The sequence below is a fragment of the Paenibacillus sp. fava2 genome, assembly GCF_058313675.1.
Genome location: NZ_CM177755.1, coordinates 800,344 through 915,000, shown reverse-complemented (window position 1 = coordinate 915,000; position 114,657 = coordinate 800,344). Strand labels below are relative to the sequence as shown.

The following is a 114,657-nucleotide window of genomic DNA, read 5'->3' as shown; positions in this document are numbered from 1 at the left end:
GTGCTTACTGTGTTAACTTCGGCACCAAGGGTATCGAAACCCCTAACACCTAGCACTCATCGTTTACGGCGTGGACTACCAGGGTATCTAATCCTGTTTGCTCCCCACGCTTTCGCGCCTCAGCGTCAGTTACAGCCCAGAAAGTCGCCTTCGCCACTGGTGTTCCTCCACATCTCTACGCATTTCACCGCTACACGTGGAATTCCACTTTCCTCTTCTGTACTCAAGCCACCCAGTTTCCAGTGCGACCTCAGGTTGAGCCCAAGGTTTAAACACCAGACTTAAATAGCCGCCTGCGCGCGCTTTACGCCCAATAATTCCGGACAACGCTTGCCCCCTACGTATTACCGCGGCTGCTGGCACGTAGTTAGCCGGGGCTTTCTTCTCAGGTACCGTCACTCCGGTAGCAGTTACTCTACCGGACGTTCTTCCCTGGCAACAGAGCTTTACGATCCGAAAACCTTCATCACTCACGCGGCGTTGCTCCGTCAGGCTTTCGCCCATTGCGGAAGATTCCCTACTGCTGCCTCCCGTAGGAGTCTGGGCCGTGTCTCAGTCCCAGTGTGGCCGTTCACCCTCTCAGGTCGGCTACGCATCGTCGCCTTGGTGAGCCGTTACCTCACCAACTAGCTAATGCGCCGCAGGCCCATCCCTCATCGACAGATTGCTCCGCCTTTTATCCTTTCCTCAGGCGAGGAAAGGGATTATCCGGTATTAGCTACCGTTTCCGGTAGTTATCCCAGGCTAAGGGGCAGGTTGCCTACGTGTTACTCACCCGTCCGCCGCTAAGCTCACCCCGAAGGATAAACTTCGCTCGACTTGCATGTATTAGGCACGCCGCCAGCGTTCGTCCTGAGCCAGGATCAAACTCTCCAATAAGGTTTTTCCGAGCGGTTACTTCACCCGAATTACTCCGAGGAAATAACCATCCGAAAACTATTGTCAGAGCGATTCGCTCATTTTGAAACATCTGACGAGAATTTACATTCTCAAGATGAATTTCTAAAGCGTACAAGACGCTGCGAAAATCATCAGTTTTGGAATTACCGAAGTGAATTCCGATACTCACTCGTTGTTCAGTTTTCAAAGATCAAGCTCGTTGTCGCCTTCGATGTTCTCGTCAGCAGCAACTCTTATACTATATCATTTCCAACCATTCAATGTCAAGCTTTTTTTTAATTTCTTTTTTCGAGCTTGGCGTCGGTGCTTTTCAGCATTTCTTGGCCGGAATAAGAATATACCATACTTCCGAAAGAACATGCAAGCTTTTTTTATATTTATTTTAGCACCTCATTTCCTTACAATAATCAGCAACTTGATTACGATTATTACGTCCATATATACAGCATCCATTATGTACACCGGAGGAATACATGGCCAAGGAAAGCTTTGATAAGGAAATCCAGTTTCTGCGCATGCTTGTGTTGACCAGCGGGGCTTACAGCCGCCAGCAGTTTGCTGACCGCCTCGGCATTTCCGTCCATACCTTTGATAAAACCGTTAAGAAGCTGAAGGAAGTCGTTCAGACAATGCAGGAAGATCTGCCTGAAGAGCTGGATAAAGATTTCTCCAATACCTTCAGGTACAACTATTATGACTCTGCCGAACCGGTACTGCTGTTTCTGTTCCGTGCCAAATCGCTGAAGGAATCCGAGTCTCTGCGCCTCTCCCGCATTCTTGCCGGGCTGAACGAACGGCCGATGACTCTGAAGGAGCTGCTGGAGCTGTGCTGCAGCGGAGAAGATCCGGAAGGTATTTTTCCTGATGAGAAAACATTGCGCGGAGACCTGAAGTACCTTGAGGAGGTTGGAGTGATTGCAAGGCAGCCCGGACCGCGTCCATATCAGTACCGTCTGTATGACGACCTTATCCGGCAGCTGTCCGATGACGAGCTATGCGAGCTGTTTGATTTCGTTGATGTGATGGCCAATACACAAGTCCCCTCGGTCCAGGGTTACTTACTCCGCGACAGCCTCAAAAAGCAGCTGAACCGCCGGAGCCTGACGGAGCCTGCAGCCGATCCTTTTTTATATAAATATCATTATTATTCCAGGATTCTTGATGAAGCACACCTCTATCCCCTGGTATCGGCTATGCGGGAGCACTGCAAAGTGCAGTTCCTCTACTTCTCCCCAAAAGAAGGCAAGAGCTACGCAGCCAAACCGACCAATCCGCTGTTCGGGCGGGAATCGGTCGGCAGTCTGGAGAAGGTGCTGCCGCTCAAAATCATCTATGACCATCAGTACGGCAGGTGGTACCTGCTGGCTAGCGACAAACGCAAAAGCATCCGCAAGTACAGGCTGGAGGGTATCACACAAATTACCGAAGCCGAGTCTGTTGCCGCAGAGCTTTTTCTGGCTGAAAAAAAGCTACTTGAGGAGCGTCTGGCCCTCAGCTGGATGATAGATACGACGAATCCGGTGACTATCCGCGCCAGATTTCTCCACCCTCTACCGGGCACGAGCAACAATTTTGTTAAGGAACGGGTACTGCTGCAGGGGCAATGGGGCGTCATTACCGAGGAGGACGGGCATTCTTTTATATATGAGATAACTGTTAACGGGTTCACCGAAATCAAGCCCTGGCTGCGCAGCTTCGGATCCAGCTGTGAAATCCTTGAGCCCCTGCAGCTGCGTGAGGAACTGATTCAGGAATGGAAGGAGCTGCTCGCCTATTATGAATCCTTTTGAAAAGATTTTTAATTACAGGGTTCTGTCCAGACTGGAGGACTCCGGAGCCTTTCTGTCCACCTCCCATGAACGCTCCTGGCTGAAGCTGATGCTGGAGCATCCCTCATCCGCCGCGGCTTTTTCCGGTCCCACTCTCGATAAGCTCCGCAATCTGCTGGAGCAGGACGAGAGCATCCTTCTGCACGAGCATCTGACTCATAAAGCCTCCAGCAAAGAGCGGCAGGTCTTCCATCCGCTCCTGCGGACGCTCCGCCAATGCATTCAGCAGAAACAAGGGGTCAAGTTGACTTTCATCCTGAAAGACGGCCTGATCAGCCCCAAGCAGTCCGGCCTCCCTTACCGCCTGGAGTATTCTATGGTTAAACGGGAATGGTATCTGCTGTGGTACAGCTGGAAGCGGCGTAACTTCATGAGTGTCCGGCTGTCCAAAATAGCGTCCGTCTCCGCAGTTCCGGTTGATACGGAGGCTTATACAGCAGCACTGGACGATATCCACAGCCTTCTGGAAAGCCGGAAGCAGCGGGCCGTGATTCAGGTGCAGCCGGAATATAACCGTGAGCTGTCGCGGATCCTGTACGCTTTTTCCTGCTTCGAGAAGGAAGTGCATTATGAAGAGCAGAGCGGCACCTACTCTATTATGTTGACCTATCTCGGCAATGAGGGTGAATATGTGTTGTCAAAGCTCCGTTTTCTGGGCAAAAGAGTACGTGTGACCGAAGGCAGTCTGCTCAAGAAGCGGATGCGTGACTCGGCTGTAAAGGCGCTCACCCAATACGGGGCACTGGAGCAGCCGCCGGAATAACTTCCGCACATGCATCAATCCTCCAGTAAACGGGCATAGTAACGGCAGTTCTGACCCGACTGTGCTCATATTCCATTAGGAGGCTGACAAGCATGAACACGCATGAATTCGTAGCAAAGTTTCAGGAGAACCAGCGCAAGGCAGAGAAAAACAAGCGCCGGGGCCAGGGCTCCCCGCAGGCAAGACTGGCCAATAAGCAACACAGCACGAATAAGTAACAGCCGGACTGGCCGATTATGGCATGAACCATTTACGCCATTAATTCTCAAAAAAAGCAGCAGCCTCTTCTGTGTGTACAGAGCAGGCTGCTGCTTTCTATTTTTAAGCTGACAAGTTTGAAGTGTCTTATTATTTGCTCAATTTCGCTACATTAACGGCTACCTTTTCCAGCTTAGCCTTGCTGAGTGACTGATCCGGCGAGCTGATCGTTACATAGCGGTCGTCCAGCTTGAAGGTCAGCATCGGGATATCGGAAGGTGTATACCATTTGGCGCTTGTTCCATTCGAAAGCTTCACTGCAGTTCCATCATAGTCATAGGAGTAATCACGCGGCGAAATGTTGACACGCATATGCTTGAACAGGAAGGATACGCCGTCCTCGCCGCCGCCGACACTGACAAAGCTGTCCCCGCTGATCATCTGGGCCGGTGCATAAGCTGTTTCAAAGCCCTGATAGTTTGCGAATGCCTTGGTAATCTGCTCCTTCTGCGCCGCGCTGTAATTTACTGCAGCCAGATTGATTGTGGAGCCGCTGTCCGGCGTTCCTGTCCCTGATGCGGTTCCAAGAACAACCTGATTAGCGGAGGCATCAAAGGTTACCGGAACCTTGAGTGCATCGGCCAGGGCACGCACCGGCAGGTATGTCGTATTATTGTAGGTAATTGGAGCAAGCGTCTTGCCGTTACCGTCTACAGGCGTATAGGCTGTTCCGTTAACCTTAAAGCCAATGCTGTGATTCAGATAGGCGCTGATTTTCTGCAGATTTGTTCCTGCATAGACACCTGCTGAGCCTGTTACGGCCATCCCGAACACCATAGTTGCTATGATCATTTTTTTGCTTTTCATTGAATATCGTCTCCTTTAAAGGTAAGCTTTGTAGTTTGTGTTGTTCCTTGCTATACATTCATTTAACCAGGAACTTGTTTCGAACTTGTATCCGGATTGTAAAGAAGGATTTCAATGCACCGATAATCAACATCATCCTGCAAAATAAAGCAGCCCGCGCAATCACAAGGATTACACGGGCTGCTGTGTGTAAACAATAATTATTCGCTGCCGGAGGCTGCAATCTGGTAGACACCGGTGTAGAGAATGTCCCGGTACCGCCGGAACTCCTCTGCGCTGACAGAATAGGGATAGGTCATGATAAGCAGCGGCAGCTCCTGCTGGCCGGGACGGAGCGGAGGCTGGGCATAATCGTAAGGATTAAGATGAAAACCCAGCCGTTCATAAAAGCCGATTCTGCGCTGCTCCAGCTCTCCCGCCGGCGGCTCCACCTCCAGCAGCACAGGTTTGGCGGAAACCGCAAGATAGCGGTTCATCAGCCTGCGGCCGGTTCCGCCGCTGCGTGCATCCGGGCTGACTGCTATATGTTCAACAAAGCGCAGCTCCGGAAACTCCCATGCTGCCAAAAAGGCAATAACCCGGCCGCCTTCATCCTGTTCGGTATAAATCCGGTAGTGAGGGTTATCCAGCAGCGCCTTCTGGCCGCTGTAGGTCCTTATTTCGCTTACAGGAAACGAGGCTTCCATAATGGCGAAAATCGCATCAAACTCCGCAAGCTTCATATGTATTCCTCTCTTTCCGTCAAGGTATTAGGGTAATTACAGATTTGTCAGTTCAGTTGCCGTACGTGCAACATGCTCATAAGCGCGGCTTAATTCCTGCATGGACTGCCCCTGATGCTGGGAAAAGCCTTTAATGTCCTGAATCGAACGGTCCATCTGCAGGATTGCCTGCTTCATCCCGGCCAGCTGGCTCTGGATATTCTGTACCAGTGAATGGCTGTCACCGGCCAGCTTGCGGATCTCTGTCGCCACGACGCCAAAGCCTCTTCCCTGCTCTCCCGCCCGCGCCGCCTCAATTGCTGCATTCAGCCCGAGCATATGCGACTGATCGGCAATTCTTTTGACAGAGGACAGGATCTCAAAGCTGCTCTCAATATCACGCACCATGCCCTGGGAGTGGCTGACCAGCTCATCGATCCGCTGCGACACGCCCAGCGCCGAACGGGTCACTTCTTCCGAAGTAGCGGTCATTTCCTGGACCAGGGACGACAGTTCCTGCGCACCATCCTGAAGAGACGCGGCACGGTGGGTTGAAACCATCGCAGCAATCACGCCGATTACCATTCCGTTTTCGATAACCGGTACCGCCGAAGAAAGATAAGAGACACCGAAGGCTTCCGGCCCCCGCTCCTCACGCTGAACAGCTGCAGTCTCCATGGCTCTGTAAGATACGGTTCCTTTGAATTTTTCTATAGGAGCCCCTACCGGAACCTTCAGATCAATCTGCTGACCAGGAAGATACGCCAGCACCTTCTCCGTATCAGCCAGCACCACAGCCGCATCCTCCGGATACGTCTGCTGGATTACACTAAGCATGTCCTGCAATTCTTGTAGTTTATTCATCTGATGGGCCTCAACCGCCTGTTCCTTGAAATAAGACTCTGCACTGATTATAACATTGCCTACTATGATAAATATTTCAGATTCCGCTCAAGGTCAATACGACAGCAATAATAGTCACAAAACCTTCTTGAAAGATATTGCCACTGATTAGCATCTGGTACTAAAAGAACATGGTATACTATAATAGCTGCACCATCATGTTTATTTAGGAGAGGTTCATTTGGACAATCAGCGTTTCATTGCACCTGAAATTTATAATCTGACTTCGGAGATGGATCAGCATCCGCCGGATAAGATCGCGCTTAAATGGCTGCATGAGAATGGAAGCTGCGAGGAAATTACCTACGGGGAGCTGCTCGGCCAGGCCAACCGGCTGGCCGGCGGACTTGCCGGACTGGGTCTTCATAAAGGCGACCGCGTGCTGGTCATGGTACCGCGCCGCATTATCGCTTATGTTATCTATCTGGCCTGCCTCAAGCTGGGTCTCGCCGTCATTCCTTCCTCCGAGATGCTGCGGGCCAAGGATTTATCCTACCGCCTGCGCCACTCAGAGGCCAGAGCGGTCATCGTCTGGTCAGAGGTAACCGGAGAGGTCAACAAAATCACCGATGATCTGCCGGCTCTCGACTACCGCCTGTCTGTATCCGGTAATAAAGAGGATCTGGAGGAGGGCTGGAGTGACCTGGAGAGTCTGATGGACGGACAACCGGATATCCTCGAGACACCAGTCACCAGCCGCGACGATATTGCCATTCTGGCCTATACCTCCGGCACAACCGGCAATCCCAAAGCTGTAGTGCATTCCCACGGCTGGGGTTATGCCCACCTGCGGATTACCTCTCCGCAGTGGCTGGAAATCCGCGAATCGGACACCGTCTGGGCAACGGCAGCGCCGGGCTGGCAGAAATGGATCTGGAGCCCGTTCCTGACGGTGCTCGGCAATGGGGCTACCGGCTTCGTGTACAACGGTTCCTTCCACCCGGACCGTTATCTGCAGCTGCTGCAGGATGAGGGTATTCAGGTTCTATGCTGTACCCCTACGGAATACCGCCTTATGGCCAAGACGGAAGGGCTGTCACGGTATGACCTGTCCAAGCTGCGCTGTGCCGTATCTGCCGGTGAGCCGCTGAACCAGGAGGTCATCAATACGTTCCAGCAGCATTTTGACATTACCATTCGGGACGGCTACGGACAGACAGAAAGCACGCTGATCATCGCCGCCCTGAAGGATGATCCGATCCGGATCGGGTCCATGGGCAAATCGATCGCTCCCGGAATCGCCGAAGTCATTGATGAGGACGGAAAACCGGTTCCTCCAAATGTTGTGGGCGATATTGCGGTGCATCTCAGCATGCCGGCCCTGTTCAAGACTTACTACAAGGACCCGGACCGTAAAGCCAATGCCACGCATGGCGAGTATTTTGTAACCGGGGACCGGGCGCGCAAGGATGAGGACGGGTATTTCTGGTTTGAAGGCCGCGGCGACGACATTATCATCAGCTCCGGCTACACGATCGGCCCGTTTGAAGTGGAGGATGCACTGATGAAGCATACGCTGGTTAAGGAATGCGCCGTTGTTGCCAGTCCTGACGAGATCCGCGGTTCTGTCGTCAAAGCCTTCATTGTGCTGAAGGACGGCAATACAGGTTCGCCAGAGCTGGTCAAGGAACTGCAGAGTCATGTCAAAGAGATGACGGCCCCTTACAAATATCCGCGCAAGATCGAATTTATCGCCGACCTGCCAAAAACGACCTCCGGCAAGATCCGCCGCGTAGAGCTGCGTGAGCAGGAAAAACGTGAGGCCCAGCAATAAACCCGCAGGCAGCAAAAAGCCCCGTGTTCCGCTTACAGCGGAGCATGGGGCTTTGTTTTTTATTCCGACCAGTACTGCGCTCCGGGATTCAGCTCCGTACCAATCTCGCCTTCTTTTATCAGATCGCAGTCCAAAAAACCTTCTTCATCCAGGAAATAAGCTTCCTGCTTATAGAATTCACACAGCGTATCCAGGAACTTCTCCGGTGAGTTATACATCACAACCAAATCACCAAAGTCGTTCAGCAGGTCACAGATCACTTCCGAACCGTCTTCCCGCTGCCACAGACAGATAAAATCGCTGCCGTAGTTAGTCAGGACAGGATACACCCTGCCGCCGGCACTGTGTCCCTTCTCCTCCAGAATTGCGTTCAGCACCTGCATCTCCTGCCTATACTCGGCAATATGAATCAGACGGTAGCCGGGAATACATTCGATCAGGCTTGGCTCTTCTTCTTCACTGCTTGTCCCGGCAACCATGCCGTAAATGACCTTCAGCAGCTCGGGGGCCTCCGGAACAATATCCGTAATCGCCTTGCTTCCTTCCGAGCTGTTCCCCAGACTGGCAATGTAATCAGGCCGTAATTCCGCAGAAAGCTTCAGATACTCCCGGAATTGTGCAGACAGCGGAGAGTCATGAGAATCGTTATGCATATTGAATATTGTCACCCTTTACTATTTTGCTGAAAGCCACTGCTTCTCCAGCCACTTGTCGAATTCTTCGCCCTTCTCGCCTTCATAGGCATCATAGATATCGATCCGCATCTTCTGCAGCTTCTCCTTGAAATCTTCGTAGGAGTGCTCACGCGGAAGGCTCTTCTTGATGCGCAGCATGATCTTGCCGATTCCCTTGAACAGCTCAGGCTTATTCTTGGAAGGGGCAGCAACCTCTTCGCCGAAAGCAATCAGCTTACGGTATGCAGCTTCTTGAACGGTATATACAGGATCGCTGGTCATCAGACGATTCAGGATATCAATAACTTGCTTGTGATTCCAGTTGCCCAGCTCCTCAACAGCCGCAAGGCGCGCTCTCCAGTCCGCAGTCCGGCCGGCCGCCTTCTTCAGCTCCGAATAGTTCTCCGGCAGCTCTTGATTCAGTTCTTCATTAGTCAAAAGATACAATCCCCTTCTTGGTTAAATCTGTTGGTAGTGCAATTCTACCGTGTGCGCTGCTTAATTTCAATCTTTGGCACCGAATTAGTCTGCATACCAGCGCGGAATCAATCTGTGGAAATCATCGTAATCTGAAAAAGCCTGCCTAGCGATATCCATCATACCCTGAACCTCAGCTTCCCCGAACGGCATGGCCCATTTAATTGAGAAAAGCGAGCTGTACGCCACATACAGTGCCTGTCTCTGCCAGAACACCTCCGGCGGCGGACCTGCGAAATAGCCGTCCAGCTTCCCTTTGGCAAAGGGAATACTCAGCTTCCGGTCAAAAAACTGGACCTTGTAGAACTCCTCGGCGTAATCAGCAATATCCCAGCGGTTGAAGTCAATCACACCAATCCCGCCTTCCGGGGTGTACAGCAGGTTGCCGGCATGGAAATCCCCGTGGTGATATACCTTTTCTACATTATGAATGAGTCCAATGTTCTCCTGGACATAACGGATAGCAACAGCATCATTTTTCATACGGTAAGGACAAGCTTCGTACTCCAAGATCCTTCTCAGGATCTTGGCCTGCATGGCCGCTTCCCAGCCGGACAGATCCTTATCCGTGCGGATACTGTGGATCCGGCGGAGAATGGCGCCTGCCTCTATTCCAAGCTTATACTGCTCCTGTACAGGCAGATCTGCCAGGCAATCCTCCAGCGGCATCCCCTCCACCCAGGTCAGCAGCATATAAACCTGCCCATCGGTGCAGGTACCGAAACGGAGTGCCCGTGACATCGGAAAATCCAGCTCGTTAAACTTCCGGATGACTGCAAACTCTGCTGTTTTCCTTTCCAGCGTGTTTGCCGCCGACAGCCGGAGCAGCAGCTTCTCCCCTTCCTTATCTTCTATATAATACTTCCTGTCGGCTGACCAGCCTTTTAGCACCGGCTCAATCCTCTGCCAAGTCTCTGCACCGGGAATGCCCGGCATGCCGATATCCGTCATTGTCAAATCCTCCGTATCTGCTAGTGATTGTCATATTATATCGGAATACCCTGTTACATTCGACCTATAAATGCGTTATAAGAGTTTAAGCCTGCTGTAATCCGGGTAATTCTATTATTTTTCAATTTCATACATGCATTACCAATTTCAAATTGACATGGCTCCATAGCCGGTGGTACGCTCTCTGTGCGTTCTTTAAACCGAACAAAACGGCTCCAAATCTACCTAAAATCCAGTAAGGAGAGTCCCTATGACTGACCGGTATACCCTTGACAAAGGGAGCTTATCTAAGGAAATATCGCTTCTTCTTCACTTGCTCACTACAGACTCACCCGATGAGCTGGCGCAGCAGAATCCCGAAATATTCACGGAGATTGACTGGAAGCTGTTCATCCGGCTTACGCTGCATCACCGTGTCTTCCCTTTCCTGTATCCCAAGCTCAGCCGGATGCATAATCAGCTTATTCCAGCCCATGTCAGCGAACGGCTGCAGCAGGAATACCGCAGCAATACTGTACGGATGCTTCAGCTCAGCGGGGAAATGGCCCGGATCGGTGCAGAGCTGAACAAGCTGGGCATCCGCTCGCTTTTTCTCAAGGGGCCTGTGCTGGCCGAGGATTTGTACGGTGATTTCTCGCTGCGTACCTCGCGCGATCTTGATTTCATGGTGCCCATAGACCGGCTGTCAGAGACAGAGAATTTCCTGCTGCGGCAGGGGTATGAGAAGATCGAGGTGTATGAGAGTATTCTCGGAGACTGGAAATGGCGGGAGCATCACTTAACCTTCAATCATCCGGACAGCAAAATAAAGCTTGAGGTCCACTGGCGGTTGGGCCCCGGCCCTTCTGCCGAGCCGGATTTCACGGAGCTGTGGAAGAATGCGCGGACAAGTACGCTGCTCGGGTCAGATGTACGTTATCTGGGCCGCGAGGACTTATTCCTCTTCCTGGTCTCGCATGGTGCGCGCCATGCCTGGTCCCGGCTGAGATGGCTGCTCGATATAAAAATGCTGCTGCTCCAGCAGCCGGACAATGAGCAGCTGCTCCGGCTGCTGAAGCAATATAACTGCGAAGCGATTGCCGGCCAGACACTGATCCTTGCCGCTGACCTGCTGGGTGCTCCCGTTGATCCCAGGCTGTCAGCCCTGACGGAGAAGCCAAAAGCAAAGCGCCTGGCACAGGATGCTATTTTTTATGTGGCACGGATGGTCAATCTGAATGACCCACCGCTGGAGCCGGAAGTAGAGCTGCATTTCAAAGCCTACAAACCGGCGATTCTGACCACCCGCAACCGGCTGCTGCGCGCGGCAGGCTTCCTGTATCCTTATGCGGCGGATGCCCGGACGCTGCCGCTGCCGAAGCCGCTGCATGTACTGTATTTTCCGCTCCGCCCGTTTCTCTGGAGCTGGCGCAAGGTGACTGGCCGGGAGGAAGCGTAGGCTGCGGGGAATTTCGTGAACGGCGTTATTAGGCTGTGATTAATCAGCTTGCGTTAATTGTAATCAGTTTGCGTTAATTGAGCCTGCGATCGGTGAGCTTGCTGTACATAGGCGGCTTAGCTAATGAGCCTAATATATTTAGTTGGAAATTCAGCATCTAATTCCCGCCTAAACCCCGTTAGCGGGGAGTTAGTTGGAAAAACGTCACTTAATATCGCCGAAATCACCTCCTGAATGAGAAACAGCCCAAATTAAATGCCTTTTTTCCAACTAATGTTTGTAAAAGCCGAAAAATACTAGAATTAAGTAGCAAAAATCCAACTAGGCATAAGCCGTCCCGTCCTATGGTTACTTCCGGGGCTTAGAGGACAACTCATCAGTCAGATTGCGGAAAGCTACCGTTAGCGTTAGCGTTACTGTTACTGTTAGATCAGATATACACTGAACTCAACAAAGCCCCAGCCTCTACGACGAGTAGAGACTGGGGCTTTGTTGATATACGTTCCTTCCGGATCACAGCTACATGGCCTCCTGGCTGCTGAGCAGCCGGCTGAACATACCGCCTGTTTCGGAGGCCAGCCTGCCATAGACGCCCTGCTGGATCACCCGGCCCTGGTCGATCACCAGGATCTGATCAGCCCCGCGGATGGTGGACAGGCGGTGGGCAATGACAATCAGCGTGACCGAATGCTTCAGCCGCTCCAGCGCCTCCTGGATCTTCTGCTCGTTCTCGGTATCGAGCGCGCTTGTCGCTTCGTCCAGCACCAGAATCGACGGCTTGCGGATAATAGCCCGGGCCAGCACCAGCCGCTGCCGCTCCCCGCCGGACAGGCGGATGCCGCGGTCGCCGATCAGCGTATCCAGCCCTTCAGGCAGCCTGCGCACGAACTCGGCTGAGGAGGCGAACTCCAGCGCTTCCCATAGCTCCTCTTCACTGGCATCCGGCTTGATCATCGTCAGATTATCGCGGATCGTAGCGTTATAGAGAAACGGGTCCTGGGCTACATAGCCGATAGAGCGGCGGTAGGACAGCAGCCTGTCTCCCGTAATCGGTGCGCCATCAGCCAGAATATCCCCGGACTCAGGCTGCATCAGACCCATAAGCAGGTCAACGAGTGTACTTTTGCCTGCACCGGAGCGCCCGACAATGGCCGTCATGCGGTTAGCAGGAATGGTAACATTCACTGCCTGCATCGAATATTCAGGCTTCTGCGGATCATAACGAAAATGGACATCACGCGCTTCCAGGCCTTCCTTGAGCACCATTGGTGCAGGCGCCTTCCCGCTTCCTGCTGCAGGGCCCTCTTCAGCAGCCTGCAGGCATTCCTCTTCCATTTCCTTAAGCTGCTTAAAGGAGGGCAGGACAGAAGCAAGCTGTTCCATCAAGGACTGCAAAGAGGAAAAGGTCGGCCACAGTCTGGCAAACACCAGTATGACCAGCAGCAGATTCGGCCCTTCCACATGAAGGAACCGGAATGAAACGAAGATAAAGAGGGCTATCAGCAGCGTCGAGGACATTTTGTAGAGCAGCTGGGAGTTTGAGCGCAGACGGGTATACTCCAGCTGTTCATTCTTCACCTCACCAGTAAATCCGTGCAGCCATTCCAGCCGCGACTGCTCCAGATTATTGCTCTTGATGTCCTTGATCCCGTTCAGCTGGTCGGTAATACCGGCAAGGTATGTTTTGCCGAGCTGGGTGCTGCGGCTGCCCAGTTTTTTGGCTTTGCGGATAAATCTGCGCGAGAACAAAGACAGCAGGACGGCACAGACAATGACAGCGAGTGTCATCTGCGGCGACAGCCAGAAGGCAAAAGCAATCTGCACCAGCGTGAACAGCAGCGAGGTCAGAAACTGCAGGAAGCAGCTGATGCCTGCAAGCACCCGGGCGATTTCTGTAGTCATGAGGTTAACTAGGTCTGAGGTTCTTTTTTTCAGGAAAAAAGACCACTCTGCCCGCAGCAGGGCACTGTATACTTCATATCGCAGCTGCCGGCCGTATGTCTGCTGAATCTCCACATTGCGGACCGCCACAAAGCGCGCAATCAGATTCTGGCAGAGCACAATGCCGATATAGGAACCCAGCACCAGCATAAGCGCCGTTGTCTGCGGCAGCTCTGATATAAAGCCGAGCATAGGGAGATTAAAGGCGGCTCCCGCTCCTGCCCCGCCTAGCTGCAGGCCGGCCATCCCGAGCATCGGCACCAGCAGCAGAATGGCCGAGCTCTCCAGCAGACCGCTGATGACCATGCCGAGCAGATTCAAATACAGCTTGACTCCGGACAGCTGCTGAAGCTGCCGGACATAATAGATAATAGCTTGCATGATCCCACCTCGATTACTCGGCTTGTATCACCTTGGCAAATTTCTCGACCACTACAAATCCCTGCATCGCGTCATCACCGGACACATAATACGGTCCGCTGCGCAGCCAGGCATGGGCAATCATCTGCCCCTGCTTATCCCTGGCAACTCCCATATACAGAGTACTCTCGATTCCGCGCTTCTCGAGCATGTTCAGAGCGGCAACGGCTCTCACCATGCAGGTGCTTTTCCAGGGGGTGAGCTTGCTGCCGCCCCTGATCGCCCGGGTAACCTGCTCAATGCTGGGCACATCGGCAGCCTTAACTTCAGCCGCCGTTTCCTGAGACTTCAGGCCAAGCTGCGGTGCCGTTCTGGCAAAAGGAAACAGGAGGCGGATTCTTGCCAGAAACAGGCGCCATAGCGCTTCGGGAAGAAGGGCCAGAACAGCCCGGTCCTGGATAATCAGCCGCTGCAGCCTCCGGATGCCCGTCATGATGCAGAATCGATGGCAATCAGATCCTCAGCCAGCAGGCTGTGCACAAATTCGAGGACATCCCGCTCTGCAGTCTCGGCTGGAACATCGAAAGTCTGCTGAATAATCTCCACGATCCGGCTTACCGGTGCAGGCTGCGCTATCGCCGACCAGATTTCTCCGCCAACCTCGCCCAGATTGTAATACTTGCCGTTCTGGATATTGAGCATCACCTTCTCGCCGTCCATGTCGCTTGCGATATTCCCCGGCCGCTGGACAAGCACCGTTTCAAGGGACAACACGTTTGCAGTACTCATTATTAACCCTCCTCTGTCATTGGTTGGATCGTGTCGTAGATCAGCTTACTCTGCTGCGGGGCGCTGAACCCCTGCTGCGGCCGGGTAATCCGGTAGATCGGCAGCCGGTTCATAAAGGAGGCTAACATGCCGAAATGCCATTCCCGGATGCCGGTCCGGTCAATCATCGCCTTCTGATAGGTGTGATTGAATAACGTGTGGAACCTTTCCATTCCGTTAACCGGCTGCACGGTTACAGGCCCGTTCTCTTCAGATACCGCCAGCTCGAATATGCCGGCAAGCGGCAGCGGTTCCTTTTGAAAACGGTCGTGCACCGGAACAGCAAATTTAGTCTCCCGCTCAAACAGCGGGCGGTAGCCGGACGAATTCATTCCCATATAGTCCAGACTCTGCTGCCACAGCTTCTGCTGGGGATAGCCTGGAACTGCAAGCGGCTTGCCATCCTGCACTATAACGGGAATAACGTCGTCACTGAGCATGAGATGACCCTGCTCCATCAAATAAGAGGCAAGCGTCGATTTACCCGCTCCGGATTGTCCGACAAGTGCATAAGCCCGGTTATTCAGGACAAGCGCACTTCCATGCAGCGGCAAAATCTGTTTCTGCATAAGCAGAACGCCCATGCAGCTCCCCAGAATGTACAGGCGGACACTGTCCATATTGGCTCCGGCTACCGGATCAACCGTAATCCGGATTCCATCCTGGACGGAATAGACCGCCCTGCCCTTCACCTCGAACATAACCTCTCTTTCCAGAACGCCGACACTCGGGGTAATCTTGGGAATGGCTTCCCAGCGCTCTGCAAGCTCTCCCCGGATGACTGCCACGCTGCCGTTTAATCCCGGCCCATCTGCCAATGGAAGCTCCGGTAAAGGAAATTCGCTGAAAATCTGCAGGCCGAAAGCTTGATACGCCAGACCTTGGGCTATACTTGCCATACCCGTTCCTCCCCTGCCTAAATATGATGGAAATAGCCCTTATCCCCCTCCAGCAAGCTCAGGGGGATGAGGGCTCCTCGTACCAAATGCTCTTAGGAGTGATGTACGATCTCATCCGGATCACTTTGGAAGGAGTCGGCGATTGCCAGTCCCGGTCCAGCCATAGTCATCTTAACGTCGAGTACTTCCAAAGCAGGCTTGCTGTATTCCTTTTTCATGTATGTCACCCCCTTTCAAGCGATTTCCTCATGACAGGCGCTTCAGGAACCTGTAAAAGACAAGTCCGCGTGCCAGCAGGCGAAAATCTGTATTAAAAATCAGATGAGGTTCGGGCTCACTACCCAGCCGGTCCAAGCATCCGGCGAGCCCCGAGCTATTCAGATATACCGCAGCCTGCGGATCACGGGTCATCTCCCGCAGCTCACCGAGAAAAGCACCCCATTCCGGCAGCATCCGCTGGATGCCGTCTGCCCCCTGCACCCCGCGCCGTTTGCGGTTGAGCCGGACATTGTCGGGCAGGCGCCCGGCCATTGCGCGGCGGATCAGCGAACGGTCCACCCCTTTCTGGACATACTGCTCCTCGGGAACGGAGAGGCAGAACCGGATCACACGCAGGTCATTCGTCGGGTCACGGTCCCATACCCGGTATTTCAGCGACAGCTTCGTAGCCACCGTACCGTTAACGTTCCAGATGTGCGGCTGCTCAAAATGTCTTTTGCGGAAATCATATATGCTCTGTGCGGAAGGGTCGCCGGCTATGTTCAACCGCTCCAGCCGTTCATACACCTCTGTGCGTTTGGCAAATCCGGGGTCAATCAGCTCAGGCAGCTCATCCTGGCTCTGTCTGCGGGACAGCAGGCTGCGTATTTCAGGGAAGGCCTTCCTGCCTACGATCTTCATAACCAGTCTGCGGTTCGCCTGCATGGACTCGTTATAGCCCTTGTTCTCCCGGTAGAAGGAGAGCCAGCGGAATTCCCGGAGCAGCTTGGCCTGATAGTCCAGGGCAGGTCCCCAGGAGACACTCCAGTTCCCTCTCTGTCCGCTGAGCAGGATACCGATATCCTGCTGCTGGGCCTGCTCGTAGATTCCTTTCAGCCAATAAGAATTCTCAATAAATTTATAGGGCATTTCCATAATGCCCAGCCAATCCTCGATATCGTTATAGGAGTTACGTTCAGGAAAATTCAGCAGGCGCGGCTGAATATTCCCCACATAATCTATCGTTTCCTGAATAAAGGGGCGTTCATCGGCAACCCGGTTACCAAGCTTGAAGCCGGTAAAGCCGTCTACCGGATAAGAGCTGAAGGTATAGAGCGGCTGGCCGCGGCGGCGCAGCTCCTCCGCTGCAAAACTGACGACAGAACCGGAATCCAGCCCTCCGCTCAGGTTAGCACCCGCTGCACGGTAGGTGCGGAGCCTATCCTTCACCGCCCGTCCAAACACTTCCCGGAATGCTTCCTCGTACTCCCAGTTGGAGCCAAGCCGCAGCTCCGGGGGAGCCTGGATTGTTAAGTAGCGGGAGAAGACAATATTCCCGCCGGTTATGGAGACCGAGTGAGCGGGAGGAAGCTGTCCGACCGAGTCATATACGGTTAAGAAACAGTCCGCAGCATCCACTCTGTCCTGTATGGCCAGAAATTCGGCCACCCATTGTTCATTCAGCCCGTGTCCTGCACCCGGCAGCGACAAAAGCGGATGAATGACCGTACAGAAAGCGAAATAGGTTCCGGACTGATGAAAATAAAGGGTACGGTTGCCGGAGAAATCTCTTGCTCCGAACAGCTTATGCTGCCGCTCATCCCAGATCATGAAGGCAAAATCGCCTACCAGATGCACAGGTGCTGCTTCCCCCCACTTTTCATAGGCAAGCAGGATCAGCAGGCTGTCAGGAATGGCCTCCCGGTCTATGCCCGGGACATTTAATACATCAAACAGTTCATTTCTATTGTCAATGATCGCATCGGCCGTAATGGCGAGCTTCCGCTCCGGATCATAGTATGGCAGCTGCTCATTTACAGATTGCGGTGTGATCCACTGTGACCGGCATCCGAGAAAGACATCCCGGTTCTGCCAGCCTCTCGCATCGTCAGCCGGGTAACGGTTAAGCTGCTTCATCAGGCTTGTGCCCAGTTCAGGGTCCAGACTATGCTGCTGCAGATGATAGATACCAGCGATCGCACTCATAGGAAAGCCTCCACTTAGGAACTTCTTTGCGGGTTCGTAATAAAGAACATTTCTTATATATAAGATACCGTTCCGCCTAAAGATTGTGAATTACACGAAGGAGGAAACTTTATTACTCTTAAGATAGCGTTCTTAGTATACTTAGGTGGTATATAGTTAGGAAAAAATTCCTATAAGAACCTGCAGGAGGCGGTAGTATGGAAAAACATCCGGTAGAGCCCATCCTTCTCGATATTCCCGAGCATTTCGAAAGCAGACGCCTGCTGATCCGTCCGGCATTATGGGGAGATGGTGCAGCGGTAAATGAAGCGGTACGCGAGAGCCTGAAGGAGCTCCGTCCATGGATGCCATGGGCAGACAGCCTTCCTACCCCCGAACAGTCCGAGGCGAGCATCCGCAGATCCCGGCTGGAGTTCCTGGAGCGCAATGATATGCGCCTGCTTCTGTTCCAGAAGGGTACAGGAACGCTCGTCGGCAGCAGCGGCCTGCACCGGATTGACTGGCAGACCCGGAAATTCGAAATCGGCTACTGGGTACGAACCTCATACGGCAGGCAGGGATATATTACGGAAGCCGTACAGGCGATTACAGACTACGCGGTTCAGGAGCTGCAGGCGAACCGGATTGAGATCCGCTGCGACTCTCGCAATGTGCAAAGCGCCCGGGTGGCTGAACGCTGCGGCTTCACGCTCGAAGGCATTCTCCGCAATGATAAATGCGATATGGAGGGCCTCCTGCGGGATACGATGATTTTTTCCAGGGTACGGGGTGTGGAATATTAGGTATATTAATAGAAGGGATTTTTTGGGAGGGATTGATTATGTACAATCTGCAATTCGTTACAGATTACAAAAAAGAGGAACAACTTCGGACCAGCTTCTTCGCGCTTGCTGCAGACACCTTCGGCTTGGAGCTGGAGAACTGGTATCAAGAGGGGTTCTGGGACGGGCGGTACATCCCTTTTTCCTATGCGGACGGAGATCGGATTGTTGCGAATGTATCGGTAAACCTGCTCGATCTTGTCATCGGCGGAACCACGGTACAAGCCGTTCAGCTTGGCACAGTGATGACCCATCCCGATTACCGCAGGCAAGGCTTGTCCGCAGCATTGATGGAGAAGGTGCTGGAGGAGTACGGGAGCGGCTGTGAGCTGATGTATCTGTTTGCCAATGACAGCGTGCTCGATTTTTATCCGCGCTTTGGCTTCCGGCCGGCCGGGGAGCAGCTTTTCTCCGCCATGTACAAGCCCTCCCTGCCTGCCACAGAGCACACGGTTATTCGCAAGCTGGATATAAGCTGCCGGGAGGATCTGGCGATCATTCATTCTTTTGCCGGTGAGCGCCTGCCGGTGTCGCAGCGTTTCGGGACGGCGGGAGCGCCGGGACTGCTGATGTTTTATTGTCTGAATGTGTTCGGCGAGGATCTCTGGTATCTGGAGGAGGATGAGGTGATCGCAATTTGCCGGCAGGAGGGCCAGGAGCTGCATCTTTTTGATGTGATCAGCCGCCGGGAGCCTGATATTCACTCCATATTGTCCAAGCTTGCGGATAGCGGCACTTCACAAATTGTCTTCCACTACATGCCTGATTACAGCGACCTTGACATTAGCAGCGCCCCTTATGACGGCGGCTTATTCGTAAAGACAAGCAACTGGTTTGCTTTTCCCGAGGGCATAAAACATCCTGCTACTTCTATTGCGTGAACTACACACCACCTAAGAGGTGGGTGCTTCTTGGTCAATAGAGCTAACGCTCTAAGTTTACCCAAGCTCATAGGCTAGTTCCTAGCCCAATCTTTGCAATATTACATTGCTAATTTAAGTAAGTTTTTTGCTGCGTTTACATCTCTATCATGTAGTGTAGTGCATACAGGACAAGCCCATTGACGTACACTCAGATTCTTCACCTCTGCATTTTTGTAACCGCAGCATGAACATAGCTGACTGCTTGCAAAGTTTTTTGGAGCAATGATTAACTCTCTACTGTACCATGTCGCTTTGTAGGCGAGCATTTCTCTGAACATACTCCAAGAGACTTCGGATATAGCTTTAGCCAACTTGTGATTTTGCATCATGTTCTTTACACGCAAATCTTCCATCACGATCACTTGGTTATCGTTGATCATTTGGGTGGACAGTTTGTGCAAAAAATCTTTACGCTGATTCGCTATTTTTTCATGCAGCTTGGCGACCTTCAGACTGGATTTATTTCGGTTATGACTCCCTTTCTTCTTGCGAGATAAGTCCTTTTGCAATTTGGCTAATCGTTTTTCAGACTTACGCAAGTATTTAGGATTAGGTATGACTTCGCCATGTGAAGTAATCGCAAAGTCTTTCAGTCCAAGATCAACACCCATCTTAGTATCTAATTTGAGCAAGGGGAGGATATCCGTTTCCACCAATACGGCAGTATAATATTTTCCTGTTGGTGTTTTGGAAATCGTACATGACTTAATAAGACCCACAAATTGACGGTGCAACTTGATTTTTATTTTAGTTTTCAGTTTTGGAATTTTGATGGTTCCATTTTCAATCCCAATGGTTCCATTTTGATTATTAGTTGTGAAGCTGTGGTTATTTGTTTTCTTACTCTTGAATTTAGGGAATCCCACTTTCTTATTGCGGAAGAAGTTCTTATAAGCCTTGTCCAAATTAAGCTGGGCATTAGCTAAAGCAAGGCTATCCACTTCTTTCAGCCATTCAAAATCCTTTTTGTATTGGGCTGGTGTATTTTTAAGCATGGTTCCCGTTTGTTTGTAATGCTCCATTTTATCTGCAAGCATTCTATTGTATATGAAGCGAACGCATCCGAATACGTTAGCGAAGTACTGCTCTTGTTCGTGGGTAGGATAGATTCGATATTTGTAAGCTCTTAACACATGCCCACCTCATTTCTGACCTTGTGACTCAATATACTTTCTGATGACATCAATCGGTGCTGCGCCAGTCGTTATTAAGCAGTAGCTTCTTGACCAAAAATATTCTTTCCATAATTGTTTACGAATAATAGGGAATTCTTTCTTAATTAGTCGAGAGGAAGCGCTTTTGTAAGCATTCAGAAACTTGGAAATATCGCTATTGGGGTGAGCTTTCATAAGAATGTGAACATGATCCTTATCATGATTCCATTCCTGCAAAGTAATATTGTAATTCATCTGGATAGATTCAAATATCACTTTTAACCGATCAGATATTTCATCGTCTATTACTTTTCTACGGTACTTTACAACTAGAACAAGGTGATAATGAAGGGAGAATACTGAATGATTATTTGTGTCCAATTCCATTGATATCACAACCCATTTTTTTATACGACTGAATAATTTAATTGTAATATTATAGGTTATAGTTGTCAATGAGAAAGACCGCTGAATATCAGCAAACTGTTAATTTATAACGTCATAAACCCGCCAAAACGGGCCAGGAATTCTTCTTTATCTTTATAGTCCGGCATAATACTGCCAAGCCGCCGCCAGAACGACCGGTCATGGTTCATATGCAGCAGATGGCACAGCTCATGAATGATCACATAATCAATCACCTCAGGCGGGGCCATGGCCAGCCGGTAGTTGAAGGTCAGCTTCTTGTCCGCGCTGCAGCTCCCCCATTTGGTACGGGACTCCACGATCTCGAACGATTTCGGCTTTACCTTCAGCTGGTTCTGGTACTGCGGCATACGCTCGGCGATCACTTTTTTCAGACTGTTAAAATAGAACTTTTTAAGCTCCAGCTTCAGCGTCTCCGCATCCTGCTCACCGGTTGCAATCAGCTTATGCAGCGGGTATTCCTTACCCAGGTAAAGGAAACTCCCCTCCTCCTGGTACTCCTTCGGCTGCGGAACCTGCCTGGCTGCCTCCAGGCCGCGCAGCTTCTCTGTAATCCAGGCACTGTGGCCCTGAACCGCATGGAGGATCACCTCATCAGCCGTCCCCTTTGGCGCCTTCACATTGAGCCGGCCGGCCCCGTCTATTTGCAGGGATATTTTCTTCCGTTTGCTGTACTGGATGTTCAGCGTCAGGGTCTGGTCTCCGATTTGAATCTGCATGCTTAACCTCTTTTATCGTATAAATCAGCTGTAAGGCTGTCTGGGTTAACTATAGCATGTTTTAGGGGAGATGCGCTTGCTGCTGTGAGGATGCCGGTTGTGCTGTATTCCGCAATGTTCAGGGAGACGTTCATTTGAAAGGTAAGCTGAATGGCCGCTGGCCGGAATTCCATGATGTAGGTAACAATGTAAGGCGTCTCGGGGTAGATCAGGGTCAGTTTTAAGCTGTTCCGGTCCTGCCAAGCTATTGTAGTAACAACCTCCTGCTGATGCAAAGCCAGATCCTTGCAGAATACCCCCCGGGTGCTGAGTGTCTGGCCAAAACGGAACGGCAGCACGCCATCCCGTGCATCCCCGTAAACCATTTGCAGCGTCAGCTGCTCCTCCCGCATATCCAGTGCGATCACCTTCAATCCGTGCGGATTGTCTGCCAGGCGGTACACTGCAGGCTTTAGTCCGGGTCTGCTTTCGGCCGGGAGTGCGGAGGGGAGCAGCATGGCCGGATGAGTCCGGCTGAATATGAATCTCTCATTTGCATTGATCTCAAGTGAGTTATCCGCTTCTGGCTGATCCAGGCGGTCAAAAAGCTGTTCAAAGATAAGATCCAGCAGCGTCTGCAGCTGCTGCATACCGGGAAAAGCGGACGTTGCCGCGATCACGATATTCTCCCGCGGTGCCACTAAGAGCAGCTGACCAAAGGAGCCGTCTCCTCTGAAGCAACCTCTCCGGCATAAATGAAACTGGTAGCCGTAGCCCTGGGCGGAATCAATCCGTCCTGCCTTGGCAGACGGCCGGTTATCGCTTTGCTCACTGGCAGCGAGCGCCAGATAACGCTCTGACACGATTCTTCTGCCTGCGTATTCCCCTTTGTTCAGCAGCAGCTGACCAAGCTTGGCTATGCTCTCGGTAGACAGGCTAAGTCCCATTCCTCCTGCGGTAATGCCGAGCGGGCAAGTCTCCCAGACCGGCTGGGGAATGCCAAGCGGCTCAAACAGCCGCGGCATCAGAAAATCAACCAGCTTCTCTCCGGTAACCTGTTCAATAATGGCCGCCAGCATGTATGTACAGTGTGTGCTGTATACATAATGGCTGCCCGGCTCATACGCGACCTTCTGGGCAAGGAACGCCTGCACCCAGTCCTCCTCTCGCGCAACAGCGCCATATATGTTATCCCCGTGCCCCGCATTCATGGACAACAGGTGATGCACCGTCATCCGGGCCAGGTTGGCAGAAATGGTGTCAGGAAGCTTGTTAGTGAAAAAGGAGATGACCGTGTCCGTAAGCTTCAGGAGTCCTTCATCTATGGCGATGCCCGCCGCGATGGAGGTCACACTTTTGCTCAACGAATACAGCAGCTGCGGCTGGTCCACCCGATAGGGCGTCCGTGCAAACTCCGCCGTGACTGCACCGTCCTGCAGCAGCATGAAGGTGTTGACGGCGAGTCCGGATTGCTGGATGCGGGAGAAGAAGTCAGTTAATACGCTGGGGGTCAGGCGGGGTTTGCCGGGCAGAGCTTGTGATGCAAACATATTGACGCCTCTTTCCGGTGATAAAAAAATCCCCTTTAACATAAAGGGGATTTAAGAATTAGTATGTATTACGCCGCAGAGATGATTCCGTTGCCTCTCAATGCAGAATGGGCCTGTTCATCGGCTGGACGGTAGCCTTTGTCTAACAGATCTTTGATGTAAATTTTGTTATATACGAATGAAAAAATGATGCCGGGAATCCATGCGCCGATTCCAAAAGTGAATATCCCAACGGCTACAGCAGTAATACACATAATCGCTGCCCATTTCAAATCACCTCTGAAGAGTGCCGGGAAAAACCCGAAGAAAAACGTAGTCCAACTAAATCCAACCTTAACTTCCTTTACTACTCCAGCCCCATTTTTCAACCTTACACGCATGACGAAAGTCCCCCTCATTGGCAATTAACACCAATCATATTACATTATATGACAAGATAAAAACAACCAAAATGTTAACAGACGACAAATTTCTTTCAGAATTATGACAAAATTCTATATTTTCGCAGCAAGCCATAATTCAGACATAAAAAAACCTCCGTTAAAACCCTGACTAAGTCAGAGTTTCAGCCGGAGGCTGGGTTTGTAAGCTATGATGAAAATGGCGTTATAATAACATTCTTAAGGCGTAGGCATACCGCCGTTCGCATTCAGCGTCTCACCGCTGACATAGCTGGATTCCTGGCTGGCCAGGAACACGTACGCTGGTGCCATTTCGGCCGGCTGTCCCGGACGGGCAAGCGGTGTCTTAGCACCGAAGTCCTTCAGCGCTTCTACCGGCTGGCCGCCGCTGATCTGCAGTGGAGTCCAGACTGGGCCAGGTGCTACTACGTTTACACGGATACCCTTTTCAGCAACCTGCTGGGCAAGTGATTTACTGAAGGTGTTAATCGCCGACTTGGTCGTCGCATAATCCAGCAGAATCGGTGCTGGCGTATAAGCCTGAATCGAAGAGGTATTAATGATCGTGCTGCCCGGCTTCATATGCTTGATAGCCGCTTTACACAGCCAGAACAGCGAGTATACATTTGTCTTGAAGGTGGCATCAAATTGCTCCGTCGTCAGATCGGCGATATCGGTCACGTACTGCTGCATGCCCGCGATATTCGCCAGAATATCAATGCCGCCAAGCTCTTTGACCGCAGCTTCAATAAGCTGCTCACAGTACTGCTCGTCCTTGAGATCACCCGGCATGGCTACCGCCTTACGCCCGGCTTCTTCAACGAGCTTAACGACCTCCCGCGCATCGGCCTCCTCTTCCGGCATATAGGCAAGGACAACGTCAGCCCCTTCCCGGGCAAAAGCAATCGCCGTCGCCCGGCCGATCCCGCTGTCCGCTCCGGTAACCACCGCCTTGCGTCCGGTCAGCCGTCCGCTGCCTTTATAAGTCTGCGCACCGTCATCCGGCTTCGGGTACATCTCCGTTTCCAGACCCGGTGCAGGCTGCTGCTGCTCGAATTCCTCTGTGGCCTTCTGATATTGTGTGGTAGGGTCTTGAACCGTAAATTGATCGCTCATCGTACATTCCTCCTCTGTGATTTCCACTCGTTGGTGACTAGGGCTATACAATTACTAAATCCTTCGACTCTTTCTATGTAACCGCGATGGTTCTAATCTAAACTAAAGTTGATTCCCAGAATGTTCAAAGCGTGGATGTAAACGAACAAAATCCCCGGGCGCTCGGCTTTTATGAGCATATGGGTTTCTATGTGGTTGAACGGTCTCCGCTTGATGAGCAGGGCAACCCGTTTCCGATTCTGCATATGAAATTGGGGTAGCCCTGCCATAGTAATTCCGCACCGCGCGCCGGGAGGCGCACGTATAAAGACCCTCCCGGCTTCCCGGAAGGGTCTTAATCATTAACAAGCTATTCTACCGACTTCAGCGCCTCGATCATATGAATACGTTTGAGCTTGATATGCATGAAGGCCATGACGATGCCCGAGAACAGCATGGTGAGTACCGCCGCATAAATGTAACTCGGCCACTCAATGACTGGAGCGAACATCGTCGCATCCAGCTCGGCCGTCTGCAGGACGAAGCTGTGCAGCACGATGCCAAGGCCTGAACCGGCGGCAATGCCGAGCAGGGTCAGAATAATATTTTCCCTGTAAATGTACATCGTCACTTCATTATCGTAGAAGCCCAGCACCTTGATCGTCGACAGCTCGCGGATCCGCTCGGACACATTGATGTTGGTCAGATTATAAAGTACGACAAAGGCTAGCGCCGCAGCGGACACAATCAGCACCAGGGTGACAACGTCCATGCTTTTCATCGTATCGTCAAAAGCAGTACCGACGCTGCTGGAGAAGCTGACTGCGGCTACGCGTGCACTTGCGGTCAGCTTTTCACCGAACTGGTCCTCCCAGGCACTGTCCGGGGCATTATAGTTCAGCAAAGAGGTGTTGAACACCGGCTCTTTCCCGAATACGGAAGCATAATACGCAGGGGTCATATAGGCATAGTGAAGCACATAATTTTCTGTGATTCCCGTAATTAGAAGCTCGAACGGCTCATTTTTGCTGTCCGCCAGGGTCAGGGTATCTCCCGCTTTAAGACCGTACAGCTTGGCCAGCTTCTCCGAGATGATAACTCCTTCATCTGTAAGCTTCCTTGCTTCGCCGGTGCTGCGATCCTGCAGCGATACATACTCGGACAGCGAATCCGCTGCTTCCGGCACAAACAGATTCACATCCTGGTCGTTAACACCGCTGGCCCGCGCGGTCATCGTCTCCTGCGCAACATCCAGTGTACCGGTAATAGCGGTTTCGCTGCTGATCAGCTGCTCATAGGACTGCTGCTCTTCTGCCGGAGCATCGGTATGCAGCGCTACCAGCGCATCGTATTTCATAATGACGCCGAACTGCTTCGGCGCGATGCTGCCGATCGAATCCTTGAGACCGAAGCCGGTCAGAATCAGCGCTGTACAGCCGGCCACACCGAATACCGTCATGAACATCCGCTGCTTGTAGCGGAACAGATTGCGGGCCGTAACCTTCTGGACAAAGCTCAGACGTCTCCAGATAAAGGTTAAGCGCTCCAGAAAAATCCGCTGTCCGCTCTTGGGCGCCTTGGGCCGCATCAGCACGGCAGCATTGCCGCGCAGCTCCACCCGTGCAGCGAACCAGGCCGTAAGTGTGGTGCAGACCAGGGCCACTATAATGGAAATGATTGAAAATGAAGGATAGAAGCTCTTGATCAGATCCGGCAGATTGTAAAGTGAGCTGTAGGCATCAAAAATAATGGCCGGCAGCAGCGTGAACCCTACAGCTAGACCAACAGCCGATCCCGCCAGACTGGCAAGCGTGCCGTACACCAGGAACTTGGCCATAATATCACGGTTGCCATAGCCAAGCGCCTTCAGTGTCCCGATCTGCAGCCGGTGCTCCTCAACCATCCGCGTCATGGTTGTCAGGCTGACCAGCGCCGCAATCAGGAAAAAGAACACCGGAAACACGCTGGCAATCGCCGACAGCCGGTCGGCATTGTCTTTGTATTCGGCATATCCCGGATTCGCATTCCGGTCCGTGACATAAATCTTCGGCAGCGTAAGCGCCGCCAGCTGCTGTTCCCCTTCAGCCAGCTTCGCTCTGGCTGCTTCTAACTGCTCAGCAGCCTCGCTGCCGGCTCCCGCCTGGGCTTGCCGCTGCTCTTCCGTCAGCTGACCGGCCGCCTGCGCGAGCTGCTGCTCGGCGGCTTCCAGCTCCGCGCGGCCCTTGGCGAGCTCCGCCTTCCCTTCTGCCCGCAGCTCGGAGAGCCGCGCTTCCGGCACGCCTGCCATCGCCTGCTCCACTGCCTCCGTGTGCTGCTCCAGCAGCGTTTCATACTCCGCACTGTAAGCTTCGGTCCCGGCAGTATCCTTAAAAGACAGGTACGCTTCCGTATAGACCGGCAGCTTGAAATCCGCCTCGGCAATGACAGCGAACGCATCTGTCGTGCCTTTGCCGATCGTGCTGGTGCCGCGGTTGTTTTTCTCAATGAACTGGGGACTGCGTACGAAGCCAACCACCGTATACTCCAGTGTTCCGAAGCTTTCAGACAGATCCGCATCCGTACCGTTTCCGCTGAACGTAATCTTGTCGCCAAGGGCATACTCTCCGCCCAGCAGATCATCCAGCACAATCTCCCCCGATTGCTCCGGCAGACGGCCGTCCATCAGGCGGTACTGGTTAAGCGCCTGCTCCGGATTGTAGGACAAGACCTTCAGAATTACGCCGTTATCTCCCGCGAAGACATCCGCGCTGTAGCCCGGCTGCAGCTCATCGACCCCCGGCACATCCTTCAGCAGCGTAAGCTCATCTTCTGTCAGGCCAAGCGTGCTCTGCACCTTCAGATCCATCAGCCGCTTTTCCTTGAAAAAGGTGCCTGCGGTATCCAGCATATCCGGCCCGGCCGCCTTAATCCCGGAGAAGAAGCAGACGCCCAGCATAATAATCGCAAAAATCGAAATAAAGCGGGCCTTGGTATGCCCGATCTCCCGAAAAATATCCTTCCATAACGCCTGTTTCTTCATCGCTGCCCGCTCCTTACCATTCGATATCGTCAACGGATACCGGGGAAGGATTAACAACCATTTTCCGCACCTTGGCGTTATTGATCTCAATCACCCGGTCCGCCATCGGCGCAATCGCCAGATTATGCGTTATGACGATTACGGTTGTTCCGGTATTCCGGCAGGTATCCTGCAGAAGCTTCAGCACCTGCTTGCCGGTATTATAATCCAGCGCGCCTGTAGGCTCGTCGCAGAGCAGCAGCTTCGGCTGCTTGGCCAGTGCCCGGGCAATCGCGACGCGCTGCTGCTCCCCGCCGGACAGCTGGGCCGGGAAATTGTTCAGCCGCTCCCCGAGTCCGACATCCTCCAGCACTTTGCGCGCATCCAGTGCACGCGGGGAAATCTGCGAGGCCAGCTCGACATTTTCCAGTGTGGTCAGGTTAGGCACCAGATTGTAGAACTGGAACACGAAGCCCACATCATTGCGCCGGTAGCCGGTCAGCTCCTTACTGTTAAATTTGGCGATGTCCGTACCATCCACAATGACCTGGCCTTCGTCGGCCGAATCCATCCCGCCCAGAATATTAAGCACCGTCGATTTGCCTGCACCGCTGGGACCGACAATGACCGCAAATTCACCTTTATTAATTTCAAAATCGATTCCATCGTTGGCGACAATCGTCGTCTCACCCATTTTGTAGCGCTTGTATTCATTCTTCACCGCAACAAAGCTCATTCCTCATCCTCCTGTTTCTGTCTATGCGGGGCATATACATTCCAGTTTATCACAAATACAAGACTGAGGCCTGCAGGCCTGAGCGGACGGCAAAGACCCACGGGAGAATATAATCCCATGGGCCCTCTGTTGCCTTTACAATATTATTTTTTCGTAAAAGTCATCTTGTCCAGATTGCCCACATACAACAGGCTGGAAGTGGTCGAACCCTTAAACGAAACGTACAGGCTCTGTTTGCCGGTCAGCTTTTGACTCAGGGCTGCCCCTGCTGTTTTGTAGCTGCCCCAGGCGCCGCCTGTGTTGGGGAGATTCACGGTAGCAATGACAGTGCCGTCTTTGCCGCCGAGGCGGATTTCAGCCGTGATGTCCGCCGGTGTACGGTTGGTGGGCGCATCGTACAGGAATGACACGTAATTTTTGCCCTGCGTGCCGAAATCGATATCATCAAAACTCAGCCAGGCACCTGTAAACGTATTGCCGACGGTCTTCCCGCCATTGTTGTTCTCTGTTTTGAGCGGATTGTTATTGAAGGTATTCTTCGCATCCGACCAGGCGGAGCGGTTCTCGAATTCTACAAGCACATCCGGCTCAGCTGCGAACAGTGAGAATGAAGCATTATCAAAGTTTCCGATGTACTTAAAGGTTGAATCGGTTGAGCCTTTGAACACCAGATAAAGATCCTGCAGCCCGGTCAGGGTCTTGCTCAATTCCCCTGTCACCGTCTTATACGTTCCCCACGAGCCTGCGGTCGGCGGAGCTGCCAGCGTGCCCACAAGCTCACCGTTAACTCCGCCCAGCCGGAGCTCAACAGAAGAGTCTGCAGCGGTATTCGTCGAATTGCCTGCATATTCCACTGACCACTGGTTGACACCTGCGCTGCCGAAGTTCATTGACTTATAAGCCAGCCAGGCACCGCTGAACGTATTCGCAACCTGCTTGCCGCTTTTTCCGGCCTCTGTCTTCAGCGGCCCGCCGTTGGCCGGATTGTTGTCCTTGGACCAGGCATCATAATTCTCCAGCTCCAGCTTGGCATAATCGGTCCGGATTGTTTGATAGCTCCAGATGAACCGGTCCAGATTCGCCACATACGGACGCGCACTGTCTGTCGTTCCTTTCAGCACGGCGAACAGGGTTTGTTTACCGGTCAGCGTCCGGTTCAGCATACCTTCCGCTGTGGCATACTGCGCCCAGCCTGCTCCCGTATTCTTCAGGGCGACCGTACCAAGAAGCTCGCCGTCTGCTGCCCCAAGCCGCAGCTCCAGCTGAGAATCCGCCGGAGTCCGGTCGGAGTTGGCATTGTATTCAACCGTTATCTTGTTGGCACCCTCGTTTCCGAAATCGATGTCCGCAAAGGACAGCCAGGCACCGGTAAAGGTGTTGCCTACCACCGTCCCGTTATTGCCTGCTTCCGTCTTCAGCTTGCCGTTGTTAAAGGTGTTCACCGCATCGGACCAGGCGGAGCGGCTCTCAAACTCAACGATGCGGTTATCTACCACCGGAGGTTCCGGCTCTTCCGCCGGGTCAGGTATAACCGGGCTCTTGACCGGTACCGGAAGCGGCTCAGGAAGCGGTTCTTCACCCCCTGGCTGTTCACCGCCAGGTCCGCCCGGATTGCCCGGATTGCCCGGATTCTGCGGTGCAGGCTCCGGCCGGGACTCGACCGGTTCAGCCAGCCACAGGGAATCGTAGATATTGCCGTTGTAACTGTCGACCAGGTAGACGTTGACCTGATAACTGCCGGCATTGACACCGAAGCTCTGTGCCAGGTCAAAGCTGCCGGACTGCACAGGCATTGCGCTTGAGAGCAGCGCCTGCTGTTCCCCGTCCATCAGCTGGATTACAGCAACTGCCGGGCCTGTATAGCCCGCCTTCAGGGTACCTGATACCTCTACAGTCATGTTGCCTGTACGCTTCACATCGGCCTTCAGATCATATACATCCCACAGAATATCAGAGGTATACGGGGCATCCGATACCAGTGCCTCGCCTGCTGTAACATTCCGTGCTTCACTTGCCTTGATGCGCACCTGTACCGCACCTGCAGCGAAGGCCTGCGGGCCCACAACCTGCGGATTAGCGTCAGCTGTCTTCCAGCTTGCGCCGTTATCGGCGCTGACTTCGTAATCAGACGGGCTCTCAAAGCCCGGTACCGGAGTCCAGCCAAACGTATTAGCCTTATCATCAACCGCCGGAGCCGTTGGCGCCTGCGGCTTCACCATCTCGCGGATCGTCTCCAGGCTGAAATCAAAAGCAATGTCCGAACTGCTGAAGTTCACCTGATGCACCTCTGCAGCAAGTACATTGACCCCTTCCTTCAGATATGTCGGATCAATCTCGTACCGGTTCCAGTCCCGCTCATCGCCTACTGTGGCGTTGGCATTGGTCTCATAGGCCACTGCTCCATCCGGCATATTCGTCCGGATAATCTCATGACCGTTCAGATAGACTAAAGCGCCGTCGTCACGGATCAGGCCGGCATCCAGCTCCAGAATATCCTTAAGATCCGCTGCTTCGAACGTTGTGCGGAAATAAGTTGTCGTATATTTCTTGCTTGCATCAGGACCGTAGCCCGTTACCGTCTTGGCATAGCCCTTGTTATCATAACCAAGCGGTGCCTGTCCGGAGGACCAGCCGCTGTCATTAAAGTCAGCTCCCGTCCAGCCGCTGCCGGGTGCTTTGCCTTTGTCGTAATATTTCCATTCCGAGCCTTCACTGACCAATGCGGTACGCGAGAGGGTGTTCTCAATGTCCGCATCGTAATCCACTGTAGGCGGGGCAGCTTTGGCTGAAGCGCCCCAGGCGTAATTCGGCTCGCCAGCCATATCGAATTCCAGCGTGCCGCCGTTCATCACATCAGCATAGCTGATCCAGGCCTGGTCGAACGTTTGGCCGTTCAGCTCTGCGGACTGGATGAACCTGTTCACAGGGGAGACATTGTCAGCTTTGATGGTGAACGTCTTGCCGCCATCCAGATGCAGTGTCAGCTCAGAGAAAATCGGTGAGCCGATCAGGAAATTGGCATCGCCCGGGTTGCCCGGGAACAATCCCATCGCACTGTACACAAACCAGGAGGACATCCCGCCGGCATCATCATCCATTGAAGGCAGGTAACCCTCAGGATCAGCGCGGTAGACACGCGACTGAATCGGATAGGCATATAAACCGTGGTTGTGGTACTTCTGGGTAACAACCTCCGTTGTATATTCTCTGGCGTAATACTGGGTCAGATACGGATAGCCCAGATAGTTGAACAGATAAGGAACGTCGATATCCGGCTCATTGATCGCCATGTACTCATTTCTGGCAAAGAAGTCCTGCAGCTGCTTGGCCATTTCTGTTTTGCCGCCCATCAGCTGAGCCAGACCGTTCATGTCCTGTGTTGCAGACCAGCGGTAGGTCCAGAGATTGCCCTGATAAGCGTACTTGTCCACAGCAGTTACGTCATTTTTGGCTACCGTGGTACCGTTCGGGGTGAAGAAGCCGGTTTTTACACCATTTTCATCAACCTGGTTCGCATTCCACAGCTTCTGGTAAGACAGTGCAAGCTTCTTATATTTATCATAAGTGCTCTTATCCCCAAGCAGCGCTGCCAGCTTCATCGGGAAGTAGGCACTCTTCGCTTTCTCCAGCTTGCCGGAGATTTCGCCGTCAGAGATTGAGAAGTTATCAGCGTCCACGGCCATTCCCTTAAGCGCCGTATACGCATCATAGTCAGTGAAGCCTTTGGCATAAGCATCAAGAATGACCGCTCCGTTGAATTCGTTACGGACCGTCGGGCTCGGCCAGTAGCCGTCCCCCCACTGGGTGTAGGTCCCTCTCGTTGTGTACAGATCAACCAGCGACTTCACCATGTTGTTGTACTTTTGCGGCTCCAATACGGAGAACAGGGCATATTTGCGGAAATCATCCCAGGTCGCCCAGCCGTTATAGTATTCAAAATCATCGCCAAGCTCAGAAGCCTGGCGTACCGTGCTCTCGGCTCTGCCTGCCTTGAACGTTCCGGCAGAGCTGGTCACGTTCTTCGGATGCAGATACGTATGGTACATCTGGGTATAAAATACTTTCTTGTTCTCTTCATCCGCATCCTTAATTTCCACCTTGCCCAGTATATCGCTCCAGGCGGCACGGATCTTGGCGTGCTGGGCAGCGAAATCCCAGTCTGCAATATCCTGCTTCGCTTCGGCTCTCGCCTGCTCCACGCTCACCGCCGACAGGCCGACCTTGGCCTGGATCACTTTATCAGACGCTGTATTGAAGTTGACCCACACACCGCTGTTTGCACCGCTGCGGACAGCAGCTGCTCCGGTGGTATTGCCCTCCCAGGAGGTGTAAGAGCCAAAATCATGGTCAAACTGAATGGAATAGTAGAGCTTATAGTAGCCGTTGCCGCAAACATTTTTGGATTGGACCATGCCTGTAATCTCATTGTTGCTCTCTACCTTCAGGTTCGCATCCAGCATCCCTGCATAGGAATTGGAGAGATCAACCAGCACAGAGCCCGTATTGGCGGAAGCCGGGAAGGTATAACGGTGGAACCCGACATTGTCGGAAGCTGTCAGCTCCACTCCGATTCCCGATGCCAGCGTTACCCCGTAATAGCCTGCGGAGGCCTGCTCGCTGCTCTTATCATATTTCTGCTTATATTCATTTACATTTTTGGTAAAAGAGCCGGTCTGCGGCATCATCAGAATGTTACCGCCTGCACCGCTGCAGCCCGCACCGCTGAACCGCACCTGGGAGAAGCCCTTGAGGTTTTTATCCTGATAATAATAACCGCTGAATGCCCCGCCGTCGCTGTCCGGTCCCACTGAGACCAGGCCAAACGGCATTGACGGTCCGGGATTTGTCTGGCCGTTGTCACCCAGCGTGTTAATGAACGGATCTACATAATCTGCCGGATCCAGATTTACCGCCGGATATGCAGGGTATTTGCCGGTATCCACCCCGTATATCTCCAGCTCATACAGGCGGACCGTGTTGTCCCCTGCAGCGCCTTTGCTGACGTAGAAACGGAGGTACTGTGATGTTACCGGCTCAGGCAGGTAGCGGTCGACCACCGTCTGTACGTTGCCCTGTACAACATCGACATCAGTCCAGGTTACACCGTCATCACTTTTCTGCAGCCGGAAATTCTGCGTGTTCCAGAACGGGCTGTTCGAGCCTTCATTAATGGCTGCGTTGTAAACCTTCCATTCATTAATCGTATACTGCTTGCCAAGATCAAGCGTCATCCACTTGATCCTGGCGGCTGTATTGTCGCACCACTTCGTATCCAATTTGCCGTCTACCGCAAATTCCGCCCGTTCATTAATATTAGCTTGTCCTGAAGCGGCCACCTTTGCATTCAGTGCAACATTCCTTGTCGGATACACCTCAATCCCGGCTTCGGCGGCGGACGCCGTGACTGTAATAGCAGTCACGGAATCCAGCAGCCCGAGCAGCATCAGGACCGACATCAGAATGGCGAACAGTTGTTTACGCATGAGCTTCATTTCCCTCGCTTTCATCTTATAAAGAAGAGCCGGATTGAACCAGACGGCTGACCATAGCAGCCACTTCAGCACGGGTAACCTGCTTCTTCGGCTGGAACTTTGTGCCGTCTCCCTGCATCAGCCCGCTCACTCCCGCTTCGGCCACACTGGCTGCAGCCCAGGAAGAAATCTGCTGTGCATCAGTATAAGCCGGATTGGACTGGCTGCCTGCCGGCAGGCTGAAATGCTTGGCCGCATGGACCAGCGCTACCGCCGCTTCCTCACGGGTAATGCGGTCGCCCGGACGGAATGCCCCGTCATAGCCGTTCATAATACCCATTGCAGCCGCTTCAGCCGCCTGCTGCGCATAATAGCTGCTTGCCGGCACGTCACTGAACGGTGCCGGAGCAACCGTCGAAGGCACGCTGCCCGTACGTTCTACGGCACGCATCAGCAATGCAACGAATTCCGCGCGGGTAATGCCGCGTCCCGGCTCGTAATGCTCCGCATCCACACCGTTCACCAGATGCTTGGCGGCAAGCAGCTTCACCGCCGGCTCAGCCCAGTGTCCGGACAAATCCGTAAAGCTCTTGTCATAGACCAGCATTGCATACGTGGAGAAATGTCCGGTCTTGAAGGTTACCGTTCCGCCCTTTATGCTTCCCGGCATGTATTCTGCGCTGCTGCCGTTCAGATAGTAGATGCCGGCAAGTTCTGTATTGATGGCTGCCTGCTGTGCAGGCGTCAGCTTCAGGCTAACCTGGGCCTGCTGCCCCAGCTGGTGAATACCGGCAGTATTACTGCCGTTAACGGATTCAATAGTAAGGGAGATCAGCACGCCAGTAGGAGCATATGCAGCATCGCCGCCCGCAGCGCGGGTAACCAGTGCTCCCGCTTCGTCGTTCCATACTGCGTTAAAGGTAATCCGCAGCCGGGTCTGATCATCTCCTGACAGCTTAATCGCACCTGCCGGGAAAGATATGGTTCTTACCCCGTCTGTCAGTACAAGAGCCTTGTTGCCGGTGTTCATCAGCTCCAATGATTTCGCCGGAAGCTCAAGCATCACGTCCGTCTCGCCTGCTGCTGCCGGAAGCTCAAGTGTAATACTGTCTGCAGCCTGCTGCATGGCCTGCGTCAATGTATCTGCACCTACCAGATAACGCCCGCCTTCAGCCGCCTCCGGTTTCACGGTGGCACCGCTGGCTGAGCCGGCACCCGCAGGAATAACGGCTGTTGCCGGTGAGGCAGGTACGCCGACTGTTCCGCCCGGCAAGGAAGGATTCGGTGTGGATGTCGGTACCGGGGTCGATGACGGCGTAGGCGTTGGTGCCGGGGTCGGCGTTGGTGCCGGGGTCGGCGTTCCCGTACCCGGATCTCCCCCTCCCGGCTCCTCCCCGCCCGGAATGGTAAAGGTCTGCGTAAGTGTCGTTCCGCCGCTGCCGGCAATTACGGTATAGCTGCCGGAAGGAGCCAGCACCTGGCTCTCCGGAATCGCCAGCCGCTTCGTATAAGCTCCTCCATCCGCCGTAAGAACATCAATATAGAATACGGTCTGAGCGGGACTGACCACTTTGACAACCACCTGGTCTGCCTGGCCGGGTGTTGTGCCTGACAGCGTAATGCTGCCGCCCCGTAAGGCTTCCTTCACACTGAGCTGCAGCGTGAAGGATGAGGCTGCAAAGACTGCAGCAGGGATACACAGGAGCATAAAGGCCATTACAGCCGCTACAACTTTTTTCACCTTCGGATTCCTCTCTTTCCTGGTCACTGAAGCTCAGCCGGCTTGGCAAGCTGCTCAGGCACTTCAAGATTGCTGTTAAATTGATCAAATACGAATACCTTGACCCGGTAGTCCGCACCTTTTACGTTGTAATACTGGGACATCGTGAGGGTATCACTCTTCAGCGGAACCGCGCTGATCAGCAGCGGAGTATCGTCGTCCAGGAGCTCGAACACCACATAGGCGCTGCCGGTGTATTCTGCCAGCTTCTCGATTGAAACCTCAACCTTGAGCTGATTATCCCGTTTGAGTGTTCCTTGGAGCGCGTACGTATCGCTATGATCATTTAGGGTAAACGGTTTATCCGAGAGCAGCGCCGAGCCTGCCGGTGTCCCGGCTGCCACATCACCCTTGATGCGGACCTGAACCTTACCAGCGGCGTATTCAGCGTCTGGAAGCGGCTGCGGGTTCGCTGTGGCTGGCTGCCACTTTTCGCCTCCGTCAAAGCTGAATTCATAATCAGCAGCACGGGGATATCCCGGTACCGGAGTCCAGCCGAACGTGTTACGGGCATCATCAACAACCGGAGCGGTAGGTGCTGCCGGGCGTTCACCGCCGGTGAAGACAGCGGCTTCTGCGGAATTGTCACGCTTATTTACAGCCTTGACGATGAATTCGTAATCTACAGCCGGATTCGTTCCCGCTACTTTTAATTCGTACTTACTTTGTCCCTCAACTGCCGGAACATAGACGTTCCAGTTCATACCCAGCTTCCCGTTCTTCTCATAGATACGGAAGCCTCTCACAGCATCCTCTGCACTCACGTCCTGGGGTTTGTCCCATGTAAGCAGTGTAGCCTTCTCCTCTGCCCGTGCAGCCGAAAGCTTCTCAACCGGTTTCGGTTTGCTGTCTTTCCGTACAATCGTGTACGTATCGAACGGGGCAGTATCACCCGATTTATAAGAATTGATCGTAAAGCTGTCTTCCGTCATCAGAATTCCGGAGTATATCGGCATCTTCGGCTGCTCGTAAACGGCTGCAAAATAAGGATCTACATTCTTATTAACATCGTAAAATTTCGTGCCGGAGGAGTTGTTGATCATGTATAAGGTTCCGTCCGGATTAAGCGGGTTTCCATTTTCGTCCTTGACGACATTCTCTACGACCTTGTTCCCGTACATTTGATTAGAGCGTACGTAGACATGGTCATGTCCCTGCAAGACTACGTCGATTCCAAGCTCATCAAAGACGGGGTACAGCGTTTCCCGCAGCTCTTTGATTTCGGTTTCGGCCGCATGTCCCCCCAGCGAATAGATCGCCTTATGGAACGCAACAACCTTCCACTTCTTGTCCGTCTCGGCGACTTCCCGCTTCAGCCACTCAATCTGCTGGTTGAAGGAATTCCGCTGACGCTCGTCCCAGCCCATATCCATCGTATTCATAACCATGATGTGGGCTTCGCCGTAGTCGAAGGAGTATACACTGCCCGGAGGAAGCGGATCATCAATTGAATCGTTCGGATAGTTAAAATGATAATAATAGTTGTCGTTATACGGACCTTCGTGGTTCCCGACAGCTGCCATCAGCGGAAGCTTCATCAGCATATTCTGCGGTTTGCCAAAGTAATCGAGCCATTGGGATTCCAGTGATCCGGCGTCAACCTGGTCGCCCGTCATCACCAGGAACTTAGCGTCCGGATAATCCTCCAGCCCGTTCTTCAGCGTATCGGCCCAGACCTCATAGTCATGGGTGTTGGCGCCTTGGGAGTCGGTCATATACAGGAAGCTGTAGGTATCTTCCTTCTCGCCTTCGGTCGTGAAGCTGCCCTCGGCACTCCAGTTGCCGTCGCTGCCGACACGGTACTTATAGGCGGTTCCGGGAGCAAGCCCGCTGGCGACAGCCTTATGGCTGATAAAAGCTCCTGTTGTCGAGCCGGTAATTTTCAGGTTAAGCGCCTTGGTATCCGCTGGATCACCTGTAAAACGCAGCTTCGCCGGGGAATCAAAGCCCTGGTCTGCAGGAACAACCTCGACGATGCTGTCCATGATTCCGGCCGGTGCGCTGTCCGGTCTTTCATAGCTTGTATACCAGGCGAAGGAACGGTTCGTCTTCGCCTCGTTCAGGAAGGACATCGCGATGGCGATCGGTGAATAATCAACCGCTTCCGAATGATTATCCGGGCTGAATATAAAGCTGCCCGCAGCCGTATCCCCGTCAAGCTTCAGTCCGGCCTGCCCGTCATATTCAACGTTTACAATCTGTCCCGGCATAGTGATGGTTCCCAGCGTCAGCATCAGCTGGTCAGCGCTACTTCCTTGAACCGCCTGCAGGACCGGAATTACCTTGTCGCCCGCTTTAACGGTCAGATGTTCAGCCAGCTCTGCGGGAACAGTCTGCAGATTACCCGTGAGCTGCAGCGCTATGCTCAGGCCTCCGGAATCGACGTTGCCAAACACGGGGCCATTGTAACCGGCCGGAAGATAGAAGGCTGCCGCAGGGACAATCTGCTTCTCGATTCCAGGGCCGGACCAGCGCAGATAAAGATTGGAGCCGCCATAGTCCTCAAAGTACTCTACCTTAAAGCTGTGCATCTCCCCGGCCTGCAGGGTTACAGGACTGCTGGTCTGCTCAACATCCCAGTCATTCTTCCAGTGATCGACGACCAGCTTATCGTCAATCCACATCCGGAAGCCGTTATCTCCAATCATGTAGAAGGTATAATCACCGGATGCCGGTACTGCCAGCCGGCCTGTCCAGCGGATGTTGGCATCATCTGCCCGTCCGGTCCAGGTCTGGAGAACCGGATCCAGATTGCTGAAGTTAATCTGTGAATCAATTCGCGTGGATTTATAATCAGCGAACTCAAAATTGTCGTTATTGGTGTAATATTGGCCCAGTAAGCCATGTTCTTTGGAGGCTGCTGAGCCTGCTGAGGCATTCAGCTCTAGAGAGAAGTAAGTATCGGAGCTTGCGCCGCGGTCCTGATGTACCTCGGCTGCAATTACGTTAACGCCTTGCAGCAGCAGAGCAGGATCGATAGTGAAGTTGTTATCCAGCCGTTCGTCGCCGACGGCGGAAGAGGCATAAGTATTATAGAGGATTGTGCCCTGCGGCATGTTGGTCCGGTAGACTTCCTGTCCGTTCAGGTATACAACAGCTCCGTCATCACGTACAAGTGTAGCTGCGAGGCGGGTGACTGCTGCCGGATCTTCGACCTGGAACTCTTTACGGTAATACGTTGTAGCGTATTTCTGGCTGGCATCAGGACCATAGCTGATCCGGGTCTTCAGATCCAGTCCCTTACCGCTGCTTGCATAACCGAGCGGCGCTTGTCCCTGCTTCCACAAGCTGTCATCATACACATTGCGCCAGACCGTAGTTTGATCTGATCCGTCATCAAGATAGGACCAGGTGCTGTCCTTGGCGATTAATGTACCTCCGGCAGCTGCTGCTGACAGCAATCCGGTATCTCCCGATACCCCGGCTGCCGCTCCACCTCCGGTGCCTCCGGATGTACCGGCATTGCCTGCAGCATCGGTACTGACTGCTTCTTCAGCTGCGGTATTGCCTGTGTCTGCAGGCTCTGCACTGGCCGGAAGCAGCGGCACATAGCCGGCTGTGAGCAATGAAGCTGTGAGCATAGCTGCTGTAAGCGCACGGCTTCCCAGCATAAACCTCTTCTTCACTTCTTTTCCCCCCATATGAAAGTTGTAATCAATGGGAAATGATACGTTTAGTCCGGCAACTGTGCAATCCATGCATGGTAAAGGGCGGGTTAAGTTTTCGTAAAACCCGGTGGCAGCTTTCAAACAGCTCTCCGGTAATAAAAACTCTTCATAACCATAACTTCCTTTTACTTCCTTATTCCAGCGTGCTTTCACAGCCTCATATCCGCGGCCCGCTGCACTATACAGCGATTTAACAGCCTTTTAAGGAAATGTAAGCGGAAGGTTAAACCCATGCTGAATTTTCCTATATTTGTATACAAGATTTTTCGTATTTTTACTTGATTTTATGTATTTTTAAATCATCTGGCCACAGGCACTTCACATCACCATATAAGGGTACAAAGCACCAAAAAGACAGATACCCTATAAGCCGCCGCTTACCGGCTGCAGGGAAACCTGCTTCAAGAAACAAATAAAAGCCGCAGTTTAACCTGCAGCTTTATCTTCTATCCTATTCTTCTTATGCCTTCCGCACAAACTCCGATTTCAGCTTCATTGCGCCGAAGCCGTCAATTTTACAATCTATGTCATGGTCGCCTTCCACCAGCCGGATGTTCTTCACTTTGGTGCCGATCTTCAGTACGGAGGAGCTTCCCTTGACCTTCAAATCTTTAATAACCGTTACAGAGTCCCCGTCGTTCAGCACATTTCCGTTGGCATCCTTAACTACCTTAACATCCTCACTGCTTCCGCTTTCTGCTCCGGCAGTCCACTCATGCCCGCATTCCGGGCACACCAGCTGCGTCCCGTCCTCATAAGTGTACACTGAGCTGCACTGCGGACAATTCGGCAATTCATTCATTATTCCATGTCTCCATTCGTTTTGAGTTCCCTGCTGCGGCTTGCGGCAGCTCCTTTATTCTAGCATATTGTGCCAAAAAGAACCCCCCTAATCAATGGCAGGAGCATTTCAAAAACCGTCTAAAGCATCGCTATCTGCAGGCCCATTATAGTAAAATATTTCATGTAAGATACTATTTGTGTTAGATGAGGGGAGCCGCATATGAAGGAGCCATTTGTAAACAGACTAGATTTATTCGTCAGTAATACACAGCTTATCAAAAAGGCTTTTGCCTGGAAAAGCGGACAGATCAACCGTCTGGCTGCACTGCTGTATACGGCAGAAAATAAAACCATAGACACCGAGGCTATCCGTGACAGCAATGAGCTGATAAAAAGCTCAACCGGCCTGTTCTCTACTTTTAGAGGGAACCTGTCCGTTTGCATTGCAGCGCTGTTGTCGCTATCGGGAGACCAAAAGACGCTACTCTCCGACACTCTCGCCGTCTATGACCTGCTTAAAGAACGCAAGCTGCGGGCCTCGGATTTTCTCGTGGTTGCCGCATACCAGATTGCCGCTAACTCGGCGGCCGATCAGCATCAACGTATCGCTGAGCGAACCCGGCATTTCTATGACAGTATGAAAGAGTACCACCGGTTTCTGACCGGACAGGATGATTATATCTTTGCCGCTATGCTGGCGCTGTCTGATCTTGAGCCGGAACGCGGGGCTGCCCGGATGGAGCAGCTATACGCCGGGCTGAAGCCGGAATTCCTGTCCGGCAACAGCGTGCAGGCGCTGACCCAGGTCCTGGCCCTGGGCGGGGATACACCGGAGGCTGCAGCCCGGGTGCTTGCCCTGCGCGACGCCTTCCGCCAAAGAGGCATCCGGATGGATAAAGAGTATACCCTCTCCTCCCTCGGGGTTCTGTCTCTGCTTCCGGCGAGCGATGAGTCGCTCGTACAGGATATTTCCGATACCCACGACTATCTAAGGACCCAGAAAGGCTTCGGCAGCTGGTCCATTACCAAGCAGGAGCTTCTGCTGCTAAGCGCAGCCCTGGTATCCTACAAATCTATTGAGGATGTGAAAAGCGGCATTCTGACCTCGGCGCTCTCCACTAGCCTGACCAATATCGTCATCGCCCAGCAGACTGCCATCGCCGTAGCCGCCGCCTCTTCTGCCGCTGCTGCTTCGTCGGCTTCGCACTGATATGTTTTAGATAGAACCCCAAATCATAAAGGACTGTGCCACCCCCACCCGGATGACACAGTCCCTATTAATATATACACGATTATCCCTGCTGATAAAAATCCAGAACGCATACCTTATCCCCGTTCCTTCCTGCACTGTTCTTCTGCAGCAACGGATTATTCTTAACAAGACTCATTACACGCCGGATCGTATCCTGCTTTACAGGAACCCCGCCGCTGCGCTGAAGCACCATCCATCTCAGAACAGCCAGGGCTTCAAAAATGGGCAGTTCTTCCGGCTCCAGCCTATTGTAACGTAAATACGCAGAACTAAATGTCTCTGCATCCTGCTTTGAAGTATATAGTTTCAGCAGAACTACAGTCCAGGCAAAGTCATATCTGGGATCTCCCGCCTGTCCGTTCGTCCAATCAATAACCGTGTAGCACCCGCCGGATTCTACAATATTGTTGGGATGATAATCACCGTGGATCACTTTGTCCTGCCTAATCTGGGCCAGCTGGAGCAGGGGAAGCAGCGACTGATAGATGTCCTCATGCTTTTCTGCCTCCGGAAAGAAATAGCTCTTAAACTCATACTTTGGCAAACAGGGCTCCGAAAGCTCATCCGCATTAATCTGATGTATCTTCCCCAGTATTTCCGCGAGGGCTATCAGCTTCTCTTCGTTCACTTTTCTCACTGCCCTGCCGTCAAAAGCCGTCAGCAGCACCTGATCCCCGCCTGTATTCACTCCCCAGCCCGCGGGCTTAGAGACAGCAATCTTACGTTCATAGAGTTCCTGCAATAAAAGAAACTGCATCCCGACATCCGGTCTGGAGCTCTTGTTCCATATCTTCAGCACGAAGCTTTCCTGCCCGGACATGATCTTCAGCACCTCTGCTTCAAAGCCAGGCTTTATGGTCTGCGTAACAGCTATGTCCGGATCGTTCAGCAGAGCTTCCAACTGGATGCTTGTCCGGATCCAGTCCACTTTGCTTAGTATACTGCCCATTGATGAGCTCCTTCCGAAATAGATGTTTAACTTTTCCCTGCAAGGTTAATCAATCTCGTAACCCAGCGTCAGCCGGAATCCGTCCAGCTCGTAGCCGAGCTGAGTATAGAGCCGGATGGCTTTTTTATTGGTGCCGTAGGTGCCCAGGGTGGCAACGGATTTGCCCTGCTCCTTCAGGTGCGAAAGTGCGGTGCAGAGCAGGTTCCGGGCAATACCCCGGCTGCGCCACTGCGGAATGACGAATACATTCTCCGTTGCGCTGTGACCATCGCCAATTCTCCATGTGGAGGTGTTGCCCAGAAACTGGTCTCCGCTGAATGCACAGAAGTTCACCATTTCAGGAGTGCCCTGCATCCAGGCCAGATGGTTGAGACTCCAGGCTACCCCGTCAAAGGAGGCCTGCTCTGCCAGATGATACTTCTCCCGGGCCTCATCATGATTCAGCAGAAAGGGGCGGATTTGCACATCTTCCGGCAGAGGATACACGGGAATAGGCCGGCTGAGATCATATTTTAAAATAACAATACTTTCGTAAACGGTAAAACTGCGTTTCAGGTAATAGCTCTGCTCCGCAAGAGTGTCAGTATCAATATACTGGTTCAGCACAATCCGCTTCTGCGGATGCTGCGCTTTGATCTCCCTTGAGCGGGCTATCAGCGTATCCAGCAGAGCATCCTTAACCGCTTCATCTTCATTCCCGCCGGCAAAGCTGATTTCACCTGTGAGATAGCGTATAAACCCCGGGTCACCATCATGTCCGGCAGCGTGGAACGTATCATGGTACGTCAAATGGGCGATTGCGAGCGCTTCGTTATCTTTTACAGCCAGAAACATGTTCTTCTGCTCAAAATCACCATGATACAGAAAATGCATATGCAGTGCAAAGCCAAAAGATGCAACTAACCCCTCGTCCCCGTTATCCACATTCCGGATTATCCAATCTCCCAACAAACATCGTCCCCCGTCCGCCCTACTCATCAAGCCGCGCAAGCAGATTTTTTTGGTAATTATACCCTTTAAATAGTGGATAAGCTTATTGAAAAATGCAAGGTAAAAGTTGAATATAACTAATCTGCACATGGAGTTCATGCCGGAATTCTGCAATGATAAAGTTGTATCTTTTCCCGTTCAATTGATTGTAACAACAAATTTTGCTGTTAACGGGTATCGGCCATTTATTGTGTTATAATCACTCTGATTTAATCGTTTTCAACATGGTAACGTACAACAGAACAAACAGAAACAGGTGATGAAATGTTTGAGCTTAAGTGGCTGTGGCAGAACCTGCAGGGAAACCGGGCAAGGTATATTCTGGCACTCTGCCTCTCGGTGGTGGGTTCCGCACTTACCATTGTCAACCCGTACATCAGTCAGCGCATTGTCGACACTTTTATAGCCGGCGATAATGCAGTCCAGAATCTGACCGATAAGCGCGGACTTCTGATTGCACTCTGTCTGGGCATGATCGGCTTTTCGCTGCTGCGTACCGGTCTGGCCTATCTGACAACGATGCAGTATGAGCGTTCCTCGCAGAACATGATGTACAACATCCGTATTTATCTGTACAACAAAATCCAGGGGCAGGACCGTGAGTACTACGACCGCAACCGTACCGGTGATCTTATGACCAAAATGACCGGTGACCTGGATATGGTGCGGCACTCGATGGCGTGGATTTTCAAGACGATTATCGAGTCGGTGACGATTTTTGCAGCCGCTGTCATTTACTTCTTTACCATTGATGCGGTATTGACCTTATGGATGCTGGTCCTGGCACCGCCGATTTTTATTGTGGCCTACATATTTGCTAAACGCGTCCGCCCGATGTATATCGACCTGCGCGAACGGCTGTCCCAGCTGAATACGACCACACAAGAAAACATCTCCGGGAACCGTGTCGTCAAAGCTTTCGCCCGCGAGGCATTCGAGATTGAGAAATTTACTGACAAGAACGTGAACTATTCAACGGCCAACAAAAAGGCTGCGCTCGTCTGGCTTGATTATTTCCCGTATCTGGAGAGCTTTGCCCAGGCGTTCAACGTTATCCTGATGCTGGCCGGCGGCCTGTTCCTCATGGATGGGAGAATTACCTTCGGAGAGTTCGCCGCCTTTACTTCCCTGATCTGGGCGATCTCAAACCCCATGCGCAACATCGGTATTATCATTAATGATATTCAGCGTTTTTTTGCCAGCTTGTCCAAAATCGTCGATATCTACTACGCCAAGCCTTCGATTGCCAATGAGCATAACCCTGTGCAGAAGCGCCGGTATGAAGGCCGCATTGAATTCCAGAACGTCCGTTTCAAATATGACAGCGCTCTCGTCCTTGATGATGTCAGCTTTACTGTTGAACCTGGTGAAACCGTAGCTATCATGGGTTCAACCGGTGCGGGCAAAACAACCATCATCAATCTGATCCCCCGTTTCTATGAGGCAACCTCAGGCAAGGTGCTGGTGGACGGCGTGGATGTACGCAATCTGGAGCTTGATGAGCTGCGGGGTAATATCGGAATGGCCACCCAGGATGTGCTGCTGTTCTCGGATACGATAGACGGCAACATTGCTTACGGCGATCCCGATCTGCCCGAAGAGGATGCGATGGAATATGCCCGGAAGGCTGCAGCCCACGACTTTATTACCAAAATGCCGGAAGGCTACGATACGGTAGTCGGTGAGCGCGGCGTCGGTCTGTCCGGCGGACAGAAGCAGCGTATTGCGCTGGCGCGGGCACTCGCTGTGCACCGGCCGATTCTGATTCTGGATGATACGACCTCTGCGGTCGATCTGGAGACAGAGGAGCACATCCAGCGCAGTCTGCGTGAGCTGGATTATCCTTGCACGAAGATCATCATTGCCCAGCGGGTATCCACCACCTGTGAAGCGGACCGTATTCTGATCATTGACCGCGGCCGCCTGATTGAAGAAGGCACCCATGCTGAGCTGTTAGCCAAACGGGGTTACTACTACGATGTATTTATGCTGCAAAACGAAGGTATTGGAAGGCAGGTGAGCCAGAGTGGCAAGGAATAGATTTGACGTCGATGAGAATCTGGAGTCGCCGTTTAATATTAAGCATTTCCGGCGGGCCATGGTTTACATCAGACGTAAAAAGAAACCGATGATTCTCGCATTCATTCTGAGCGCTTTGTCAGCAGCTATCTCCCTGTCAGCACCGCTGATTATGCAGCATGTCGTTGACGTAACCATCCCGGCCAAAGCCAAGGGTGCGCTGGTCGGCTGGTCCGCTCTGATGCTGCTGACCATTGTTGTCAGCGTTGTGCTGGCGACGATCCGGTCGCGGATTATGACGAAGGTCGGGCAGGATATCATTTTTGACATCCGGACGGACTTGTTCAAGCATCTGCAGGAGCTGCCGTTCAAGTATTATGATGACCGTCCGCAGGGTAAAATTCTGATCCGGGTAGTCAACTACGTCAATGCCGTTTCCGACGTCCTGTCCAACGGGATTATCAACTTTATTCTGGAGATTGTGAACCTGATCTTCATCGCCGCCTTCATGTTCGCGGTTGATGTCCGGCTCTCGTTCGTTACGCTGGCCGGGCTGCCTGTATTCCTCGGCATCATGCTGCTGATCAAGAACAAGCAGCGCCGGGCCTGGCAGGCCGTCTCCAATAAGAGCTCCAACCTGAATGCCTACCTGCAGGAGAGCATCAGCGGGATTGGCGTCACCCAGATGTTCTCACGCGAGCAGCGCAATGAAGGCATCTTCACTAAGCTCGCCGGCAACTTCCGGACGGAGTGGATGCGGGCCTTGCGGTATAACTCGCTGATCCCGTTCACCGTCGATAATCTGGCTACAACGGTTATGACGCTAATTTATCTGGTCGGCCTGCTGACACTGAGCCCGCAGGATGTCACCTTTGGGGTCATTCTCGCAATGAGCAGCTACGCGGCCCGTTTCTGGCAGCCCATTCTTAACTTATCGAACTTGTACAACAGCTTCATCAACGCCGTCGCTTATCTGGAGCGGATCTTCGAAACGCTGGATGAGCCGGTTACTGTAAGCGACGTTCCGGGTGCAAAGGCGCTGCCCCCTGCCCGCGGGCAGGTGACCTTCGACGATGTTACCTTCGCCTATGATCCGGGGCTGAACATTCTGGAGAACATCTCCTTTGACGTCAAGGCCGGCGAAAGCGTGGCTCTGGTCGGACCAACCGGTGCCGGCAAAACCACCGTCGTCAATCTGATCTCCCGTTTCTACAACCTTACCGGCGGCCGGATTCTGATCGACGGCGAGGATATTGCCGGAGTGACGATGAAGTCGCTGCGCAGCCAGATGGGCATCATGCTGCAGGACAGCTTCATTTTCTCGGGAACGATCCTGGACAATATCCGTTACGGCAAGCTAGATGCCACGGAGGAGGAAGTGATCGCCGCCGCCAAAACCGTCTGCGCCGATGAGTTCATCCGCGAGTTCGAGCAGGGCTACATGACCGAGGTTAATGAGCGGGGCTCCAAGCTCTCGCAAGGTCAGCGGCAGCTCATCTCGTTCGCCAGAACACTGCTGGCCGACCCGCGCATTCTCATCCTGGATGAGGCAACCTCCTCGATCGATGCCAAGACCGAGCGGCTGCTGCAAAAGGGGCTGAACGAGCTGCTCAAGGGCCGTACCTCCTTCATCATCGCGCACCGCCTGTCGACCGTGAAGAACTGCGACCGCATTATGTACGTAGCTAACAAAGGCATCGCCGAAAGCGGCTCGCATGAGGAGCTGCTCGCACGCAAGGGCCTCTACCACCGCCTCTACACGGCGCAGAAGATGGAAGCCTAGAGTTCAGTTTGTAGGTAATGGAGCGGATAGTGGAGCGGGTACTCCCTTTAGTGGGGGTATCCGCTTTTTTTGTGTGCGTGGGAAGCGATTGCTGATGGGATTGGACGAACTGAGCCGGGTTCGCGGCTCGCAAGCGCCCACCTACGCCCAAATCAAAGGCACTTTTGCCTCTCCTTTCGCACATTCAGCCACCTGCGCCGAAATCAAAGGCATTTTTGCCTCTCCTTTCGCACATTCGGCCAACTTCGCCCAAATCAAAGGTACTTTTGCCTCTCATTTCGCACATTTAGCCGCCTACGCCCAATTCAAAGGCATTTTTGCCTCTCATTTCGCACATTCTCCCGCCTACGCCGAAATCAAAGGCACTTTTGCCTCTCCTTTCGCACATTCAGCCACCTGCGCCGAAATCAAAGGCACTTTTGCCTCTCATTTCGCATATTCGGCCAACTTACCCCAATTCAAAGGCATTTTTGCCTCTCCTTTCGCACATTCGGCCGCCTACGCCGAAATCAAAGGCATTTTTGCCTCTCATTTCGCACATTTAGCCGCCTACGCCCAAATCAAAGGCACTTTTGCCTCTCCTTTCGCACATTCAGCCACCTGCGCCCAAATCAAAGGCATTTTTGCCTCTCATTACACGCATTCAGCCACCTGCGCCCAAATCAAAGGCACTTTTGCCTCTCATTTCGCACATTTAGCCGCCAGCGCCCAAATCAAAGGCACTTTTGCCTCTCATTTCGCACATTTCCCCGCCTACGCCCAAATCAAAGGCACTTTTGCCTCTCATTTCGCACATTCGGCCATCCGCGCCGAAATCAAAGGCATTTTTGCCTCTCATTTGGCACATTCAGCCACCTGCGCCGAAATCAAAGGCATTTTTGCCTCTCATTTCGCACATTCCCCCGCCTACGCCCAAATCAAAGGCATTTTTGCCTCTCATTTCGCACATTCCGATGGCGTAAAGTAAGTTGTGTACCAGGATTTGGAGCCTAGTCAGGCAACAAAAAAGTAGGGTATTCTCGGGATTACGACACCACCAAGAAGGGACCCTACTCGATGACTATTCTACCCGAAAACATGTTAAATAATCTATTTGAAAATCTTGTCACCCAATTTGTAAAAGACAATCTGGAGTCCATTATGAAGGCGGAAATCCAGCAATTCATGACCAGTGAGGAAGCCGGGAACCACAACAGTCGCAACGGATACTACACACGAAACCTGCACACCAAGTACGGCAATGTGGAGGAGTTAGAGGTCCCCCGCGACCGTCAGGGTCTGTTCCAAACGCAATTATTTGAGCCCTACCAAAGACGGGATGGATGGCTTGAGGAAGCTGTCATCCAGATGTACAAAAGTGGCATGGGAACGCGAGATGTGGCCCGGTTCATTGAAAGTATGTTCGGCAGCCACTACTCTCCCACGACCGTTAGCAACATTACAGCTACGGTACTTGACGACATTCATCAGTGGCAGAAACGCCCGTTAAACAAACGCTACTCCGTCATCTACCTGGACGGCTTATATGTGAAGCTCAAGCGCAGCACCGTGAGCGGAGAAGTCGTTTATTTCGCCATGGGGATCGACGAAGACGGTCACCGCCAGATCCTTGGCTTTTACGTAGGCGGCCAAGAGAGCGCAAACGGCTGGCGCGAGGTGCTCAAAGACCTCTACGACCGTGGTGTCCAGGAAGTCTTGCTGGGTGTGTTTGATGGACTGCCGGGACTGGGTGCAGCGTTCCGTGAAACCTATCCGAAGGCGGATGTGCAGCATTGTATCGTCCACAAAGTGCGTTCGACCTTTCCGAAAATTCGGGTTCAGCACAAAACGGAAGTCATTGAAGATCTGAAGACGATCTACACGGCTGCAGACCACGATCTGGCCCGGGCTGCGTTTGACACGGTGAAGGCCAAATGGGGCAAGCTCTACCCGAAAGAAATGCGGTCTTGGGAAGAACAGTTGCCCACGCTGTTGACCTTTTATAAGTATCCCGCGCTCATAAAAGAAGCCATCTACACGTCCAATCCAATTGAACGAATGAACAAGGAAATCCGAAAACGCCTGAAGCCGATGAACAGTCTCACCAATATGGATGCGGCAGAGAAAATTGTCTACCTGGATGTAATAGACTACAATGAACGTTTTGCCGAACGGGTCATTCGCGGCTTCGGTGATCTGGAGGTAAAGAAGAAACTGAACGAGATGTTTGAAGTGCGATACCCGGTGCGGGAAGGGCAAGAGAAGTAGTCCAATTCCCCTTGTTCTTTGGGGCGGGGTTCCCCCGCCCCAAAGAACACTTGCACTCACTAACGGACACCCGAGAAGTTACTTTCTACTCTCTTACACAAACTTCTTGACGCTACCCACATTCCCCCGCCTACGCCCAAATCAAAGGCACTTTTGCCTCTCATTTCGCACATTTAGCCGCACACACCGAAATCAAAGGCACTTTTGCCTCTCATTTCACACATTTAGCCACCTGCGCCCAAATCAAAGGCATTTTTACCTCTCATTTCGCACATTTAGCCGCCAGCGCCCAAATCAAAGGCACTTTTGCCTCTCATTTCGCACATTCTCCCGCCTACGCCGAAATCAAAGGCACTTTTGCCTCTCATTTCGCACATTTCGGCCATCCGCGCCCAAATCAAAGGCATTTTTGCCTCTCGTTTCGCACATTTAGCCGCCAACGCCCAAATCAAAGGCATTTTTGCCTCTCATTTCGCACATTTAGCCGCACACACCGAAATCAAAGGCACTTTTGCCTCTCATTACACGCATTCAGCCACCTACGCCGAAATCAAAGGCACTTTTGCCTCTCATTTCGCACATTTAGCCGCCTACGCCCAAATCAAAGGCACTTTTGCCTCTCATTTCGCACATTCGTCCGCCTACGCCGAAATCAAAGGCATTTTTGCCTCTCCTTTCGCACATTCAGCCACCTACGCCCAAATCAAAGGCACTTTTGCCTCTCCTTTCGCACATTCAGCCACCTGCGCCGAAATCAAAGGCATTTTTGCCTCTCATTTCGCACATTTAGCCATCCGCGCCGAAATCAAAGGCATTTTTGCCTCTCATTGCACGCATTTAGCCATCCGCGCCCAAATCAAAGGCACTTTTGCCTCTCATTTTGCACATTCTCCCGCCTGCGCCGAAATCAAAGGCATTTTTGCCTCTCATTTCGCACATTCGGCCGCCTACGCCGAAATCAAAGGCACTTTTCCCTCTCATTTCGCACATTTAATCATCCGCGCCCACTTCTCTTATTACTCTTGTTACTCCCACTATCCTCACTACGCACAACTCGTCGCCCACCACGCGATCCCCTCCCCTTTTAACCATTCCTTTATTCCTCCTTTCCCTCCCATCTTTTTTACTCTCCCTCTACTCCCAAAACCCCGCCAAAAAAAGCCAAACGCCACCTCCCCAAGGGGAAGCGGCGCCTGACTTTTCACAACTATTAGTATCCTAACAACTCTAGTATCTCAACAATTTAGTACCCCAGCAAACTCTTGGTCTTCGCAAAAATCTCGTTCGCCATCTCCGTGTAACGCGTGCTGCCGTTAGCCTCTACCTGGGCTTTGTAGCTATCAAAGTTGTCGAGGCTCTCCTGGCCGGTGACGAATTTGAGCGTCATTGTCTTGACGTAATCCATAAGCGGAGTGGAGATCAGCTTCATCTGCTCGCTCTCCTCGGCTGTCGCCATGATTGGCGGAATCAGCTTACGTGTCTCGCGCGTTTCCTGGATACGGGTCATGAAGTCGCGCTCGCCTTCGGTCATTTTGGACAAGCGGAGCTTCTCCGAGCCGCCGTAAGCGAACATCCCTCCGGCGAAGCCGTAATCAACGTTCAGCTGCTTAGGAGCCCCTTCATTCATCCCGTTATAGTAAATATCCGGGTTCAGCACCACATTGCCGTCTGCATCAAGCGTATACGTCTCGCCTTCCACACCCCACAGGCTCAGCATCTGCCCTTCGTTAGAGTACCAGAACCAGTCGATAAAGCGGAGCATTTTGATGAACTCCTCTTCACCCAGATCATCCAGCGCATTCTGGCTGATCATAATGCCGTTCTCCAGCCGCGAGTTCTCGATCTGCAGCTTGCCTTTCGGCCCGCCCGGCTGGGTAATCATATACAGTTCGGCGTTCGGGTCCTGCATCTTGCTCTTAAAGTCAGCCAGTACTTGGTACACGCCGCTAATCGCGTAGGTATCGCCCTTGAAGAACTTCGCCTGCGCCGCATCGTCCTCCTGGGTGAACGTTTCCGGGTCCAGGATGCCGTCAGTGACGAGCTTATTGAAATAGCCCACAAAGCTCTTGAAGTCATCGGAGTTATCGGCAAAAGCGAACTGCTGTTTATCCTGGTCAAACGTCAGCCCGTTGGAAATCCCCCAGCCGGCGGTCACACCATACTGTACAGCTGCGATATTCAGTGCAGATTCACCCTTGAACTGGTCAGAGATAACGTATGGGGAGCCGGTGAAATCTTTTACCTTTTTCAGAGCTGCAGCAAATTCATCATAGGTCCAGTTACCCTGTTCACCCTCTACATCCACTCCGGCCGCCTCAAAAATATCCTTACGGATAATGTACGAGTAGCCGCCGCCCGCAATCTCCCACATGCCCGGAAGCAGATAGTACTTGCCGTCGTCCCGCAGCTTCATCTTCAGGTCCTCTTCCATGCCCCAGTCCTTGACCGCCTTGGAGTAGTTCGGCATGTACTGGACCCAGTCGCTGACCGGAACGATCTGGCCGGATGCCACAAACGCGGATTCATCATACGTCTTCGGAATGATATAAGGAGCGTCACCGCTGTTGACCAGCAGGGATTTCTGATTCTCATATTCGGTTCTGGCCGTAATGGACAGATCGAAGGTTACATTGGTCTTCTCCTGAATGGCGCTCCACAGTCTCCAGTCCGCTTTATACGGATAGTTCTCATGGTCGCTGTACATCATGGAGTAGCTGACCGGCTCATTGGAATGAAACGTCTGTCCCTCGCCAAAAGTATAATCCTCCGCAGCGCCTGCTTCCGCATTTGAAGCCCCTGCATTCGCCGCTTTTGTTGCTTCCGGCTTGTCTGTGTTCGCTGCTCCGTTGTTACCGGATGAACAGGCTGTTGAAACAACAAGCAGCAGCGCCATCATACCCATGCCAACTGATTTTGTGAATTTCATATTTTGCCTCCCCTTTATGGTTCAAGCTTTGTATAGAACGGAGCGCGGCAGGCGCTTCCGGTTATACCGTTACCCTTTGACGGCCCCGATCATCATGCCCTGTACGAAATATTTTTGGACAAAAGGATAGATACAGATAATCGGCAGTGACGTAAGCACCATGGCTGTTGATTTGACACTTGCGGCAATCTGGCTCGTCTGGTCGGAGGTAGCCCCGATTTCCGTCGGACTGATCGCGTTATCAATAATTTGCTTCAGATATAGCGCGACCGGCCATTTCTCCTTCGACTGCAGATACAGGGAAGGACCGAACCAGTTATTCCACATCCCGACCATCACGAACAGCATAATGGTGACGAGAATCGGCTTCGACAGAGGCAGAATAATCCGTGTAAAAATCCCGAATACCCCCAGCCCGTCCACACGCCCCGCCTCCTCCAGCTCACCCGGCAGACCGGCAAAAAACGTCTTCATCAGAATGACATTGAACGCGCTGATTGCCCCCGGAATAACAATCGCCCAGATGGTATCCCGCAGCCCTAGTGTTTTAGCTACCAGAATGTAGTTGGGAATCAGTCCGCCGCCGAAATACATCGTAAACAGCACGAACGGAATAAAAAACTTATTCAGCCGCAGCCTCTCCTTGGAGAGCGGATATGACATGACAGCGGTTGCAGCTACAGCTATAAAAGTCCCGACAACGGAATACACAATCGTGTTCCAGTAATATAAGAAAAAGTCCGGCTTGCTAAGAATGACCTGATACGTCTTCGTCGTAAATTCCACCGGAAAAATCGAAACCGAACCTGCATAAATAGCCGCCTCTGAGCTGAAGGACTGGGCCACGAGATAGACGAACGGATACAGGGTGAACAGTACAATCAGAATCATAAAAATACTGTTAATGATGTTAAACAGGCTGAAGGCTCTGCTGCTCTTCATGTTCTCTGCTCCTTTCTACCATAAGCTTGATTTTGTAGTCCGCTTGGATACAGCATTGGCCGTCGTCACCAGAATCAGCCCGATAATGCCTTCGAACAGCCCCACCGCAGTCGCATAGCTGAAGTTACCGCCGGTAATCCCCATCCGGTACACATAAGTGGAGACGACATCTGCCGATTCATAGGTGAGCGGATTGTAGAGAAGCAGGATTTTTTCAAAATTAGAGCTCAGAATGCTGCCGATGTCCAGAATCAGGAGCACCATGACCGTCGGCAGAATGCCGGGAATCGTAACATGCCTGGCGAGACGCATCCGGTTGGCCCCGTCCATTTTGGCTGCCTCATAGAGTGCCGGATCAATGCTGGTCATTGCCGCAAGATAAAGGATCGTTCCCCAGCCCAGCCCCTGCCATACCCCGGACGTAACATAGATCGGTGTGAACCATTCCGGCAGCGAGATGAAGGCGATTTTCTCAAGTCCAAGTGTGGCCAGCAGGCTGTTGACCGGACCGGTTAAAGAAAGAATTTCCTTAATCATCCCCGCCACAATAACCATTGAGATAAAATGGGGCAGATAGGAGACGGTCTGGACGAATTTTTTCCATTTGAGCCTGCGGATTTCGTTGAGCAGAAGTGCAAACAGCAGGGTGAGCGGGAATTTCACAACCAGATAACTCACACTCAGCGTCAGATCGTTGAAGAATGCCCGCCAGAAGGTGGGGTCCTTCATGAACATTTCAAAGTAAGTAAAGCCGACCCATTCCGTCCCGAAAATATTCGGCCCGCCCCTGTACTTGCGGAAGGCGATAATATTCCCCAGCATCGGAGCGTACTTGAATATCAGGAAATAAAGTACGGGAATGACCAGGAACGAATAGAGCTTCCATTCCTGCTTAACATGCTTCCAGAGCGGTACCTGGTCCTTCGTCTTAAGCTGCTTGCGGGCTGCCCCACTGATTTGCGGCTGAGCTGCCATTATGCGATCACTTCCTTAATAGAAATTCATCCAGTCCAACATGAATCCGTTTACATCCCGACTGTACCCCGCCCTCCGCCTGTGCATCAATGTTCAATAAAGAAAATGATGTACGAAACCCGCGATTTGGACGTTGATATTTTGAATATGATGGATGATTTGGCGAATTTGGCTTGTAATAGCGCAAAAAAAGATGGCCCCCGGCTACCTCGGAGACCATCTTTCTTCTATATAAAAAAGTTTACGCCTGCTCCTGAATCGTTCTGTACTTGCCGGGGGTGATGCCTTCGTATTTCTTGAACACCCGGATCAGCGCATGGCTGCTGGCGAAGCCGACGCGGGCCGCCGTCTCGTCAATGCTTACTCCCTCTATAAGCAGTGACTTGGCTGCTTCCACCCGGGTATGGTTGATATAATCGTGCAGCCCCATCTCTCCTGTCTGCTCCCGGAACAGGCGGGATACGTACTGCGGGGTCAACCGGAATTCATCCCCGATCAGGGCGACGCTGAGGTTCTTGTCGTTATAATTCTTCTGTACATAATCAATAATCTTCTCGCTGATGCCGGTGCTGGCCTGGCTATTCTGCTTACTCTTGAGCAGCCCGCACACCCGCCCGAAAATATCCATCAGCTCCTGCTCAAACTCCGCCTTGGTGGAGCACGATAAGAGCCGCTTAAGCGGACGCCATTCCTCCCAGGCGATACCGGCCTGCTCCGAGTCGGGAATGGTTTTGATCATGGTCGTCGCCAGGTCCAGCAGCACGCACTTGGCCATCTCATGGGAAGCCTCGCACTGAAAAGCCTGCCCGATCACATTGCTGATCATCTGCTGCGCCTTGCCGAATTCCTCCGCCTTCAGGAAGTTGATCAGGATCATCTGGTCGTTCACGGTGAAGAAATAGCTGCTCTCGCCGGGCTTGATGTCCCCATACCAGATCAGCGCCCGCTCCCCGAGCATAATCCGGTGCTCCTGCGCCTCCAGCGCCTGCACAAAAGCCTGATGAATCCCGTCCAGCCCGCTCTGCAGATTACTGCCTACTGCCGTGAACCGGAGCTTGTACCGTTCAAGAATGAACTTGCCAGCCTGCGCCAGATCCTGCTCTAACTGATCCTTCCATTGCTCTGTGAATTCGGGATGTACATTTACTACCGCAGCAAGCATTCCGTCCACATCTGTAAAATGGAGCATCACTCCCTCACCCGCCGTATCCTGAGCGATATTCGAGACAATGAACTGCGATAAGGCCAGATCGGTTACTCCGTTCTCACTACTCTCAATATAAAACAGCATTACGGCAAAAGCATCCCCCGTCCACGGCAAATGATAAGCCTTCGCCAGCTCCGTAAGCGGAACATTGCGGTCCGTCTGCCCTTTCAGCAGCTTGACCAGATAATAATCCTTCAGCACCCGCAGCTGCTGGGCCTGCTTGTTGTTCATATCATCGCGCTCGCGGATCGTCTCCAGCACGCTGCTGCGGATAAAGGTATACTCATCCAGATACGCTCCGCTGCGCGGCATCGTATTGCGGGCAAATACACTTACCAGCTGCCTGATCGGGTCATAATTTTTCCGGGCAAAATAAGTGATTACCGCTCCACCGATCACAAAGCACAGCAGCAGCCCGAGCAGATTCAGGTTACGGATGGTGCCGACGCGCTCCCAGAATACTTTTGTCGGAAACACACTGATATACTTCCAGCCCGTTGTATCTGAGGATTCAATGGTAATCATCGATTCCACTTCCTGAAAGGAGCCCGTAAACGTCCCTGTCCCGCGGTCATTCCACTCCCGGTACAGCGGAGGAGCCACTGTATTTCCGCCGGCATTCTGGATCAGCACCTGATTGTTCGTATCCATAATGAACACCTGGCCGCGGTCTACCCAGTCGATATTGCCCAGCATGGTCATGATTTTCTCAGCGTTGAGCGCAATAATGAGCGTCCCCGAGGTCTCCGAGCTCCCCTGCTTCGCCAGCGAGCGGACATAAGCCGGAGTGTAGACGACATTTCCCTGATTCTCCACAGGAAGCATCACATATCCGCGCGTCTGCTCTCCGTTGATCAGCTTTTGCCAGCTGTCGTAGCTGAACGTATCCGTCTGCAGCTTCATTTCATAGAAGTCCTGCTCCTTCACATAGGTCTCGCTTGAGAGCACCGTCTGCAGCGGCTTCGAGTACAGATAAATCCCCTGTATAAAATCATTCGCCGACAGCAGCTTGTTCAGCTCCTGCTTCATCTCATATACGCCGTAAGCGCTTTCCGTTTTGGATGAAATTAATTTGCGCACATCCGAATGGATGGCCAGCTGGGCCGCCAGGCTCTCCGTCTGCAGCAGCTCGCCGTCCACGATGTACCTGACCTGCTGCAGCATCGCGCCGCTGGCCAGCACGATCTCACGCTTGACGATCTCCCGGGTCTGGCCGTATATGATCAAACTGAGTATGACCGGTATACATAGAATCACAGCATACGAAACAAACAGCCGGTAAGCTACACTCCGCGTAAATTTTCCCCGCATCCAAGCCAATACTGATCCCCTGCCTCATTGTTCTTTTTGTACGGTTACGCTTTTTGTACATTACCAATGATAGCATGATCCTTGCGCAGGGTTGATGTACAAATTGAACCTGCATGTTCAATTTGTGTGTTGCGGGGGAAATCCGGCACTCCTGGTGCGGATTGCTTAATTCTGTCCGCCTTGCCCGCCGCTTCTGTCTGTGCCCTGTCCACCGCTGCGTCTCATCCCGCCGTTCATCCCGGGGAACCCGCCATCCGTGCCGCGGCCGCCGCCAAAGCCTGGGCCCCCGTTCATCCGCGAGCCTGAGCCGCTGCCGTCACTGGAGATTGTCTGGGCCGTAATGGCATCGCATGAAGTCAGCACCATAGAGCAGATAAGTACAGCTATGATCAGGGCGGCAGATCGTCTGGTCCGCATTCTTCATCTCCTCCTTCCGGCAAAGTAATCATACACATCTTTAAAGCCCATGTACGAGAATACGATCAACAGCGGATACACCGGGAAAATATACCGTGCCTTAATCTCCCACAGCAGATAAAATCCGATAAACCCCAGTATAATCAGCACCAGCGGAGTCTCCCCGTAACGTTTAGCCCTGATGCTGCCGATCAGCCGGACCAGGATACCTCCATACATCAGCAGGTTCAGGACATACATCATCCACAGCAATCCGCTCCGGTAGCCGGAATCTCCTTTAAAAAGATCAGTAGCAGCGTTAGTGTAGCTATAGCGGTCCATGACCATGCCAACCATCCTGCCTCTGTCACCTGAAGAGCTGTCATTGCCGAGTCCGTAGCGCTCCATCTGGTATGTGCCTTCCGTCCAGGTCCAGATGAGCTTTTTATAATACATGTTCACCAGATCGCCCGTGCTTGCGTCCGCCAGCTTATTATTAATCTCCTCTTTAAACAGCTCCGTACTTGCCGCCTTATTGTAATCAGCATCCTGCTGGTAGATCGTATAGCTCTCCCGGTTGTCCCAGAAGCCGAACGTCTCCAGATTGAAGCCCATGTTCAGCCACATATAGACCGGTGCGGAATTGGCATTGACGGATTCGTCCACTACACCCGCTGCCTGAAGCGCCGCATTCTGGGTCCAGCCCGGCACATTAAAAAGCGCACCCGTAATGAATAACGCCGCCAGTGTCTTCCGCACACCCAACTTACGGATTCCCAGCAGCAGGCTAAGCAGCACCGCAATCAGCACAATAACACCGATGCTACGGAAGTAGTTCCCGATGGCCAGCAGGATAGCTGCAAACAGAATGTCCTTTAGTGCTTTTCTTTTCATAAATTTCACGGCAAAATATAATGCGCCCGTCAAAAAAGCAGTAGAAATCACATCATTATAAATAAAATTACTCATAAATAAGGCCGGCAAATAGGTTGCCGCTAATATCAGAACCCCGTAGTCATGCTCCCGGGACTTCTCATTGAGCTCCTTATACAGCAGGTGAATCATTAACGTCGTTAATAGCGTGAACAGGATATTGAATATTTTAATCGTCAGGTAATTATCCGGGAAAAGGTACAGCAGCGTCTTTAAGTAAAGGACCGTTGAGAAGTTAAACGGAAACATATGCAGATACCCGGCTGTCTCAAAGGACGAATAATCGCTGCGGTAGAGCATATCGAGCGCCAGATTAAGCACCGTCTCGGAATCATCCGTCGGCAGACGGGGGAACAGGAAGATAATGGCCAGCTGAATGGCAAAGGAGAACGCGAGAACGGCGGGAATAACGATCCGTCTGCTGAACCGGTTGAGCTTCAGGCTTATTGTATAGAGCACGGCACTTAAGGCCAGCACCAGCGCAATGACCAGAATGAACAGGCCGAGCTGCTGCTTTTCCAGTACCGGTGTGTCTCCGTATACGAAATAACTGTACTTTGCCCTGATAAAAAATGAGGAAGCAATGAACAGGCCGATGAACAAGCTAAGGATGATATAAAGTGCTTTGTGAATACCCTTGACCATGAGAACCTCCTCTTGCGGAGTAGTGATAAGCGCATTATAAACACTGAAACTGAACGTTAGATGAAAATGAAGCTGCGGGGATCGCGGGCTTAATCCGGCAGGCTCCGGCCAGACAAAAACACCTCCAAAAGTTGCTCTGCACAGCGGCAGAAAGGCATCTCTTGAAGGTGTCCGGGACTGGTTGCTTATTGTCTATTAAAAGGTGAATCTTTTTACTGACTCGATTAACCGGGATGCCAGCGCAGACTGCTGCTCCATGGATACTGCCGCCTCATTCATCACCGCGCTAATATCGGTCAGGCTGGCATTAATCTCGGCCGTATACGCTGAGGCGTTCCCTGAGGTATCTACAACCGTATCTATCACCTTACTGATCTCCTTGATGGAAGCATTCATTAGGCCGGCTGCGCCGTTCACTTCCGTCGAAATCCGGTGGATCAGCGCCGCGTCCGACTCATATTGGCGGCCGGTCTGGAGCAGAAGCTCATAGTCCGCTTTTACATTATGGTCAATATACTCCAGCACATCCTGCGAGCTGCGCGACAGATGATCGAATACCTCTTTTACCTGTGCCACAAGCTCCTCGATTCCCGAAATGGCCTGAGCCGACTGATCGGCCAGCTTCTTCACCTCTCCCGCTACCACCTCAAACCCTCTGCCCTGCTCACCCGCTCTGGCAGCTTCAATCGATGCATTCAGGGCCAGCAGATGGGTCTGTGACGATATTGCCTTTACGCTGTGGGAGATGACACTGATTTCCTCAACAATTGCGCCGGCTGCGATGGCTTTTAGAATATTGTCCTGCTTTTCCCTGTAGGTCCGGTCGGCCTGCTCGAGGGAAGCCTTTACCTGCCGGCTCATCTGTACAGCACGGTTTTCCATGTCATCCGCTGAGCTCAAGGCTGACCCGGCATTTACCAGCAGCAACCGGTTCTGCTCATGGATCTGCTCGAAGGAGCTGTTTGCTTCCCGGGTGGAGTGCAGCAGACTTGTAGCATCATCCGCGAGGATTGATGAAGTTGTATGTATGGTGTTCATGCTGGCCGAAGAATTACGGGCCGATTCCATTAGCTCATAGCTGGCCGTGTTGATGTTGCCCGAAATATCTGCAATTCCGGAGACCAGGGATTTGATATGGGCAGCGCTTTTATCGAGTGAATGGCCGAGTCTGCTGATCTCATCATTGCCGCCAAACTTCAGCTCCCCCGACAGAACGCCTTCCCCCAGCTGCTCGGTGTACCCCAGTACCTTTTTCAGCCGCTTCAGGACCAGCTTATCGTACACAAAAACAATAATGAAGACAGAGATCAGAATGCTGAGGCCTGAAGAGACCAGGAATCCGACGTTTCCCTCAATGTATTTGGAATCCCCTCCGACAATCTCAATCACATCACCGCTTCTGTCCAGCACGTAATTTACAGCCTGCCCGATGTTGGTGCTTAGCACCTGTACAATCACAATTGCCAGCACCAGCTTAAACTTAATGGAGTTCACAGTAGCATTCAACAGCCGGTTCTTTATGCCCATAAGCCTCTCCCCCGCAAAAAATAATATCTATACCATACCCCAGCCGGATTAACTGAACATAAACAAACGGGGATGGCCGGACTGATTAGTGAGGTGGTGGATGGCGGGAGTGACGAGGGGGGCGGAGGGACGGGAGTCGCATGGGGCAGAGTGACGGGCGTGGCGGAGGGACGGGAGTGGCGGGTGTGGCGGGAGTCGCATGGGGCAGAGTGACGGGCGTGGCGGGGGCAAGGGGGCGAGATGCAGGGTTGGCGAGGAACCTTATTAATGCTATTAATTGAGCTAAACCGGACATACTGGTGTCACGGTTCTATGGTATAACGGAGTTAAGAATACCGGGAGGGATATGGATAACATGGCAAGTTATGAATATAGCTCCAAGCAGGAGTTGCTGGACACGATCCATACTAACTACATATTGTTTGATGCCGAGTTTACAGGAATCGACGATCGTTGCAGGAACTTGCGGATACCTGAAGTAGACAAAACACCGGGCGAAATCATCGCCTATCAACTCGGCTGGCTGCATCTCGTTATGGGCTGGGATAAAGCGGAGCTTGCAGGCCAGAGTGTCCCTATGCCGTCTGCGGACTATAAATGGAACCAGCTGGGCGGATTGTACCAGTCCTTCTATCAACAGTACGAGGGCTACACGCTCACAGAACTCCGGGAGCTGCTCCGTCAGACGGAGCAGGAGTGGCTGGCCTGGATAGGCGGCTTGTCGGAGGAGGCGTTGTTTACTCAGGGGATTCGCGCGTGGACAGGCAGCAAGGACAACTGGCCGATGGCCCGCTGGATTCACATCAACTCGGCCGCCCCTTTCAAAACCTTCCGGGCAAAGATCCGGAAGTGGAAAAAGCACGTTCCGGCGGAGTGAGCGTGGAATAGCGGATGAGCGAGTGCTGCGAAGCAGACTCGTTAGCGACCGAAGCGGATACGCAGACGGACTGGCGCGTTAGCTGGGGGTATGCGTACGGACTTGGCGCGTTAGCTACGGGCTTACGTGCGGACTGGCGCATTAGATGCGAATATGCGTACGGACTTGGCGCGTTAGTGAGCGGGATTTGAGGAATGTTCCCTTTGATTCTGCCATTTCGCCTCATGCGGGCGGAATCAGAGGTACTTTTGCCCTTGATTCCGCCGTTTCGCCTCATGTGGGCGGAATCGGAGGCATTTTTGCCCTTGATTCTGCCGTTTCGCCTCATGCGGGCGGAATCAGAGGCATTTTTGCCCTTGATTCCGCCGTTTCGCCTCATGCGGGCGGAATCGGAGGCATTTTTGCCCTTGATTCCGCCGTTTCGCCTCATGCGGGCGGAATCAGAGGCATTTTTGCCCTTGATTCCGCCGTTTCGCCTCATGCGGGCGGAATCGGAGGCATTTTTGCCTTTGATTCTGCCGTTTCGCACCCGTTGCGCGTAAATAATGGGCCTCCCTCTTTTTTCCTCACTCCAGCAGACCGCCTCACACTCCCCCACAACTAACACTCAAACTCCGTATGATTCACCCTGTTGTACTCTAGTACCAGTTCTTTATACTTCTCTACCTCACGCTCCAGCATCCACTCAAATAGCGGCTGAACCTGCCCAAAAATATCAGGCGATACCCTGTAAGGAACCGCAAGCCTGGTATTCTCCTCTTCCACCAAATGCTCATAGAACCCCACCGCCGCTGCGTTGTAGAGGTCAAAGCAGCGTTTCCGCCGATTGAAGCACCACTCCACATATCCGTAAATCTTGTCCAGCTCGTCGGTATCCTTTTTTAGATGGGCATCCTCTACCCGACTTCGCAGCTGGACCATCAAGATGTATATCGTGTCATCTTTACCGGTAAACGTATGTCTAAAATCATAGAACAGCTCTAAGCCCTTCCTTCTCCACACACTCATGCCGTCTCCCTCCACAGTTTGTTCATTATAGTAAGCATATTCCCCACATGCGATATGGTAGAATATTGAAAAATAGTACGGATAGTGCTGTGAGCGCTAGAGAATGAAGGCTTATCCGAACCATTCCTTATGTTGTTGAACGCTGTTGCCAGAGGTATCTTAACAGGGAGCACTTCTTATTGAACTATAAAAGGAGCTGATACTCATGCTTGTTACGCCCACTCTGCATTTTTACGGACAATGTGAAGAAGCAATCGGTTTATATCAACAAGCGTTTGGTCTGCAAATGAATTTCCTCCTGTATTATGCAGACGCAGATCCGCAGGACTGGAATTTCAGCTTAACTTCTGAGCAGCGGAGTTACGTGTATCATGCAGAGGCTTTTATCGGCAGACAGCGCATCATGCTGGCGGATGAGATTGGACCCGGGGTGCCCGGAAACACCGCTCTTTTTCTGACCATTACCTTTGAAACTGACGATCAGGTGAAACAGGCTTACGAAACGTTAAAAGAAAGCGGCAGCATCATTCACCCGTTGCGCAGCACAACGTACAGCTCCTGTATGGCTACAGTGGTTGACAAGTTCGGCTTCCGCTGGGGGCTGATGACAGAGCAATCGGCAGAATGACAGGAGGGGCGCTAATTCGCCCCCTCAATCAAAGCTTAGACAGCTCGTCCAACAAAGCCGGCCGGTTATAATATTTCTCATTCAGCTCCTGAATAATGGCGTTCTGACTGGACTTGCCAGCCAGCTTTCCGTAGCGTTTAAGCATTTGACAGACATTCCAATACTTTTTCCTGTTTGAAGCGGCAGCGGCGGTGTCGTAAATATACTGGAGGTATACTTCTTCCACTTCCGTTTTGTAGGCTGCTGACAACCGGGCAGCATACTCCTCAACCGCACTGTGATTAGCTTTTACATAAGCCAGCATCTCTGCAAGGTCATTTTTATCTGAGATCAGCTTCGTATAGAGCGCATGGGCAGACCATGTATCCGATTGTTTGAGTTCTGCAAGAATGCCACGGTAAAACTCCTCCTTATCCCCTTCAGACAATGCTTCAAGCTCAGCGTAATATTCATAGTCCCCATCCAGCAAAAGCTCCTTAGCCAGCAGCTTCTGCTCTTCCTTCAGCGACAGCGCCTTATACGCTTCGTATTTCGCTTTTTTAAAGTCGGCTCTGCCTCCCCGTTCCCCCTGCTCTGCCAACTGAATTACCCGCCGGTAGTCGCCAGCCTCCATGCTTTTCTGTATAGCCAATTTTCTAAATGATTTCAGATGAAGATGTTCCTGCATAAATTTATCCGCTTCTTCTGCGGAGCTAAATTTTTCGATAAGCTCAAACTGAATTCCTTGCAACGCCTCATTTGAATACTCAACATACTCCTTACCGGCATTGGCTGCAAGCTGCGCTCCGATAGCTGCCAGCAATTGTTCTCTGAGATTCTTCTCATCAGCAAATACAGTACATATCCGCAGCAGAGTAACCGGATAATCATCCCAACCGTCGAACACAGCATTTTGGCTCATTTTGATCAGGCGTGTTAAAAAATGCTCCCGCACCGACTCATCTGCCGTCTGCTGACTTTCAGCAAGCCCGTCGATCTGATCCAAAACCTCATCTACCAGTCCCCCGATCTCGCCGTCCGAGTCATCAGCATACTGAAATGCCTCCACTCCCTCTTCCAGCACCATTAAGTCCATTTCCAGCTTCAGCTTATCATCGCTTACACTGCTCTTACTCTCCAGCAAAGCCATCAGGTCTGCTGCGAAGCTTCTTGTTTGCCGGTAAGGAATGAAGCCCTCCCTTCCTGTGTACTGCTTAACGATCGTTTTTAACAGATTTTGGAAGGTTTTCAGCAGGCGCGGCTGATCCTCTGAACCATATTTTAACAGGAGTGTATTCTTAAACACCTCATCCTGCCCGGCAGCCTCAGCAATAATTGCAATTAATTCTTCTTTGGACAATTCCTTCAACACTTCTTCTATCTTGCGCTGTTTCGCCATAGCTGTTTATCCTCCTTGAGGTATCTTCTTCACAATTTAAAAACATCACTAAGCACCGTTATTACATTCTCTTTCTCGTTTTTATTTATGGTGATCTTCTTGCTATTAAGCCGATCTCGTTTTAGTTTAAACCTGACTGTTACAGAATTGCCCTCTTCTTTTATAAAAACCTTCTCTGTCTGCTCCCATTTCCACATGCTGTCTCTTGTTAGGATGCCTTGTTCATAAACCTCAATTTTACTAAACGCTCTTACAAAATAAACAGGTGACAAAAGGATTAAATACATCGGCCAAAATAGAAACATCAGCTCTATGCCGCCCTCTGCTCCATAGAAGCGGATCACTTGATACCCTCCGACAGCTAAAAATACTACTCCAAAAATGACGTCAAAAGTAAATTTTGCATCTCTGACGATCAGCAGCTGATCACCCATTGTTTTCCGGAATGCTTTTCTCCGTAAGATTACAGTTGTACACCAGATTAATATAACTAGAGCAAATACAATAGGAACTGCCACAAGTACTTCATAAGTCATGATTCATTCTCCCTCAGCCTGCATAAGGCGCATAATCACGCTCATAAGACACCTTAGTCTCCTCGTACGTCGGCATCTCCAGAAACTCTACTTTTTCAACCTCCATACGCAAAAAATCATCAGCAAGGGTCTTCACCGCCCGTTCAATCTCATGCATATCCCAGGCTGCTGCCAGCTTCGAGAACATCATAATGTAAACAGGCTTATGCCCTTTAGCATTTACAGGTGCGAAGTGACGAACCTGACGGGAAAAATCCTCTTCATAATATGGATAACTATAACTATAGGCTACATCCTGATCTCCCTGTAAAAAGGCTTCAACTTCCTCATAGAACTCCTCATCGCCAACCCAATCCCGTTCATGCTTTAAAGTATAATTGAGACAAGGCTCTGCCATAAGGTCATAATACCCCAGACGCTTACTCTTTTCTTTATCTGCATAGATAGTGATCTCATCGTTAGCACTTTTATTACAAAACCCATATACTCCGTACCAAAACAGCCAGTGCCGGACATGCACATAGACAGTAGTAGAAATGTTAAATCCGCCTCCATTATTAAAATCTGCACGCACACGATAACCTTACGCAAAAATTCTCCGATCATGGCCAAGTATACAGCTCAACAATACCATACTACACCATACATACAAATTCCCCCTCAGCCGAAAAAACCCTTCCCGGCGGGAAGGGCCTAATCTTTCATCCTTCACATTACATCGTCATCGGAACAAACACCGAAGCCGCATTAGCCTGCCGGAACCGGGCGATGACCTGCCTGCTCCAGTCGCGCTGGTACTCGGGGTGCTCAGACAGATACAGCTCCTCGAGATGATTGAACGCTGCATCATAAGGAATACCGGGATTATCGCCGTTCACCTCAAGCTGGCTAATGTGCAGATAGAGGCCGCCCGGCAGCGTCAGCTGTTCTACGCAATCCGGAAGTCCGGTGAACGAGCTGACCCTTGTGCCGAAGCAGGAATTGTATTGCCCCTCCTGACCGTTGTCCACCGGAAACCCGTAGTAATCATGCAGATAATATTTTGCGGCTTCCGTGGCAAACACCTGATCCTGCACGCCAAAATACTTCGTAATCACAAACTCCTCACTGTCCGGCAAGGTCATGCTGCAGGCGATCTTCATCTCGGGCAGAGTAACGGCCTTAAAGCGCAGGGAGGCGTAGCGTTCAGCTACCGTCTGTGCCGTCATAACCGGTTCATATTTGGTAAGAATCTCTCCCGTGCCGTCATATGTATTGAACCCGATGCCGGTTGGATTATACACATAGCTGGTATCCTTGCGGAAATCATTCACAAAATACTCATCCGCATGCATACGCTCCCCGTAACCCGGCTGTCCTTCCCGCCTGTTCTCATTAATCAGCACCTTGGCATACCGGCAGGCCGGTACTGTAAGCGTCTCCGTATATTCCGGCAAATAATCGGGCAGGCCCTCCAGACTGTCCACCTCATAGCCCACAATCACCTTGTAGTTACCGTCACCCTTAACCTCAGTCCGCACGGTAACAACCTCTGCTCCGCCCTTGAGTCTGCTGCTGATGATGCCGGAGAGCAGAGCCATATCGCCTTCTGCGATCAGCTTTTTTGTATAAAAGTAGTCATTCAAAATACATCCGGCATGCTCGAATCCATAAAATCCCCCGTATCCCCGGCTTTCAAACGTCACCGGCAGCGCGATCCCGACAATTTTCTTCTCCGGCCGATCCACAATCGTACATAATTCAGTAACCTGCTCTACGAACACTTCATTTGGAAGCTCCATCTGGCTCATCTCCTCCACCATTCTCAGGATTGCCGGCTTTACCCGGGGGCTGTAACCTTCCGAAGCCTGCTCCGGCAGGTCCTTTTTCCTCAAGCTCATTTGCAGTCCAGCTCCTTTCATATCTCAACTTTATATACATTCAGGCCTGTGGTATTATCGGTTTTTAACATTTTCCAGCCTGATCCATACCCTCATCTGAATTCTCTCCGGGTCATGACTGCCGTTAATCTCATATGTAGTAAAAGCGGGCCCCTTCCCCCTATTCCATCCATTTTCTCTGATCCAGCTGTCCAGCCATTCCCCGAACACCCTGCCGTCACTGCAGCAGCTGCTCTCCAAAACGGCATAATGGCCTGCGGCAGGCTGCAAAAGCTCAAGTCCGCAATCTGCCGGCAGTACCGGAGCTGATTCCACCCTCACGCCACACGTACAACCCGGACCAATCTGAGACACGTAGAATTCCCCGTCTTCTTTTATCGCACCGGGATTATGCAAGGATAAGTATGAGATTACTGCTGCCGCCGCCTGTTCCTCGGCGTCCTCTCCTGAGCGGCTTGCCGTCAGGAACAAACGGTCATCACAATACGCTACGCGGATACGGCTATAATCCGGCCGCTTGACCACCGGCAGGTACAAAACCAGCTTGTTCACTGCGCTTCCCTTGCAAATATACTCCTCGAAATAGCCGTCCTCAGCCTGCTTGAACATACTCAATCTCAGCCAATCCCCGTAAAGATAGTTCCAGGCCTCAGTAATCTCAGCCTCCTTATGGGCAACTGTTGTTTTGGCAAAGGTTCGGGTGACCTCCGGCTGCATAACAGCTTCCTGAAAAACACTTCCGGCAAAGCTGTCCATTAACTCATAGTCATATTCTACAGCGAGCTTATAACAGAACTCCCCGCTGCGCGGCTGCCCGCCCCTGCCAAAGATTCTTCCTTTATATCCCGGCAAAAGAGCGCTCAGCGCTTGCAATGCCCGGTGTTCAATGCCGTCTGGTTCAGGGTAATAAAAAGCGGTCTGCAGTGTCTTGGGGATAGTGTCCGTAGTAACCGTTACCTGCCTTACAGGCTGGCTGTCATATGCGGGGAAGTAGTAGCAGGCATCATTCTTCTGGTATTCCAGCGGAGTCATAGCTGTGGCGGATTTCACATATTTGCATAGAGCCTGCTGGGAGCTGTAGCCGCAAGCATAGGCAATCTCAGCCAGCGGCAGCTCTGCCGCTCTGATCCGGGCAAGAGCAACCGACAGCCGGCGTTTGCGGATGTATTCCTTTACCGAATGCCCGGTGTAGGTGTAGCAGTCCCGGTATAGCTGCATCAGGGAGGTGTATCCGGCCTGTGCCGCCAGCTCAAGGCTAATCTCGCCGTGCAGATGTTCTTCTATGTAAGAGATGGACTTCTTGAAACGGGCAGCTCTGTCCATTGTGGTCCTCCGTGAAGAATAGAGTATAGGAGATCAAGTACATCAATGTATTATCCTAATATTTCCACAAGAGCTTTGGTAATTCCTCCACAGGCATAGATGTTTAAATAGAGTATAATAATATGTATTAAGACCTTATATTGGAGCGTGATACCGATGCAGTGGCAAGAAGTGCGTACAATATATCCTAATCAATATGTCTTACTTGAAATATTAGATTCTCATACTAAAGATAACATTCAATTTGTAGACGACGTTGCTTTGGTACGGGCAATAGAAGATCCTAATGAAGCTACCAGGTTACTACTTAGCTGTAAAAATAATAATATTGTATATCATACCGGACAAGAGAAAATAGCCATTGAGCTAAGACATCATCCTTTGTAAGTAAGCTTATACGTAACTTTGGCATTGGCGGGGATGAATACACTTTTCAAAAACATGTTGATCAAATTAAAATAGGCGATTTATTCTTGAAAAATATTCCTATTGATTTTGGCATTTTTCATGAAAACATTAACTATATTAACGGTCTCATTGGTTTGGATATTCTTAAAGGCTGCAATATGATTATCGACCTGCAGCATATGATAATGTACGCCGGGGACTCCGAAAAAAATAAATAAGGGGCGTGGGGTCATCCTGCCCCGTACTATCACTTATGGCATTATTCTTCCACTACCCCTGCAAAAACACATAAGTCCCCTCATCAGACAGCTCCTCCGAGTAAGCGAAGTTCAGCCCCTTATACTCCTTGATCTCCTCCACGCGGCTAATTTGCCGCTCGGCCATGAAGCGGACCATTTCGCCCCGGGCCATTTTGGCGAAGGTGGCTTTTTCGGTAACTTTCCCTTTGACCTCTTGCCCGAACACGCACGTGACCATACGAACGTTCTCGCCCAAGTACGGAGAGATACATTTGCTGTACTCCTTGGAGGCCAGGTTCACGATGCAGCCGGTTTCGGCAAACAGCTGATCCGCCAGCTTCCGGTTCCAGAACTTGTACAGTGAGCTGAAGCCGGGTCCGGCCAGCTTGGCCTGCATCTCCAGCCGGTAAGGAACAACTCCGTCGAACGGCCGGAGCATCCCGTAGAATCCGGACAAGATGCGCAGATGCTCCTGCAGATACTCCAGCTCCTCACTCTGCAGCACACCCGGCGCCATATACTGGTATTGCAGACCTTCGTAGGCGAATACCGCCGGCGTCAGGTTCCGCGCCAAATTCATATGGGTAATGCGCTCCACATTCTGCGCGGCAATGTCGTCATTGCATTTCCAGATGCTTTTTAGTTCTTCATAGCTTAGCTTTTGCAGGGCAGCCAGCAGCGTTTCTGTTTCGCTGATAAATTGCGGCAGCTGCCGCTCCGCAAATACATCCGTGTCGATCTTCATCTTCTTGGCAGGTGAAATAATGATTCTCATGCTACTCTCTTTTCTAGCCCCATGGCGAAAATAATGTACTCTTATCCTATCATATTTTTCGTCCATCGGCTCTTACCCGCAGCCTACCTTAATCACCGGCCGCACCAAAAAGCTCAAGCACCCGGCAGACCGCCGCAGGCTTGAGCTTTTTTCGCCAAACAAATCCATTAGCCAATCGTCTTAATCACAGTATCGTAAGGAGCAAGCTCCAGTGTCTGCACGCCGAATTCCGTCTCAACCGAGGTCTTCTGCGTCTCCGAGCTGTTGTTGATCACAACAAGAATCTTGCTCTCCGGATAGTAAGCACACTCTGTATAGAGGTTATCCGTGATGTACTTGTTGTCATTCAGCTCGCCGCCCGCATAACGGATCAGGTTGAGCAGCAGTCTCGTATTCTCCAGGTTGAACTCGAAGGAAGGCAGGTAGATCCCTTTTCCTTTGCCAAAAGCGTTCGAGGACAGCGTGATTCTGCCGCCCGACTGCTGTACGACCGAAGCCGCTCCATCTGTCAGATAGATGCCCTGCTTCGCTTCGATGCTGGCGCCTTCCGGCAGCAGGCCCAGCTCATCTTTGGCTTCAAACGCCCATCTGCCATGCACTACCCTGGCGCCGGTATCCTCATCCAGGCCGAGAACATGGGCCATTCTGAAGTACGTATCATAGCCTTCTACTGCCGATGGCTGATTAACACCGATGAATGTTCCGCCTTCGTATACCCATTTGGTCAGCAGGTCTACTACTTTGCTGTCATTCCAGTGCTTGCCGCCGCTCCAGGCGGAGCCGGCCAGACCGGCATTAATTACAACGTCAACGTTCTGCAGTACGCCCTGACGGATGTCCTCGAAGTCGATGAACTGCACTTCCACCGGCGAACCGGACAATGCCTCATTGATATGAATCAGATCATGCATAAAGGTTTCGTGGAAATGGCCGGACAGCGTCCAGGATCTCAGCTTACCCCAGCTGTGCAGTACCGCTACCTTGGTTTTCACCTGGTAAGGCTTGCCCTGGCTGTGCAGCGCTTTAATCTCTCTGAATTCGTCGGCAATCTTCTCGATGTAATCACAGAAATCCGGGTATGGCTCAACCAGATGCAGGTAGCCGCCCAGTCCAATCCGGTCAATCGGCTCGCGCAGCAGGGCGCGGCGGATGTTGATCCAGTACTTCTTCGCATCCAGGGTAGGGTCTCCGCCCTCCATGAAGGTAGGAGCACCGCCCAGTCCAACCGGGAACAGGTAAGGATGCAGACGGATTTCGTGCGTGTCCACTTTGACGCCGGAGCACATCCGAGCTTCATAGCCGGAGAATACACATTTGATCATGCCGTCGAAGCCAAACTCCTCGAACCGGTCATTGTAAGGCTCCATGCCGACCCAGCTGTCATCGTAGAATACATAGGCCAGCTTGCCGTGACTGTGCACGATATCAATGAGCTGCTTGGCGAAGCCGATGACAAAATCATTGATAAACTCCATCCAGTCCAGCTTGCGCTGCTCGGCCGGAATGTGGCTGACACGGTATTTGCCGCCGTTAACGAAATCTTCAGCGGTCAGGGAATAGCCGTATTTTTTGGCAAACAGATCAAGCGCTCTTGCACTCACCGTAAAGTCATATGAACCCCAGTCGGAGAACAGGTGACGGTTGCGCTCGCTGCTGCCCCAGATCCAGGCGAAGTTATAGAACAGCGAAGTAAAGCGGACTACCGTTGTCTCTTTATGCTCCACGCACCATTGTTCCATCCAGTCCAGCATATACTCCTGAGTCTCAGTGTACATCGGATCAATCTGCATCAGATGATCTTTGGTCCAGTTGTTCGTGGTGTGGTTGTACATGGAGATTTCTTCCCAGATCCGGTAAGCCATGAAGCTGACAGTGTATTTGTGCCAAGGCGTAATCCCGGTCAGCACTACATTTCCCGATTCACGGTCATAGTTCCACTGCTCGCGCGGGAGCTCTTCCCCGGTCGTCCGGTCGGTAACCTGCCAGTATTTGAATGCTTCTTTGGAGTCATTCACTCTGAACTGGTCAGCGAAGAAATCCTCCATTACATAGATAGACAAGTAATCCTGTACGGCAACCTTCGGATTGGTGATCAGGAAGCACTGCTGCAGCTTGTCCTGGTTCTGCGCCGCCCATGCATTATGATCACGGATGATACAGATTGTAGAATAGATGCCGTAGCCTGCGTTGATAATCTCATCAGACAGCTTGGTGCCGTCACTGTCACGGATCACATCCGCGCCCCAGCGCTCAGCCAGCTCCAGTGTCAGCTTCTCATAACCGGATTCGCCCGGCAGGGTAAAAGAGCCCTTGGTATGTTTGGTCAAGTTGCTTACCTCCTATTGAATCATATCGGACAGGAAGGCAAGCGCTAAGCCTTGGCCCCAGCCCTGGATCCAGTCTTTTGGAATGTTGCAGTAGCCTTCACGGTCCTTCATGACAGCAGTGCCGCCGGATACATTGAGTACACGCCCATCTTCGCTGATGTTTTCGAGAATGCCCTTAAGCGCCTTTTGAACATATTTGGTGTGCAGCGGATTGCCGTTGTTAACCATTGCCGCAGCAATACCTGCGGATGCAGACACTTCCTCATAGGATCCCTCGTCATTCAGTACAGTCCGCCAGAGGCCGTTTTCGGTCTGGACAAGCTTAAGTGCAGCCAGCTGATCTCTTACCGAGCACTCGATATCCATACACTGCGGGTACAGGTACCAGTCATTCAGCAGCGGTTTAACCTGCGACATGGTGTACGCGCCCCACGCGTTCGCTCTGCCCCAGTAGAACCCGGACATATGATCCTGCTTCACATTGTTATAGCCGTGGTACCAGAAGCCGGTGCTTGGATTTTGCAGATATTTGATATGCCAGTAGTAATTGTTCAGGGCATCGTTAATCAAAGTCTGGTCTTTCAGCTTGCTGCCGACACGCAGCAGGAAGAAGGCTGCCATGAACAGCGTATCCGCCCAAGCCTGCTCAGGAAAATCATTGTTTGCCGATACGGTATGCTGCAGCACGTTGTCTCCGAAGCGGAGTGCGCTATTTTGCAGATAATCAACCTTGCTCATTACAATATCCCAGTATTTCTGGTTGCCCGTCTCTTCGTAGAGCGTAATCAGCATGTGCCCCATCGCACAGGTGTTGACCGTCCAGGTCGGCAGACCCAGCTCAATATATTCATCTGCCCAGCGGATCAGCGTATCGAGGTACTCTTTGTTACCAGTAACCTTGTAAGCTCTGGATACCCCGTAATAAGCAACGCCGCAAGGCCAGTCCCATGTTAAGTCCATAGCAAGTGTCTTCTTGGTAACCTTGTCGATAACGCTCAAAATCAGTTCCTTATCATAATCCAGTTGAAGCATATTGAAATTCCCCTCTCCTTCGCACACGGTCCCCCAATGGCGATTGAGAGCCGTCTGACAGTTTGTAAACGCTTTATGAATTCTATTGTAAGGTGTATAATAGTCATATTCTAAGCATATTCATAGCAAACCTGCGCAATTTCGACCATTTATAATTCATTTCGCAAAAAGTTGGGATTTCTCTCCCATTCTCTTACGCCCGTCACTTTGCTATCATTCTAGCTACCATAGTGTACCTTCAACTAATAATCTATATATTGGAACGGGGGCCTTTCGGATATGCCCAGAAAAAAGAAGCCCGTCATCGAGTACCGCCACTACAGCCTGCCGATTCAGTTTCCAGTCCTGCTGCTGAGCGGGGACCGCTGGAGAATCTCCGACATCAAATCGGAGCATCTGCATTTTCATAACCATCTGGAAATCGGCATCTGCTATTCGGACAGCGGGATCATGGAGATTAAAGGGGAAGCCGTGCCTTTTAAGGCCGGGGATATCACCTTTCTTCCGCGCTTCCTGCCCCATACCACCTACAGCTCGAAGGATTCCGCCAGTTTGTGGTCCTATCTTTTTTTCTCACCGGAGGAGCTGTTCCAGCATTCCTTCAAAAGCGCTTACAGCAGCTTCGAGCCTAATCTTTGGAGAGTTCAGGGCCGAAATTGTGTCCTGAGCAAGGAACAGCACCCCAAGGTGTATTATCTGGCCACCTCTATCGTGGAGGAGCTGAAGCAGCAGCGTCCTTATTACCAGGAGAGTGCCTACGGTTTACTGCAATCGCTCTATATTGAACTGCTGAGAATCTATTCTGCGAATGAACCGCTGCCTGAGCAGGACGGTGAGCAGAGCCTGAAGGGGGAATTTGTCATTTCTCCGGCGCTGGAGTATATCACGAAGCACTATATGACGCCGATTACGATTGATTTTCTGGCCGAGCTATGCCACCTGAGCACCACCCATTTCCGCAGAAAATTCCATGAAATCATGGGCACAGCCCCGCTTGATTTTCTGACCAGCACACGTATCGAGGAAGCCTGCAAGCAGCTAAAAAGCACGGATGATTCCATCCTCTCCATCTCCGAGCAGGTCGGCTTTCATTCCATCTCCAGCTTTAACCGCTGCTTCTCCCGGCTGATGGGCGCCTCGCCCAAAGAGTGGCGTAAGGGTGCACAGTCCGAGGCGCAGTCGGCGAAGGCGTCGATCCTGGAGTTTACAGGCTGGGTGTAGTGAGGGATAATGTAGGACAAATGCTGCAGGGAGGGATTAAGCGTGGCCAAACAACGGAAAGACAGCACATCCGGCAAGAATGAACAGGAGCGCCAGAACGAGCAGCAGCTAGCCGAGCTGGAAAAAGAAATTCAGCGTAAGAATAAGCTGATTGCTGATATGCAGGAGGAAATTGCTATTCGCAGGGCAGCGGCGAAATTCTTTGGTGAGGAAAAGGGAAGCAACTGAATGATTACGTGGATAATAGAATTAATAGTGAAAATAGGACTCACCTTGCATAACAAGGCGAGTCCCATTTCTGTTTAATATATCCAATCAATTAATCAGCATGCTATACTATTAAAGCAATAGAAAGGCTTTGAGGGCGGCCGGCTAATCTCCCGGAAAAGCATATGCTTACGAAGTCGCTTTCTATGAAAGCGTTCAGGTGATGCCAGTGGAGGTATACCAAGCATTGACGCTAATGATTTCATTTGCGACTCTGGCCCGTGTTAATTCTATCTTTCCACCAAAAGAAATAGGCCGCCCTGGTCAAAGGTAGCGGTCTATTTCTGGCCTATCCTGTTTTAAGCCTCCGCCCTTAAAAGCGGCTGTTGCAACGGAGAGTCGTGTTCGCGCACGGCTCTCTTTGCATTGTACGCTGTTTCTAAGCCGAGTACACCACAAAGATGGATTGATGTTAACTCCTGTTAACTCCGGTTAACTGAAAGGATGAAATTTCAAAATACAGCCTGTCGAAATGCCAAGCTACTGTCCGGGTTACAGAACCTCCGTACTAAGCGTAAACCCTTCAATCACCACATCCTCATCAACCTCAATCATAATGCAGCGTTTGCCCTGGTAATTAACCTGCTTAACATACCGCAGATCCTGCGGGCTGACGGAGATGGTGGCTACCTTGGTCTCGATTTTGATTGATTTGGTGGTGAATTTCGGGATTACGCTGGCGGCCTTCATCTCGTAATTCCGGTCGTCGATGATCGTTTCGAAGGCCCGCTCCACTTTTTCCGCCGTAACATCCTCAACGCCGCTTACCTTCAGGACCCGTTCCACATCTTTGAAATCCAGCGTAGCCGGCTCCTCCTCACCCTGGCCGTCCTCAATGACCTGCTGGATCTGCTCGTATACCTGGGCGATAGTAGTCGTATCCAGATGTTCACCGGCAATCTCCTTCACGATGTCCTCGAAATACGCCCGCTCTTCCATCGCCGTTACAGAAGTCTCCGCGTTCAGCACCTGCTCAATGAACTGCGGGTCCGGGTAGTTTGATTTGCCCGTACAGTACAGAACACGGTTCACATCCGAATAATTGTCCGTCACACTCGGATAAAAGAACCCCTGCTCCGGTGAGCTCAGCTTCACAATCGGATCCACGATGACATTGTACTTGAACTCCCGTTCAACATAGTCGAACATGAGGTTTTTACGCTGCTGCTCTGTGGAATTCACGCTGCACAGAATGAACTGGTGGGCAAACGTCTCGTTCTTCTCGCTCTCTTCGCTTTCTTCATTTCTGGCTTTGGTCGGCCGGTGATATTGTCCGCGTACGAAGGTGATTACGGTGTCCTTTTCATACTTGGTATCTGCCAGCATCCGGTCCACCAGCATCAGCATCAGGTCCTGCCACTCTTCCGGATCACCTGTGATCAGCCCCTGGTGCAGCATCACCTTGGCCGGCTCCTCCGCCTCCTCCTGAAACTTCAGCTCGAACAGCTTGTGGTCCAGCTCGCCGGACAGCAGCTTTTTGAAGTTGCCCATGTACAGCTCCTGCTTCTCCCGGTCCACAAGCCCGAACGGCAGGCGCTCCCAGTGATAAATCTCGTTGGTCTCCTTCATAACATATACGTTCAGAATATCGTAAAGGCTTAGCAAATCATGGTCCAGCTTAAATTGTTTGCGGATGTGCGCTACTTCTTTTTTATTCATAATGGATTCGGGGCTCCTTCGATAAAATGTCACTTTACCCAGTATAAATGATCAGGACGAAATTTTCTAAGGACTTGCAGCATAAAAAATACCCGCAGCCTATAGCCACAGGTATTCTTTACCTTTCATTCCCTCCTATAACCGCTCCACATACTGCTTCGCCTCGCCCAGTGACAGACTGCTATGCTGGCGGACCAGCTTGATTGCCGGAATCAGCTTCCCGTCCTTCTTCATCTGGCGGACCGTATCCAGGATCTCATCGGGAGGAAGGTGCTGGGCATTTCCGGCTTCCCCTCTGCGCTTCATTTCTGCAGCGGCCCTCTGCTCCTGCTCTGCTGTCAAAGGCTGATCTCCTGCGGTCTGAGTTAACATGATCCCCCGCCGCGGCCTCATTCGGGTAATGGCGCCTAGCAGCGTCCCGGCAACCGAGTACAGGACCATATACTGCACGAACCGGTATAGATACAGCCAGACCGTACTGAGCTCCAGCACCTCACCACCCTGCTTCAGAATCGTAATATTATCCGTAATGGCATATTCGCCGGGCGCATAATTATGGATGTCCTGCATAACCTGCAGTTCCCCGACAGGCGAAACGATCCACTCCAGCGGTTTGTTAAAAACAGGATTGCCTGCCGTGTCGATCATCATGCTGAACAGTGTAAATACAGCGATGACATAGACGATGTTGTTTTTCCATGTAAATCGTTTGGCAAGCACCACAATACTAAAAATCAGCAGCAGCGTAATTCCTCTTATGTATGTATTGTGGAGATAGTACTGAAATACCACCGGCAGGACCCAGCCGAACAGGATGACGTTAACAACGGCAAACAAAAAGACAAAGAACAGAATTTTGGCATTTTTCTTCATGTGCCCTACTCCCCTCTCTTCAACAATAATACATTATTACCCAATTGTTCTCATCTTGTTATAAGAATAGCAGGGTAGCCGCAGAGGTAGGTCATGAACACAACTTAGCTGTTGTATGAAGCGGAATAATGATACTTATTCATCGTCTTATATTGTATATTCAGATAAAAGCTGCCTTTGGGCGTTTTCAGATACAAATTCAATCCATCCTGCTCATAGGGCCCGCAGTCTAACTGGAATCTTCCTTCGCTGTCTAAGGTTACCGTCACCTCTGGCAGCATCTTCCGGGGTTTGGCCTGTGTCTGCATACTCACCTTGAGCGTTTGGCCCGCAAATTGGGCGAATTTCCCCTTTAGAGTGAGTGTACGGTCTTCATGGAATTTCGCAAAGAATGTCCGGTCTTCTAATGTAACCGGCTCAACATACACTTCCCTGGGAGGAAGTTCCGGCAGACTGGAGGCTGGCGTTGCACTGACCGGCCGTCCCCGCAAATCACTGAGCTTAGGACGCAAATAGTGAAGGATTTGAGCAGCCTCAACACGGGTAATCCCCTTATCCCCCTGATAGCCCGAGAGTGAAAGCTCTGTTTCACATCTGACATAATCCCTGCCAAGCACGAGCTTCACAGCGTCATTGCCTTTGAAATTCAGCCCGTCTGCTGCAGCAATAATCTCGGCGATCTTCAACCGGGTGATCCGGCTATCCTTTGCGTACGGATTGGACAATCCGCCGAGCGGGAAATTACGGTCCTTGGCAATACGATAAGCTGCGTCAGCCCAATGCTTGGTTGTGGCAGGCTGATAAGCTTCGATATGGATATTATAAGCTCTTAGCAGCATAGTCCAGAACTCAGCCTCGCTTACTGCTGCCTCAGGTTTAAAAAGCCCTTTTCCTGCTTCGGTCATAATGCCTGCCTGAAGTGCCCACTCAATAGCCGGCAGTGCCTGGTTTCCCTTAATGTCTGTCAGCTTGCCCGCGTCGGCTGCAGGGTAGACCTTTGTTTTCCACTTAGGGTATACCTTTACTTTGACCTGTGAAGATATGGCCCCTGAAGATACGGTGAGAATATAATCTCCTGATTTGACACCCGTTATCGCACCGCTTGCCGAGACATTCAGTCCGTTCTTCTGGTTAACCGCGTATTTAACCTCATTACCCGGCAGCATCTCAGTTGTCCCATCATCATAGCTGCCTTCAATATGGAGCTGGAACTGTCCACCTTCATTTATCACGATTTCCTTATACCCTGGCATCAGCTGCGTTAGAGCATGTCCCTTTCCGGTTCTAAAAGACCATACCTTTTCCAAGGTATCCACAGAGCCATCCACCTGATATTTAAGCGATACAGTATATCTGTGGTGCCCCTTTAATACGGTTTTAGGGAAAATATATAAATCATCCCCTCTAACTTCCTCATAATAAGGAACCTCTGCCCCCGTCTCATCAGTTAAGACTGCCGTATGCGAAGTCATGTCTTTATCGGTTTTGGCAGATATAATATAACCAGAGTATTCGGCAGCAAACTGGGCCAGCGGATCCGGAATTTCCCCTCCATAGAATCCGACAGGAACATCCGGCTGCTGATCATAGGGGTACACAGCAATCCCCACCTTGGGCTGCTCGCTCATTCCAGGACCTCCCGCATCCAATACCGCCGTCCCCCCGATGAGCGCAAATCCAATTTCGGTGTAACCGGGGTCTAATATAATGGCACGGTGATAAGCGGTATCGAGCCAGCCTTGAATAGCAGCCGTACTGCTTTTTTGACCAAAATGCATAACCTCTCCGTAGGAGTATCCCCGCTTGCCCGGGTCCCAGCCGGCCGCAAGCATCCGTTCCAATGCCGATTTCCCCGTATATCCGGGCTTTCCCGAAATTTCAGAATGGGCACTAAGACCAGGCAGATCTGCCTGATTGGCGTTGTAAAATTCAGCATGCGCGATGGCTGCCGTGTTAATAGCTGCATTCAATCGAACAGGCGGAACACCGGCGCGGGTGCGCACCTCGTTAAGGAAGTTCAGGGCTTCCTGCTGGTCTGAAGTATAACTGGCTCCCTCAACTGCATCTGCTGCCACAGCAGTACCGGTTGAACTGAATAACCCGGTACTTACAATTCCGGTGAGCAGGACGAAGATAAATGCAGCCTGCAACAAGTGCATAAGCTGTCCGCCAACTGCCCGATTCCGCTTTTTTCTGACAAATATCATATTGATCCCCCTTTTTATAACTATAATCATTCGCTCAATTTGCATATTTTTCCTTTAATATGATCAAAAAAAGCGCCTGGGAGACCCTAATTAATAGGAATCTCTCAGACGCTTTTGTAGTGAAGGTTATATATTCAGGACAATGATCTGCCTAAGCAAGGTCATTGTATTGGCCACGGCTCCTATACTAATGCCCCATCCCGCCACCGCCGCTAGCGCCACCCCGGAATCCGCCGCCACCGCCTCCGCGTGACAAGGTGATTTCAGTGATCTGTTCGCCGTTAACCGTGACCGTGCCGCCGTTCAATTCAGCTGTACCATCCGCATCAAAAGCGGAAGTGGCTTCTACATCAATAACGCCGCCATTAATATAAAGATTACCGTTCGAGTCAAAAGCATCCGTGTCACCGCTGCCCATGCTCACTTTAATCGTACCGCCGTTGACTTCAATGGACGCATTATCGTTCACTTTTGGCGTGGCATTGATTCCGTCATCCGTCGCATATACTGTGATCTGGCCGTCATTCACAATAATATTATTGCCCTCAATCCCTTCCACAGCGGTCTCAATAGTAATGGTGCCGCCATCGATCTGCACAAGGTTACCCGCCGTAATCGCATCATCCGCAGCGGTGATGTTTAAAGTGCCGCCTTCAATATAGATATTCCCGAGGGTAGTGTCTTCCTCATTTTCGCTATGCAGCGCATCCTTACCGGTATCGATGGTAACCGTTCCATCGCTAATCAGAATGGCATCGTTCGCTTCCAGTGCATCTGCGGAGGACTGAATGGTATACACCCCTCCGGTGATTTTGAGATCATCCTTGGAAGAGATACCGTTGCCTTGAGCCGACACAATATCCAGGCTTCCGGTTCCGTTCAGGGTCACATCGGCTCTGGAGAAAATCACCGCATCCAGATTGGTCTCCCCATCCGCCACATAGCTTCCGGTAACCTCCATATGGTTCTCACTGTCAGTGGAGGTAACGAACACTTTATCCGCTGCTTTTACATAAATGGCAGGTGAATCCGTATTGGTTATGCTAACACCGTCCAGAACGATTTGAATTTTCGCTTCTTCAGCTGCTTCTACGGTTACCGTCACATTGTCCACATCGCCGCTTAAGACATATACGCCTTCCTCACTCAGAGTCACATCCTGATTGCTTACCAGGTTCATCTGTGTTGCAGCTGTTAGATCCGCGGTCTGTTCCAGATCCCGGTCACTGAATAAGGCCGATGTGCCGGTAGAAGTTGTGGTAGTGGCAGCGGCAGCTTCTGTGGATGAGGTTGTCCCGGAAGAAGCGGTAGAGCCTGCCGTCTGCGTAGCCGCTGCTTGTGTACTTGTAACAACAGCTGCGCTGCTGTTCTGCGCGTTCGAGCATCCCACGACGGATAAACTCAGTAACGCGGCAAACGTTATGGCTTTTATGCTGATAAGACTGTTGTTTTTCATCATTGAACACTCCTTGTATAATCAGTTGCAATCGTCACTTTTATTATGCAAAAAGCACTATTGCCTTCTGGCTTATACAAAGCATAATACACATACCTTTAACCAAACTTAAATGGGAAAAACCGCTCTTCCCGCACCGGTCCGGATTTAAATGACAGGCTGAATTTTTTTGGTAGGCTGCGGGCCGGGGCCATTTTTAGCCCAGTAAATAACGTAGTAAATAGTGCTGGAATAGCTGGTGGTCGCTGCATAGTTAACATTCTGGTAGGAGCTCTCATTAGTCCACACTTTATATCCCGGAGAAGTATAATTCCAGCGCATCGGGCTGTTTCCCGCCGGTTTATGCGTCCAGTCGCTGCCCGAAGTATCGCCCTTCATAAAATGATAGTCATTGCTTCCCTTGCGGACCGCAACCACCTTCTGGTAATACGCAAGGGAGGCCGGCTTCGCCGTTGTCTTGTATCCCCAATAGCCTAGAGCATCCAGGTCACTGACTGTCAGATCTGCTATTTCTGAAACACCCATGCTTAAGGAAAAGCTTTTCCCGGAATGATAGCCGGGGTCTTTATACACCTGGTTGCCTATGGCATACCCGTAACAATTATAGTATCTGTAGTTATCCGACCAGGCCCCGATTACTGTACTATCCTGCAGCGTATAGCTGGCCAGAGCAGCAAAGCTTCTTACAGCAACGCCGGGTTCACCGGAGATTGTCAATATATTCTGGGCCAGCTCCACCAGCTTCGTGTAATTATACGGGATATGGTCGGCCGTTGTGATCCCGCGCTCAATATCCGTTACAACGTCTTTCACTGCATTACGTGTGTATTCATCCTTTTCCAGGCCTTCAGGCAGCTGGAGTCCGTTCTCAAGCAGAGTATCCAGCAGATCATCGCTGTTTAACTGCGTCAGCTTCTCCAATGCAACCGGGTTGCTGTCTGCGCTCACTGCAGGTGCCGGTATTGCAATCGTATGTAACAGAAAGAATGCCATCACCAAAGAAAACGCTTTTACAATTTTCTTCAACGTATTCCCTCCTAAACTATTTTCTCAGCAGACCACGTATCATTCTCCGCCGAAATCGGTTAACCCGGCTCACCTCCCAGCTATAAGTATACACAGAATAGAAATGGATGTAATAGTTTTAAGAGATTATCCATAATTGAATATATATGTTAAAAAATCAGAGAATGGCATCAGCGGCTCTCATGAAGCAGGAAAAGGCTTCATCTCTAACAAAATGGGCTCTATTTCTGACGCAGGCATCGGCTTATAAAAGAAGTACCCTTGGATTTCATCGCACTTATTCTGGTCAAAAAAGGCAAATTGCTCTCCCGTTTCTACACCCTCGGCAATGACATGAAGCTTCAGGTTTTTGGCCAGCTGAATGATCGTCTTGGCTATAGCCTTATCATCGTCGCCTGTGGAAATGCCGCGAACAAACTGCATATCAATTTTGATCCGGTCTACGGGCAAAGTCTTTAATCTGCTTAATGAAGAATACCCGGAACCAAAATCATCAATGGAGATGCTGACACCCATCTCCTTCAGTGCATGAAGCACCTCTATAATATAGTCATCTCCGTCAGCGGCAGCACTTTCAGTGACCTCAAGTTCCAGCCACTCCGGCTCAAGGCCGGTCTCACCGAGTGTCCGCTCAACAATGCTGAGCAGGTTCCGGTCCTGGAACTGGACCATCGACAGGTTCACCGCCATGCGTATCCCCAGCACTCCCAGCGCCTGCCACTCCTTCATCTGCCGGCATGCGGTTTCAAGCACCCACTTGCCGATGGGAAGAATCAGCCCGGTCTGCTCAGCCAGGGGTATAAAGGCAGCCGGAGAAATCATGCCCAGCTCCGGGTTATTCCAACGGACCAGCGCTTCGAGACCCACGATTTCTTTGGTCTGCACACTCATCTGCGGCTGGTAGTAAAGAACAAGCTCATTTCGTTCCAGCGCCCGGTACAGGCTGTTTGTAAGCAGTGTTTTCTCCAATACCTCCTGCTTCATGGCTGATGAGCATAGGGCGTACTGATTTTTGCCTTTTTCTTTGGCAGCGTACATCGCCAGATCGGCATTCCGGATCAGCTCTTCTGTACTTTCACCATCTCCAGGGTAGACCGCGATCCCTGCACTGGCCGTAATAAAAAATTCCTGGCCTTTGACAATCATGGGCCGCGCAATCGCTTGAATAATGGCTTCAGCAATAACCCCGATCTCTTCTATCTTCTCTATTTCGGCCAGCTTGATCAGAAACTCATCTCCGCCAAAACGGGACACCATATCCCGTTCACCCAAACACCCGGCTATTCTGCCGGTCACCTCTTTCAGCATCTCATCTCCGCCGAGGTGTCCTATTGTGTCATTCACATTTTTAAAGGAATCCAAATCTATAAAAAGAACACCGATAGGCTTACCGTTCTCACCGGCAGACCCAATACTCTCTTCCAGCTTATTCTTGAACAATGTATGGTTCGCAGACCCTGTCAGAGCATCATAATACGCCATGTAGCTGATGTCCTCAAGACGTTGGATGTACACCCGGTTAACAAAATAGGCCAGCCAAAGGGTGATGCCCAGAATGCCGATCCTGGCCAGATAATCCGATCCGTCCACCCGGACCATCGCTTCCGGCATTCTCACCCATATATAGATTTGCGTAATTAGAATGGCTATCCCTATCCAAAGGATCATTAGCCGTTTGTTAAACAGAACCGACAGGATCACAATAATGAACGGAGCCGCCCATACGGTAATACTTGCAGAATTGACAAAGTTGAGCGCAATCAGCAGGATTGAGGCCAGCATGCTGATAATGAATACGAATTCCTTAACATCGGCTTTAACCGGTATATGTTTAATAATCGTTAATACCAGGCCGGTGACAAAAAAGAAAAGACTGAATAACAGAATAGAGCCAAACCGGGGAGGCTGCTGATTAAAAAAGTACTGCGACGCAAAATTCAGCATTCCGCCGATAACGTAGACAAAAGACATAATTTTAATGAATCGGTCCATGTTGACATCACTTAAGATTTTGCCAGGCTCAGCTCTTCCGTTTTTGCCCAGCCCCATGAGCCCATACCGCCTGATCGCATAGAACATTGCCGTTGTCGGGAGCAGCACAATGACCGGCGCCAGCTGAGGTATTTTAACAGATGCATATGTGTTCATAATTACGTCTGTTAGAGTACCTATTATCATGGCCAGACTGTAGGACAGCATGAAGAGATAGCCCTGCTTTTTCTTAACCGGATCCTTCGACCTTCTTGCCCAATTCCAGAGCAGCAGCAGACCCACAGTGGTAAAGCAAATATAGTACAGGTTAAAATAAACATCCCCCCAGCCGCCGGCAGAAATGTTAACCCATCCGGTTGACGTATAGATTAGCTTGTACTGCTCCTTTGCAGAGTCACTATAACCAAATGCAAAAACATTCACTGCGGCCGGAAGATACAGAAGCACATAAATCCATTTCTTTTTCAGCACTGCCGTTCTTTCGGTCAGAATCAGAAAAAAATGCAGCAGTAAGCTGTACACAGTGCCATAGCCGAGTGAAGCCAGTCTGCGCCAAAGAATCGCCGACTCATAATCCGGTGCAGAATTAGTAATTGAAAAACAAAAGGACCAGATGGAAAGGGACAGACAGGCTAGACAATAGAGCCGGTTTAGCTTGCTGCCGGTATTAAGGGACAGAATATACATCCCCAGAATGAAATAAATAGCGAAGCCAACAAATAAAATTAATGAATACATATAGGATAACGTCATGATGGGCCCCTCCATGATTTCCGGTAGATGATCTACATCTAAGAGAAAACGCACAGTGATACTATATACCTATATTTCGGCAGAAATGTGAAGTTCTTTTAGCCATAATTCCATACGAAAGACCCCTCCAATCCAAGGAAGGGTCTTAACACCGGCATTTCTTATCAACTACCGCAGTGCATTTACATAAACGCACCAAAATAAAACTCTACCGCCTCCTGAGCGTACCCGTCATCCCCCTGCCACTCCGCCATCGAGTTGTAATCCGAGCTCCCGCCTCTGCGCTTCCGGGGTGTATCACCCGGCACCAGCAGTCCGGCATAGCCCCAGATCTCCATCAGCACATCCCGCTCATTCTTACTGGACGGAACTACTCCCTTCCACCGCTTCTCCAGCATCCGCGCACTATCATGGTCTGCGCAAGCTTTAATCGCTTCGAGCATTCCGGTGAGTATGGCAACATCCTCAGCAGTACTCTCCAAAGGGGCTTCCTTACTGAATAATTCAAGATCCAGCCAGCAATATAAAAGCCAATTCAGGCGAATCCCGCCCCACTTGACCCGTTCGAAATTCAAAACATTCAAATCTGCATTGTTATAGTCGCGGCCCGACATTAATCCTTGAAAATTGCAATCCCCGCAGCTGCTGTAATTCGGCCGTACCACACTCCGCTGCTCATAGGTATGCACAGGCAGACGGGAAGTCAGCGCCCAGCTTGAGAGGGCACTGCGCAGATGGACTTTTTTCGTAGAGAGACTATGCAGAAAAGCGGCAGCTACCCGCTCCCTGGTAATCGTCTGGTGCAGCTCATGCAGCCGTAAGATGATCTCATCGTGAGTGATGGTTACGGGATCGAACATCAGCCCCTGGACTTTGGCATATTCGAAATCCTCACCGGCAAAAGCACCCGGAGTGCCCTTCCAGCCGGCTGAAGACCAGAAGGTATTCATTAGAATCTTTTTCGCTTTCTTGTCCATGCTGTCCCTCCTTGGGTTTGGCTAAATTAACAATAAAAGCTTAGTTCTATAGTATCTATGTTATTAACTGTTTGCAAAAATACCAGACTCAGCCGAAGCCCGGGCCCCTGTTCATTCTCTCTGTCTGCAAAAGAAATAGACCGCCACATAGCGGTCTACTTATTAACACTGACAAGCGAGCTTAACCGCTCGAGGAGGTCGCCGCCGCCTGTTACCGAGATCGAGCCGATTTTGTCGCAGATCTTCTCAAGGAATTCCAGCTCCTTCAGCCGGAACAGCGTCTGATTCTCGTCCATCAGCTTCGCCGTATTGAGCAGGCTGCGGGTCGAAGCCGTCTCTTCCCGGCGGGTGATCAGGTTCGCCTGCGCCTTCTTCTCGGCGAGCAGGACGGTGTTCAGGATGTCCTTCATTTCTCCCGGCAGAATGACGTCTTTCACGCCCGCCCCCAGGAAGCGTACCCCAAACTCTTCTCCCTTCTCCTGAATGCGGGACAGGATGAAGGAGGCCACGTCCTCCTTCTGTTTCAGAAGATCATCCAATTTCAGCGTTCCGACATTTTCCCGGAGCAGCAGCTGAAGCTGGATATGGATCTGCTCGCTGAAGGATTTCATCTCCAGCACTCGCTGCGGATTCACGATCTTGTACTGGCATACAAAGTTCAGGCGCAGCGTAACCTTATCCTCTGTCATCATCTCCTGGCCGATCAGATCCATCTGCTGCTGTCGAAGATCGACCGTCTTCGTCAGCACTGAGACCGGGCCCTTCCAGAAATAATACTTACCGGGTGCAAGCTCCCGCTTAAGCATATGATCATAGAACAGGAAGCCCAGCTCGTAGCTGGCGATTTCACTGCACTGTATATACGGAGTAAGCTTCGCTATAATCGAGCGGTCGATCCCGGCCGGAAGCTCCGGCTGCCGGATGTCCATATGCACGAAGGTATGCTTTTTCAGGAGGTTCCAATAGGCGTACACCCCCGGCTTCAGCACCTGAGCAAATTGGCCGTCCTCGTAGTGTAAAACAATCTCATGATCCTGTACCCGTACAACATCAAGCTCCCGCAGGAGTTCTTCATCCTGGATGAACAGCTGCAGATCTTTGCCCTCGACGCTAAACGGTTTGGCAATATTCAACACCGTCACCGTATGCTGTGACCAGGACAAGTACCGGTAGTTTCCCGGCAGCAGCCGTTTCACATAACTTCCCTTATGAAAGAGCAGACCGCGCTGGTCCGCTTGAATCGTGATTTGCTTCAACATATATTTTGCCCCCTTCATGTTTGACCAATGGATGACAGAACCCCGCTGCGGTCTAGGCGGAATCACGTTTGAGACAGGCGGCCTGCCGGGAGGTTCGGGGGACATTATGATTTGAAAGCTAAACCCTGCTTCAGCCAGCCCTCGTATCCTTCTATCCTTGCCCTAGCCTCCCGGCTGCCGCACTATCGGTATCCACGGATTGCAAAGCCCCTCCGCAGTGCGCTATAGTAGCCGCTTGGGATTCTGCCCCTTGGTTTCCTTACTCAGATTTTGCTCAATTGTGGCTCGATGGAAATCGAGTACTATACCAATAATCGCTCCCTAGGCGATTGGGGAATCGAACCCCAAGTGGGATTCTTACCGAAACGAACGGTACAGGATACCGTAACATACATGCCGGCACTGCGGGATCCTCTTGAGATCCCCGCCTCGTTACGCCCGCCCGGATAAGAACCAAATGTATGATGAACGCGCACGGCGTTATCAACTTGCTAAGAGGTGCAGCTGTAAAGCTACTTCTTACAGGTTTTATTTTCGCTGAAATCCGGCGGAACGAACATGGCGAAAGTATTACGACGGGAGGAAAGATTTCCAGAGGGGGAGTTTTGGGGTATAGAAAAAAGCTCAGGGGCAGGTGTGGGAAGCTGCGTTTGAGCTTTGAGGGTGGGGATTATGTATAAGGGGTATGAAGCTTCTCCAACTTCTCCAAGTGCTTCAAGCAGGCGATAGCGACCTCAATATGTTTCGTTTGCGGCTTGGAAGTGAATAACCATCTTTGCGCCAGTGCCCCAAGCCAATAAAACGGCTTCAATAGAATATTAAAGAACTTATGGTCGACCATAAAAATCTCCATACCAATAGACCAGGCGATGATAATTTTTGCTATTAACCATATTTGTATAGGGGATATAAGGATCATAACCAATACAATAAATACCGCGAGATTCGTTCCGCATTGAGGATGAACTCTGCTTTGTTGCTGAACATTAGGAACGTTTAACTTCCAGCCCCTGTCAAAGGCGTTAGCCGCCATATGTTCGGCTGCATGGAACTTCCCGGTAGCTCCAAAAATAATTTCATACAGCAGAAATACCATGCCGGCAGTTATCATTAAAGCCGGATAAATGGGAAATCAGCCAGCTTCCTGCCTATTCTTTTATATATACCTGAGCCCTCATCCGTTGTGGATTCATGTAATATCTCGTCTTCAAAATCTATACTCCCATCTGAATTGAGAGTAGCTGTTACCATATAGTGATCAGACACGAACATGACCCCATTACGGTATGCCCTTCCGCCAAGTGTATCCATTGTACAACCCCCATCATTAATCAGAAAGAACAGAAGGAGCAGTAAAAGCATTAGCAAGCTGCATACCATCCTTTAATCCTTGGAGATATAGACGTTCATAAAGAACAGAGAGCTTCAGTTGAAGCTTATCCTCCCAGTGTTCAAACTCTGGCATACGTGCAATATCCATGGAGTCAAACAACGCCTGAAACGCCTTACTCTCTTCTTCAAAAACAAGCCTTGGCTCGGATTGGTATTCGATCTGTGCGGTTACCTCATTTAATCTGCCTTGCATCGTTTGTACAAACCATGCCGGAAAGCTCACCACATCTCCTCCATCATAGAAGTTTAAACGACAAGCCTCTGAATACCGGTTCTTTTCTTGATACATCTGAACAATAAGGTCATCTACCATACGGCTCTGAGCCTGAACCGCTTCATTGCCGCTGAGTGGAATTCCTTGCTCCATTGATCTCTGTCCGAGTTCATTCAGCTTGCGTTTTTCCTCCTCGTATTTCTGACTCAAATGCTGCATTACAACCCCTCCCTTCTGGAAAAGCTATATCTGTAGACGTCATTTACTAATAAAAATCCCGAATTAGGAACGGGATACTTTGAAGAAGGACAATCAATATGTCTTCACTGTTACGCATACACGTACCATACTTGGAAATATTATACGGTACGCTTATACGTATAGTCAAGATTTAGACTCAGATAGGCGGGGAGATTCTATGGGAAAGAGAGTCATCGTAAAAATATCTCAATTAACAAAAAAGCATGGCATCTCACTAAGAGAGTTATCAAGGATATCTGATGTTAGACACGCTGCTTTGAGCGAATTAGCCAACGACAAAAGAGAAGGTATTAACTTTAATCACATTATTAGAATTGCAGAGTCTTTAAACATTAACGATATTCGAGAGATAATTGATTTGGTTGACACAGAAGATACAAATTGACCATTTTCTCAGCATCCCTCTCTCTTATGAAGCACAAAAAAGCTCCAATGTGGACGCAGTAACGCATCCATTTTGGAGCCTCCAGTATGCAATACAAGTTGCTGAATGATTATATATTCCTTACCTCCACAACCCGCCCCAAATCCACATACTCCTCATGATCCAGCCTCACCTGCACTCTGCCCTTGCGGCGCTTCTCCCGCCATTCCCGCAGTGCTTCCTCTGTTTCAAGACGGAGCTCAGCAAGCTCCAGGGCACGGTCCAGGATGTACTTACTAGTGTAGAGCACCGTATAAATCCCTTGTCCACCAAGCGCAATAGGAGCGGCCAATGGCTTCCATTCCTCAACGGTAAAGCGCACATACAGATCCTCCTCCGTACCCGGCCGACAAGGGACCTCCGTAATCTCCTTACGCCGCAGCACCTTCCAATCCGCTACCTTTCCTACCCAGTGGATGCCTGTTTTTGCAGGATCAATGAACTTTTTGCGGGATTGGCACATCGCCACGTATTCGATTTGGGTGAGTATTTTCTGACTGGCAAGATTCTTTAAAGGCATATGGTAAAAAGCTTCCCGAACCGCCACCCCCACCTGCTCCGGCCCCCGCACCGAGCCAACCAGCACATTTTTGCCCGCAAGCTGATCCGCATAATATTCTCTTGTGCCGCGTGGACGTGTGGACCGCTCATAAGCTTTTTCCGGACTGTCCCGGATAATCTCATCCAGAAATTGCTCGACCAGACCTGTGGCATTCGGCAGAAACGGCAGGGCACCGATGTTCAGCAGCTCAATGCTTTTATAGAAACGGTGGTCCTTGAACCGCTGCTCGTCAGGATAGGGAAACAGCACATACGCTCCGAACATGCTACGCTCGTATTCCCCGGAGCCTTTCTCCTGATACACAATCGCGTCCCGATAGCGGTGCATCGTGTTGATGTCGTCCTCTTCCGGCCCAGGCTGCCCGTACTTTACTTGGTAAGGAGTACCTTCGTATGCAGGATTTAAGCGGTATTTAGCATCAAAAACATACTTATACTCCTTGATCTGTCCAGCATCCTTCTTCTTCAGGGTTAGCACATTATCCGGGCGCTGACTCAGCGTTGGCGTCTTGTCCGTCCCAGGAATCGCATTATAGTACAGGATGAATTGCTCCCCGTTCACCGGGTTCTCATAGACCATCTTTGCGCTCTGTGAGCGGTCCAGTGTCACAAAAATCCCGTTCCGGTTCACCTTAATAATATCCTGCTTCACCAGCTTGTACTTCTGCCCCAGCAGCTGATTGAGCTTGAGGAAACACCAATATTCATAGAGCTGTGCAACATCCTTCATGGATAGGCGGAACAGGTCGCTTTGGATAGACAGGCCTTTGAGCAGCATGAGATAACAGCGATAGACCTCACGGTACCCGGGCGCCATCTGCAGCACCAGCGTAACGGACATCTGCTTCAACATCCCAGCCTCACGCAAAAAATCCATCTTAAGCACCCGCTCGATTTGCGTAAGCATCGAATCCAGCCTTTTGATCAGCAGAGGATCTGCGGTCCGGCTTTTCGTCTTCCAGCGGGTTTTGAGCTCCTTCAGCTTGCCATGAATACGTTCCAGCATCCAGCGGATGAACCGGTTCTCGTTCGTATCATAGGCGAGGCGCTTCCGCGTCTCCATTAAATGGGTGGCTGCGTAGCTCCGATTACCGATGGTGATGAACCCACGGTTCATGTCTTCTCTTAACCGTTCCGGATGCTTCGCGAGCTCGCGGATGTTCTCTCTTCCGGCCTTTTTAACCCTGTTGGCATCCACCAGCCGTCGGTCCTGGAGCAGCGCATAATTAGGATTTTTGTTGATCCGCTCAACGGCATCCAGAAGCTGCCTAAAGATATATTGCAGGATCGTAAAAAACTCCGTCAGGCTCTGATGCTGCGTCTCCCGCAGGCCTGTTAGCTGGTAGGTTCGGCGCAGGAAGTCGAATGCCAGATTATAAATCTGCGCATTCACCTCATTCAGAATGTTCTGGTAATCCAGCTTGTAATCCATCTTCGACGGAAAAATCTCCATCTCCACCCGCAGCAGCGGCTGCCCCTCACTCCGGATCTCCCACTCCGTCAGGCCAACCTCATTGCCAAAGCTCAGCACACCCGCGAGAAGCGATCCGCCCAGAGGCTTAACCGCCTGCCGCAGCAGCACATTATCATGGTAAAAAGAAAGCTTAACCCCCGTCTTGCTCTCAATCACCAATTCATACGACTGTGTCTCATAAAAGCATGGAAAGACCGCCTCCCCCGGCTTCCAATCCACCAGCCCGTAAGTCTCCGGGGAAAAAACCTTGATCTGCACATCCCCAAGCCGCTCAGAGCACACAAGCCCAAGCTGTGCATTCACCCACTCCTGATCGGCAGAACGATGCAGCTGCAATGCCTCCACTGTAGGATGAAAGGGCCTTCCTGACACATAAAGCGTAAAAAGCTCCGTCTCAATACGGAGCAATTCCACCGCCTGATTAAGAGAGCCAGAATGAGGTGAATCCATCTTCCTCCAGCCTCCTCAGCATATAAGCCAATTTACGCGCACTTTGCGGATGCTTGACCCCAGGCGGATTCTGCCCAGCAGCCCATCTCATATAGAGCGGAGAAGCATCCTCCGTTAGGTCCTGCACGTTTACCGCTATGCCAGCGCCGCTACCTATCGACACCTTCATCAGGTTGAGCAGAACCCGGCGCACGGAGGAATGACTACCTTGAATGCGCGGCAGAATCTTTTGCAGCAGCTGCCAGTCGAACGCCTCTTCTTCATCCATCAGGCCATAACGGTCGTTATAAATCATATAAAAGCATATCGCATCCCGTACCCGGAAGCCCACATGAGCATGAATATCCTCAAGCAGCGTATTAATCTTCACCAGTCTCTCCGTTGTCCGGACAACAAGCTCCTTGTGAGGTTCATAGGCGTCTACCAGCTGCAGATAATCCGAGCGGACAAACAGATGATTCAGCCCTGTAAGCTCAGCGGGATCACCCGCCTCCTGCCCAATCTCTTGCGGATACTGCTGCAGATTGATGTAATTGAACTCCAGGGTGTTGGCGCGGTCGAGCACTTTTTTGCTAAAAGGATGCGTCGTCTCGTCCATATTCACCGTCCCGATCAGGAACACATTCTCCGGGATGCCAAGGCCACCATAGGTTTCTTGATCGTCAGGCGTATCTAGCAAGGTAGGAGAAATAAGGTCCTGCGTCTGAATGACCCCTTCCCGCCACTCCTGCGTCTCCAGCACGCTTAACATATCACTAAAATAATGCTCCACCCGGGCCAAATTCATCTCATCCAGGCAGATAAAATAAGGCTTATGCCGATTCTCCGGCTGCCGCGCATCCACTAACACCTTCGTAATCGGACCCGGCTGGAACCTGCCCGACAGATCCTTATATCCCAGCAGATCCGCAGGATCACTCCAATCCGGCCGCACCGGAATCAAGCTAAACTGCCCATTATCCCGCGTCGCCCCCAGCGCCTCCGCAAACAGCTTCACCAGCCGCGTCTTCCCTGTGCCCGAGATGCCCGCCAGGATGACAAAGGGTTTGGCTTTTAGTGAAAGGTAGAAGTTTTCGATAAGGTGTTCAGGGAAAAAGAAGCCTTGGCGGCGGATGTGGGCTTGGATTTGGTGGAGGAAAGAAGGGATTTCGGTGTCGTCAATAGGCTCAGGTACCGATTCAATATACGCTGTCACTGGCTCTACCTCCAAGGTGCTTGCCGTTTCATTAAGTATGTGATCTTCAACATAGATTCGATAATCTTCCATTACGTTCTGTAGATCCTGTACTAATTTCTCATCTGATGGTAGCTTACCATTTTCATACTTTATATAAGCAACAGTAGATGCCTGATAATCATTCCCTCGGCCATGGCCCAAAAGCTGAATATCTTCGTCCTTATTCATATTTGTAAGAGGAATGAGCTTACGAATTTCTTGGGTTTTACTACGTAGATATGCATATTTACCCTTGCTCCCATTCTCCTTCGGTGCAGTTGTTACTCCTTGGGCAAGTGTTAGGTACACAGCACTCATATTTTCGGCAAAAAGATATACGACATATTCACCGCTTTGAGTGGTTGTAGTAATGCGTTTATCTAATATAGAAAACCAAGGCACATCGGCCCATTTCCCCTGTCCGATGGAGCCTTGAATCTTATAGTGCTCCTCATTCAGGAAAGGCAACGCCCTTAGCTCAGAAGGAATCGTCTTTCTTAATAAGGTGCCCAATGAATGATCTTTAAAGGGTTCTCTTTTGGCCTGAATGTACTGAGCCATAATATTCTCCAGGTGATTTTTCAGGGAGAATTGTTGCATTGCAGTATTATACTTATGTAGTTCTTCTATTGCTAGGTTCTCCAACTGGCGAAGGCCATCCTCCCCGATTTGATCCTTTATCTCAGGATAAAAACCAATTGAATTATCTTCTGAATCAACAAATATAACCTCTGAAAGTATTTTAACTGGTGTAGTTAATATAGAATTCAGCTGCCCTTTCGTTATCTCAGTCCATCGAGCGTGATAACGAGTAGGTGTCTCATCTACTCTATGCCCAAGGTCTTGTTGATGCATGTAGTAATCAAGAAATCGGTTCTTTACTTTATCAAGAGAAACCCTCCCTTGATCGGTAGTCTTTAGCTCTTCAATTAAGGATAAGATCAGGACCATTTTATATGATTTTTGCTTACGCTTGAATATTTGTGTAATTGCTTCTGGTAATGGCATGGAGTCCTCCAAGGTGGTTAACGATTTTTAGTAGTCGATGTAATCTTCTCTATATGGAGCTTGCGAATCTCCGAGTCTGTAATGTTAGCCTGAGTCAGTTGATCATAAATAGACTGAACCTGCACTTGAGAAAGTAATTGCTCTGGGCTCTCCGACTTTAGTCGAAGCAATTTTCTGGAGATAAATTCACTCAACTCTACATCATAAACAACAAGCTCGTAGGAATTAATTTGTCGCAGCTCTGGATCTATGCTAAATCGGCATCTCATCGTAAATGAAATAATCGATACAGATTTCAATTTAGGCATACCCTTAATAAGACTTTCAACGGCCTTGATATGGCCATAGTTTTGTTTCAGAGGATTATACATCTTGTAACGGTTGCTCACTGACCATTGTTGATCCATCCGTCCACCTCTTATTTCTCCATTGTAGTTTTTGGTTTCAATGACGAATAAGCAATACGGGGAAATAACAACATGATCAATTTGAGCGTAGCCTGTTCGAGACTTAGGATTAGGGAGTAACAAATCGCTTAACGATTTACACTCCTTAGGCAGCTGATCCAATTGGATATTAATTTTATGCTCGCCTAGCTCTCCGATCCTTGTGGCAGCGACCTTCGGCTTCGACTTGCCAGTTGGTGCCTTACGTACAGACTGGGGTGGCTCAGTATCTGACTTCCTGAAGAGAGACCATAGCGCTCTAAACATAGCAAAACCTCGTATCATCTGAATTTACAATATGTATGGTTATTCGACAAAATGGGAATGTATCCCTTCCAATCATATGCATAAGAAATAGACTGTCGCCTGGACAGTCCAAATGTGAAGTATGCGTATGCTTTAGATTTCAATATCTAATCCGAGAGAACAGAAGGAGCAGTAAAGGTATTAGCAAGCTGCATACCATCCTTTAATCCTTGGAGATAGAGACGTTCATATAGAACGGAGAGCTTCAGTTGAAGCTTATCCTCCCAGTGTTCAAACTCAGGCATACGTGCAATGTCCATGGAGTCAAACAGAGCCTGAAATGCCTTATTCTCTTCTTCAAAAACAAGTCTGGGCTCAGATTGGTATTCAATCTGTGCGGTTATCTCATTTAATCTGCCTTGCATCGTTTGTACAAACCATGCCGGAAAGCTCACCACATCTCCTCCATGACAGAAGTTTAAGCGCAAATCCTCCAGATATCGGTTCTTTTCTTGATACATCTGATTAATAAGTTCGTCTACCCTACGACTCTGAGCTTGAACCGCTTCATTGCCGCTGAGTGGAATTCCTAACTTCAGTGATCTTTGGCCAAGTTCGTTCAGCTTGCTCTTCTCCTCCTCATACTTCTGAATCAGATGCTGCATTACAACTCCTCCCCTCTGGAAAAGCTATGTTTGTAGGCGATGTACAGAATTTTTAATGCGTTTATCGGTTTATTTTATTTTAATTCGATATTCGCATTAAAACAATAGTTACCTCGCATACAATTTGATTAAATTGTGAGGTGACCGGAAATGAAGCATCGCAAAGAGCCCCCAGGTGACAAAAACATCATCGGGACCCGAGTTGTAGCTATTAGAAAAGCTAAGCGAATGAAACAAAAGGATTTCCTTGCTCGGTTGCAAACCTTCGGGTTAGACATCAGCCCAACTAGTTTGTCGCGCTTGGAGGGGCAATATAGATTAGTGCAGGATTATGAGGTGGTGGCTGTTGCGAAAGCATTGGAGGTTTCTGTTGGGGAATTGTTGGAGGAAGATAACTAAAGGGAAAGGGAATTCTGTTTCTGTAGAGCCTCTTTAATTACATTATAAAAGTAAACATAATAAGGTTTTTTACGTTATCGTATGATTTTATTTAGGTGACATTGGAGATTAGTTGGCGATCTTTGTCCCCAATTAATCTCCAAATAAATCTGTTACCTTAATTCTCGCATCCATTCCATTACGATGTTAGGCAGCAACAACTCAAATAAATACCGGTAAATAAAACAGCAAGTATTACATAAGCATAAATTTAATTATAACTTAGTAATCCTTAATCAAACTCTTAGAACGATACCCGTAACAATAAGTGCTTCAAGATGTCGTTCTAAGTTTTGAGGAATATGCCCTCCCTCAACTAAAACCCCTAGCTCCATGTTTCTTTCCATTGCAGCAGCAGTAAAATTTGCACTTGTAATAAATGATAACTGCCCATCAGCAACAGCACATTTAGCATGCACTGAACCTACTGATTGTCCTGTCTTTTTCCAAACATAGATATTTGCTGTTGAGACTGTTTTTTTCATAGCTTCCACTGAATCAAAACTGACAGTTCCTCCGTGTTCTGTAGAGGATTCAAAAATTAAATTAATACTCACACCTCTCTCAGCGGCATTACATAATTCGTGAATAATTGTTTCAACTTTGTATGCAACGTAGCTAACTATGTAAAGCTTCTTGACTGAAGATCTAATTACTTGACACAACACCTGCTCAGTATGTCTAATAGGTACTATCCCAGTTGATGGACCTGTCCATACTAATTCAACGGAACTCTTCATATTGTGCAAGCTCGAAGTCCAAGATGAACTACGTAGTGCTATAGACAGTTCAGCAGGTGTAATATGACTATACTTTTGCCAAGCACGTTCAAATCTAAGAATTAATATATTATCAACGTTAGGACCAAAACTAGTTTTTGCTCTAGAAAAATCTTTGAAGGATCCTAAAGAGGCAATTTTCTCAGCAATTGCTCCTATCCGATCTGGGTGAAGTTTCATTCCTAGCTCTGCAACAATTTGAAATATTTCATTCATCAATTAGATTCCCTTTTAAAGAATGCAGCTTCACTACATTCTAATGTATTAACTAGGAGAGCTCTATCAAGATATCGATTTCCACGTTCACAAGAAGTCTCGGCGACAAAAGCACATGCATGACATGATGCAGCATGAAGAGTTCTATCTTGACTTGGATCATGCTCCGAACATAATGGATCTGATGAACAAATCTCTGATCTTACCAAGGCTTGATCAATAAGTCGACCAAGGCTTTCGGTTTTCCCCAACTCTACGAGCCCTCCTAATGTACCGTCAGAATCGGCCGCTGCAGTATACAAGAGAACTCCGGCCATAGGTCGTTCCAAATTATCACTAGCATATATCCGTTCCCTAATACTAGCTGCGTTGTATCCACATTCAAGCGCAAACTCACGGATTAGCAGATGTGCGAAAGTGTGTAACATTGCATACCTAATTCCCGGATACCCTTCCTCTGGATCTAACTTCCTTGCATTACGCCATCCATTATGCCCTAGTTCTAATTTTAAATTCCGTTCTTTAACAACCTCCCAGCTTTCCCAATCCCTTATCTTCTCTTCATTAAACTGTATGAATATCCCCTCGCCATGCACTTCACTTGCTGGCACCCACTTTGGGCGACCGCGGCATAATCCAGCCATAGTCGGTTGAACTTCTGTATCTGAACCTTCCTCTGGGGCTTCTACCCTTGTATATCCAATTAGTGCATTCACTTCCCTTAATCTTTCTAATAATAATACATTTGATATTTTATCCCCGTAACTTGCTGGAGGTTCTGTTCGCCGGCTTAAGAATTGCGGCCAATCATTTGGAGGTAATGATGATGTAAGAACATCCCACTCTGGTACTTTAATATCAAGTTCCGTAATATTCTCGTCTGCAGCTTGCCCGTTTTTCTTATTTTGAATTGCATGCCATATATCCTTAGAATCATACTCACTTATGCCAGGCAAGACCCCTCTTCTTGAGAGAGTCCTAACGATTCCTCTTAATTCCTCAAGATTTTCAACATCGACAAAATCTTCCCAACCATCAGCTACAAGTTGATTTAACAAATTGTTATGAATAGGTATCGCCAATACCGATAATGTAATAGGAAACCAGCTATTGGTAGCTCCAAGCAATACAGCCCTTGGGTCTTCATCACATGATTTATCATACATATCAAGGTGGGGATGCCTTCCACGACAGGCAGGTAGATTTTGTTGAGCCTCTTTCCCAAAAGCATGAACTAAAGATCTTGATGATTCACATTCATCGCATTTTACCCACAAGTTTTCTGTCTGTAACGATGCACCTGTTTCGAAGAACCTTAATTTGCCCCTACAGTCTGACGGACCGCCATGTACAAACCAACGCCACGGAAAATCATCAAGATGCCCATTTCTACACGCTAATAAAAAGCGGGCTGGCACTGCATCCGATTTTTTGCCCTTTTCACAATTTTCATGAATAAAATGGGTTTGCTCTGGGCGATAAGGATTAGGTTTAATTTTAAACAACCCCGAATCATATTCTGAGAGAAGACCACATCTTACACATCTCAACCAGCGTGGAAAAGGCCTAACTGGCACACCTATCTTTCCTTCAGCAGACATCGGATCTGCATTCTCGTCTCTAAGGAATGGTGGAACACGTAATCGTTCAACTTGTGACCCTAACTTGCGTCTTACGGCAGCCAGTAATCTAGCCTCTTCAATAGGGGAACAATTTTCAACATTCCAAAGATCTAATCCCATAGTTATTACAGATAAGTTAGGTAAATCGATCAAAGCCCCAGGTCCATAAGTCCATAATAGCTGAGAAGGTCGAACAGCTCCGACTCTATAAGTACTCATCCTCTATTGCCCCCTTCGCTAACACTATCAATTTCTTTCAGCCTCCAATTTGGAGGTTCAGGAAGATTCGCTACATCCATAATAAGTTGAACACCAGGTTCAATCTCTCTCAAAGACATAGGGACAGTTACATTATCCCATGCGAAGATACCGGGCTTCTTCAACAGAGCCACTAGGTCGCCCTGACCGCGTTCTGTCTCATACCCAAGTCGCCGACCAGGTTTAACTGCTTCTTTTGCCCAGATATCAATTCTTTCAGATGACATCTGATTTGCATTATTCATTGCCTCTTCATTCTTAACCTTCCATGCTCTATTCTTTACAATTCGTTTCACATATTCCACTTCTGGTTTGGTAGGACTATCGAGATAATGGGCACCAGTATTTGGGTTTAAGACATCGTGATTCATACGTAACAGACTTATCATTGTTCCTGTCAGCCCCCTATCCAAGGCGCGAGGAGCAAATGGAGTAACTGATTGTGCTTCAACATGTTTATAAAAAGTGGCATGATAATGCTCAAAGGTTTCATAGTGAGAGAGATCACGAGGTCGGGACCATGTGAGAACAGTACAAACTAAGCCAGGGAATGCACGACCTACCCGACTGGTAGCCTGAATATATTCAGCCGTACTTTTTGGTTGACCATTAACAACCATTAAACCTAGACGATTTACATCGACGCCAACCGAGAGCATATTAGTCGCAAGCATTACATCTATCGCACGAGTTTCGCCCTTTTCCCATGAAGACTTGAACTTCACCTCTAATTGGTCAAGCTTTTTAGGAATTTCTTTACTTGCTACTCGTGAAGTAAGCTCATCTACATTTTTAACAGATCTTTGACTCAAACCTGGTCTATCCACATCACTCATCTCCACCCGGTAAGAACGGGTCTGGACATCGTCTTCAGCAAGCCTCCGCATTCCACCCAATTCTCTAAGAGAATTAAAGTATCCGACTACAGTCATATAAGGATCAGCAGCTTGATCAAAGTGATTATATAACGTTTGCGCAGCGGTAAGCATTGCGACATAAATCCGAATCAACACTGCTGGGCGTGAACTTCCAGGTGAACAGATTCCCATATAACAACGACCAGGTTTCTTTTCTACAGATCTTTGGATAGAGAAAAAATTGTCTTCTACATCTAGACCATGTGGTGGGAAAATTGATACTTGTCGCAGAAATACATTATTCATTTGTTCCCGAGCCTTTCTTACTGTAGCTGTGGAGGCGATAACCTTAGGTCTTATTTTTTTACCATTAAATTCCCAAGTGCATGATTCATCAACAATTGTTTCATAAAGCCCTACCATAGTTCCTAAAGGTCCACTTATAAGATGAAATTCATCTTGAATTATTAAGTCAGGCGGGCGAACTGATAACACATTCTGTGCAGAAGTTGCAGATAGGTAACCTTTCTTCTTATGATTTCCATTACAATCAGCATCAGGCCATAGTAAGCCATGACGTTGACATTCCTGAGTTACTTTGCCAAAGAGGGTACGGACCTCACCTTTCCAGGCCATCATTGCAAACTTATCCACAGTAGCGATCAACATAGAAGGTGGTTGGTGGTATATCTCTTCATCTACAACTAAAACTGGAAGACCTAATTTTTTTGACTTCTCCTGGCTGAACTCACAACGACCATACTTATCTCCACAAAAAATTAAAGTCCTTCCCATATCAAGATCTACGCGAATATCACGACCAGGGGCAATCTCAGATCCGCACCAAGGACAAGTAGTAAGTTGAGCAGGAGTAGATCCTCTATATTTACCATCACGTTCCTTTTCAATTGCTTCATGGCTTTCCTTTGTAGTATTAGGGGTTACCTTTTTCCCAACCCATAGCCCGATGGTAAAACGTTGTGTTCCCCATAATTTCGGTTCGTTTTTACGTAGTACTTCCATTGCACAAATTAATGCTGTTGCACGTTGAAACTGCTGTAAGGTTAATAGTCTGAGTGTATATCTCATAATGACAGCTAATCCACGACCAGAATCAAGACCACCAAGATTTCCTTGTAGTCTCCGTATAGCCATAGTAAAAGCAGCTACTCCGAGGTATGCCTCAGTTTTCCCCCCACCGGTTGGAAACCATAACAAATCAGCATACGCCTCAAGCGGCTCTGTACGATCATGGTGAGTTGGGTCAGACAAAGCAGGAATCGATAATAATATAAAGGCCAACTGGAATGGACGCCAAGAACGATTTTTACGAATATTCAATTCTTCTAAATCTGGGCTCTCACCACGGCGCTTTGAAAGTGCGTAAATGCTATGTATACGTTGAGTGGCCATTGCTTGATTAGCAAAACGAAATGCCTTTAACGCTAACGGATTAGATTTAAGAACAGCAATGCCCTCCCGCAATCTACCCAGAATATGATCACAACTATCCATTGCATCTGCTCCAGATTTTTCGTATCCTTTTACCGAATTAACTATTCGCTCTCTTTGTTCACGAATCCATGTGTCAAAATCATCTATAAGGATATTCAAGGCACTTTCTAGATCATTGCTATCTAATTTAGCCAAGAACTCCATATCAAGATACCCTGACTCAACCATTTCACGCATTGCAGGACGATCTTCGGATTCAAGGCCCGGAGTTTCCGTAATAGGTACTTCATAATCTGGTATAACTTTTGTACTTATTTCAACCGCATGTTCACTATCTCCATCAGCAGTAGTAGCATGTACTGATATTCCATGACCAACAGCAAACTCAACATGATGTCGGTATACCATCTCTAATGATTCCCGTTCATCGTCGAAATCCTCATTTTGAAGGATAGGACGACGTCTAAAAACAGCTTTATTTTGAGAGTCTCGTACCAGCAACTCTGGTTGAAATAACCAAGCCTGGTCTTGATTTTGATTTATACTAATTTGATTATTAATTAAGAATAACGTAACCAACCTGTCTCCATTTTCTAGCGGATTACTTATCATTCCTTGAATAACGACATTTGGACAATTCATGTCTATTGGTACAGGTTTAATGTTGCTATCATTTAATTCGATTATTTTAGTCCCACCCGAAGGTATCCGTTTCCATGCACGAAGAGGTTTTCCAGTTTTCCCATTAACCTTATGGCTTTCTGCACGCTCATATCTTCCCCAACTTGCAACAAGTTCAACTTCTTTAACAGCCCCATCAACACAGAAGGTGAATCCTATTGATGAAGGAACCAGAGACTGATTAGTTGAAGCATCAATTTCGCCATCCGAATCTTCAGTATCGATTCGCCCACTTGCATTGGGTAGCTCGTCTGCCTCTTCTACACGCGTTTCTTGTGGAGCAAGCCTCCCTACAAGATAGCGGTCACGGACACTCATTCCAATAATCTCTTCTTCTGGACCACCAGCTGGACCAAGTAAGTCGTCATATACAGCCATCTTTAATAGATCACGGATATAGGCCTGTTCACTAGATGTATCGCCTTTGATTGACGGAAAAGCAGAGACATCAATGTCACAATCTAATTTCAGAGCTTTTTCAAGGCTGCTCCAATCAAGTCTTTTGATGGAAGTTGTTATTGTAGAATTTAAACATAACTCAATAAAAGATGTAGGTTTGTTAGTAATGATACCATCCAATAAGAGAACTGTTTTACTTGATGTTGAACGTTTACGATATATACGAGCATAAGTAATTGATTTGTGCTCACACAAATTTTGATCAAAAATGATAAGCATGTCTCTTTCATTTATACCACGACATTCAGACGAATTTAAATATATTGTTATTGTATAATCATTCAGTTGAATCTCCTTTCCTAATCGAATAAGCCAGGCATTCGGAGTATCAGGTGTTTGCATTCCATGTTCGAATAATTTCCTGCTTTCTTCGCTCATATTCTTCCTCCACATTTTCAATATATTATTAGGTATATTTGTCTCCTAATTCAAAAAGGTTTAGAAGATTAGTTTGATCATCTATTGATTGTTTAATTTTTCTAGATTTACTGGTCAAAATTTTACCTATATTCTTCTTAAGTAAACTCTCTTCCTCATACCGTTCATGATTTAACTTGAGAAGACGATGAAGGATCTCTTTCCGGCTTTCATCAGAAATAGTAAAACGTACTCTATCATTTTCAGGCAAGTATGTAACTTCTCTGAACTCGTGTTTCAGTTCAATGTTCTCCCATCCATATGCAGCTAAAACTGTAACATCTAGTTCAGAGTGGAGTCTTCTCAGCTTTTGAATTTCTTTATCTTGGTTGGTTATACTATGAAATGCATTATATACATCTGTTAATCCGATACCATTATCTATCATGATACTTGCTCTTTGTTTGAGATAATCACTTCCAATTGATATACAGTTATAAACTGTATCGGGAAAGGGAAATGTTTCAAACGCATCACTTGGCGTATATGACATACGAGTTTCAAGTGTACCACCATATTTTCTAGCCCATATTTCGTGAATAGTCGATTGGAGAAGAGCAAAAAAATCCGTGCCCACTGTAAAAACAACAAGCTTATGAGAGAATACTATGTCATTTGGTACAACTGCTATTGCTAAGTACTTAGAAGTCATTGTTTGACATAAAACAGTATCGGGTTGAAATACATCTTCATTAGCAATATTATCACTTCGAACAAAGAGCCCCCCTCTACCAAGTGCTGTATACAGGGCTCTTTGCTTCTCTCCAAATTGCCACCACTGTTCTCGATATTGTTTTCTTTTTTTCTTCTCTCTCTCTGGTTTAACCTTATTGCGGAGAATTTCTAATAGATCCGGAAAGTCTGTTGCTACCCTACCCGGATAATCATATGGAACAACTCCATCTTTTAGCCACGATAGTTTTGACTTTGAGTGACTCTGTAACCATGATCCATCAGCATTTCGATCAATTGGCCAATCCCAAAAATTAATAACCCAACGTGATGGGGAATGTTTCGGATCAGAATTTACATCTTGACCACCTAAATACGGCAATAATACCTCATTGTTTTTAATATCTTTTTCAATTAATTTTTTAGCATTCTCATCACTAAGTGTAAATCCAAGCCCTAAAATGTTTGAGCCTTGATAAGACTTTGAGGAATTGGAAGTTAATTTTTTAGGTAATTGTTGATTTGTGTTTGACAAATACGAAGATATTTGAGAAACAGATACTCCACTTAAATATTTTTGTCCCTTCCAAATACCCTTAAACAAATGGATTTGACTAACCATCACAGAAGCTTTTCCTGGCCAAGGATAATTTGGGGTAGCGTTGTAAATCGTATGATTCCACGACAATAGTTTATCGAGACCAACTTCTCTTGTATCTCCTTCCGAGATAGTATTAGTTGCTAGCAGTCCAAAACAACCATTTTGCCTAAGAATTTGATTAGATCTAAGAAAAAAATATACTACAAGATCAGCGGAACCACGCACATCATTTGCAACATATAAAACTAAATACTCACGATAAGATACACCCAGCATTCCTGTGATATCTTTTCCGCGTTTAAAAGGTGGATTCCCTATTATTGCATCAAATCCTCCATTTTCTCTTATGAACACTTCAGGAAACTCTAACGGCCAATGAAAAGGATTCCTCGGTGCCTTGCCTTTAGGAAGGTCAACATTCAATGCAATTTCAGCTTGCTCTTTTATAACTCTTCTCACTTTTTCATTTCCATTCAGTAATTCCAATGCTATATCAGAGAGTCCATCCATCGAAGAATCTCTTAATTTCGAACTACGTTTTGAAGATAAAATCAACCCAATCATTGCATCAGCCAACAACTGAACAAATTTAATTTTATATTGTACTTCCTTGTCTAACTTCGCTTTAGTCTCCACATCATGAATATCTCTTACAGATATTTCATATAAAGTCTTGCGAAGTTCAATTACCTCATTGACGGCGTTTTCAATTTTTTCTCCAAATAGGCGTTGCTGGTATTGCTCTAATTCCTGTTGCAAAGACAGTGTGTTAAGTTGATTTATATGATTGACTCCAAGCAAGCTATCACCATGGCGTAGGTTGTGATCCAGAAAACCAAAGGGTCGACCTTTCGCCAGGGTTACCAACCATATTGATAATTTTGATAACTCGACAGCCAAAGGATTTACATCAACACCATACAGACATCTCTCTGCAATCAATCGTCTTGCAAAGAGTATGCGTTCATTTAAGTCTTTTGGCAACGGGTCATTGTAGCCTAATTCATTCAGAACCTCCCCGTTAACCGATATAGTTTTCCCGTTCTTTTCATCTGTAGCCCACGACTCTACAAGGCGTTCGGCCAACCAGCGACATGATTGGACGAGAAACGCGCCCGAACCCATTGCTGGGTCGCAAATTTTAAGATCCAATAAATCGGATGAAAGCTTTAATACCCAATCTTCACGTTGTTTACCTTCTGCCGGACCATTATATACTAATGGCTCTAAGGTATTTGTAACAATACGCTCAGTTAGTGATTTTGGTGTATAGTGAGTACCAGTTTCACGACGATCTACTCCAATAGTAACTACGAAAGCGTTAGCTAAATACACGATAGGATCATTCCAGGCATCTGTTCGTATCAAGTGCATAAATGGTTGTATTCGTTTTAAAAGCTTGACATCGCCGCCACATACCGCAAGCAGCCGACTTACCAGAACCTCATCAGTCGATCTGTTAACGGCGCTCCGGATAGCGGCTTCACTACGTTCAGTGGTTTCTTTTATTAGCTTTAAAAGGTTCTGCTCCCCTTCAGCTAGTTCCAATTCAAGTTTATTCAGTGAAACATTAGGATTTTTCGCTTTTTGCGAACCTATTAAACCCAAGGTCACTTCTGGTACTCGCACGACAGTTTGCTCAAGTAAACCTTCATATACATGTCCGATTTGTTCAACATCTAGTGCTCTATAAGATAATTGTAATGCACCACCATGTTGTTGCAATACTTGTAATGATTCTAACAAAAGAAGTACTGTTCTGTTATCAATTGGTAAAGGTTTGGCATCTGAATCAAGCCATTTAGTCCCTTTTGGCCTTCCCTCTAAAAAAGGAAACCTATCAGGATCAAATAGAGAGCCACCTAAGGCAGGCATTCGAAGAGATTCATGGTCAATTCCTCCGAAGACCATACGAAAAACGGCTAGTAGTCGTGCCCAAGCATCATATCGACGCTCTAACATTTCTGGCCCGTGACGGTCAGCCTCTTCTACTAATTGACTACGTAAAGTTGAAATCGCATAATGTTGATCGTAAAAGTGATCACCTAATAATAATAATCCTCTTTCTTCTGCACAGAGCAAGAACACTAATCTCATCATCACAGTGAGTCCAGCTTCATAAAGCTCAGACGTGACAACATTATGTAACAATTCCCGGTTACGATCTTGATCAGCTTTATCTAGACATTGTATTAGCACTTCAACAGCACGACGTACTTGTTCTCCCAGAGTGTCCGTCACATCATCCTGATGTTTTATGGATTCTTCTAATAAACCATCTAAAGTTTCATCCTGAGGACCAAAACAACGACGTACTCCTAATAATGACTGGAATGCCTTAAGCGTAACCGGCTCCTGAAACCAAAGTCGTGAATACCACGAAGCATGACTAGACGTCTCGCCTATTGGAGCATTTACTAATACCCATCGCTCACCGTTGGTAACTAGACCGAGTCTGACTCCACTAGTTTTACATAACAATGTCATTCTCTCAATAAAAGAACTTGGCCAACCATCATCATGTTGTACCGTCTCAAGATTAGTTTCTGGAGAAAGCACAGAGACAAAGAGTCTTGGATTCTCATCTTGATTGCCCTTAACAACCCAATTAGGCATAAAAAGTCCTCTTTGCTCCAGAGAAGTTATACTAAAAGGCAAGGATAATTCAGAGTTCAAAACCAAAGAATAACTATCATATTCTAAAAGTTCAGTAAGTACTATCCATATCCATTCGCGATGAAGATCCGATAGCATTGGATCCTGATCCTCAATAGCCTCACACCATTCATCATAAGCTGAACGAAAACGTGCTCTTCTTGGTGTTTCTAACGCCCCCAATCCTTGTGGAAATGCTTTTTCTAAGAGAGGAACCGTTAAAAAATGGCCTGATACTTCTATTAGCGACAGCCACTCTGTATGTCTACTCACTCTGTTTCATTCCTTCCGAGTGCAGATTCTGGTACAAGAAATACAACCGCTGCCGGAAACGTTCGATCAACTATATTTTTATATCTATTCTCTATAGCTAACGCTTCATTTTCCTTTTCATTTGGAATACGTTTGAGTCGCTCCTTAAGTGCATCATAATCTCGGCGAAGCTGATTTCTTTGATCCTCTGGCCATAGCTGCAACTCAATTTGTTGAGGCCTTTGATCTTTCAATTCATTTTGTATACTTATTTCCAAGTCATCAAGAACTGTCAATACATCCTTAATTTCCCCATCTTTCCTTCGCTCTAAAGTGTTTTCTAAATACTTCAATCTATCACGCGATCTAGCCTCAAGGGTTGCTTGAATTGACCTTTCTTGACTTTCATATCTTTCTTTTAGTGACTTAAATAATGATTTGGATGGTTCTACAGCAATAGATTGTTCGATTAACGATTCTAATCTACCCAATTGTGTTATTCTAGAGAAACCACTCCTCCTAAGTTCCCCTCCTGATAATGTCAACTCTTCATGAAGGCGCTCATGATTACCGCCAATGATAACTAGTCGAGACCAGACCGCTACAACCGGTGAGACAAATTCCCTATCAGGAACTAACCGAAACGATACACGATGAAGTTGTTTAACATCATCTATTTTCCACAACTCCTCACGTAATAGGCGCAAGCTCATCTGGACAAGTTTATGATTTAAATGTGCAAGGACGACATCATCTCTTTCTTTTGCTACGTTATGGTCAAATGTTATAGGGCGACGCACACCTGTATGGGGATGGTTAAGCCCAATTGTCGCTCTCCCCCATGATCCAGGTAGTATAGGGACCTCAAACAGACTCCCATTAGGTACCCCCGATAGAGAATATGGTCTAAGTGCTGGTTTTTCCGCAATTTCCAAAGCTATTTCAACAGCTCTTTCAATATGCCCAGGTGAAAGATGATACTCCTCTTTAGCCTCCAATAGCCGCGCATGAAGACGAGATATCTTTTCTTCCATCCTTTTTTCAGCAGAAACAAAACGACGAGCTTGGGCTGCCTTAGTCTCTGCAATACTTGTATCCATTGAATTGCGTCTCCCAAGCATCGCTTCTTCAATTTGTGATGCAATAACAGGACCAACTGTACCTAGGTCCTCCCGAATCCTATCAATTTTAAGAACAGCACGCATCAGGTATTCGTGGTCACCAGTAACCTCACCTACTCTAATTTTTCTTTGTGAACTATTATCAGATTTAAAACCCTTTCCAACCGGATGCCAGATATATACTTCTTTTTCCTTCTGGCCGTGTCGATCTATTCTACCGTTACGTTGTTCCATAACGTTTGGATTCCACGGGATCTCAATATGAATCAGATAATTACAGTGATTCTGCAAATCTATCCCCTCTGAAGCAGCATCAGTTGCCAATAGAATACGAACTGGGGATATCTGCGGGTCCGTTTGGAAGGCTGCCTTAACACTTTCCCGTTCATCGGGAAGCATGCTACCGTGCAAAAACATTAGCTGCTCCCCACCATAACCATGACTAGCTAGAATTTGGTGTAACCATGTATGTGTGGCCCGATATTCAGTAAATAATATTACCCGCTTATTGTTCTGTCGCCCATTATGCTTAAGATGAGTATCTAACCAACTAAGTATCGCTTTTGCTTTTGAATCCAAACGGTTCTTAAATTTATCAGCCCAGCCAGACAGACGTTCTAACATTTCCGTTTGTATTACCGTTAGCGGAACTGTAAGCTCACTAGCTACTTCAATCGCCTCATTACTGAGCTGTTCAGCTTGTGCATCATTGGAATATTCTTCTTCCGTGCGCAAGATCGCCTTTCGAAGAATACGATTATCTAATGTATCTTTTGCAGGACTCCCCCCCCCTTTTCTAAGGGTATCTCTATGCTTCTCTAGTGTTGTTGCAAAAGCCATAGGAGAAGAAAACAATCTTTTTTTGAGTAATGTATGAATGAAATCCGTCCCGAACTCATAACGAGTTCCACGAACACTACTTGATCTACTAGTTATATATTCCCCCAGTAGCTTATGAATGTCTCTCTCCTCATAGGAATAGTCCACTTCTAGACACTCTAGCTTTCGAACAGGGAATACAGGCTGACCCTTACTATCTACTATGTCACTTTTAAGTCGGCGAACCATTACCCTTTGAAGTTGCTTTTCATCAGGCATAATTGTTCTTGCAAATCGCTGATCATCAAGTAGTTCAAGTAGTGAAGTAAAAGACTCCTGAAATCCATTATGCGGTGTCGCACTCAGAAATAAGTGATGTGAAAAGTGAGGTGAAATGGTACGAATTAGTTTTGTACGTTGACTCTCAAGTGCATACTTACTAGAAGTCGTTGGCGCTATGTTATGTGCCTCGTCAACTACCAAAATGTCGAATTTGCGTGGATAAGTTATTTGAGGAGGTAGAATGTCCTTGAGCAGTCGTAAACCCTCACCGCTTTTCATCCAATCCATAGACGAAATAAGTCGCGGAAAGGAGGCCCAAGGATTGCCATGTATTCCACGCTCACGGCGTAGTTGTTTTATATAATCAGTATCAACAATTCGAAATTCAAGGCCGAATTTCTCCTGCATTTCAGTTTGCCATTTCACCTGAAGGGAGGCTGGGCAAACAATAAAGACAGTCCGTGCTCTATGACGTACTAGAAGTTCTTGTATTACCAATCCAGCCTCAATTGTCTTACCTAAACCAACATCATCTGCAATTAATAAGTTAACACGAGCCATATCAACAGCTCTCACAAGAGGATCTAGTTGATACTCTTCTATCGTTATCCCACTACGAAATGGAGCTTGTAGAAAAGAACGATCTGCATTAGTTGCTGCCCCCCATCTAACTGCATCCAGGAAAGCCTCAAGCCTCTCGTTTGTATCCCATCCAGTAATCTGAGGGAGACCAGCCTTTTCCATAACCTTTGCACCAGGTTCTATCTGCCATATGACTTGAAGATCTTCACCTAGAGAATCTTCTTCTAATGAAGCGAGGGTTACTAAATGCTGTTGCCTATTTAAGTCAGTAGAGAACGAAGACCCTTGAACCTGGCTAACTACCCAATGACGTCGTCTAACTTCAACAAGTTGACCTGGGTCGGGGACGTTCCGACTGAATGAAAGGTTTTTATTGGTTTGTTGCTGCAACAGACGTGCCTCCCTTACCTTTATTTATTTCTTCATGGTGAGCTACGTGTGCTAATAAGCTTTTTCCAATAACTTCACCCAGTTTTACGGGGACCGCATTACCAATCATCCTACCAACAGCTTTTATACTGATTTTTTCTCCTGGCTCAACAAAACTATATTCTTCAGGAAAGCTTTGTAGAATTGCACCCTCGCGTAAAGAAATTGCCCTATCCTGTTCTGGATGACCAAATCTCCCATTACCAAAACCAAAGTACTGTGTAGTTATTGTAGGTGCTGGTTCATCCCATTCCATCCTTCCATAAACACTTCGATAAGTCTTTCCCGAGTTTTTTTTATGACATTCGGCTACAAGGTCCTTATTCCAATCTAGCCATGTCCCGCCCGGAATTGATGCTTTTATTCGTAACAGGTTAGTCTCAGAAAGTGAGGAAGATTGGTGTAAAAAATCACTATTGCAAGCCTTACCAGCCTCAATATGTGGCAAATTAGAAATCGCATCACGCACTGTCATAGATTTAACCCCCATCTCTGAAGGACTTAAAAGTTCAATTTCACCAAACTTTGAGGCAAGCAAAACTAATCTTTTACGCTGCTGGGGCAGACCATACTCCGCGCAATTTACAATTTGATAACTCACATGATAATTTGTATTCTTTAAGTCTTCCACAAACTTTATAAACACGTCTTGATCAATTAGACTAGGTACATTTTCCATTGTAACTAATTCTGGAGAAACCTCCTTTATCAATCTCGCAAATTGCATTAGTAGCCACCAACGTTTATCAGACTGATCCGCTTTACGATTGTATGTAGAGAATGTCTGACATGGAGCACATCCCGCCAGCAACTTAATCCCATTTTTTCTATACTTTTTTTCCAACTCGTCCACCTTAACTTCTTCTATGTTTTTCAGAAGAAACTGAGCCTTATTATTATGGTTATAGGGATAACTACAAGCTGGATCTATATCAATTCCTAATCGGACATCAATTCCTGCGTTTTCCAATCCTTTTGTTAAGCCCCCTGCACCACAGAATAAATCAATAGCATATATTTTTCGTTTTGGTTTTAGTTTTTTTGAAGATTTTTTTTCATTACGCATCCTATATCCTCCTGAAATTGTAAACGTCACATTTTAATAATGCGCATGTAAGAGTTAGCTTAAATTTATATAGACTGACTTAAAATCGGTTTAATTTCAGTATAAAGTTGCTAATGCCCAACAATTTCATCATAGTTGATTACTACATTTTATCACCAACCAAGTGGTGTTCCAACAAGTTTAATGTTCGATTCAGGCTACGACCAAAAGAAAAACTACGAGGCCGCCCGAAATGTTAGCCTAAGACATCATAAATCCGCGTAATCAAAAACCGCCAGCAAGAATAACAACAAATGGAACGCCATGCTGCTAGAGATATGAGCATAGTGATCAATCTTAATTTCCAGCTCTGTTTTTTTGCTGGGCGTTCCCGATTTCTGCGACAATGGCGGCTGCTAGCTTATCTCCGATTCCCGGTATACTCTTCACCAGTTCCACTTCTGGAAAGCCCGTTGCGAGCTCATCCATCTGCTTTTCTAGTCCGCTCAATTGCTCGGTAAAGGTCAGAACCAATTCCACCATACTGCGCAGAACTAAGGTTTGAGTACGACTTCGGGAGTGTCCCTCCCAACGAGACAACACTTCTTTGAGACATTCCATCTTGCCTTCCGTCCACTTCCGAGAATGGGATTTTCCTATGCATTTCTGTATGACCTCTTGAAGGTCCTCGGTCTGATCCTCCAAACAACGGGCCAGCACATGCAGCGATGTCTCCGAGAATAGATTACCAAACACCTCCTCATATTCCGGTAACACTTGATCCAGCAAGGCTCTCATGTTTAATTTCGCTTGTAAAAACATCCCTGTTACAAACTCATGCTGCCTTGTCACATGCTGAAGCTCTGTATAGCTATCCTCCCATGTCCGGTGCGGAGTCACATCTTCCCGGTAAAACATCTCGGCTAAGTGCCAGGCATCTGCGGCATCCGTCTTTACCTTTCGCAAGTGGGTTCCTTTTGCTCGTTTGGCCTGCACCGGATTAACGATAAAATACGTCCATCCGCTGTGTTCCAGGTAGGCCACTAGTCTGCGATGAAAGTGACCGGTCGCTTCTAGAACGACGACTGGAGAACGCGAAGTCTGTGTCTGCAGCTCTTTCAACATTTCTCCCAACTTCTCCAATCCGTCCTTCTCATGAGTAATACCTACCGCTTTCCCGTAAGGCTCATTCCGTTTGAGAAGGCTTGTACAACACTGAACCCTTTGGCCACATCCACTCCCACTACTGGTTCCATAACAACCTCCAAAATGATATTCACCGGCACTCCTACGATGGATCCAAATAGCTTCGCTTGTGATTCGTGGTCAATACCCCCACCAGCTCAAACATGGTCATTATGGGTAATAGGAGAACAGTTTTTGTGAAGTGGTAAACTCCAAAAAAAAGACCCTCGTGCTCCCAGCTACCGCCATCTTATAACACCTACATAAATAGGCCAACCAGATTTTCTGGCTGACCTAATAATACAAAAGACCCCGCATCCGCGGGGTCCTCCTCCAACATTTATATCTAATGCCCAGTCCCATGATTATATAGCGTAATCCCGCCCGCAGGGCTTGTCTTTGCAGCGGAATCAGCGCTAGCTGAGGCTCCGATAGCAACTGCACTAAGTAACAACAGCGTCGTCAGCAACAAGGATATCTTTTTCGTCATAAAAAAACTCCCTCTCTAAGATATTTTTTATAATCCTTTGATACATCTCTTGCTGTGAATCTGTAGCCCTGTTTCGGATAAGCTCGTAGAAGGCAACAGACTTTCTAAATCCCGCCTCATCTTCTAGTTTACTACATATTTGTAAAATATCGAGTATTCTATTTAAGGCATCGGTCATATTATTTCTTCTATATAAGTATGTAGCGAGTAAATACTTGTAATCCACATAGCTTCGTACATCTTCTCTCTTCTCTTTGCTGCTGATCTCCTCGATCTGATCCTCGAATAGCTCAAGCACCCAATCGATAGAGTAGTTGTATTTGATTGCAGACTCCAGGACGGTTAACAGTCCGTTCAGTACTTCCTTCTTCGTTAACGTCTGCAGAAAGCGGACATACTCCTGCAGCACTCTGCTGTTCCCCTCAAGTAATTCAATAACATAACCGTTGGCCACAGCCATTTCCTTGAAAAAAGCCGCTTCCGTATACCCTTCTTCATCCAGATGCTTAATCCAGCCCAAATCCTTGTATTGATTAATGCATCTTCTTGCTTCTGCGTATTGTCCTGTCTTCTGGTGCCCCACCCCCTTCATTAATAGGCTATATCCGAAATAATAGGCAATGCTTCTGTTTAAGTGCGGCTTGGGGGACATCCCGATGATAGTATGCGAGGTCTCGTAGGTGATAGCAATTACTTCGAATAGCTTATCTGACACCTCAATTACGGCTGGCCAGTTTTCACATGAAAATGATAGTTTTATCATGTCTACAAGTGAATCGGCAGCGATACCATCGAGTTCAAGCAACGTATACACTTCCTCTCAAAACCATTTATACCAATACTAACCCTTTATTTTCCATGGGTCAATATTCCATTTCTGCAGTTTGCTAGATTGTCAATATTACTGCAGAGGTTTAGAGGAAGTTCCGTGTTCGTTACTCTTGGAATCCACTCATCAGCTCGTAGAAATACTTAGGCTCCTGAGTCTTATACAGGTTATACCAGGCTTCTAAGGTCTGGTCGGAGAATACATCCAGGGCCCGCAGGACATGAACAGTAAACTCCAGGGGAGCTATTCCAGAGGCAGTAATCAGGTTACCATCCGTTACAGCAGGCTGCAGTTTATAGTGCTGTTCGCCTGTGTATGCCGGGCAGACCATCTTGAGATACTCCAGATCGTTGCTAGTATGAGCACGTGTATCCAGCAGGCCTGTCCGGGCCAGCCCCATTGTAGCTCCGCAAATAGCCGCAACTCCTATATTGTCCTCCAGACATCTCCCGGCAGCCTGCAGGATAGGCTCGTGGATGGAATCTGTCCATGTCTCTCCACCCGGCAGAATCAGCAAATCTCCGCTGCTAGGGCTGCATTCCTCCAGTGTGATGTCAGGCATTATGGTTAATCCGCCCATTGTAGTTATAGGTGTCTTGTTTAGCCCTACGGTAACTAATTTAGAGGAGGCTTGCCCCTTCTTATAATATCTTCCCGAGTTCAGCTCGGCAGTCAGGTACCCGATTTCCCAGTCCGCCATGGTGTCCAAAACATAAAGATATACAGTATGATTCATTGATAAATCCCCCTTTTCGTGATTACCTCCATAATAAAACAGCTCCACTGACATCCGCTGTCAGTGAAGCTGTTATTGCTGATAATATTCCATTAACTCCGCTGCAGTAGCAACAAGCTTGTCCTTTAAGCTCTGCGGCTCCATTACTTGAATGGACTTCCCATAGGGCAGAAGAAATGAAGGAACATACCTGTGAACGTTCTCCTCCTCAAGGGTAAAGATCGCCTGACCGGCTGTCCGTTCCTTCAGATGATGCCCAAGAAACCAGTGTAGACACAGGTCGTCCAGCGCATCCGCCGTGCCTTCTATCCTTACAGCCATCAAGTTTTCCTTGCCTGCTGCATCAGGCAGCAGATTATGCAGGAAACTTTCACGGGCCGAAAAACCCTCCGAGCGCTCAAAGCTCTCCGCCGTACGCTCAATCGTCAGAATCCGGTCAGCCCGGAAGCTGCGAAGCTCTTTTTTCAAGTGGCAAAAGGCAACCGTGTACCATCTGTTATTCCAGTAGACCATCCCATACGGGTCGATCCTCCTGTTCTTGGCATGCTCCTCACGGCCTGTACGGTAAGCAATTTCTACTGAGCATTCATTGGCTACCGCCCATTCTAAATCCGCGAGCACCGGCTGGACAGAAGCAGGCACCATATGGTTTATAACCTCAACACCGGCTAAATGGCGGCTAAGCACCTGCTTCTGCTCCTGATTGGAATACATTTTTAGCTTTGCTGCGGCATTGTCCAATACGTCACTCATAGGGTATCCGGCCTCTTTTGCAAAAAGAGCAGCATGAAGGAGCGCCTTCTTCTCCTCCATATCAAACAGCAGCGGTGCTCTGATCACATTACTGAGCAGGCTATACCCGCCGTTATGCCCAGCATCGGAGATGACCGGCACTCCGCTGGCACATAATGCATCGATATACCGGTACACGGTCCGTATATTGATTTCCAGCTTATCGGCGAGCTGCTTCGCCGTTATTTTCGCGCCGGAGTTCAGCATCCATAGGATGGCCAGCATATTATCTTG

90 protein-coding genes and 1 rRNA gene (2 of these 91 cut by a window edge) are annotated in these 114,657 nt (G+C 49.4%); 23 read left to right on the top strand and 68 right to left on the bottom strand.

Annotated elements, in window-relative coordinates:
* Window positions 1–879, bottom strand: a 16S ribosomal RNA gene (locus tag AC4G46_RS04075); it reaches 669 nt to the left of the window's first position.
* Window positions 880–1,373: 494 nt separating this feature from the next.
* On the opposite strand from AC4G46_RS04075, the gene AC4G46_RS04070 reads away from it, so the two are divergent.
* The 3 genes from AC4G46_RS04070 to AC4G46_RS04060 all read left to right on the top strand — a co-directional run bounded on the left by AC4G46_RS04070 (window position 1,374) and on the right by AC4G46_RS04060 (window position 3,710).
* Window positions 1,374–2,690 carry a helix-turn-helix transcriptional regulator gene (locus AC4G46_RS04070; RefSeq protein WP_491126808.1) on the top strand — a complete coding sequence of 439 codons (1,317 nt, stop codon included), beginning with the start codon at window positions 1,374–1,376 and terminating at the stop codon, window positions 2,688–2,690.
* Window positions 2,677–3,492 (top strand): WYL domain-containing protein, encoded by an 816-nt coding sequence (locus AC4G46_RS04065; RefSeq protein ID WP_491126807.1) that lies wholly within the window; start codon window positions 2,677–2,679, stop codon window positions 3,490–3,492. Before AC4G46_RS04070 ends, AC4G46_RS04065 begins: the two co-directional genes overlap by 14 nt.
* Before the next feature lie 92 nt (window positions 3,493–3,584).
* Entirely contained in the window at window positions 3,585–3,710 is a 126-nt protein-coding gene (locus AC4G46_RS04060; RefSeq protein WP_082708158.1) for a DUF4023 family protein, read from the top strand.
* A gap of 130 nt (window positions 3,711–3,840) precedes the next feature.
* Here AC4G46_RS04060 and AC4G46_RS04055 read toward each other — a convergent pair whose 3' ends face one another.
* The 3 genes from AC4G46_RS04055 to AC4G46_RS04045 all read right to left on the bottom strand — a co-directional run bounded on the left by AC4G46_RS04055 (window position 3,841) and on the right by AC4G46_RS04045 (window position 6,122).
* Entirely contained in the window at window positions 3,841–4,557 is a 717-nt protein-coding gene (locus AC4G46_RS04055) for a stalk domain-containing protein (protein WP_491126806.1), read from the bottom strand.
* A 200-nt stretch (window positions 4,558–4,757) separates the two neighbouring features.
* Window positions 4,758–5,279: a GNAT family N-acetyltransferase gene (locus AC4G46_RS04050; protein ID WP_491126805.1), complete on the bottom strand. Its 522-nt coding sequence runs from the start codon at window positions 5,277–5,279 to the stop codon at window positions 4,758–4,760.
* Window positions 5,280–5,315: 36 nt separating this feature from the next.
* Complete coding sequence (locus tag AC4G46_RS04045) at window positions 5,316–6,122, bottom strand: methyl-accepting chemotaxis protein (protein ID WP_491126804.1); 807 nt, start codon at window positions 6,120–6,122, stop codon at window positions 5,316–5,318.
* Window positions 6,123–6,393: 271 nt separating this feature from the next.
* On the opposite strand from AC4G46_RS04045, the gene AC4G46_RS04040 reads away from it, so the two are divergent.
* Window positions 6,394–7,935, top strand: a complete 1,542-nt coding sequence (locus AC4G46_RS04040; RefSeq protein WP_491128782.1) for an acetate--CoA ligase — start codon at window positions 6,394–6,396, stop codon at window positions 7,933–7,935.
* A gap of 59 nt (window positions 7,936–7,994) precedes the next feature.
* On the opposite strand, the gene AC4G46_RS04035 is transcribed toward AC4G46_RS04040, so the two are convergent.
* From AC4G46_RS04035 to AC4G46_RS04025, 3 genes are all read right to left on the bottom strand, one after another.
* Entirely contained in the window at window positions 7,995–8,588 is a 594-nt protein-coding gene (locus AC4G46_RS04035; RefSeq protein ID WP_491126803.1) for a hypothetical protein, read from the bottom strand.
* 21 nt (window positions 8,589–8,609) lie between these two features.
* Window positions 8,610–9,047 (bottom strand): HEAT repeat domain-containing protein, encoded by a 438-nt coding sequence (locus AC4G46_RS04030; RefSeq protein ID WP_090716764.1) that lies wholly within the window; start codon window positions 9,045–9,047, stop codon window positions 8,610–8,612.
* Between the two features lie 84 nt (window positions 9,048–9,131).
* Complete coding sequence (locus tag AC4G46_RS04025; RefSeq protein WP_491126802.1) at window positions 9,132–10,037, bottom strand: phosphotransferase family protein; 906 nt, start codon at window positions 10,035–10,037, stop codon at window positions 9,132–9,134.
* 250 nt (window positions 10,038–10,287) lie between these two features.
* On the opposite strand from AC4G46_RS04025, the gene AC4G46_RS04020 reads away from it, so the two are divergent.
* A complete protein-coding gene (locus AC4G46_RS04020; protein WP_491126801.1) occupies window positions 10,288–11,475 on the top strand; it encodes a nucleotidyltransferase domain-containing protein in 1,188 nt (395 codons plus the stop codon).
* Window positions 11,476–11,994: 519 nt separating this feature from the next.
* Here the strand turns inward: AC4G46_RS04020 and AC4G46_RS04015 are convergent.
* The 6 genes from AC4G46_RS04015 to AC4G46_RS03990 all read right to left on the bottom strand — a co-directional run bounded on the left by AC4G46_RS04015 (window position 11,995) and on the right by AC4G46_RS03990 (window position 17,687).
* Window positions 11,995–13,797, bottom strand: coding sequence for an ABC transporter ATP-binding protein (locus AC4G46_RS04015; protein WP_491126800.1), 1,803 nt, complete (start codon window positions 13,795–13,797; stop codon window positions 11,995–11,997).
* Between the two features lie 13 nt (window positions 13,798–13,810).
* Window positions 13,811–14,269, bottom strand: coding sequence for a lasso peptide biosynthesis B2 protein (locus tag AC4G46_RS04010; RefSeq protein WP_491126799.1), 459 nt, complete (start codon window positions 14,267–14,269; stop codon window positions 13,811–13,813).
* Window positions 14,266–14,565 (bottom strand): lasso peptide biosynthesis PqqD family chaperone, encoded by a 300-nt coding sequence (locus AC4G46_RS04005; protein WP_491126798.1) that lies wholly within the window; start codon window positions 14,563–14,565, stop codon window positions 14,266–14,268. Before AC4G46_RS04005 ends, AC4G46_RS04010 begins: the two co-directional genes overlap by 4 nt.
* A 2-nt stretch (window positions 14,566–14,567) precedes the next feature.
* Window positions 14,568–15,503, bottom strand: coding sequence for an aldolase (locus AC4G46_RS04000; RefSeq protein ID WP_491126797.1), 936 nt, complete (start codon window positions 15,501–15,503; stop codon window positions 14,568–14,570).
* Between the two features lie 92 nt (window positions 15,504–15,595).
* Window positions 15,596–15,721, bottom strand: a complete 126-nt coding sequence (locus AC4G46_RS03995; protein WP_039869839.1) for a paeninodin family lasso peptide — start codon at window positions 15,719–15,721, stop codon at window positions 15,596–15,598.
* A 28-nt stretch (window positions 15,722–15,749) separates the two neighbouring features.
* On the bottom strand, window positions 15,750–17,687 hold the full coding sequence (locus AC4G46_RS03990) for an asparagine synthase-related protein (RefSeq protein WP_491126796.1): 1,938 nt from the start codon (window positions 17,685–17,687) through the stop codon (window positions 15,750–15,752).
* Between the two features lie 197 nt (window positions 17,688–17,884).
* Between AC4G46_RS03990 and AC4G46_RS03985 the strand changes: the two genes are divergently transcribed.
* Both AC4G46_RS03985 and AC4G46_RS03980 read left to right on the top strand, forming a co-directional pair.
* Window positions 17,885–18,469, top strand: a complete 585-nt coding sequence (locus AC4G46_RS03985; RefSeq protein WP_491126795.1) for a GNAT family N-acetyltransferase — start codon at window positions 17,885–17,887, stop codon at window positions 18,467–18,469.
* A gap of 38 nt (window positions 18,470–18,507) precedes the next feature.
* On the top strand, window positions 18,508–19,389 hold the full coding sequence (locus tag AC4G46_RS03980) for a GNAT family N-acetyltransferase (protein WP_491126794.1): 882 nt from the start codon (window positions 18,508–18,510) through the stop codon (window positions 19,387–19,389).
* A gap of 101 nt (window positions 19,390–19,490) precedes the next feature.
* On the opposite strand, the gene tnpB is transcribed toward AC4G46_RS03980, so the two are convergent.
* The 6 genes from tnpB to AC4G46_RS03950 all read right to left on the bottom strand — a co-directional run bounded on the left by tnpB (window position 19,491) and on the right by AC4G46_RS03950 (window position 24,776).
* Window positions 19,491–20,564, bottom strand: a complete 1,074-nt coding sequence (tnpB, locus tag AC4G46_RS03975; protein WP_491126793.1) for an IS200/IS605 family element RNA-guided endonuclease TnpB — start codon at window positions 20,562–20,564, stop codon at window positions 19,491–19,493.
* A 9-nt stretch (window positions 20,565–20,573) separates the two neighbouring features.
* Window positions 20,574–20,972, bottom strand: coding sequence for an IS200/IS605 family transposase (gene tnpA / locus AC4G46_RS03970; RefSeq protein ID WP_491126792.1), 399 nt, complete (start codon window positions 20,970–20,972; stop codon window positions 20,574–20,576).
* Window positions 20,973–21,076: 104 nt separating this feature from the next.
* Window positions 21,077–21,730 (bottom strand): M48 family metallopeptidase, encoded by a 654-nt coding sequence (locus AC4G46_RS03965; RefSeq protein WP_491126791.1) that lies wholly within the window; start codon window positions 21,728–21,730, stop codon window positions 21,077–21,079.
* Between the two features lie 2 nt (window positions 21,731–21,732).
* Window positions 21,733–23,259, bottom strand: a complete 1,527-nt coding sequence (locus AC4G46_RS03960) for a serine hydrolase domain-containing protein (protein WP_491126790.1) — start codon at window positions 23,257–23,259, stop codon at window positions 21,733–21,735.
* Window positions 23,260–23,327: 68 nt separating this feature from the next.
* Window positions 23,328–23,639, bottom strand: a complete 312-nt coding sequence (locus AC4G46_RS03955) for a DUF2628 domain-containing protein (protein ID WP_221800557.1) — start codon at window positions 23,637–23,639, stop codon at window positions 23,328–23,330.
* Between the two features lie 240 nt (window positions 23,640–23,879).
* Window positions 23,880–24,776 (bottom strand): SDR family oxidoreductase, encoded by an 897-nt coding sequence (locus tag AC4G46_RS03950; protein WP_491126789.1) that lies wholly within the window; start codon window positions 24,774–24,776, stop codon window positions 23,880–23,882.
* A gap of 131 nt (window positions 24,777–24,907) precedes the next feature.
* Here AC4G46_RS03950 and AC4G46_RS03945 point away from each other — a divergent pair, with 131 nt between their 5' ends.
* Window positions 24,908–25,036, top strand: coding sequence for a hypothetical protein (locus AC4G46_RS03945; RefSeq protein ID WP_491126788.1), 129 nt, complete (start codon window positions 24,908–24,910; stop codon window positions 25,034–25,036).
* An 89-nt stretch (window positions 25,037–25,125) separates the two neighbouring features.
* Here AC4G46_RS03945 and AC4G46_RS03940 read toward each other — a convergent pair whose 3' ends face one another.
* From AC4G46_RS03940 to AC4G46_RS03915, 6 genes are all read right to left on the bottom strand, one after another.
* A complete protein-coding gene (locus AC4G46_RS03940) occupies window positions 25,126–27,774 on the bottom strand; it encodes an FtsX-like permease family protein (protein WP_491126787.1) in 2,649 nt (882 codons plus the stop codon).
* Window positions 27,775–27,787: 13 nt separating this feature from the next.
* Entirely contained in the window at window positions 27,788–28,489 is a 702-nt protein-coding gene (locus AC4G46_RS03935) for an ABC transporter ATP-binding protein (RefSeq protein WP_068728401.1), read from the bottom strand.
* A gap of 143 nt (window positions 28,490–28,632) precedes the next feature.
* Window positions 28,633–34,053 carry a GH92 family glycosyl hydrolase gene (locus AC4G46_RS03930; protein ID WP_491126786.1) on the bottom strand — a complete coding sequence of 1,807 codons (5,421 nt, stop codon included), beginning with the start codon at window positions 34,051–34,053 and terminating at the stop codon, window positions 28,633–28,635.
* Window positions 33,998–35,701: an S-layer homology domain-containing protein gene (locus tag AC4G46_RS03925; protein WP_491126785.1), complete on the bottom strand. Its 1,704-nt coding sequence runs from the start codon at window positions 35,699–35,701 to the stop codon at window positions 33,998–34,000. The genes AC4G46_RS03930 and AC4G46_RS03925 overlap by 56 nt, the downstream gene beginning before the upstream one ends.
* A gap of 23 nt (window positions 35,702–35,724) precedes the next feature.
* On the bottom strand, window positions 35,725–39,366 hold the full coding sequence (locus AC4G46_RS03920; RefSeq protein ID WP_491126784.1) for a PA14 domain-containing protein: 3,642 nt from the start codon (window positions 39,364–39,366) through the stop codon (window positions 35,725–35,727).
* A gap of 502 nt (window positions 39,367–39,868) precedes the next feature.
* Window positions 39,869–40,210, bottom strand: coding sequence for a zinc ribbon domain-containing protein YjdM (locus AC4G46_RS03915; RefSeq protein WP_491126783.1), 342 nt, complete (start codon window positions 40,208–40,210; stop codon window positions 39,869–39,871).
* Window positions 40,211–40,411: 201 nt separating this feature from the next.
* Between AC4G46_RS03915 and AC4G46_RS03910 the strand changes: the two genes are divergently transcribed.
* Window positions 40,412–41,401 (top strand): DUF4003 family protein, encoded by a 990-nt coding sequence (locus AC4G46_RS03910; protein WP_491126782.1) that lies wholly within the window; start codon window positions 40,412–40,414, stop codon window positions 41,399–41,401.
* Between the two features lie 82 nt (window positions 41,402–41,483).
* Here the strand turns inward: AC4G46_RS03910 and AC4G46_RS03905 are convergent, their stop codons facing one another.
* Complete coding sequence (locus AC4G46_RS03905; protein WP_491126781.1) at window positions 41,484–42,392, bottom strand: phosphotransferase enzyme family protein; 909 nt, start codon at window positions 42,390–42,392, stop codon at window positions 41,484–41,486.
* Window positions 42,393–42,437: 45 nt separating this feature from the next.
* Window positions 42,438–43,340: a GNAT family N-acetyltransferase gene (locus AC4G46_RS03900; RefSeq protein ID WP_491126780.1), complete on the bottom strand. Its 903-nt coding sequence runs from the start codon at window positions 43,338–43,340 to the stop codon at window positions 42,438–42,440.
* A gap of 306 nt (window positions 43,341–43,646) precedes the next feature.
* Between AC4G46_RS03900 and AC4G46_RS03895 the strand changes: the two genes are divergently transcribed.
* The 5 genes from AC4G46_RS03895 to AC4G46_RS03875 all read left to right on the top strand — a co-directional run bounded on the left by AC4G46_RS03895 (window position 43,647) and on the right by AC4G46_RS03875 (window position 50,628).
* Window positions 43,647–45,422 carry an ABC transporter ATP-binding protein gene (locus AC4G46_RS03895; protein WP_039869812.1) on the top strand — a complete coding sequence of 592 codons (1,776 nt, stop codon included), beginning with the start codon at window positions 43,647–43,649 and terminating at the stop codon, window positions 45,420–45,422.
* Window positions 45,409–47,184, top strand: coding sequence for an ABC transporter ATP-binding protein (locus AC4G46_RS03890; protein WP_491126779.1), 1,776 nt, complete (start codon window positions 45,409–45,411; stop codon window positions 47,182–47,184). Before AC4G46_RS03895 ends, AC4G46_RS03890 begins: the two co-directional genes overlap by 14 nt.
* Before the next feature lie 94 nt (window positions 47,185–47,278).
* Entirely contained in the window at window positions 47,279–48,151 is an 873-nt protein-coding gene (locus AC4G46_RS03885) for a hypothetical protein (protein ID WP_491126778.1), read from the top strand.
* 89 nt (window positions 48,152–48,240) lie between these two features.
* Complete coding sequence (locus tag AC4G46_RS03880) at window positions 48,241–49,431, top strand: IS256 family transposase (protein ID WP_491125291.1); 1,191 nt, start codon at window positions 48,241–48,243, stop codon at window positions 49,429–49,431.
* A gap of 357 nt (window positions 49,432–49,788) precedes the next feature.
* Window positions 49,789–50,628, top strand: coding sequence for a hypothetical protein (locus tag AC4G46_RS03875; protein WP_491126777.1), 840 nt, complete (start codon window positions 49,789–49,791; stop codon window positions 50,626–50,628).
* Between the two features lie 46 nt (window positions 50,629–50,674).
* Here the strand turns inward: AC4G46_RS03875 and AC4G46_RS03870 are convergent, their stop codons facing one another.
* The 7 genes from AC4G46_RS03870 to AC4G46_RS03840 form a co-directional block, all read right to left on the bottom strand.
* Complete coding sequence (locus AC4G46_RS03870; RefSeq protein WP_491126776.1) at window positions 50,675–52,357, bottom strand: ABC transporter substrate-binding protein; 1,683 nt, start codon at window positions 52,355–52,357, stop codon at window positions 50,675–50,677.
* A gap of 69 nt (window positions 52,358–52,426) precedes the next feature.
* Entirely contained in the window at window positions 52,427–53,299 is an 873-nt protein-coding gene (locus AC4G46_RS03865) for a carbohydrate ABC transporter permease (RefSeq protein WP_491126775.1), read from the bottom strand.
* 15 nt (window positions 53,300–53,314) lie between these two features.
* Window positions 53,315–54,274 carry an ABC transporter permease gene (locus AC4G46_RS03860; protein WP_491126774.1) on the bottom strand — a complete coding sequence of 320 codons (960 nt, stop codon included), beginning with the start codon at window positions 54,272–54,274 and terminating at the stop codon, window positions 53,315–53,317.
* Window positions 54,275–54,515: 241 nt separating this feature from the next.
* The gene (locus AC4G46_RS03855) at window positions 54,516–56,792 is read right to left on the bottom strand and encodes an AraC family transcriptional regulator (RefSeq protein ID WP_491128781.1); all 2,277 of its coding nucleotides are present in this window, start codon (window positions 56,790–56,792) and stop codon (window positions 54,516–54,518) included.
* Between the two features lie 165 nt (window positions 56,793–56,957).
* The gene (locus AC4G46_RS03850) at window positions 56,958–57,209 is read right to left on the bottom strand and encodes a hypothetical protein (protein WP_491126773.1); all 252 of its coding nucleotides are present in this window, start codon (window positions 57,207–57,209) and stop codon (window positions 56,958–56,960) included.
* 3 nt (window positions 57,210–57,212) lie between these two features.
* Complete coding sequence (locus AC4G46_RS03845; RefSeq protein ID WP_491126772.1) at window positions 57,213–58,766, bottom strand: glycosyltransferase family 39 protein; 1,554 nt, start codon at window positions 58,764–58,766, stop codon at window positions 57,213–57,215.
* Window positions 58,767–58,961: 195 nt separating this feature from the next.
* Window positions 58,962–60,293, bottom strand: coding sequence for a methyl-accepting chemotaxis protein (locus tag AC4G46_RS03840; protein ID WP_491126771.1), 1,332 nt, complete (start codon window positions 60,291–60,293; stop codon window positions 58,962–58,964).
* A 72-nt stretch (window positions 60,294–60,365) separates the two neighbouring features.
* On the opposite strand from AC4G46_RS03840, the gene AC4G46_RS03835 reads away from it, so the two are divergent.
* The 3 genes from AC4G46_RS03835 (at window position 60,366) to AC4G46_RS03825 (ending at window position 61,774) form a co-directional block, all read left to right on the top strand.
* Window positions 60,366–60,506, top strand: coding sequence for a hypothetical protein (locus AC4G46_RS03835; RefSeq protein ID WP_491126770.1), 141 nt, complete (start codon window positions 60,366–60,368; stop codon window positions 60,504–60,506).
* Between the two features lie 142 nt (window positions 60,507–60,648).
* Complete coding sequence (locus AC4G46_RS03830; protein ID WP_491126769.1) at window positions 60,649–61,170, top strand: ClbS/DfsB family four-helix bundle protein; 522 nt, start codon at window positions 60,649–60,651, stop codon at window positions 61,168–61,170.
* A gap of 187 nt (window positions 61,171–61,357) precedes the next feature.
* Complete coding sequence (locus tag AC4G46_RS03825; RefSeq protein WP_491126768.1) at window positions 61,358–61,774, top strand: hypothetical protein; 417 nt, start codon at window positions 61,358–61,360, stop codon at window positions 61,772–61,774.
* Here AC4G46_RS03825 and AC4G46_RS03820 read toward each other — a convergent pair.
* The gene (locus tag AC4G46_RS03820; protein WP_491126767.1) at window positions 61,771–62,178 is read right to left on the bottom strand and encodes a DUF7674 family protein; all 408 of its coding nucleotides are present in this window, start codon (window positions 62,176–62,178) and stop codon (window positions 61,771–61,773) included. The two genes, AC4G46_RS03825 and AC4G46_RS03820, sit on opposite strands and share 4 nt — an antisense overlap.
* A gap of 205 nt (window positions 62,179–62,383) precedes the next feature.
* On the opposite strand from AC4G46_RS03820, the gene AC4G46_RS03815 reads away from it, so the two are divergent.
* Entirely contained in the window at window positions 62,384–62,806 is a 423-nt protein-coding gene (locus AC4G46_RS03815; protein ID WP_491126766.1) for a VOC family protein, read from the top strand.
* A 28-nt stretch (window positions 62,807–62,834) separates the two neighbouring features.
* Here the strand turns inward: AC4G46_RS03815 and AC4G46_RS03810 are convergent, their stop codons facing one another.
* The 5 genes from AC4G46_RS03810 to AC4G46_RS03790 all read right to left on the bottom strand — a co-directional run bounded on the left by AC4G46_RS03810 (window position 62,835) and on the right by AC4G46_RS03790 (window position 67,923).
* Window positions 62,835–64,184: a hypothetical protein gene (locus AC4G46_RS03810; RefSeq protein ID WP_491126765.1), complete on the bottom strand. Its 1,350-nt coding sequence runs from the start codon at window positions 64,182–64,184 to the stop codon at window positions 62,835–62,837.
* Between the two features lie 29 nt (window positions 64,185–64,213).
* The gene (locus AC4G46_RS03805; protein WP_491126764.1) at window positions 64,214–64,720 is read right to left on the bottom strand and encodes a hypothetical protein; all 507 of its coding nucleotides are present in this window, start codon (window positions 64,718–64,720) and stop codon (window positions 64,214–64,216) included.
* 13 nt (window positions 64,721–64,733) lie between these two features.
* Window positions 64,734–65,294: a hypothetical protein gene (locus AC4G46_RS03800; protein WP_491126763.1), complete on the bottom strand. Its 561-nt coding sequence runs from the start codon at window positions 65,292–65,294 to the stop codon at window positions 64,734–64,736.
* Between the two features lie 139 nt (window positions 65,295–65,433).
* Window positions 65,434–66,600, bottom strand: coding sequence for a hypothetical protein (locus AC4G46_RS03795; RefSeq protein ID WP_491126762.1), 1,167 nt, complete (start codon window positions 66,598–66,600; stop codon window positions 65,434–65,436).
* 54 nt (window positions 66,601–66,654) lie between these two features.
* On the bottom strand, window positions 66,655–67,923 hold the full coding sequence (locus AC4G46_RS03790; protein ID WP_491126761.1) for a helix-turn-helix domain-containing protein: 1,269 nt from the start codon (window positions 67,921–67,923) through the stop codon (window positions 66,655–66,657).
* 156 nt (window positions 67,924–68,079) lie between these two features.
* Here AC4G46_RS03790 and AC4G46_RS03785 point away from each other — a divergent pair, with 156 nt between their 5' ends.
* Window positions 68,080–68,310 (top strand): hypothetical protein, encoded by a 231-nt coding sequence (locus tag AC4G46_RS03785; RefSeq protein ID WP_491126760.1) that lies wholly within the window; start codon window positions 68,080–68,082, stop codon window positions 68,308–68,310.
* Between the two features lie 291 nt (window positions 68,311–68,601).
* On the opposite strand, the gene yaaA is transcribed toward AC4G46_RS03785, so the two are convergent.
* From yaaA to AC4G46_RS03770, 3 genes are all read right to left on the bottom strand, one after another.
* A complete protein-coding gene (yaaA, locus tag AC4G46_RS03780) occupies window positions 68,602–69,345 on the bottom strand; it encodes a peroxide stress protein YaaA (RefSeq protein ID WP_491126759.1) in 744 nt (247 codons plus the stop codon).
* Between the two features lie 167 nt (window positions 69,346–69,512).
* Window positions 69,513–71,672, bottom strand: coding sequence for a 1,3-beta-galactosyl-N-acetylhexosamine phosphorylase (gnpA, locus tag AC4G46_RS03775; RefSeq protein ID WP_491126758.1), 2,160 nt, complete (start codon window positions 71,670–71,672; stop codon window positions 69,513–69,515).
* A 12-nt stretch (window positions 71,673–71,684) separates the two neighbouring features.
* A complete protein-coding gene (locus AC4G46_RS03770) occupies window positions 71,685–72,704 on the bottom strand; it encodes a glycoside hydrolase family 88/105 protein (protein ID WP_491126757.1) in 1,020 nt (339 codons plus the stop codon).
* Window positions 72,705–72,983: 279 nt separating this feature from the next.
* On the opposite strand from AC4G46_RS03770, the gene AC4G46_RS03765 reads away from it, so the two are divergent.
* Together AC4G46_RS03765 and AC4G46_RS03760 are read left to right on the top strand one after the other, a co-directional pair.
* On the top strand, window positions 72,984–73,925 hold the full coding sequence (locus AC4G46_RS03765; protein ID WP_491126756.1) for a helix-turn-helix domain-containing protein: 942 nt from the start codon (window positions 72,984–72,986) through the stop codon (window positions 73,923–73,925).
* Between the two features lie 42 nt (window positions 73,926–73,967).
* Entirely contained in the window at window positions 73,968–74,153 is a 186-nt protein-coding gene (locus tag AC4G46_RS03760) for a hypothetical protein (protein WP_491126755.1), read from the top strand.
* 531 nt (window positions 74,154–74,684) lie between these two features.
* Here the strand turns inward: AC4G46_RS03760 and AC4G46_RS03755 are convergent.
* From AC4G46_RS03755 to AC4G46_RS03705, 11 genes are all read right to left on the bottom strand, one after another.
* The gene (locus AC4G46_RS03755) at window positions 74,685–75,851 is read right to left on the bottom strand and encodes a DUF4317 domain-containing protein (RefSeq protein ID WP_491126754.1); all 1,167 of its coding nucleotides are present in this window, start codon (window positions 75,849–75,851) and stop codon (window positions 74,685–74,687) included.
* Between the two features lie 135 nt (window positions 75,852–75,986).
* On the bottom strand, window positions 75,987–76,724 hold the full coding sequence (locus AC4G46_RS03750; RefSeq protein WP_491126753.1) for a hypothetical protein: 738 nt from the start codon (window positions 76,722–76,724) through the stop codon (window positions 75,987–75,989).
* A 104-nt stretch (window positions 76,725–76,828) separates the two neighbouring features.
* Window positions 76,829–78,931, bottom strand: a complete 2,103-nt coding sequence (locus AC4G46_RS03745; RefSeq protein ID WP_491126752.1) for a CAP and S-layer homology domain-containing protein — start codon at window positions 78,929–78,931, stop codon at window positions 76,829–76,831.
* Window positions 78,932–79,118: 187 nt separating this feature from the next.
* Complete coding sequence (locus tag AC4G46_RS03740; RefSeq protein ID WP_491126751.1) at window positions 79,119–80,390, bottom strand: carbohydrate-binding domain-containing protein; 1,272 nt, start codon at window positions 80,388–80,390, stop codon at window positions 79,119–79,121.
* 144 nt (window positions 80,391–80,534) lie between these two features.
* Window positions 80,535–81,413, bottom strand: a complete 879-nt coding sequence (locus AC4G46_RS03735) for a hypothetical protein (RefSeq protein WP_491126750.1) — start codon at window positions 81,411–81,413, stop codon at window positions 80,535–80,537.
* A 180-nt stretch (window positions 81,414–81,593) separates the two neighbouring features.
* Complete coding sequence (locus AC4G46_RS03730) at window positions 81,594–84,158, bottom strand: EAL domain-containing protein (protein WP_491126749.1); 2,565 nt, start codon at window positions 84,156–84,158, stop codon at window positions 81,594–81,596.
* A 182-nt stretch (window positions 84,159–84,340) separates the two neighbouring features.
* Complete coding sequence (locus AC4G46_RS03725; RefSeq protein WP_491126748.1) at window positions 84,341–85,135, bottom strand: hypothetical protein; 795 nt, start codon at window positions 85,133–85,135, stop codon at window positions 84,341–84,343.
* Window positions 85,136–85,290: 155 nt separating this feature from the next.
* Complete coding sequence (locus AC4G46_RS03720; RefSeq protein ID WP_491126747.1) at window positions 85,291–86,394, bottom strand: slipin family protein; 1,104 nt, start codon at window positions 86,392–86,394, stop codon at window positions 85,291–85,293.
* Between the two features lie 670 nt (window positions 86,395–87,064).
* On the bottom strand, window positions 87,065–87,505 hold the full coding sequence (locus AC4G46_RS03715) for a DUF1385 domain-containing protein (protein WP_491126746.1): 441 nt from the start codon (window positions 87,503–87,505) through the stop codon (window positions 87,065–87,067).
* Entirely contained in the window at window positions 87,505–87,705 is a 201-nt protein-coding gene (locus AC4G46_RS03710; RefSeq protein WP_491126745.1) for a hypothetical protein, read from the bottom strand. Before AC4G46_RS03710 ends, AC4G46_RS03715 begins: the two co-directional genes overlap by 1 nt.
* Window positions 87,706–87,721: 16 nt before the next feature.
* Window positions 87,722–88,219: a hypothetical protein gene (locus AC4G46_RS03705; RefSeq protein WP_491126744.1), complete on the bottom strand. Its 498-nt coding sequence runs from the start codon at window positions 88,217–88,219 to the stop codon at window positions 87,722–87,724.
* A 199-nt stretch (window positions 88,220–88,418) separates the two neighbouring features.
* Between AC4G46_RS03705 and AC4G46_RS03700 the strand changes: the two genes are divergently transcribed.
* Window positions 88,419–88,646, top strand: coding sequence for a helix-turn-helix domain-containing protein (locus AC4G46_RS03700; RefSeq protein WP_221800414.1), 228 nt, complete (start codon window positions 88,419–88,421; stop codon window positions 88,644–88,646).
* A 109-nt stretch (window positions 88,647–88,755) separates the two neighbouring features.
* Here the strand turns inward: AC4G46_RS03700 and AC4G46_RS03695 are convergent, their stop codons facing one another.
* From AC4G46_RS03695 to AC4G46_RS03680, 4 genes are all read right to left on the bottom strand, one after another.
* Window positions 88,756–91,170, bottom strand: coding sequence for a DUF2357 domain-containing protein (locus AC4G46_RS03695; RefSeq protein WP_491126743.1), 2,415 nt, complete (start codon window positions 91,168–91,170; stop codon window positions 88,756–88,758).
* On the bottom strand, window positions 91,142–93,394 hold the full coding sequence (locus AC4G46_RS03690; RefSeq protein WP_491126742.1) for an MrcB family domain-containing protein: 2,253 nt from the start codon (window positions 93,392–93,394) through the stop codon (window positions 91,142–91,144). Before AC4G46_RS03690 ends, AC4G46_RS03695 begins: the two co-directional genes overlap by 29 nt.
* Before the next feature lie 17 nt (window positions 93,395–93,411).
* A complete protein-coding gene (locus AC4G46_RS03685; protein WP_491126741.1) occupies window positions 93,412–94,107 on the bottom strand; it encodes a nuclease-related domain-containing protein in 696 nt (231 codons plus the stop codon).
* 146 nt (window positions 94,108–94,253) lie between these two features.
* Window positions 94,254–94,751, bottom strand: coding sequence for a hypothetical protein (locus AC4G46_RS03680; RefSeq protein WP_491126740.1), 498 nt, complete (start codon window positions 94,749–94,751; stop codon window positions 94,254–94,256).
* Between the two features lie 150 nt (window positions 94,752–94,901).
* Here AC4G46_RS03680 and AC4G46_RS03675 point away from each other — a divergent pair, with 150 nt between their 5' ends.
* The gene (locus AC4G46_RS03675) at window positions 94,902–95,150 is read left to right on the top strand and encodes a helix-turn-helix domain-containing protein (protein ID WP_491126739.1); all 249 of its coding nucleotides are present in this window, start codon (window positions 94,902–94,904) and stop codon (window positions 95,148–95,150) included.
* Between the two features lie 275 nt (window positions 95,151–95,425).
* Here AC4G46_RS03675 and drmC read toward each other — a convergent pair whose 3' ends face one another.
* From drmC to AC4G46_RS03625, 10 genes are all read right to left on the bottom strand, one after another.
* The gene (drmC, locus tag AC4G46_RS03670) at window positions 95,426–96,184 is read right to left on the bottom strand and encodes a DISARM system phospholipase D-like protein DrmC (RefSeq protein WP_491126738.1); all 759 of its coding nucleotides are present in this window, start codon (window positions 96,182–96,184) and stop codon (window positions 95,426–95,428) included.
* A complete protein-coding gene (gene drmB / locus AC4G46_RS03665) occupies window positions 96,184–98,025 on the bottom strand; it encodes a DrmB family protein (protein WP_491126737.1) in 1,842 nt (613 codons plus the stop codon). The genes drmC and drmB overlap by 1 nt, the downstream gene beginning before the upstream one ends.
* Window positions 98,022–101,894 (bottom strand): DISARM system helicase DrmA, encoded by a 3,873-nt coding sequence (gene drmA, locus AC4G46_RS03660; protein ID WP_491126736.1) that lies wholly within the window; start codon window positions 101,892–101,894, stop codon window positions 98,022–98,024. The genes drmB and drmA overlap by 4 nt, the downstream gene beginning before the upstream one ends.
* Window positions 101,895–101,922: 28 nt before the next feature.
* Window positions 101,923–106,134, bottom strand: coding sequence for an Eco57I restriction-modification methylase domain-containing protein (locus AC4G46_RS03655; protein ID WP_491126735.1), 4,212 nt, complete (start codon window positions 106,132–106,134; stop codon window positions 101,923–101,925).
* Complete coding sequence (gene drmD, locus AC4G46_RS03650; RefSeq protein ID WP_491126734.1) at window positions 106,131–109,307, bottom strand: DISARM system SNF2-like helicase DrmD; 3,177 nt, start codon at window positions 109,305–109,307, stop codon at window positions 106,131–106,133. The genes AC4G46_RS03655 and drmD overlap by 4 nt, the downstream gene beginning before the upstream one ends.
* A complete protein-coding gene (locus tag AC4G46_RS03645) occupies window positions 109,288–110,412 on the bottom strand; it encodes a DNA cytosine methyltransferase (RefSeq protein ID WP_491126733.1) in 1,125 nt (374 codons plus the stop codon). Before AC4G46_RS03645 ends, drmD begins: the two co-directional genes overlap by 20 nt.
* A gap of 336 nt (window positions 110,413–110,748) precedes the next feature.
* Complete coding sequence (locus AC4G46_RS03640; protein ID WP_491126732.1) at window positions 110,749–111,534, bottom strand: IS110 family transposase; 786 nt, start codon at window positions 111,532–111,534, stop codon at window positions 110,749–110,751.
* A gap of 485 nt (window positions 111,535–112,019) precedes the next feature.
* A complete protein-coding gene (locus AC4G46_RS03635) occupies window positions 112,020–112,871 on the bottom strand; it encodes a hypothetical protein (RefSeq protein WP_491126731.1) in 852 nt (283 codons plus the stop codon).
* A gap of 130 nt (window positions 112,872–113,001) precedes the next feature.
* Entirely contained in the window at window positions 113,002–113,631 is a 630-nt protein-coding gene (locus AC4G46_RS03630; RefSeq protein WP_491126730.1) for a type 1 glutamine amidotransferase family protein, read from the bottom strand.
* Window positions 113,632–113,703: 72 nt separating this feature from the next.
* On the bottom strand, window positions 113,704–114,657 hold the 3' portion of the coding sequence (locus AC4G46_RS03625; protein WP_491126729.1) for a helix-turn-helix transcriptional regulator. It continues 9 nt past the right edge of the window; 954 of the gene's 963 nt are visible here — the last part of the coding sequence; its start codon lies beyond the right edge, outside the window; its stop codon occupies window positions 113,704–113,706.

Coding starts and splice junctions, on each gene's coding strand:
- AC4G46_RS04070 (WP_491126808.1), top strand. CDS start 1,374: ATGGCCAAGGAAAGCTTTGATAAGGAAATCCAGTTTCTGCGCATGCTT.
- AC4G46_RS04065 (WP_491126807.1), top strand. CDS start 2,677: ATGAATCCTTTTGAAAAGATTTTTAATTACAGGGTTCTGTCCAGACTG.
- AC4G46_RS04060 (WP_082708158.1), top strand. CDS start 3,585: ATGAACACGCATGAATTCGTAGCAAAGTTTCAGGAGAACCAGCGCAAG.
- AC4G46_RS04055 (WP_491126806.1), bottom strand. CDS start 4,557: ATGAAAAGCAAAAAAATGATCATAGCAACTATGGTGTTCGGGATGGCC.
- AC4G46_RS04050 (WP_491126805.1), bottom strand. CDS start 5,279: ATGAAGCTTGCGGAGTTTGATGCGATTTTCGCCATTATGGAAGCCTCG.
- AC4G46_RS04045 (WP_491126804.1), bottom strand. CDS start 6,122: ATGAATAAACTACAAGAATTGCAGGACATGCTTAGTGTAATCCAGCAG.
- AC4G46_RS04040 (WP_491128782.1), top strand. CDS start 6,394: ATGGATCAGCATCCGCCGGATAAGATCGCGCTTAAATGGCTGCATGAG.
- AC4G46_RS04035 (WP_491126803.1), bottom strand. CDS start 8,588: ATGCATAACGATTCTCATGACTCTCCGCTGTCTGCACAATTCCGGGAG.
- AC4G46_RS04025 (WP_491126802.1), bottom strand. CDS start 10,037: ATGACGGATATCGGCATGCCGGGCATTCCCGGTGCAGAGACTTGGCAG.
- AC4G46_RS04020 (WP_491126801.1), top strand. CDS start 10,288: ATGACTGACCGGTATACCCTTGACAAAGGGAGCTTATCTAAGGAAATA.
- AC4G46_RS04015 (WP_491126800.1), bottom strand. CDS start 13,797: ATGCAAGCTATTATCTATTATGTCCGGCAGCTTCAGCAGCTGTCCGGA.
- AC4G46_RS04010 (WP_491126799.1), bottom strand. CDS start 14,269: ATGACGGGCATCCGGAGGCTGCAGCGGCTGATTATCCAGGACCGGGCT.
- AC4G46_RS04005 (WP_491126798.1), bottom strand. CDS start 14,565: ATGAGTACTGCAAACGTGTTGTCCCTTGAAACGGTGCTTGTCCAGCGG.
- AC4G46_RS04000 (WP_491126797.1), bottom strand. CDS start 15,503: ATGGCAAGTATAGCCCAAGGTCTGGCGTATCAAGCTTTCGGCCTGCAG.
- AC4G46_RS03995 (WP_039869839.1), bottom strand. CDS start 15,721: ATGAAAAAGGAATACAGCAAGCCTGCTTTGGAAGTACTCGACGTTAAG.
- AC4G46_RS03990 (WP_491126796.1), bottom strand. CDS start 17,687: ATGAGTGCGATCGCTGGTATCTATCATCTGCAGCAGCATAGTCTGGAC.
- AC4G46_RS03985 (WP_491126795.1), top strand. CDS start 17,885: ATGGAAAAACATCCGGTAGAGCCCATCCTTCTCGATATTCCCGAGCAT.
- AC4G46_RS03980 (WP_491126794.1), top strand. CDS start 18,508: ATGTACAATCTGCAATTCGTTACAGATTACAAAAAAGAGGAACAACTT.
- tnpA (WP_491126792.1), bottom strand. CDS start 20,972: ATGGAATTGGACACAAATAATCATTCAGTATTCTCCCTTCATTATCAC.
- AC4G46_RS03965 (WP_491126791.1), bottom strand. CDS start 21,730: ATGCAGATTCAAATCGGAGACCAGACCCTGACGCTGAACATCCAGTAC.
- AC4G46_RS03960 (WP_491126790.1), bottom strand. CDS start 23,259: ATGTTTGCATCACAAGCTCTGCCCGGCAAACCCCGCCTGACCCCCAGC.
- AC4G46_RS03955 (WP_221800557.1), bottom strand. CDS start 23,639: ATGCGTGTAAGGTTGAAAAATGGGGCTGGAGTAGTAAAGGAAGTTAAG.
- AC4G46_RS03950 (WP_491126789.1), bottom strand. CDS start 24,776: ATGAGCGATCAATTTACGGTTCAAGACCCTACCACACAATATCAGAAG.
- AC4G46_RS03940 (WP_491126787.1), bottom strand. CDS start 27,774: ATGAAGAAACAGGCGTTATGGAAGGATATTTTTCGGGAGATCGGGCAT.
- AC4G46_RS03935 (WP_068728401.1), bottom strand. CDS start 28,489: ATGAGCTTTGTTGCGGTGAAGAATGAATACAAGCGCTACAAAATGGGT.
- AC4G46_RS03915 (WP_491126783.1), bottom strand. CDS start 40,210: ATGAATGAATTGCCGAATTGTCCGCAGTGCAGCTCAGTGTACACTTAT.
- AC4G46_RS03910 (WP_491126782.1), top strand. CDS start 40,412: ATGAAGGAGCCATTTGTAAACAGACTAGATTTATTCGTCAGTAATACA.
- AC4G46_RS03905 (WP_491126781.1), bottom strand. CDS start 42,392: ATGGGCAGTATACTAAGCAAAGTGGACTGGATCCGGACAAGCATCCAG.
- AC4G46_RS03895 (WP_039869812.1), top strand. CDS start 43,647: ATGTTTGAGCTTAAGTGGCTGTGGCAGAACCTGCAGGGAAACCGGGCA.
- AC4G46_RS03885 (WP_491126778.1), top strand. CDS start 47,279: ATGGGATTGGACGAACTGAGCCGGGTTCGCGGCTCGCAAGCGCCCACC.
- AC4G46_RS03880 (WP_491125291.1), top strand. CDS start 48,241: ATGACTATTCTACCCGAAAACATGTTAAATAATCTATTTGAAAATCTT.
- AC4G46_RS03870 (WP_491126776.1), bottom strand. CDS start 52,357: ATGAAATTCACAAAATCAGTTGGCATGGGTATGATGGCGCTGCTGCTT.
- AC4G46_RS03865 (WP_491126775.1), bottom strand. CDS start 53,299: ATGAAGAGCAGCAGAGCCTTCAGCCTGTTTAACATCATTAACAGTATT.
- AC4G46_RS03860 (WP_491126774.1), bottom strand. CDS start 54,274: ATGGCAGCTCAGCCGCAAATCAGTGGGGCAGCCCGCAAGCAGCTTAAG.
- AC4G46_RS03855 (WP_491128781.1), bottom strand. CDS start 56,792: ATGCGGGGAAAATTTACGCGGAGTGTAGCTTACCGGCTGTTTGTTTCG.
- AC4G46_RS03850 (WP_491126773.1), bottom strand. CDS start 57,209: ATGCGGACCAGACGATCTGCCGCCCTGATCATAGCTGTACTTATCTGC.
- AC4G46_RS03845 (WP_491126772.1), bottom strand. CDS start 58,766: ATGGTCAAGGGTATTCACAAAGCACTTTATATCATCCTTAGCTTGTTC.
- AC4G46_RS03840 (WP_491126771.1), bottom strand. CDS start 60,293: ATGGGCATAAAGAACCGGCTGTTGAATGCTACTGTGAACTCCATTAAG.
- AC4G46_RS03835 (WP_491126770.1), top strand. CDS start 60,366: ATGGCCGGACTGATTAGTGAGGTGGTGGATGGCGGGAGTGACGAGGGG.
- AC4G46_RS03830 (WP_491126769.1), top strand. CDS start 60,649: ATGGCAAGTTATGAATATAGCTCCAAGCAGGAGTTGCTGGACACGATC.
- AC4G46_RS03820 (WP_491126767.1), bottom strand. CDS start 62,178: ATGAGTGTGTGGAGAAGGAAGGGCTTAGAGCTGTTCTATGATTTTAGA.
- AC4G46_RS03815 (WP_491126766.1), top strand. CDS start 62,384: ATGCTTGTTACGCCCACTCTGCATTTTTACGGACAATGTGAAGAAGCA.
- AC4G46_RS03810 (WP_491126765.1), bottom strand. CDS start 64,184: ATGGCGAAACAGCGCAAGATAGAAGAAGTGTTGAAGGAATTGTCCAAA.
- AC4G46_RS03805 (WP_491126764.1), bottom strand. CDS start 64,720: ATGACTTATGAAGTACTTGTGGCAGTTCCTATTGTATTTGCTCTAGTT.
- AC4G46_RS03795 (WP_491126762.1), bottom strand. CDS start 66,600: ATGAGCTTGAGGAAAAAGGACCTGCCGGAGCAGGCTTCGGAAGGTTAC.
- AC4G46_RS03790 (WP_491126761.1), bottom strand. CDS start 67,923: ATGGACAGAGCTGCCCGTTTCAAGAAGTCCATCTCTTACATAGAAGAA.
- AC4G46_RS03785 (WP_491126760.1), top strand. CDS start 68,080: ATGCAGTGGCAAGAAGTGCGTACAATATATCCTAATCAATATGTCTTA.
- yaaA (WP_491126759.1), bottom strand. CDS start 69,345: ATGAGAATCATTATTTCACCTGCCAAGAAGATGAAGATCGACACGGAT.
- AC4G46_RS03770 (WP_491126757.1), bottom strand. CDS start 72,704: ATGCTTCAACTGGATTATGATAAGGAACTGATTTTGAGCGTTATCGAC.
- AC4G46_RS03765 (WP_491126756.1), top strand. CDS start 72,984: ATGCCCAGAAAAAAGAAGCCCGTCATCGAGTACCGCCACTACAGCCTG.
- AC4G46_RS03755 (WP_491126754.1), bottom strand. CDS start 75,851: ATGAATAAAAAAGAAGTAGCGCACATCCGCAAACAATTTAAGCTGGAC.
- AC4G46_RS03750 (WP_491126753.1), bottom strand. CDS start 76,724: ATGAAGAAAAATGCCAAAATTCTGTTCTTTGTCTTTTTGTTTGCCGTT.
- AC4G46_RS03745 (WP_491126752.1), bottom strand. CDS start 78,931: ATGATATTTGTCAGAAAAAAGCGGAATCGGGCAGTTGGCGGACAGCTT.
- AC4G46_RS03740 (WP_491126751.1), bottom strand. CDS start 80,390: ATGATGAAAAACAACAGTCTTATCAGCATAAAAGCCATAACGTTTGCC.
- AC4G46_RS03730 (WP_491126749.1), bottom strand. CDS start 84,158: ATGACGTTATCCTATATGTATTCATTAATTTTATTTGTTGGCTTCGCT.
- AC4G46_RS03725 (WP_491126748.1), bottom strand. CDS start 85,135: ATGGACAAGAAAGCGAAAAAGATTCTAATGAATACCTTCTGGTCTTCA.
- AC4G46_RS03720 (WP_491126747.1), bottom strand. CDS start 86,394: ATGTTGAAGCAAATCACGATTCAAGCGGACCAGCGCGGTCTGCTCTTT.
- AC4G46_RS03715 (WP_491126746.1), bottom strand. CDS start 87,505: ATGATAACTGCCGGCATGGTATTTCTGCTGTATGAAATTATTTTTGGA.
- AC4G46_RS03710 (WP_491126745.1), bottom strand. CDS start 87,705: ATGGATACACTTGGCGGAAGGGCATACCGTAATGGGGTCATGTTCGTG.
- AC4G46_RS03705 (WP_491126744.1), bottom strand. CDS start 88,219: ATGCAGCATTTGAGTCAGAAATACGAGGAGGAAAAACGCAAGCTGAAT.
- AC4G46_RS03700 (WP_221800414.1), top strand. CDS start 88,419: ATGGGAAAGAGAGTCATCGTAAAAATATCTCAATTAACAAAAAAGCAT.
- AC4G46_RS03695 (WP_491126743.1), bottom strand. CDS start 91,170: ATGGATTCACCTCATTCTGGCTCTCTTAATCAGGCGGTGGAATTGCTC.
- AC4G46_RS03690 (WP_491126742.1), bottom strand. CDS start 93,394: ATGCCATTACCAGAAGCAATTACACAAATATTCAAGCGTAAGCAAAAA.
- AC4G46_RS03685 (WP_491126741.1), bottom strand. CDS start 94,107: ATGTTTAGAGCGCTATGGTCTCTCTTCAGGAAGTCAGATACTGAGCCA.
- AC4G46_RS03680 (WP_491126740.1), bottom strand. CDS start 94,751: ATGCAGCATCTGATTCAGAAGTATGAGGAGGAGAAGAGCAAGCTGAAC.
- AC4G46_RS03675 (WP_491126739.1), top strand. CDS start 94,902: ATGAAGCATCGCAAAGAGCCCCCAGGTGACAAAAACATCATCGGGACC.
- drmC (WP_491126738.1), bottom strand. CDS start 96,184: ATGAATGAAATATTTCAAATTGTTGCAGAGCTAGGAATGAAACTTCAC.
- drmB (WP_491126737.1), bottom strand. CDS start 98,025: ATGAGTACTTATAGAGTCGGAGCTGTTCGACCTTCTCAGCTATTATGG.
- drmA (WP_491126736.1), bottom strand. CDS start 101,894: ATGAGCGAAGAAAGCAGGAAATTATTCGAACATGGAATGCAAACACCT.
- AC4G46_RS03645 (WP_491126733.1), bottom strand. CDS start 110,412: ATGCGTAATGAAAAAAAATCTTCAAAAAAACTAAAACCAAAACGAAAA.
- AC4G46_RS03630 (WP_491126730.1), bottom strand. CDS start 113,631: ATGAATCATACTGTATATCTTTATGTTTTGGACACCATGGCGGACTGG.